At 66.8% G+C, this 114,300-nt stretch carries 111 protein-coding genes, 1 tRNA gene, 1 other RNA gene and 2 pseudogenes (2 of these 115 only partly in view); 52 read left to right on the top strand and 63 right to left on the bottom strand.

Annotated features, from left to right (window positions below):
- The 27 genes from nuoL to IC40_RS0117180 all read right to left on the bottom strand — a co-directional run.
- Nucleotides 1–1,712: the 5' portion of an NADH-quinone oxidoreductase subunit L gene (nuoL, locus tag IC40_RS0117310; RefSeq protein ID WP_030135959.1), read on the bottom strand. 172 nt of this gene lie to the left of the window's left edge; the window shows 1,712 of its 1,884 coding nt (coding positions 1–1,712); the start codon lies at nt 1,710–1,712; the stop codon falls past the left edge of the window.
- 1 nt (nt 1,713) lies between these two features.
- On the bottom strand, nt 1,714–2,013 hold the full coding sequence (nuoK, locus tag IC40_RS0117305; protein ID WP_030135958.1) for an NADH-quinone oxidoreductase subunit NuoK: 300 nt from the start codon (nt 2,011–2,013) through the stop codon (nt 1,714–1,716).
- Nucleotides 2,010–2,744 (bottom strand): NADH-quinone oxidoreductase subunit J, encoded by a 735-nt coding sequence (locus IC40_RS0117300; protein WP_030135957.1) that lies wholly within the window; start codon nt 2,742–2,744, stop codon nt 2,010–2,012. The genes nuoK and IC40_RS0117300 overlap by 4 nt, the downstream gene beginning before the upstream one ends.
- Nucleotides 2,741–3,280 (bottom strand): NADH-quinone oxidoreductase subunit NuoI, encoded by a 540-nt coding sequence (gene nuoI / locus IC40_RS0117295; RefSeq protein WP_030135956.1) that lies wholly within the window; start codon nt 3,278–3,280, stop codon nt 2,741–2,743. The genes IC40_RS0117300 and nuoI overlap by 4 nt, the downstream gene beginning before the upstream one ends.
- Nucleotides 3,264–4,520, bottom strand: coding sequence for an NADH-quinone oxidoreductase subunit NuoH (gene nuoH, locus IC40_RS0117290; RefSeq protein WP_030135955.1), 1,257 nt, complete (start codon nt 4,518–4,520; stop codon nt 3,264–3,266). Before nuoH ends, nuoI begins: the two co-directional genes overlap by 17 nt.
- Nucleotides 4,517–6,892, bottom strand: coding sequence for an NADH-quinone oxidoreductase subunit G (locus IC40_RS0117285; protein WP_030135954.1), 2,376 nt, complete (start codon nt 6,890–6,892; stop codon nt 4,517–4,519). Before IC40_RS0117285 ends, nuoH begins: the two co-directional genes overlap by 4 nt.
- Before the next feature lie 91 nt (nt 6,893–6,983).
- On the bottom strand, nt 6,984–8,264 hold the full coding sequence (nuoF, locus tag IC40_RS0117280) for an NADH-quinone oxidoreductase subunit NuoF (protein WP_030135953.1): 1,281 nt from the start codon (nt 8,262–8,264) through the stop codon (nt 6,984–6,986).
- The gene (nuoE, locus tag IC40_RS0117275) at nt 8,261–9,103 is read right to left on the bottom strand and encodes an NADH-quinone oxidoreductase subunit NuoE (protein ID WP_030135952.1); all 843 of its coding nucleotides are present in this window, start codon (nt 9,101–9,103) and stop codon (nt 8,261–8,263) included. The genes nuoF and nuoE overlap by 4 nt, the downstream gene beginning before the upstream one ends.
- Nucleotides 9,100–10,401 carry an NADH dehydrogenase (quinone) subunit D gene (nuoD, locus tag IC40_RS0117270; RefSeq protein ID WP_030135951.1) on the bottom strand — a complete coding sequence of 434 codons (1,302 nt, stop codon included), beginning with the start codon at nt 10,399–10,401 and terminating at the stop codon, nt 9,100–9,102. Before nuoD ends, nuoE begins: the two co-directional genes overlap by 4 nt.
- Entirely contained in the window at nt 10,401–11,069 is a 669-nt protein-coding gene (locus IC40_RS0117265) for an NADH-quinone oxidoreductase subunit C (RefSeq protein ID WP_234411661.1), read from the bottom strand. Before IC40_RS0117265 ends, nuoD begins: the two co-directional genes overlap by 1 nt.
- Before the next feature lie 26 nt (nt 11,070–11,095).
- Complete coding sequence (locus IC40_RS0117260; protein ID WP_019514407.1) at nt 11,096–11,650, bottom strand: NuoB/complex I 20 kDa subunit family protein; 555 nt, start codon at nt 11,648–11,650, stop codon at nt 11,096–11,098.
- Nucleotides 11,641–12,015, bottom strand: coding sequence for an NADH-quinone oxidoreductase subunit A (locus IC40_RS0117255; protein WP_030135949.1), 375 nt, complete (start codon nt 12,013–12,015; stop codon nt 11,641–11,643). The genes IC40_RS0117260 and IC40_RS0117255 overlap by 10 nt, the downstream gene beginning before the upstream one ends.
- A gap of 171 nt (nt 12,016–12,186) precedes the next feature.
- On the bottom strand, nt 12,187–12,585 hold the full coding sequence (locus IC40_RS0117250) for an Rv3143 family two-component system response regulator (protein WP_030135948.1): 399 nt from the start codon (nt 12,583–12,585) through the stop codon (nt 12,187–12,189).
- A gap of 10 nt (nt 12,586–12,595) precedes the next feature.
- Complete coding sequence (locus IC40_RS0117245; RefSeq protein WP_030135947.1) at nt 12,596–13,105, bottom strand: YceI family protein; 510 nt, start codon at nt 13,103–13,105, stop codon at nt 12,596–12,598.
- Nucleotides 13,106–13,115: 10 nt separating this feature from the next.
- Nucleotides 13,116–13,487: a nuclear transport factor 2 family protein gene (locus tag IC40_RS0117240; protein ID WP_110783475.1), complete on the bottom strand. Its 372-nt coding sequence runs from the start codon at nt 13,485–13,487 to the stop codon at nt 13,116–13,118.
- A gap of 97 nt (nt 13,488–13,584) precedes the next feature.
- Nucleotides 13,585–13,932 (bottom strand): DUF6285 domain-containing protein, encoded by a 348-nt coding sequence (locus IC40_RS28295; protein WP_030135945.1) that lies wholly within the window; start codon nt 13,930–13,932, stop codon nt 13,585–13,587.
- Nucleotides 13,929–14,879 (bottom strand): phosphotransferase family protein, encoded by a 951-nt coding sequence (locus IC40_RS0117230; RefSeq protein WP_030135944.1) that lies wholly within the window; start codon nt 14,877–14,879, stop codon nt 13,929–13,931. Before IC40_RS0117230 ends, IC40_RS28295 begins: the two co-directional genes overlap by 4 nt.
- Nucleotides 14,876–16,114: an acyl-CoA dehydrogenase family protein gene (locus tag IC40_RS0117225; protein ID WP_030135943.1), complete on the bottom strand. Its 1,239-nt coding sequence runs from the start codon at nt 16,112–16,114 to the stop codon at nt 14,876–14,878. Before IC40_RS0117225 ends, IC40_RS0117230 begins: the two co-directional genes overlap by 4 nt.
- A 16-nt stretch (nt 16,115–16,130) precedes the next feature.
- Nucleotides 16,131–16,766, bottom strand: coding sequence for a TetR/AcrR family transcriptional regulator (locus IC40_RS0117220; RefSeq protein ID WP_030135942.1), 636 nt, complete (start codon nt 16,764–16,766; stop codon nt 16,131–16,133).
- 1 nt (nt 16,767) lies between these two features.
- Nucleotides 16,768–17,679 carry a hydroxymethylglutaryl-CoA lyase gene (locus IC40_RS0117215; RefSeq protein ID WP_030135941.1) on the bottom strand — a complete coding sequence of 304 codons (912 nt, stop codon included), beginning with the start codon at nt 17,677–17,679 and terminating at the stop codon, nt 16,768–16,770.
- A gap of 2 nt (nt 17,680–17,681) precedes the next feature.
- On the bottom strand, nt 17,682–18,884 hold the full coding sequence (locus IC40_RS0117210; RefSeq protein WP_030135940.1) for a CaiB/BaiF CoA transferase family protein: 1,203 nt from the start codon (nt 18,882–18,884) through the stop codon (nt 17,682–17,684).
- Entirely contained in the window at nt 18,884–20,074 is a 1,191-nt protein-coding gene (locus IC40_RS0117205) for an alpha/beta hydrolase family protein (RefSeq protein WP_030135939.1), read from the bottom strand. Before IC40_RS0117205 ends, IC40_RS0117210 begins: the two co-directional genes overlap by 1 nt.
- 31 nt (nt 20,075–20,105) lie before the next feature.
- On the bottom strand, nt 20,106–21,209 hold the full coding sequence (locus IC40_RS0117200; RefSeq protein WP_030135938.1) for a homogentisate 1,2-dioxygenase: 1,104 nt from the start codon (nt 21,207–21,209) through the stop codon (nt 20,106–20,108).
- A 135-nt stretch (nt 21,210–21,344) separates the two neighbouring features.
- Nucleotides 21,345–21,545, bottom strand: coding sequence for a hypothetical protein (locus IC40_RS0117195; protein ID WP_019514421.1), 201 nt, complete (start codon nt 21,543–21,545; stop codon nt 21,345–21,347).
- Between the two features lie 175 nt (nt 21,546–21,720).
- Entirely contained in the window at nt 21,721–22,329 is a 609-nt protein-coding gene (locus tag IC40_RS0117190; RefSeq protein ID WP_030135937.1) for an NAD(P)H-dependent oxidoreductase, read from the bottom strand.
- A 15-nt stretch (nt 22,330–22,344) separates the two neighbouring features.
- Nucleotides 22,345–23,508 (bottom strand): acyl-CoA dehydrogenase family protein, encoded by a 1,164-nt coding sequence (locus IC40_RS0117185; protein ID WP_030135936.1) that lies wholly within the window; start codon nt 23,506–23,508, stop codon nt 22,345–22,347.
- Between the two features lie 36 nt (nt 23,509–23,544).
- A complete protein-coding gene (locus tag IC40_RS0117180; protein WP_030135935.1) occupies nt 23,545–24,111 on the bottom strand; it encodes a TetR/AcrR family transcriptional regulator in 567 nt (188 codons plus the stop codon).
- Nucleotides 24,112–24,344: 233 nt separating this feature from the next.
- On the opposite strand from IC40_RS0117180, the gene IC40_RS0117175 reads away from it, so the two are divergent.
- Entirely contained in the window at nt 24,345–25,316 is a 972-nt protein-coding gene (locus tag IC40_RS0117175; protein ID WP_030135934.1) for an esterase family protein, read from the top strand.
- Between the two features lie 102 nt (nt 25,317–25,418).
- Here the strand turns inward: IC40_RS0117175 and IC40_RS0117170 are convergent, their stop codons facing one another.
- The 4 genes from IC40_RS0117170 to hisN all read right to left on the bottom strand — a co-directional run bounded on the left by IC40_RS0117170 (nt 25,419) and on the right by hisN (nt 30,354).
- Nucleotides 25,419–26,810 (bottom strand): FAD-dependent oxidoreductase, encoded by a 1,392-nt coding sequence (locus IC40_RS0117170; RefSeq protein WP_042509951.1) that lies wholly within the window; start codon nt 26,808–26,810, stop codon nt 25,419–25,421.
- Nucleotides 26,811–26,877: 67 nt separating this feature from the next.
- Nucleotides 26,878–28,089 (bottom strand): acyl-CoA dehydrogenase family protein, encoded by a 1,212-nt coding sequence (locus IC40_RS0117165; protein ID WP_030135932.1) that lies wholly within the window; start codon nt 28,087–28,089, stop codon nt 26,878–26,880.
- Between the two features lie 28 nt (nt 28,090–28,117).
- Nucleotides 28,118–29,494, bottom strand: a complete 1,377-nt coding sequence (locus IC40_RS0117160) for an acyl-CoA dehydrogenase family protein (protein WP_030135931.1) — start codon at nt 29,492–29,494, stop codon at nt 28,118–28,120.
- An 80-nt stretch (nt 29,495–29,574) separates the two neighbouring features.
- On the bottom strand, nt 29,575–30,354 hold the full coding sequence (hisN, locus tag IC40_RS0117155; RefSeq protein ID WP_030135930.1) for a histidinol-phosphatase: 780 nt from the start codon (nt 30,352–30,354) through the stop codon (nt 29,575–29,577).
- Between the two features lie 23 nt (nt 30,355–30,377).
- On the opposite strand from hisN, the gene IC40_RS0117150 reads away from it, so the two are divergent.
- Complete coding sequence (locus IC40_RS0117150) at nt 30,378–30,797, top strand: hypothetical protein (protein WP_030135929.1); 420 nt, start codon at nt 30,378–30,380, stop codon at nt 30,795–30,797.
- An 8-nt stretch (nt 30,798–30,805) separates the two neighbouring features.
- Nucleotides 30,806–31,213 (top strand): PPOX class F420-dependent oxidoreductase, encoded by a 408-nt coding sequence (locus tag IC40_RS0117145; RefSeq protein WP_030135928.1) that lies wholly within the window; start codon nt 30,806–30,808, stop codon nt 31,211–31,213.
- A gap of 179 nt (nt 31,214–31,392) precedes the next feature.
- Here IC40_RS0117145 and IC40_RS26565 read toward each other — a convergent pair.
- A pseudogene (locus tag IC40_RS26565) lies at nt 31,393–32,742 on the bottom strand (FAD-dependent oxidoreductase).
- A gap of 142 nt (nt 32,743–32,884) precedes the next feature.
- Here IC40_RS26565 and prfB point away from each other — a divergent pair.
- The 8 genes from prfB (at nt 32,885) to ssrA (ending at nt 40,383) form a co-directional block, all read left to right on the top strand.
- The gene (gene prfB / locus IC40_RS0117135) at nt 32,885–34,003 is read left to right on the top strand and encodes a peptide chain release factor 2 (RefSeq protein WP_030135927.1); all 1,119 of its coding nucleotides are present in this window, start codon (nt 32,885–32,887) and stop codon (nt 34,001–34,003) included.
- A complete protein-coding gene (locus IC40_RS0117130) occupies nt 33,990–34,922 on the top strand; it encodes a mechanosensitive ion channel family protein (RefSeq protein WP_030135926.1) in 933 nt (310 codons plus the stop codon). Before prfB ends, IC40_RS0117130 begins: the two co-directional genes overlap by 14 nt.
- Nucleotides 34,919–35,434, top strand: coding sequence for an Rv3103c family proline-rich protein (locus tag IC40_RS0117125; protein WP_030135925.1), 516 nt, complete (start codon nt 34,919–34,921; stop codon nt 35,432–35,434). The genes IC40_RS0117130 and IC40_RS0117125 overlap by 4 nt, the downstream gene beginning before the upstream one ends.
- A gap of 35 nt (nt 35,435–35,469) precedes the next feature.
- Nucleotides 35,470–36,159, top strand: a complete 690-nt coding sequence (ftsE, locus tag IC40_RS0117120; protein ID WP_019514436.1) for a cell division ATP-binding protein FtsE — start codon at nt 35,470–35,472, stop codon at nt 36,157–36,159.
- A complete protein-coding gene (gene ftsX, locus IC40_RS0117115; protein WP_030135924.1) occupies nt 36,159–37,052 on the top strand; it encodes a permease-like cell division protein FtsX in 894 nt (297 codons plus the stop codon). Before ftsE ends, ftsX begins: the two co-directional genes overlap by 1 nt.
- Nucleotides 37,053–37,055: 3 nt before the next feature.
- Nucleotides 37,056–37,559, top strand: a complete 504-nt coding sequence (smpB, locus tag IC40_RS0117110) for an SsrA-binding protein SmpB (RefSeq protein ID WP_030135923.1) — start codon at nt 37,056–37,058, stop codon at nt 37,557–37,559.
- Nucleotides 37,560–37,681: 122 nt separating this feature from the next.
- Complete coding sequence (locus IC40_RS0117105) at nt 37,682–39,949, top strand: putative bifunctional diguanylate cyclase/phosphodiesterase (RefSeq protein WP_324604718.1); 2,268 nt, start codon at nt 37,682–37,684, stop codon at nt 39,947–39,949.
- A 65-nt stretch (nt 39,950–40,014) separates the two neighbouring features.
- Nucleotides 40,015–40,383: a transfer-messenger RNA gene (gene ssrA, locus IC40_RS27325) on the top strand.
- Nucleotides 40,384–40,517: 134 nt separating this feature from the next.
- On the opposite strand, the gene IC40_RS0117100 is transcribed toward ssrA, so the two are convergent.
- Entirely contained in the window at nt 40,518–40,892 is a 375-nt protein-coding gene (locus IC40_RS0117100) for a hypothetical protein (protein WP_138158124.1), read from the bottom strand.
- 146 nt (nt 40,893–41,038) lie between these two features.
- On the opposite strand from IC40_RS0117100, the gene IC40_RS0117095 reads away from it, so the two are divergent.
- Nucleotides 41,039–41,959 carry an alpha/beta fold hydrolase gene (locus IC40_RS0117095; RefSeq protein ID WP_030135920.1) on the top strand — a complete coding sequence of 307 codons (921 nt, stop codon included), beginning with the start codon at nt 41,039–41,041 and terminating at the stop codon, nt 41,957–41,959.
- Here the strand turns inward: IC40_RS0117095 and IC40_RS0117090 are convergent.
- Both IC40_RS0117090 and IC40_RS0117085 read right to left on the bottom strand, forming a co-directional pair.
- Nucleotides 41,928–42,140 (bottom strand): hypothetical protein, encoded by a 213-nt coding sequence (locus IC40_RS0117090; RefSeq protein WP_030135919.1) that lies wholly within the window; start codon nt 42,138–42,140, stop codon nt 41,928–41,930. The two genes, IC40_RS0117095 and IC40_RS0117090, sit on opposite strands and share 32 nt — an antisense overlap.
- A 45-nt stretch (nt 42,141–42,185) precedes the next feature.
- Entirely contained in the window at nt 42,186–43,148 is a 963-nt protein-coding gene (locus tag IC40_RS0117085; RefSeq protein ID WP_030135918.1) for a DNA polymerase domain-containing protein, read from the bottom strand.
- A 27-nt stretch (nt 43,149–43,175) separates the two neighbouring features.
- Between IC40_RS0117085 and IC40_RS0117080 the strand changes: the two genes are divergently transcribed.
- From IC40_RS0117080 to IC40_RS0117070, 3 genes are all read left to right on the top strand, one after another.
- Nucleotides 43,176–43,874: an Ntn hydrolase family protein gene (locus tag IC40_RS0117080; RefSeq protein WP_030135917.1), complete on the top strand. Its 699-nt coding sequence runs from the start codon at nt 43,176–43,178 to the stop codon at nt 43,872–43,874.
- Nucleotides 43,875–43,976: 102 nt separating this feature from the next.
- Nucleotides 43,977–46,814 carry an MMPL/RND family transporter gene (locus tag IC40_RS0117075; RefSeq protein ID WP_030135916.1) on the top strand — a complete coding sequence of 946 codons (2,838 nt, stop codon included), beginning with the start codon at nt 43,977–43,979 and terminating at the stop codon, nt 46,812–46,814.
- A gap of 40 nt (nt 46,815–46,854) precedes the next feature.
- Nucleotides 46,855–48,285, top strand: coding sequence for an SDR family NAD(P)-dependent oxidoreductase (locus tag IC40_RS0117070; protein ID WP_030135915.1), 1,431 nt, complete (start codon nt 46,855–46,857; stop codon nt 48,283–48,285).
- A 1-nt stretch (nt 48,286) separates the two neighbouring features.
- On the opposite strand, the gene IC40_RS0117065 is transcribed toward IC40_RS0117070, so the two are convergent.
- From IC40_RS0117065 to IC40_RS0117055, 3 genes are read right to left on the bottom strand one after another with little or no spacing between them, the layout of a single operon-like run.
- Complete coding sequence (locus tag IC40_RS0117065; RefSeq protein WP_030135914.1) at nt 48,287–49,036, bottom strand: SDR family oxidoreductase; 750 nt, start codon at nt 49,034–49,036, stop codon at nt 48,287–48,289.
- A 55-nt stretch (nt 49,037–49,091) separates the two neighbouring features.
- Nucleotides 49,092–49,463 (bottom strand): nuclear transport factor 2 family protein, encoded by a 372-nt coding sequence (locus tag IC40_RS0117060; RefSeq protein WP_030135913.1) that lies wholly within the window; start codon nt 49,461–49,463, stop codon nt 49,092–49,094.
- 33 nt (nt 49,464–49,496) lie between these two features.
- Nucleotides 49,497–50,006, bottom strand: coding sequence for a MarR family winged helix-turn-helix transcriptional regulator (locus IC40_RS0117055; protein WP_030135912.1), 510 nt, complete (start codon nt 50,004–50,006; stop codon nt 49,497–49,499).
- Nucleotides 50,007–50,108: 102 nt separating this feature from the next.
- On the opposite strand from IC40_RS0117055, the gene IC40_RS0117050 reads away from it, so the two are divergent.
- Together IC40_RS0117050 and IC40_RS0117045 are read left to right on the top strand one after the other, a co-directional pair.
- On the top strand, nt 50,109–51,014 hold the full coding sequence (locus tag IC40_RS0117050) for a metal-dependent hydrolase (protein ID WP_042509636.1): 906 nt from the start codon (nt 50,109–50,111) through the stop codon (nt 51,012–51,014).
- Nucleotides 51,015–51,019: 5 nt separating this feature from the next.
- Nucleotides 51,020–52,126, top strand: a complete 1,107-nt coding sequence (locus tag IC40_RS0117045) for a PDR/VanB family oxidoreductase (RefSeq protein ID WP_030135910.1) — start codon at nt 51,020–51,022, stop codon at nt 52,124–52,126.
- Here IC40_RS0117045 and IC40_RS0117040 read toward each other — a convergent pair whose 3' ends face one another.
- Complete coding sequence (locus IC40_RS0117040; protein WP_030135909.1) at nt 52,127–52,378, bottom strand: hypothetical protein; 252 nt, start codon at nt 52,376–52,378, stop codon at nt 52,127–52,129. It abuts the gene before it with no gap.
- A 186-nt stretch (nt 52,379–52,564) separates the two neighbouring features.
- Between IC40_RS0117040 and IC40_RS0117030 the strand changes: the two genes are divergently transcribed.
- The 6 genes and pseudogenes from IC40_RS0117030 (at nt 52,565) to IC40_RS0117005 (ending at nt 58,337) form a co-directional block, all read left to right on the top strand.
- Complete coding sequence (locus tag IC40_RS0117030) at nt 52,565–53,200, top strand: TetR/AcrR family transcriptional regulator (protein WP_030135908.1); 636 nt, start codon at nt 52,565–52,567, stop codon at nt 53,198–53,200.
- 158 nt (nt 53,201–53,358) lie between these two features.
- Nucleotides 53,359–53,838 carry a hypothetical protein gene (locus IC40_RS0117025; RefSeq protein ID WP_030135907.1) on the top strand — a complete coding sequence of 160 codons (480 nt, stop codon included), beginning with the start codon at nt 53,359–53,361 and terminating at the stop codon, nt 53,836–53,838.
- Nucleotides 53,839–54,059: 221 nt separating this feature from the next.
- A complete protein-coding gene (locus tag IC40_RS0117020; protein WP_030135906.1) occupies nt 54,060–55,154 on the top strand; it encodes a fatty acid desaturase family protein in 1,095 nt (364 codons plus the stop codon).
- Between the two features lie 444 nt (nt 55,155–55,598).
- Nucleotides 55,599–56,732, top strand: a complete 1,134-nt coding sequence (locus IC40_RS26895; RefSeq protein ID WP_051644366.1) for a hypothetical protein — start codon at nt 55,599–55,601, stop codon at nt 56,730–56,732.
- A 640-nt stretch (nt 56,733–57,372) separates the two neighbouring features.
- Nucleotides 57,373–57,688, top strand: a pseudogene (locus IC40_RS28290) (IS3 family transposase); the annotation flags it as partial.
- 217 nt (nt 57,689–57,905) lie between these two features.
- Nucleotides 57,906–58,337: a hypothetical protein gene (locus IC40_RS0117005; RefSeq protein ID WP_138158123.1), complete on the top strand. Its 432-nt coding sequence runs from the start codon at nt 57,906–57,908 to the stop codon at nt 58,335–58,337.
- Between the two features lie 42 nt (nt 58,338–58,379).
- Here the strand turns inward: IC40_RS0117005 and IC40_RS27895 are convergent, their stop codons facing one another.
- Genes IC40_RS27895 through IC40_RS27885 form a run of 3 tightly spaced genes read right to left on the bottom strand, consistent with a single transcriptional unit; the run spans nt 58,380 to nt 60,621 of the window.
- Nucleotides 58,380–59,018 carry a hypothetical protein gene (locus tag IC40_RS27895; RefSeq protein ID WP_138158122.1) on the bottom strand — a complete coding sequence of 213 codons (639 nt, stop codon included), beginning with the start codon at nt 59,016–59,018 and terminating at the stop codon, nt 58,380–58,382.
- Nucleotides 59,018–60,343 carry a hypothetical protein gene (locus tag IC40_RS27890; RefSeq protein ID WP_138158121.1) on the bottom strand — a complete coding sequence of 442 codons (1,326 nt, stop codon included), beginning with the start codon at nt 60,341–60,343 and terminating at the stop codon, nt 59,018–59,020. The genes IC40_RS27895 and IC40_RS27890 overlap by 1 nt, the downstream gene beginning before the upstream one ends.
- Nucleotides 60,343–60,621 carry a hypothetical protein gene (locus IC40_RS27885; RefSeq protein WP_138158120.1) on the bottom strand — a complete coding sequence of 93 codons (279 nt, stop codon included), beginning with the start codon at nt 60,619–60,621 and terminating at the stop codon, nt 60,343–60,345. Before IC40_RS27885 ends, IC40_RS27890 begins: the two co-directional genes overlap by 1 nt.
- A gap of 351 nt (nt 60,622–60,972) precedes the next feature.
- On the opposite strand from IC40_RS27885, the gene IC40_RS28465 reads away from it, so the two are divergent.
- The 5 genes from IC40_RS28465 to IC40_RS0116980 are packed head-to-tail and all read left to right on the top strand — an operon-like array spanning nt 60,973 to nt 67,173.
- Nucleotides 60,973–61,935, top strand: a complete 963-nt coding sequence (locus tag IC40_RS28465) for a DUF7159 family protein (RefSeq protein ID WP_030135903.1) — start codon at nt 60,973–60,975, stop codon at nt 61,933–61,935.
- Between the two features lie 39 nt (nt 61,936–61,974).
- The gene (locus IC40_RS0116995; protein ID WP_030135902.1) at nt 61,975–62,586 is read left to right on the top strand and encodes a hypothetical protein; all 612 of its coding nucleotides are present in this window, start codon (nt 61,975–61,977) and stop codon (nt 62,584–62,586) included.
- Nucleotides 62,586–65,693 carry a helicase HerA domain-containing protein gene (locus IC40_RS0116990; RefSeq protein WP_030135901.1) on the top strand — a complete coding sequence of 1,036 codons (3,108 nt, stop codon included), beginning with the start codon at nt 62,586–62,588 and terminating at the stop codon, nt 65,691–65,693. Before IC40_RS0116995 ends, IC40_RS0116990 begins: the two co-directional genes overlap by 1 nt.
- Nucleotides 65,694–65,700: 7 nt before the next feature.
- The gene (locus tag IC40_RS0116985) at nt 65,701–66,198 is read left to right on the top strand and encodes an O-acetyl-ADP-ribose deacetylase (protein ID WP_030135900.1); all 498 of its coding nucleotides are present in this window, start codon (nt 65,701–65,703) and stop codon (nt 66,196–66,198) included.
- Between the two features lie 30 nt (nt 66,199–66,228).
- Nucleotides 66,229–67,173, top strand: a complete 945-nt coding sequence (locus IC40_RS0116980; RefSeq protein ID WP_030135899.1) for a mechanosensitive ion channel family protein — start codon at nt 66,229–66,231, stop codon at nt 67,171–67,173.
- Nucleotides 67,174–67,187: 14 nt separating this feature from the next.
- Here the strand turns inward: IC40_RS0116980 and IC40_RS0116975 are convergent, their stop codons facing one another.
- The 4 genes from IC40_RS0116975 to IC40_RS0116960 are packed head-to-tail and all read right to left on the bottom strand — an operon-like array spanning nt 67,188 to nt 72,427.
- Nucleotides 67,188–69,269 carry a xanthine dehydrogenase family protein molybdopterin-binding subunit gene (locus tag IC40_RS0116975; RefSeq protein WP_030135898.1) on the bottom strand — a complete coding sequence of 694 codons (2,082 nt, stop codon included), beginning with the start codon at nt 69,267–69,269 and terminating at the stop codon, nt 67,188–67,190.
- Entirely contained in the window at nt 69,266–70,261 is a 996-nt protein-coding gene (locus IC40_RS0116970; RefSeq protein WP_030135897.1) for an FAD binding domain-containing protein, read from the bottom strand. Before IC40_RS0116970 ends, IC40_RS0116975 begins: the two co-directional genes overlap by 4 nt.
- Complete coding sequence (locus IC40_RS0116965; protein WP_030135896.1) at nt 70,258–70,773, bottom strand: 2Fe-2S iron-sulfur cluster-binding protein; 516 nt, start codon at nt 70,771–70,773, stop codon at nt 70,258–70,260. The genes IC40_RS0116970 and IC40_RS0116965 overlap by 4 nt, the downstream gene beginning before the upstream one ends.
- A gap of 34 nt (nt 70,774–70,807) precedes the next feature.
- Entirely contained in the window at nt 70,808–72,427 is a 1,620-nt protein-coding gene (locus IC40_RS0116960; RefSeq protein WP_030135895.1) for a peptide chain release factor 3, read from the bottom strand.
- Between the two features lie 158 nt (nt 72,428–72,585).
- On the opposite strand from IC40_RS0116960, the gene IC40_RS0116955 reads away from it, so the two are divergent.
- A complete protein-coding gene (locus IC40_RS0116955; RefSeq protein WP_030135894.1) occupies nt 72,586–73,269 on the top strand; it encodes a YceI family protein in 684 nt (227 codons plus the stop codon).
- Nucleotides 73,270–73,271: 2 nt separating this feature from the next.
- Here IC40_RS0116955 and IC40_RS0116950 read toward each other — a convergent pair whose 3' ends face one another.
- On the bottom strand, nt 73,272–75,038 hold the full coding sequence (locus IC40_RS0116950) for a sulfatase-like hydrolase/transferase (RefSeq protein ID WP_030135893.1): 1,767 nt from the start codon (nt 75,036–75,038) through the stop codon (nt 73,272–73,274).
- Between the two features lie 106 nt (nt 75,039–75,144).
- Here IC40_RS0116950 and IC40_RS0116945 point away from each other — a divergent pair, with 106 nt between their 5' ends.
- Nucleotides 75,145–75,423 (top strand): hypothetical protein, encoded by a 279-nt coding sequence (locus tag IC40_RS0116945; RefSeq protein WP_030135892.1) that lies wholly within the window; start codon nt 75,145–75,147, stop codon nt 75,421–75,423.
- Nucleotides 75,424–75,500: 77 nt separating this feature from the next.
- Nucleotides 75,501–76,496: an LmeA family phospholipid-binding protein gene (locus IC40_RS0116940; protein ID WP_030135891.1), complete on the top strand. Its 996-nt coding sequence runs from the start codon at nt 75,501–75,503 to the stop codon at nt 76,494–76,496.
- A gap of 2 nt (nt 76,497–76,498) precedes the next feature.
- On the opposite strand, the gene IC40_RS0116935 is transcribed toward IC40_RS0116940, so the two are convergent.
- On the bottom strand, nt 76,499–77,320 hold the full coding sequence (locus IC40_RS0116935; protein WP_030135890.1) for a hypothetical protein: 822 nt from the start codon (nt 77,318–77,320) through the stop codon (nt 76,499–76,501).
- Nucleotides 77,321–77,605: 285 nt separating this feature from the next.
- Here IC40_RS0116935 and IC40_RS0116930 point away from each other — a divergent pair, with 285 nt between their 5' ends.
- Nucleotides 77,606–79,366, top strand: coding sequence for an N-acyl-D-amino-acid deacylase family protein (locus IC40_RS0116930; protein ID WP_030135889.1), 1,761 nt, complete (start codon nt 77,606–77,608; stop codon nt 79,364–79,366).
- Nucleotides 79,366–79,914, top strand: a complete 549-nt coding sequence (locus IC40_RS0116925; protein WP_030135888.1) for a chorismate mutase — start codon at nt 79,366–79,368, stop codon at nt 79,912–79,914. Before IC40_RS0116930 ends, IC40_RS0116925 begins: the two co-directional genes overlap by 1 nt.
- A gap of 3 nt (nt 79,915–79,917) precedes the next feature.
- Here IC40_RS0116925 and IC40_RS0116920 read toward each other — a convergent pair whose 3' ends face one another.
- On the bottom strand, nt 79,918–81,462 hold the full coding sequence (locus IC40_RS0116920) for a PTS transporter subunit EIIC (protein ID WP_030135887.1): 1,545 nt from the start codon (nt 81,460–81,462) through the stop codon (nt 79,918–79,920).
- Between the two features lie 82 nt (nt 81,463–81,544).
- On the opposite strand from IC40_RS0116920, the gene IC40_RS0116915 reads away from it, so the two are divergent.
- The 4 genes from IC40_RS0116915 to IC40_RS0116900 are packed head-to-tail and all read left to right on the top strand — an operon-like array spanning nt 81,545 to nt 84,349.
- The gene (locus IC40_RS0116915; protein ID WP_030135886.1) at nt 81,545–82,006 is read left to right on the top strand and encodes a PTS sugar transporter subunit IIA; all 462 of its coding nucleotides are present in this window, start codon (nt 81,545–81,547) and stop codon (nt 82,004–82,006) included.
- The gene (nagB, locus tag IC40_RS0116910; protein WP_030135885.1) at nt 82,006–82,791 is read left to right on the top strand and encodes a glucosamine-6-phosphate deaminase; all 786 of its coding nucleotides are present in this window, start codon (nt 82,006–82,008) and stop codon (nt 82,789–82,791) included. The genes IC40_RS0116915 and nagB overlap by 1 nt, the downstream gene beginning before the upstream one ends.
- Nucleotides 82,792–83,946, top strand: coding sequence for an N-acetylglucosamine-6-phosphate deacetylase (gene nagA, locus IC40_RS0116905; RefSeq protein ID WP_030135884.1), 1,155 nt, complete (start codon nt 82,792–82,794; stop codon nt 83,944–83,946).
- Between the two features lie 7 nt (nt 83,947–83,953).
- The gene (locus IC40_RS0116900; RefSeq protein ID WP_019514492.1) at nt 83,954–84,349 is read left to right on the top strand and encodes a DUF2237 family protein; all 396 of its coding nucleotides are present in this window, start codon (nt 83,954–83,956) and stop codon (nt 84,347–84,349) included.
- Here IC40_RS0116900 and IC40_RS0116895 read toward each other — a convergent pair.
- Nucleotides 84,346–86,016, bottom strand: a complete 1,671-nt coding sequence (locus IC40_RS0116895; protein ID WP_081843475.1) for a patatin-like phospholipase family protein — start codon at nt 86,014–86,016, stop codon at nt 84,346–84,348. The two genes, IC40_RS0116900 and IC40_RS0116895, sit on opposite strands and share 4 nt — an antisense overlap.
- A gap of 9 nt (nt 86,017–86,025) precedes the next feature.
- Nucleotides 86,026–86,217 carry a hypothetical protein gene (locus tag IC40_RS0116890; protein WP_030135882.1) on the bottom strand — a complete coding sequence of 64 codons (192 nt, stop codon included), beginning with the start codon at nt 86,215–86,217 and terminating at the stop codon, nt 86,026–86,028.
- Between the two features lie 90 nt (nt 86,218–86,307).
- Between IC40_RS0116890 and IC40_RS0116885 the strand changes: the two genes are divergently transcribed.
- Complete coding sequence (locus tag IC40_RS0116885) at nt 86,308–86,937, top strand: GNAT family N-acetyltransferase (RefSeq protein ID WP_030135881.1); 630 nt, start codon at nt 86,308–86,310, stop codon at nt 86,935–86,937.
- A gap of 16 nt (nt 86,938–86,953) precedes the next feature.
- Here IC40_RS0116885 and mbtN read toward each other — a convergent pair whose 3' ends face one another.
- The 5 genes from mbtN to crcB (IC40_RS0116860) are packed head-to-tail and all read right to left on the bottom strand — an operon-like array spanning nt 86,954 to nt 90,791.
- Nucleotides 86,954–88,129: a mycobactin biosynthesis acyl-ACP dehydrogenase MbtN gene (gene mbtN, locus IC40_RS0116880; RefSeq protein ID WP_030135880.1), complete on the bottom strand. Its 1,176-nt coding sequence runs from the start codon at nt 88,127–88,129 to the stop codon at nt 86,954–86,956.
- Between the two features lie 2 nt (nt 88,130–88,131).
- Complete coding sequence (gene mbtM / locus IC40_RS0116875; protein ID WP_081843474.1) at nt 88,132–89,706, bottom strand: long-chain-fatty acid--ACP ligase MbtM; 1,575 nt, start codon at nt 89,704–89,706, stop codon at nt 88,132–88,134.
- Nucleotides 89,707–89,723: 17 nt separating this feature from the next.
- Complete coding sequence (locus IC40_RS0116870; protein ID WP_030135878.1) at nt 89,724–89,993, bottom strand: acyl carrier protein; 270 nt, start codon at nt 89,991–89,993, stop codon at nt 89,724–89,726.
- A gap of 52 nt (nt 89,994–90,045) precedes the next feature.
- The gene (gene crcB, locus IC40_RS0116865) at nt 90,046–90,414 is read right to left on the bottom strand and encodes a fluoride efflux transporter CrcB (RefSeq protein WP_030135877.1); all 369 of its coding nucleotides are present in this window, start codon (nt 90,412–90,414) and stop codon (nt 90,046–90,048) included.
- A complete protein-coding gene (gene crcB, locus IC40_RS0116860; protein ID WP_030135876.1) occupies nt 90,411–90,791 on the bottom strand; it encodes a fluoride efflux transporter CrcB in 381 nt (126 codons plus the stop codon). The genes crcB (IC40_RS0116865) and crcB (IC40_RS0116860) overlap by 4 nt, the downstream gene beginning before the upstream one ends.
- Before the next feature lie 47 nt (nt 90,792–90,838).
- On the opposite strand from crcB (IC40_RS0116860), the gene IC40_RS0116855 reads away from it, so the two are divergent.
- Nucleotides 90,839–94,099, top strand: coding sequence for an ATP-binding protein (locus IC40_RS0116855; protein ID WP_030135875.1), 3,261 nt, complete (start codon nt 90,839–90,841; stop codon nt 94,097–94,099).
- Nucleotides 94,100–94,177: 78 nt separating this feature from the next.
- Here IC40_RS0116855 and IC40_RS0116850 read toward each other — a convergent pair whose 3' ends face one another.
- Entirely contained in the window at nt 94,178–94,873 is a 696-nt protein-coding gene (locus IC40_RS0116850; RefSeq protein WP_030135874.1) for a hemerythrin domain-containing protein, read from the bottom strand.
- A gap of 71 nt (nt 94,874–94,944) precedes the next feature.
- Between IC40_RS0116850 and pgm the strand changes: the two genes are divergently transcribed.
- From pgm to IC40_RS0116835, 3 genes are all read left to right on the top strand, one after another.
- The gene (gene pgm, locus IC40_RS0116845) at nt 94,945–96,579 is read left to right on the top strand and encodes a phosphoglucomutase (alpha-D-glucose-1,6-bisphosphate-dependent) (RefSeq protein WP_030135873.1); all 1,635 of its coding nucleotides are present in this window, start codon (nt 94,945–94,947) and stop codon (nt 96,577–96,579) included.
- Nucleotides 96,576–97,844 (top strand): MFS transporter, encoded by a 1,269-nt coding sequence (locus IC40_RS0116840; RefSeq protein ID WP_030135872.1) that lies wholly within the window; start codon nt 96,576–96,578, stop codon nt 97,842–97,844. The genes pgm and IC40_RS0116840 overlap by 4 nt, the downstream gene beginning before the upstream one ends.
- Nucleotides 97,845–97,900: 56 nt before the next feature.
- Nucleotides 97,901–97,973, top strand: a tRNA-Ala gene (locus tag IC40_RS0116835).
- A 124-nt stretch (nt 97,974–98,097) separates the two neighbouring features.
- Here IC40_RS0116835 and IC40_RS0116830 read toward each other — a convergent pair.
- Nucleotides 98,098–98,751 (bottom strand): TetR/AcrR family transcriptional regulator, encoded by a 654-nt coding sequence (locus IC40_RS0116830; protein WP_036462954.1) that lies wholly within the window; start codon nt 98,749–98,751, stop codon nt 98,098–98,100.
- Nucleotides 98,752–98,953: 202 nt separating this feature from the next.
- Between IC40_RS0116830 and IC40_RS0116825 the strand changes: the two genes are divergently transcribed.
- From IC40_RS0116825 to IC40_RS0116810, 4 genes are read left to right on the top strand one after another with little or no spacing between them, the layout of a single operon-like run.
- Nucleotides 98,954–99,376 (top strand): MmpS family transport accessory protein, encoded by a 423-nt coding sequence (locus IC40_RS0116825; RefSeq protein ID WP_030135870.1) that lies wholly within the window; start codon nt 98,954–98,956, stop codon nt 99,374–99,376.
- A complete protein-coding gene (locus IC40_RS0116820; RefSeq protein WP_030135869.1) occupies nt 99,373–102,276 on the top strand; it encodes an MMPL/RND family transporter in 2,904 nt (967 codons plus the stop codon). Before IC40_RS0116825 ends, IC40_RS0116820 begins: the two co-directional genes overlap by 4 nt.
- Nucleotides 102,273–102,611, top strand: a complete 339-nt coding sequence (locus IC40_RS0116815; protein ID WP_030135868.1) for a DUF732 domain-containing protein — start codon at nt 102,273–102,275, stop codon at nt 102,609–102,611. Before IC40_RS0116820 ends, IC40_RS0116815 begins: the two co-directional genes overlap by 4 nt.
- A gap of 38 nt (nt 102,612–102,649) precedes the next feature.
- Nucleotides 102,650–103,084 (top strand): DUF5078 domain-containing protein, encoded by a 435-nt coding sequence (locus tag IC40_RS0116810; RefSeq protein WP_042509639.1) that lies wholly within the window; start codon nt 102,650–102,652, stop codon nt 103,082–103,084.
- 53 nt (nt 103,085–103,137) lie between these two features.
- Here the strand turns inward: IC40_RS0116810 and IC40_RS0116805 are convergent, their stop codons facing one another.
- The gene (locus tag IC40_RS0116805; RefSeq protein WP_030135866.1) at nt 103,138–103,779 is read right to left on the bottom strand and encodes a TetR/AcrR family transcriptional regulator; all 642 of its coding nucleotides are present in this window, start codon (nt 103,777–103,779) and stop codon (nt 103,138–103,140) included.
- A gap of 70 nt (nt 103,780–103,849) precedes the next feature.
- On the opposite strand from IC40_RS0116805, the gene IC40_RS0116800 reads away from it, so the two are divergent.
- The 6 genes from IC40_RS0116800 (at nt 103,850) to IC40_RS0116775 (ending at nt 111,537) form a co-directional block, all read left to right on the top strand.
- Complete coding sequence (locus IC40_RS0116800; protein WP_030135865.1) at nt 103,850–105,064, top strand: oxygenase MpaB family protein; 1,215 nt, start codon at nt 103,850–103,852, stop codon at nt 105,062–105,064.
- A gap of 213 nt (nt 105,065–105,277) precedes the next feature.
- Complete coding sequence (panD, locus tag IC40_RS0116795; protein WP_030135864.1) at nt 105,278–105,685, top strand: aspartate 1-decarboxylase; 408 nt, start codon at nt 105,278–105,280, stop codon at nt 105,683–105,685.
- Nucleotides 105,685–107,022: a lysine N(6)-hydroxylase/L-ornithine N(5)-oxygenase family protein gene (locus tag IC40_RS0116790; protein ID WP_030135863.1), complete on the top strand. Its 1,338-nt coding sequence runs from the start codon at nt 105,685–105,687 to the stop codon at nt 107,020–107,022. Before panD ends, IC40_RS0116790 begins: the two co-directional genes overlap by 1 nt.
- 134 nt (nt 107,023–107,156) lie before the next feature.
- Nucleotides 107,157–108,899, top strand: coding sequence for an ABC transporter ATP-binding protein (locus IC40_RS0116785; RefSeq protein WP_042509537.1), 1,743 nt, complete (start codon nt 107,157–107,159; stop codon nt 108,897–108,899).
- Nucleotides 108,896–110,659 carry an ABC transporter ATP-binding protein gene (locus IC40_RS0116780; RefSeq protein ID WP_030135861.1) on the top strand — a complete coding sequence of 588 codons (1,764 nt, stop codon included), beginning with the start codon at nt 108,896–108,898 and terminating at the stop codon, nt 110,657–110,659. Before IC40_RS0116785 ends, IC40_RS0116780 begins: the two co-directional genes overlap by 4 nt.
- A 113-nt stretch (nt 110,660–110,772) precedes the next feature.
- The gene (locus tag IC40_RS0116775) at nt 110,773–111,537 is read left to right on the top strand and encodes a DUF2127 domain-containing protein (RefSeq protein WP_030135860.1); all 765 of its coding nucleotides are present in this window, start codon (nt 110,773–110,775) and stop codon (nt 111,535–111,537) included.
- On the opposite strand, the gene IC40_RS0116770 is transcribed toward IC40_RS0116775, so the two are convergent.
- The 4 genes from IC40_RS0116770 to IC40_RS0116755 form a co-directional block, all read right to left on the bottom strand.
- Complete coding sequence (locus tag IC40_RS0116770; RefSeq protein ID WP_030135859.1) at nt 111,538–112,971, bottom strand: AMP-binding protein; 1,434 nt, start codon at nt 112,969–112,971, stop codon at nt 111,538–111,540.
- Nucleotides 112,972–112,993: 22 nt separating this feature from the next.
- Nucleotides 112,994–113,575, bottom strand: a complete 582-nt coding sequence (locus IC40_RS0116765) for a hypothetical protein (RefSeq protein ID WP_042509538.1) — start codon at nt 113,573–113,575, stop codon at nt 112,994–112,996.
- 142 nt (nt 113,576–113,717) lie between these two features.
- Complete coding sequence (locus IC40_RS0116760; RefSeq protein ID WP_030135857.1) at nt 113,718–113,954, bottom strand: hypothetical protein; 237 nt, start codon at nt 113,952–113,954, stop codon at nt 113,718–113,720.
- A 61-nt stretch (nt 113,955–114,015) separates the two neighbouring features.
- Nucleotides 114,016–114,300 carry the 3' end of an acyl-CoA dehydrogenase family protein gene (locus IC40_RS0116755; RefSeq protein ID WP_030135856.1) on the bottom strand. It continues 831 nt past the right edge of the window, so only the last 285 of its 1,116 coding nucleotides appear in the window; its start codon lies beyond the right edge, outside the window; its stop codon occupies nt 114,016–114,018.

Raw genomic sequence — 114,300 nt, 5'->3', positions numbered from 1 at the left:
TCGACCAGACCGGCGGTCACCCGCTGACCGGGACGCATCAGGACCCGTTCGTTGAGTGCGTCGCCGTAGAGGTCGTTGCGGGCGGCGATGGTCAACGCCGAACCGGCCGGTGCGATCTCGGGAACCTGCTGGTTGGCGTACATCCGATAGGCGATCCCGATGCCGACCGCCACCACCGTCAGGATGATGACCGTCATCACCCATACCGGCATGATGTGGTGCACCTCGTGCACTCCGACCACGGGTTCCAGCCAGTGCGCCAACCCACCGCCGACCGCCAGCACCGCGCCGGCGCCGACGGATCCGATGGCGAGGATGACCATGGGTGCGGTCATGACCGCCGGCGACTCGTGCGGGTGAGTGGTGTGCTCATCCCAGCGCCGCTCGCCGAAGAACGTCATCAACATGACCCGGGTCATGTAGAAGGCGGTGATCCCGGCACCCAGCAGGGCCGCTCCGCCGAGCAGGATACCTCTGACTCCGCCTGCGCCGAAGGCGGTTTCGATGATGGCATCCTTGGAGAAGAACCCCGCGAACGGAGGAACGCCGATGATGGCGAGATAACCGAGGCCGAACGTGACGAACGTGATCGGCATGACCGAGCGAAGCCCGCCGAACCGGCGCATATCTGTCTGGTCGTTCATCCCGTGCATCACCGACCCGGCACCGAGGAACAACCCGGCCTTGAAGAAGCCGTGGGTGATCAGGTGCATGATGGCCACCGCGTAGCCGGCCGGGCCGAGACCGGCGGCCAGCACCATGTAACCGATCTGGCTCATCGTCGAGGCCGCCAGTGCCTTCTTGATATCGTCCTTGGCACAACCGATCACCGCGCCGAACAGCAGCGTGACCGCGCCGACGATGGTGACGGCGACCTGCGCGCCGGGCGCCAGGTTGAACACCGGTCCCGAGCGCACGATCAGATACACCCCCGCGGTGACCATGGTGGCGGCGTGGATGAGCGCCGACACCGGCGTCGGACCCTCCATCGCATCACCGAGCCAGGACTGCAGCGGCACCTGGGCCGATTTGCCGCACGCCGCGAGCAGTAGCAGCAATCCGATGGCGGTGAGCGTGCCCTCCGACAGTTGCGGGGCGGCGGCGAATACGCCTGCGTACGATACGGTTCCGGTCGAGGAGAACATCACCATCAGCGCGACCGCCAGACCGATATCGCCGACCCGGTTGACCACGAAGGCCTTTTTGGCCGCCGTCGCGGCACTCGGCTTGTGCGACCAGAAGCCGATCAGCAGGTATGAGGCCAGCCCGACGCCCTCCCAGCCCATGTAGAGCCCCAGGAAGTTGTCGGCGAGCACCAGCAGCAGCATCGCCGCCAGGAACAGGTTCAGGTAGGCAAAAAATCGTCGACGACCGACGTCCGCCCTCATATAGCCCACCGAGTACAGGTGGATCAACGAACCGACCCCGGTGATCAACAGTACGAAACAGATCGAGAGCGCGTCGACCTGCAACCCGAAATCCACCCGTAGCTGTCCGACCGGCACCCACGTGAACAGCGTCTGGGTGACGGTGCGGTCCTCGGCGGCGCGCCCGAGCAGATCGACGAACAGCAGCACACCCAGAACGAACGATCCGAAGGCGGCGGCACATCCGAGCAGGTGGCCCCACCGGTCGGTGGCGCGGCCGCCGAGGAGCAGCACGGCAGACCCCGCCAACGGCAGCGCGATCAGCAGCCAGCTCAGCGTGCCCATATCAGTTCTTCAGCAGACTGGCCGCGTCCACCGAGGCGGACTGACGGGCCCGGAAGATCGCCATGATGATCGCCAGGCCGACGACCACCTCGCAGGCGGCAACCACCATCACGAAGAACGCGACGACCTGACCGTCGAGATTGCCGTGCATCCTCGCGAAGGTGACGAAGGCCAGATTCGCCGCGTTCAACATCAGCTCGACACACATGAACATCACGATGGCGTTGCGGCGCAGCAAGACTCCGGCGGCTCCGACGGTGAAGATCAGCGCGGAGAGGTACAGGTAGTTCGCCGGGTTCATGATTCGCGCCCCCGCGATGCGCTGTTTCGCGGGACGAGGACCGAACTGACCGAGGTCGGTGCGGCGGTGCCGTCGGGCAGCCGCGCGGGCATGTCGACGGCGTTGTGCCGGGCATACACACCGGGATTGGGCCGTGGTGTCGGATACCCGCCGGGTCCGAACCGCTCGGTGGCCAGCTCGCGCTGGGTCTTGCGCCGGTCGAAGCGCTCCCGGTGCGCCAGCAGCATCGCGCCGACCGCCGCGGTGATCAGCAGCGCGCTGGTGAGCTCGAACGCCCAGACGTAGCGGGTGAAGATCAGCACCGCCAGGCCCTCGACATTGCCTCCGGCATTCGCTTCGGCCAGTCCGGTGAAGCCACCCACGGTTCCGCCCACCGAGGCGCTGCCGATACTGCCGACCAACAGGACACCGAACCCCAACCCGGCAATGACGGCCGCAACCCGCTGGCCGCGCAGGGTTTCCACGAGTGATTCCGAGGAGTCCACTCCGATGAGCATCAGCACGAACAGGAACAGCATCATCACCGCGCCCGTGTAGACGACGATCTGTACCACCCCCAGGAACACCGCGTCCTGGGCGATGTAGAGCACCGCGAGGTTGATCATGGTGACGGCGAGGAACAACGCGGAATACACCGCCTTCGGCGCCGCCACCACGCCGATGGCCGCCGCCAGCGCCAGGGCCCCGAGCACCCAGAACACCACTGCCTCACCGGTCGACGTCACCGTCATCGGGTCGTCTCCGGTTGCCGGGTGAGTCCGTCGGAGCGGATGTTGCCGCGGTAGTAGTCCTCGTCGGTGCTGCCCTCGGCCATGGCGTGGGGCGGTGCGGTCATGTCCGGGGCCAGCGGCGCCAGCAGCTTGTCCTTGCCGTAGATCAGGTCCGCACGATTGTCGTCGGCCATCTCGTAATCGTTGGTCATCGTCAGCGCCCGGGTGGGGCAGGCCTCGATGCACAACCCGCAACCGATACAGCGCAGGTAATTGATCTGGTACACGCGCCCGTATCGCTCTCCGGGGGAGAAGCGTTCCTCGGCGGTGTTGTCGGCCCCTTCGACGAAGATGGCATCGGCCGGACATGCCCAGGCGCACAGCTCGCAGCCGATGCACTTCTCCAGGCCGTCGGCGTACCGGTTCAGCTGATGCCTGCCGTGATAACGCGCAGCGACCGGCCCGGGTTTCTCCGGGTACTGCTCGGTGATCGGTTTGCGCAGCATCGCCTTGAACGTGACACCGAACCCGGCAAGTGCGTCACCGACCTTGGACATCGGAGTACTCCTTCGGTTGCGTGCGCGGCGGACTCGGAATGGGGGGAATCGGGAAGGAACGCACCGCTTGGGGATCGGTGGGCAACGTGAAGTGCGGGATGGCGCGCCGGCGCACCGCGCGCCGGATGATGACCACGACGGCCAGGACGGCGATCGCCGCACCGCTGACCGCCGCCGTCGTCCAGGCCGGGGCGCCCTGGTTACGCAGGGTCTTGGTGACCGAGACGACCACGATCCAGGCCAGCGACAGCGGGATGAGTACCTTCCAGCCCAGCGTCATGAACTGGTCGTAGCGCATCCGGGGCAGGGTCGCCCGCAGCCACATGAACAGGAACAGAAAGCCCCACACCTTCGCGACGAACCACAGCAGCGGCCACCATCCGGTGTTGGCGCCGTCGATCAGGCTGAACGGCAGCGGTGCCTGCCACCCGCCGAGGAACATCGTTGCGGCCAGCGCCGACACGGTCGTCATGTTGACGTACTCGGCCAGCATGAACATGGCGAACTTCAGCGAGGAGTACTCGGTGTGGAAGCCGCCGACCAATTCCCCCTCGGCCTCGGGCAGGTCGAACGGGGCCCGGTTGGTCTCACCGACCATCGAGGTCACGTAGATCAGGAACGACGGCAGCAGCAAGACGACGAACCAGGTGCTGTGCTGGGCGGCAACGATTCCCGAGGTCGACATCGTGCCCGCGTAGAGGAACACCGCCACGAAGGACAGCGCCATCGCGATCTCGTAGGACACCACCTGGGCGCTGGAGCGCAGGCCGCCCAGCAGCGGGTAGGTCGATCCGGAAGCCCAGCCGGCCAGCACGATGCCGTAGACACCGATCGAGGTGACGGCCAGCACGTAGAGCACCGCCACCGGCAGATCGGTCAGCTGCAACGCGGTGGTGTGCCCGAACACCGACACCTCACCGCCCATCGGGATGACGGCGAACGCCATGATCGCCGGGATCACCGAGATCACCGGTGCCATCAGATAGATCGGCTTGTCCACACCGGCCGGGATCAGCCCCTCCTTGAGGGCCAGCTTGATACCGTCGGCGAGGCTCTGCAACAGCCCGAACGGACCTACCCGGTTGGGGCCGAACCGCATCTGCATGCGGCCGAGCACCTTTCGTTCGACCAGGATGGCCACCAGGACGGTGAGCAGCAGGAAGACGAAGATCGCAAGGCATTTCGCGAGCATCAACCACCACGGGTCGTGGCCGAAGGAGTCCAGCGTCGGGTAGGTCATCCGGCCTCGATCCCGACGATGGCACCCAGTGGCGCTTCGAGGGTGCGGTAGACCGCCGCGCCCACCGCGTTCAACGGCACCCACACCACCCGGTCGGGCATCTCGGTGATCGCGACCGGCAGATCCACGGTGCCCCGGTCGGTGGAGATCCGCACCGGATCGCCTTCGGCGCAGCCGATCTCGGCGGCGGTGACCGCCGACAGGCGGGCCACGGCCGGGCGGGCGGTGCCTGCCAGATGAGGTTCACCGACCTGCAGCCGGCCGCCGTCGAGCAGCATCCGCCAGCCGGTCAGTACCGCCTGGCCGGGACCCGGCTCGACCGGATCGGGCTGGATCACCTGCGGAGCGGGCGGTCGGGATCCGGCCCATGGGTGCAACCGGTCGATATCGGCGCGGACGGTTGCGGTGTCGGCCAGGTTCAGATCGACACCGACCTCGTCGGCCAGTGCCGCCAACACGCGCATGTCCGAGGTGGCCGACGGCGGTAACGCTGCCTCGAACGGCCGCTGCCTACCCTCCCAGTTGACGAAGGTGCCCGATTTCTCGACGACCGGCGCGACGGGGAAGACCACATCGGCTCGGTCGGTCACGGGGGAGTGCCGCAATTCGAGGCTGACGACGAACGCCGCGGCGTCGATCGCCGCGGCCGCCTGCTCCGGATCGGGCAAATCGTCGATGTCGACACCGCCGATCAGCAGTGCCTGCAGTGTTCCCGAGGCGGCTGCGGCAAGGATGGCGTCGGTGTCGCGCCCCGGATCGGCGGGGATGTCCTCGACATTCCAGGCGGCGGCCACCTCGGCGCGGGCCCGGTCATCGGCGACGGGCCGCCCGCCGGGCAGCAGATTCGGTGCCGCGCCGACCTCCAGCGCGCCACGATCCCCGGCGCGCCGCGGGATCCACGCGATCCGCGAACCGGTGGCCTCGGCCAGCGTGCACAGCGCCGAACAGGCCCCCGGCGCGGTGGCCAGCCGCTCGCCGGCGAGGATGAGCGTGCCAGGGGGCAGGGCGTCGTGCATGCCGGCCAGCGCGGCGGCCTCGGTTCCCGGTACCGTCATGACGAGCGTGCCACCCATCTTGGTGAGCCCGCGGGTGGCGAACGGTGCGATCGCGGTCACCGGCAGTCCACGCTTGCGGAATGCCTTGCGCAGCCGGAGGAAGACGATCGGTGACTCTTCCTCCGGTTCGAACCCGACCAGCAGCACCGCCGGTGCCGACTCGATATCGGCGTAGCCGACCGCCTGCGGCCTGCCGGCGACGGCGTGGGCCAGGAAGTCGGCCTCCTCGGTCGAGTGCTGGCGGATCCGGAAGTCGATATCGTTGGTGCCCAGCATGATCCGGGCGAACTTGGCGTAGGCCCAGGCGTCCTCCATGGTGGACCGGCCGCCGACCAGCACCCCGGCGCTGCCGGCGGCGGCGGTGAGGCCGCGCACCGCGACGGCGATCGCCTCCGACCAGGAAGCCGGGCGTTGGCTGCCGTCGGGATCACGCAGCAATGGGGTGGTGATCCGATCGCCCTGGGTGGCGTAGGTGAAGGCCCAGCGGCCCTTGTCGCAATTCCACTCCTCATTGACCTCGGGATCGTCACCGGCCAACCGGCGCAGCACCTTTCCGCGCCGGTGATCGGTGCGCTGCGCACAACCCGAGGCGCAGTGTTCGCAGACGCTGGCCGAGGACACCAGGTCGAACGGCCGGGCGCGGAACCGGTAGGCGGTCCCCGTGAGCGCACCGACCGGACAGATCTGCACGGTGTTGCCGGAGAAGTACGAGTCGAAGGCCTCACCGTCGGCGATGCCGACCTGTTGCAGCGCACCGCGTTCCAACAACTCGATGAACGGGTCGCCGGCGATCTGGTCGGAGAACCGGGTGCACCGGGCGCAGAGCACACAACGCTCGCGATCCAGCAGCACCTGTGCCGAGAGGTTGATGGGCTTCGGATAGGTCCGTTTCACATCGGTGAAACGCGAGTCCGCACGACCGTGCGCCATCGCCTGGTTCTGCAGCGGGCACTCGCCACCCTTGTCGCATACCGGGCAGTCCAGCGGATGATTGATCAGCAGCAGCTCCATCACGCCGTGCTGCGCCTTGTCGGCGATCTCGGAGGTCAGCTGGGTGCGCACCACCATGTCCGGGGTGACCGTCGCCGTACAGGACGCCAACGGTTTGCGTTGTCCCTCGACCTCCACCAGGCACTGCCGACACGCCCCGACCGGGTCCAGCAGCGGGTGATCGCAGAAGCGGGGGATCTGGATGCCCATCAGTTCGGCGGCCCGGATGAGCAACGTGCCCTTCGGCACGCTGATCCGGTGGCCGTCGATGGTCAGCGACACCATCTCCACGGCGGTGGTGTCGTTGGTAGGTCCGGCGAGCGTCATGCCCGTGCCCCCTCTTTCTCGGCGAGCAGGCTGATGTACCCCCAAAAGTGGCCATGGCCGGGGGTACACGTGTCTGCTCGCGGGGTCATGGTCACCGGCCGGCCTCCGCCGTGGCGAACACCGTCGACGCGTGCGGGTCGAACGGGCACCCCGACCCCAGATGGGCCAAGTACTCGTCGCGGAAGTACTTGATCGAGGAGATGATCGGGCTCGCGGCGCCGTCACCGAGTGCGCAGAACGATTTGCCGAGAATGGCATCGGAGATGTCGAGCAGCGTGTCGATATCGGTGTCCGTGGCGCGTCCGGTCTCCAGCCGTTCGTAGATCTGGGTCAGCCAGTAGGTGCCCTCCCGGCACGGTGTGCACTTCCCGCAGGACTCGTGGGCGTAGAACTGCGTCCATCGCCGGACCGCACGCACCACACAGGTGGTCTCGTCGAAGATCTGCAACGCCTTGGTGCCCAGCATCGACCCGACACCGGCGACCCCCTCGTAATCCAGTGGTACGTCCAGGTGTTCGGCGGTCAGAAGCGGTGTCGACGATCCGCCCGGGGTCCAGAACTTCAACTCGTGGCCGGCCCGCACCCCGCCCGCGTAGTCGAGTAGTTCGCGCAACGTGATACCCAGGGGTGCCTCGTATTGACCCGGTTGGGTGACGTGTCCGGACAGCGAGTACAGGGTGAAACCGGGGGACTTGTCCGAACCCATCGAACGGAACCAGTCGACCCCGCCGGCGACGACGGCGGGCACACTCGCGATCGATTCGACATTGTTGACCACCGTCGGGCGGGCATACAGGCCCGCGACGGCGGGGAACGGCGGCCGCAACCGGGGCTGGCCGCGCCGGCCCTCCAAGGAGTCCAGCAGGGCGGTCTCCTCACCGCAGATGTAGGCACCCGCCCCGGCGTGCACCACCAACTCGAGTCCTGCTCCGAGGTAACCGGCGTCGTAGGCCTCGGCGACCGCACCCTGCAACCGGCGCAGCACCGGCACCACCTCACCGCGCAGATAGATGAACGCATGTTCGGCGCGGATGGCGTGCGCGGCGATGATCGCGCCCTCGACCAGCACGTGCGGATTGGCCATCAGCAGCGGGATGTCCTTGCAGGTGCCGGGTTCGGACTCGTCGGCGTTGATCACCAGGCACTTGGGCTTGGGGTCCTCCTGGTTGATGAACGACCATTTCTGTCCGGTGGGGAACCCGGCCCCACCGCGACCGCGTAGTCCGGCCTCCTTGACCATCGCGATGAGTGCGTCGGGATCCATCGACAGGGCCGTGCGCATGGCCTCGTAGCCGCCACGGCGACGGTAGCCCGCAAGCGTCCAGGAGTCGGCATCATCCCAGTGCGCGCTGAGTACCGGAGCCAGGGTCACCGACGGTCCCCGTTCCTGGGCGGCAAGTCTTCTGACGGTGCCGGTGCGGGCTGATCGCGCACCGATTCCTCGGTGAGGCGTTCGTCGTCCGGTGTCTGGACCCGAGCCGGTGTGCCGGACTCGGGTGCGGTCATACCGCGCTCGCGGGCGATGCGCAGGCCCGCCAGGGTTGCCTGCCCCGGGGCGCCGTCATTGGCACCGGGACGTTCGTCGGGAAATCCGGCGAGGATGCGGGCGGTCTGTTTGAACGTGCACAGCGGTGCGCCGCGGCTGGGTGTCACCTGGGTGCCGGATCGGAGGGTGTCGACGAGATCACGTGCCGTGGAGGGTGTTTGGTTGTCGAAGAACTCCCAGTTCACCATGATGACCGGTGCGAAGTCACATGCCGCGTTGCATTCGATGTGCTCCAGGGTGATCGACCCGTCCGCGGTGCTCTGCCCGGCGTGGACGCCGAGGTGGTCCTGCAGGATCTCCAGGATCGCGTCACCGCCCATGACCGCGCACAGGGTATTGGTGCACACCCCGACCAGATACTTCCCGGTGGGGGTGCGACGGTACATCGAATAGAACGTGGCGACCGCGGTCACCTCGGCCGGGGTCAGTGCGAGTTGTCCGGCGCAGAAGGCGATACCGGCAGGGGTGAGGTAACCGTCCTGCGACTGCACCAGATGAAGCAGGGGAAGCAGGGCCGAGCGGGCCACCGGGTAGCGCGCGATGATCTGGGCGGCATCGGCGGACAGGCGGGCCGTCACCTCCTCGGAATAGGACGTGGGCCCGGCGCCGATCGGAGGGCCTGCCTCGTCGGGTCGCTGGCCGAGCGTGAGATCGATGGCTGTCACCTGTCCACACCTCCCATCACCGGGTCGATCGAGGCCACCGCCGATATCGCGTCGGCGACCATGCCGCCCTCGCACATCGCGGCCACCGCCTGCAGATTGGTGAACGACGGATCGCGGTAATGCACCCGGTAGGGCCGGGTTCCGCCATCACTGACCATGTGCACACCCAACTCACCGCGCGGTGATTCGACCGCGACGTACACCTGGCCGGGCGGCACCCGGATACCCTCGGTCACCAGCTTGAAATGGTGGATCAGCGCCTCCATGGAGGAGCCCATGATCTTGGCGATGTGAGCGGGGGAGTTACCGAGGCCGTCCGGGCCGAGCTCCAGGTCGGCGGGCCAGGCGAGCTTCTTGTCGGTGAGCATCACCGGACCGGGCCGCAGCCGCGACACGCACTGCTCGACGATGCGCAGCGACTGCTTCATCTCGTCCACGCGAATCAGATAGCGGCCGTAGGCATCACAACCGTCGTCGGTGCAGACGTCGAAATCGTAGGTCTCGTAACCGCAGTACGGCTGGGCGCGGCGCAGATCGTGCGGCAACCCCGTGGAGCGCAGCACCGGACCGGTGATCCCCAGCGCCATGCAACCGGTCAGGTCCAGGTAGCCGATACCCTTGCTGCGGGCCTTCCAGATGTAGTTCTCGCGCAGCATCTTTTCCAGGTCGCGCAGCTGCTCCGGTAGCACCTCCAGCAGTCGGCGCAGCTGTGGCATGGCCTCATCGGGCAGATCGGCGGCCAATCCGCCGGGCCGGATATAGGCGTGGTTCATCCGCAGCCCGGTGATGGTCTCGAACAGCGACAGGATCTCCTCGCGCCCGCGGAAACCGAAGAACATGGCCGACATCGCGCCGAGCTCCATGCCGCCGGTGGCCAGTGCGACAAGATGGCTGGAGATCCGGTTGAGTTCCATGAGCATCACCCGGATGATGCTGGCGCGTTCGGGGATGTCGTCGGTGACACCGAGAAGTTTTTCCACTCCCAGGCAATAGGCCGTCTCGTTGAAGAACGGGGACAGATAGTCCATCCGCGTCACGAAGGTGACACCCTGTGTCCAGGTGCGGTATTCGAGGTTCTTCTCGATCCCGGTGTGTAGGTACCCGATACCGCAGCGGGCCTCGGTGATGGTCTCGCCCTCGATCTCCAGGATCAGCCGCAGCACTCCGTGCGTGGACGGGTGTTGCGGGCCCATGTTGACCACGATTCGCTCGCCGGCGTGCTCACGCGCCGCGGCCACGACCGCATCCCAGTCCTGGCCGCCGACCATCACGACGGGCGGGTCTGTCTCTATCGTCATCAGTTGTAGGACCTCCGCTGGTCGGGCGGCGGTATCTGGGCCCCGTGGTACTCGACGGGGATGCCGCCCAACGGATAGTCCTTGCGCTGCGGGTGCCCCACCCAGTCGTCGGGCATCTCGATGCGCGTCAGCGAGGGGTGCCCGTCGAAGATGATGCCGAAGAAGTCGTAGGTCTCGCGCTCATGCCAATCGGTCGTCGGATAGACCGAGAACAGCGACGGCACATGGGGATCGGCGTCGGGTGCGGTGACCTCCAGCCGGATCCTGCGGTTGTGGGTGATCGACATCAGCGGATAGACGGTGTGCAGTTCGCGGTCCTGCTCATCGGGGAAGTGCACCCCCGAAACCCCCAGGCAGAGTTCGAAGCGCAGGGCAGCGTCATCACGCAGGGTCTGGGCGACGGCCAGCAGGTGCGCTCGGCGCACGTCGATGGTGAGCTCATCGCGGAAGACCACGACGCGTTCGACGGCTTCGGTGAACCCGTCGCGGCCCAGTGTCGCGATCAGCGCGTCGACCACCTCGTCGAAATAGCCGCCGTACGGGCGCGGGGAGCTGCCCGGCAGTGCGACCTCACGGACCAGCCGGCCGTAGCCGGAGGTGTCACCGGTGCCGCTGACACCGAACATGCCGCGGCGGGTGCCGATCACCTCCCGGTCCTGCCCGGTCATCTGTCTGTTCGCTCCGCAAGCGTCGCTCATCGCAGCAGCCCGGTCAGTTCGATGGTCGTCGGCGATGCCAGCGCGGCCTGCTCGGCGGCGGCCACGGCCTCGGCGCGATTCACCCCGAGCGGCATCTCGGCGATCTTGGCGTGCAATTTCAGGATCGCGTTGAGCAGCATCTCCGGCCGGGGCGGACACCCGGGCAGATAGATGTCCACCGGCACCACGTGGTCGACGCCCTGGACGACCGCGTAATTGTTGAACATCCCGCCCGAGGACGCGCAGACACCCATCGCCAGAACCCATTTCGGTTCGGCCATCTGGTCATACACCTGACGCAGGACGGGGGCCATCTTCTGGCTGACCCGGCCGGCGACGATCATCAGATCTGCCTGCCGCGGGGTCGCCGAGAACCGCTCCATGCCGAACCGGGCGATGTCGAAGCGCGGACCGGCGGTCGCCATCATCTCGATGGCGCAGCACGCCAGGCCGAAGGTCGCCGGCCACAGCGAGCCCTTGCGGACATACCCGGCCACCTTCTCCACGGTGGACAGCAGGATGCCGCCCGGCAGTTGTTCCTCTAATCCCATGACAGACCACCTCGCCGCCAGACATAGGCGTAGGCCACGAAGACCGTGAGCATGAACAGCAGCATCTCGACGACTGCGAACAGGCCCAACGAGTCGAAAGACACCGCCCAGGGGTACAGGAACACGATCTCGATATCGAAGATGATGAACAGCATGGCCGTCAGGTAGTACTTGATCGGGAACCGCTGTCCCGTCGCGATCTTGGCGTCCGCGGCGGGCAGTAGCGGCTCGATGCCGCACTCGTAGGCCTCGAGCTTGGCCCGGTTGTAGCGGCGTGGGCCGATGAACGTGGCGATACCCACCGAGACGATGGCGAATACCGCCGCGATCGTCCCGAGCACCAGAATCGGTGTGTAGACGTTCATGCCTGTGCCGCTCTCTCGGAGAAGTGTCGATGTGAGCTAGAACACAGCTTAGACACGTCAACGGTCGAGGCGCCGCATTTCCGATAGGATTTCGGCCATCAGCTACGGTCGCCCGTCCTCATCGGCGAGGACGGCGAACAAGCAACGGCCGCAGCGTATTTCGTGATGGAGTTACGACGCTGACCGGAGCAGGCCGGCAGCCGCCTCGCCGAGCCTGATCGGATCGATCGGATGGGACACCGCCGCCTCGGCGCGTGACCAGGAAGCCAGCCAGGCATCATCGCGGCGTCCGGTCAGCACGAGAATCGGCGGGCATGCCTCGATCTCGTCCTTCAGCTGCTTGGCAAGCCCCATCCCGCCGGTCGGCGTCGCCTCACCGTCGAGAATCAGCAGGTGCAGACCACCCTCGGCAACCCGGGTGAGCACCATCGGGGCGGTCGCCACCTCCAGATAGTTCAGTTCGGGCAGGTCCGGGTGGATCCGCCGGCCCAGCGCAGAGCGCACCCGCTCTCTGGTCCGGCTGTTGGAGCTGTACACCAGAATCCGCAGCTGGGCATCGGGGTCGGCCACACCGCCGATGCTACGGCTGCCGGACGAACACCGCGGCCGCTTCGACGCCTGCCGCATCGCCCATCATGCCCAGCAGGTTGCCGTCCACTCCCAGATTGCGACGGTTGAGCGTCGCTGTCGTGCTCAGCTGCACCGCGCCGCCACCCAGATTGCGGACGTGCACCGGCAGGTCGAGTTCGGATTCGTGACCCTTCACCGTCAGGCGCACATGCAGCGTGACCCAGGACGGCGAGGTGACCTCACCGGACTCCGCCACGACCTCCACGGTGGGGAAGGCTTCGACATCGAAGAAATCGGCCGACCGTAGATGGGCATCGCGGCGCTTGATGCCGGTGCGCACCGACGCCGCATCGATGCGCAGCGTGCCGGTGAGCTTGTCGCCGTCGACCTGCGCGTCGCCGTCGACGGCGTCGAATTCGCTCTTGACGTGGACAAATCCCCAGAAGGTGGGGCTGTGGGTGGTGATGGTGGTGCGCTCGGCATCCAGCCGCCAACGACCAGCCCAGTCCTGCAGGTCCATCTGTGCTCCCTCAGTTGCCCAGCAACGGCGCCATCTCTGCGGGGTCGAAGTACTCGTCGATGCGGGTGATCATCCCGGCGGTACCCACCTTGATAACGATGCATACCCGTAAATGGATCGAAGCGCCATCGCTGGCGTCGGCGTGCAGGATGTGCTGCTGGACGAAACCGCCTTCGAAGAACTGGCGATCGAGGATCTCGTAACGCCGGGCGGCCGTCGCCCGCAGGAACCAGCGGATCACCTTCAGCGCGCGTGCCCGATCGTTGTCGGCGGTGTCACCGCTGTGCCACACCAGGACGTCATCGGCCCACAAAGCCTCGATATCCGGGTAGTCACCACGTTCGATGGCGGCGAACAGACGGTCCGCTACGGCTGCGCTCATATCTGTTGACCTCATCTTTCTTCAGGTTGAACACCGGTGCTGTGCCAGCGATCCGGTATTCGACGCTCTGAACGCACCGCGGGCCCATCCGGTGTCATCATTCGGTGTCGTAGCCCGGATGAGCCACGGCCACGCGCCGCGCCACCAGGGCGTGCAGCACGGGCAGCACGTCGGCGTCGCGGTCGTCGAGATCCCCGCTTCGGATGGCTGCCGCCAGGCTCGCCTCGTCGGCGAAGCCCAGCAGCTCCGGCGCGGGCCCGGTGTCGAGCAACTCCCGTTCGACGGTGCGCAGGGCATTGGCCGCCACCCGAGCGTGGAAGTTCAGCGCACCCGCGTCGGCGAGCGGACTATCCGGCCCCGTCGCCGCGCGTACCTCACCCTCCAGGAACTCAGCGACCGCGGCGACGAGCTCGGCTGCGGTCGGCCGGTAGTGCAGATCGGTCATGCTGCCTCCAACAGGGTGAGCAGGTCGTACTCGGTTTCGCACACCCGGCGTCCGATCGCCGCGAGCTCGACCGAACGGGTCTGCCCGCAGCGGTGCCGCTCGAACTGATAGCGGCAGATGACCCCCCAGCGCAGCGTGGCGGCGACCAGCCACCAGCGCAGCGCGCTGCGGTCGATTGCGGCGCCGCCGGCGGCCTCGTAGGCGGCGACGAAGTCCTCGATGCTGCCGAGCCCGCCGGCGGCGAGCTCGCGCGGGGCGCCGAAGCGCCAGGCCCGGATACAGAACCACGCGAGATCGTCCAGTGCCTCGCCGATGTGGGTGAGCTCCCAATCCAGCACCGCGGCCAATCGGCCGTCGTCGACGATCAGGTTGCCCATCCGGAAATCGCCGTGCACAAGCACCGCGGGTGTACGGGCCGGCCGGTGCCGCTCGAGCCACCGGAAGGCGTATTCGAATACCGCAGTGGTGTCGCCCATCTCGTCGAGCTGGGCCCGCCATTCGTCGAGCGGGTCGGTCGTCGGCAACCCTATGCCGGCCGGGTTCGCGCGGTGGATGGCGGCAAGTGCCTGCGCGCACTGGTCCAACAGTCGCGCGCGGGCCGACGTGTCGAGGGTGCGCTGGATCTTGCGCACGATCGTCTCGCCGCCGATGAAATCGCAGATCAGATAGGGAGTTCCCAGTACCGCGCCGGAATCGTCGGCAGCGAGGACCGCCGGGACGGGCGCGCCGGCTTCCGCGGCCCGCCGCAGCGCTGCCGCCTCCAGTTCCATGCCGGCGTGCACATCGTCGGGCGGACCGGTGCGCAGGATGAGGGCTCGGTCGTCGGCATGGAACGCCCATGTCGCCCGGCTCGCACCGCCGGTGAGCACCCGCAGGTCGGTGACGCGGTTCGCGCCGAGCACCGTGGCCAGCCGGTCGGCCAGCCGTTCGTCGGGCCGCGCGGTCACTTACGGCCGAACTTCAGCATGCGCTGGGCGACGCGGCGGATCTGGATCTCCTCGGCACCCTCGGTGATCCGGTACCGGCGGTGGTGGCGATAGATGTGTTCGAACGGCTCGTGCCGGCTGTAGCCGATACCGCCGTGGATCTGCATGGCGCGGTCGGCTGCCTCGCACACCAGCCGGTTGGCGCGGTAATTCGCCATCGATACCTTGTCCGAGACCTCCATGTGGTGGTCGCGATCCAGGTGCCAGGCTGCGTAATACACCAGCAGACGCACCATTTGGGCCTCGGTCTGCAGCTCGGCCAACGGCCACTGCACGGCCTGGTTCACCGACAGCGGCTTGCCGAACACGACGCGTTCCCCGGCGTAGGCGGCGGCGCGGTCGATACAGTACTGGGCCGCGCCGAGGCTGCTGGCTGCCTGTCGAATCCTGTTCTCGTGCAGGAAGGTCTGACCGACCTCCAGGCCGTGGTCGACGTCGCCGAGCACCGCATCGGACGGCACCCGGACGTCATCGAGCTCGACCTCGCCGTGGTCGCTGGGCATGTTGAACGTCCACCAGTAGTACGGCACGCTGAAACCCGGGGCGTCGGTCGGGACCAGGAACGCGGTGATACCGACCGCCGACCCCGACTCGCCGGACGTCCGGGCGAAGATCAGGTCGTGGGTGGCCCGGTGCACGCCGGTATTCCACCGCTTGGCGCCGTTGATCACCCAGTCGTCCCCGTCGCGGACGGCGGTGGTCTCCAGCCAGGTCGCGTCGCTGCCGTGGTCGGGCTCGGTCAACCCGAAGGCCATCGAGCGGGTGCCGGTCAGTAGGGCTTCGATCCATTCGGCCTTCTGCGCCGCGGTGCCGAACCGACTCATCATGATCACCTGCGGGAAGTTGCCGACGATCGAGGACTCGTCCTGCAGGTCGTTGTGCAGGCCCAGTCCCTTGTGCGCCAGGTGTTCTCGAATGACAGCCATGTCGAGGTTGGAGCCGCCGCGCCCACCGAACTCCTCGGGGAGCCCATATCGCAGCCAGCCCGCGGCATCGGCGCGCCGGCGCATCTCGTCGAGCAGATCTTCCCACTCACGGCGAGGGACCCCACCGTTGTCGAGATCGGTGCGGGCGAACTCACGCCGACGGTCGAAATACTGCATGTTCTCGCGTTCCAGCGGCTTGATCTCGGCCTCGATGAAGGCGTCCATCTCCTGGAGCAGAGCGGGAAGATGTTCCGGTAGCGCGAAATCCACGTTGATCTCTTTCGGTTCAGTTGCCGTACAGGGTTTTCTTCCAGATGGTCGACAGGGTGGTGATGGCGTCGTCATCGCTGATCTGCAGCGCGGTGCCGGGGTTTCCCACCACGACGACGGTGAAGTTCTCGAACAGCAGCGCGATCGCCGCCGCGATGTGTTCGGGCTCCAGGTCTTGGGCGTAACCCTGCTCGCGGGCACGGCGCACCGACTCGGCGACCAGATCCATCCCGAAGCGTCGGAACTCGTACTGCACTTTGGCGAATCGGGGTTGGGTGGCCGCGAGCTGGGCGACGGCGATCATGATGCCGATATTGCGTTTGAAGAGGTTCCAGTATCCGGTGACCACGGTGTGGAAATAGTCGGTGTCGGCGGGCGAATCCGGCAACGGGACCTTGGTTCCGGACGGTTCGACGATATCGTGCAGGAAGGACTGGGCCAGCGAAGCCAGCAGATCCTCCTTGTCGTCGAAGTAACGGTAGAACACCGCAGCGGACTTGCCTGCGGCAGAGGTGATATCGGCCAGTGTGGTGCCGTGGAAACCGCGCTCGGCGAACAGTTTCCGGGCGGCCAGCTCGATGGCCTCCCGGGTTTGGCGGCCTTTGGCAGTCAGGGAGGACGATGGATCCGATGTGGCGGACGGGTGCGCCATCTCAGCCCACGATTCGATCACCGGCGCGCAGCAGCGCACTGGGTAGCTCGTGGCCGACGGCTCGCTGGGCGATCCGCGCCGCGGCGATGGCGGCGTCGAGGTCGACATCGGTGCTGATACCGCTGTCGCGAAGTAGATAGACCAGATCTTCGGTGGCGATGTTTCCGCTGGCGCCCGGCGCGAACGGGCAGCCGCCGAGTCCGCCGATCGACGCGTCGAGACGGGTGATGCCGGCCTGTACGGCGGCGAACGCGCTGGCGAGTCCCGCCCCGCGGGTGTTGTGGAAATGTGCGCCCAGTGGCAGTCCGTCGACGATCGGGCGGATGGCCTCGATCAGGGTGCTCACCCGCAGCGGGGTGGTGGTGCCGATGGTGTCGGCGATGGCGATACGGTCCACCCCGAGTTCGACAGCGGCCGAGGCGATGTCGATGACCCGGCGCGGATCCGTCGGACCGTCGAACGGGCAGTCCCAGGCCGTCGCGATGATGACTTCGACACGTGCACCCTGGTCATGGGCGATCCGGGTGACATCGGCGATGGCCGTGGTCGCCTCGGCGGTATCGCGTCCGACATTGGCCCGGCTGTGCGCATCGGAGGCCGACACCACATATTCGATGGAGTCCAGTCCGGCGGCGATGGCGCGCTTGGCCCCGTTCGGGCTGGCGACCAGCGCCGAAAACTCGACATCGTGAGATGCCCTGTACCGGTGCAACTCCTGGGCCAGTTCGGCCGCATCCGCAAGTGCGGGCACCTTCGATGGTGAGACGAAGGCGGTCGCCTCCACTTCCCGAACTCCGGTGGCGACGATAGCCTCCAGCAACTCGACCTTGGCCGACAACGAGATCGGCGCCTCGATCTGCAGGCCGTCGCGCAGGCAGACCTCGCGGATGTCGACCTTGGCGGGCAGCTTCATCGTCACAGCACCCCCTCGGTACGTAGCGACTCGAGCTCCTCGGCGCTGAGTCCCAGTAGTCCGGTGTAGATCTCGTCGTTGTGTTGCCCGGGACATGAGGACCCGGCATTGCGAATGGACCCCGGCGACTCCGAGAGGAGCGGCACGATGCCCGGACCCTTGACGAATCGCCCGATCCGTTCGTCCCAGTGGTCGGCGATCATGCCGCGGGCCCGCAGCTGTGGATCCTCGACGACCTCGGCGACGGTGTTGATCGGCCCGCTGATCACCCCGGCCTCCGACAGTGTGCCGATGATGTCGTCGGGCTGGCGAACCGCGGCCCAGGCGCCGATGATGGCATCGAGGTCATCCTGATTGCGGCCGCGCGAGACATGGTCGACGAATCGTTCATCGGTGGCCAGCTCCGGTTGACCCATCGCCGCACACAACCGGCGGAAGACGGTGTCCTGATTGGCGGCGATCACCACCCAGCTGCCATTAGCGCTCTGGTAGATGTTCGACGGCGCAATACCTTCCAGCCGGGTTCCCGACGGGCCGCGAACGACGCCGCCCACGTCGTAGTCCGGGATGGTGGATTCCTGCACCGCCAGGCAGCTCTCGGTGAGCGCGGTGTCGACGACCTGCCCCTCACCGGTGACCGTGCGTCGATAGAGCGCGGCAAGGGCGCCCTGGGCGGCGAACATGCCTGCCAGGCTGTCCCCGAGGGACAGCGCCAACCGCGGGGGTGGCCCACCCGGGAAGCCGTTCATATGGCGCAGGCCGCTGGCCGCCTCGGCCACCGATGCGTAGCCGGCCTTGCCGGCATCCGGTCCGGTCTGGCCGTAGCCGGAGACCCGCACCAGGATGATGCCCTTGTTGCGGTCCTTGAGTACCTCGTAACCGAGGTCCCATTTCTCCAGGGTGCCGGGTCGGAAGTTCTCCACGATCACATCGGTGCGGTCGACAAGCTCGAGGAAGAGCTCCCGGCCGCGACCGGTGCGCAGGTCGAGGGTGACGGCTTTCTTGTTGCGGGCGTGCACCGTCCAGAAGAAGTGGTGCCCGTCGAGCTCGGCCTGTCCCCACGTGCGCAACGGGTCCGGGGTCGTCGGCAATTCGATCTTGATGACCTCGGCACCCATGTCGCCGAGCAGTCGTGCGGCGAACGGACCAGAGATCAGGGTGCCGAGTTCGAGCACCCTGATGCCGTCCAGCGGTCCGGTGACCATCAGGTCGACAACCCGTGCCGGTGTAGCCAATCGGTGCAGATGGCGACCGCCTGGCGCAGGGTTCCACGCTGATCGGGACCGGAGTAGTAATGGTTGGCGCCGTGGATCTCGTGCATCTCTTTGTCGGGGTGCCCGATCGCCTCGAACAACCTTCTGGTGTGGCTGGGCGTGCAGGCATCGTCGGCCAGGTTGCCGATCACCAAGGTCGGCACCGCGATATCAGGGCCTGCCTTGACCGCATCGCCGTTGGCGTCGTCATAGCTCCACTGTGACAGCCAGCTGCGCAGCGTGCAGAACCGGGCCAGTCCCACCGGGCTCATGTTCACCACCTGAGGATCGCCCAGATAGCACTGCCCCGGGGTGCGTTCGTTGGGATCCACGGTCGGATCCAGCCAGCGCGGGTCGGCCATGGTGCCGTGCACGACGAAGGCGTACTCGTCATCCGGTCGTCCGGCGGCCCTCAGTTCCGCCAGTTTCTCTTTGACCCACTTCGTGATCCGACGGTTCCTGGCGATCTGTGCCGCGTGGTAGCGATCGAGGAACTCCGGCGTGTAGGGCGGCTGGTTCGGATTGTCCGGGTTGTAGAGGTCGAGCTCGGGATCCCGTCGGGAGGGGTCGTTCTCGTCGAGGATGGAGGCGTCCATCCACTCGGTCATGGTGCCGTGCCTGCTGATGTGGGCCGCCAGCAGCATGATGGCGTCGGCGGGAATGAGACCGAGCTTGGTGAGGTCCGGTCCGTCACCGGAGGGGCTCGCGGTCACGGTCGGGTGCTGTGCCTGCTGTTGGTAGAACACCGACAGCGAGCCGCCGCCACTCCACCCGGCCAGCACGACTTTCGAGTAGCCCAGGCGGTTCTTGGCATCCTTGATGCACTCGCCGAGGTCTTCGACGACCTTCTCCATGAGCAATGCCGAGTCGGTGCCGCGGAAGCGGCTGTTGCAGTAGATGACGTGATGGCCCGCGCGGGCCAACGCATTGATCATCGGCAGATAGGCACCGCCACCGATCGGGTGCATGAAGACCAGCACCGTATCGGATGGCTTGTCCTTCGGCTTGAGTAGGTAGCTCTCCAGGACGACCAGTTCGGCGACGCCGCCGTAGACGTCGCGGACACTCGAATTATTCTGGTAGGCAACCAGATACGGGATGCGGTCGTACTCGTGCTTGACGGGCGCTTCGGTGATGCTCATCAGTGCTGTTCCTTCTTCGCGCAGGCGCTCATCAGTGTTGTCCCAGGTCGTTGGCGAGGATCTCGGCGGACGGAGTGAGCCGCCGCCGCGTGTCGATGGCGATCACCGACCAGTCCACCCGGTCGTAGTCGTCGAACTTGCGGCGGGCCCGTTCGCGTGCCTTTTCCGGTGCGCCGTGGTGAACTCCTTGCGGCGCATGCGAAACCAGTCCGGGTGGCATCGGGATGCCGTAGAGCGAACCGGAGTGGAAGAACGCGATCTCGTCGTAGTCGACGTTGCGGTGATACCACGGGGTGCGTTCGGTGCCCGGGACGCTTTCGGCGGGCTTGGGCAGGAAGTTCATCACGTATACCCCGGTTGCCTGCATGAACAGATGCACCGTCGGAGGCAGGTGCACGCTCTCGGAGGTGATGACGGTGTAGTCCTCGATGTTGAACGTGAACGGGAAGTTGTCCCCGCGCCACCCCTCGACGTCGAGCGGATTGTGTTGATAGAACAACGAAGTGGAGCCCGCCCCCTGGACCGGTGAGTGGATGAGTCGCACCTCGTATTCGTCCCTGCCGTCGTCGTCGATGGGGGAGGGCTCGGGAATGGTCACCTGTGCCGGGTCGAACGGGAAATGCCGGCCCAGCGTGCCCGCTGGCGGTACCCGGAAGTCGTCGGTGGCCTGGATCATGAGCCAGGTCGATTCTTCATCGGGCACCTGCCGGAAGGTGCACGCCTTGGGGATGTAGACCCAATCGCCTTCGCGATAGCGCAACGGGCCGAATTCGGTCTCCAGCAGTCCGGCGCCCTTGTGCACGAACAGCAGCAGATCGCCGTCGACATAACGCACGAAGAACGGCATCGGCTCGGTGCGCCTGCTCAGCAGCACCTGGCAGTCGGCATTGCTGAACATCAGTAGTGGACCGCCATGTGCATCGGTGGCATCGCCGGGCTTGAGTTCCGAGGACAGCACATCGGTGGGACGCAGGGGCCCCACCGTGCGGTACGCGGTCGGATCGTTGCGCCGGTACATGTTGGCGGTGCGGCCGACGAAGCCACCTCGGCCGAGTTCGTCGTCTTTGAGACCGTCCAGATCGGCGTGCACCCGCTTGGGCGTCTTGCCTTTCCGAAGGTGGACAAAGGATTCCATGGTGCTCCTCGGATGTCGGTCCGGAAAACTGAAAGTGACATTACTTTTTGTTTTGGTCGTATGCAAGGGCCCGGGGGAGCCGGTTTCGCCGGTGACGACGAGTCCGCTGTCTGTGCGTCGGATGCGGGCGTGTGGCTAGCGGCGGTGCGCGCGCCTGCGCCGATATCGCCACACCTTGTAGGTGATGAACGCGCTCACGCCCACCAGAACCATGACGGGACCACCCGGAGTGGTCGCGCCATCCTCGCCGGCTGGAGTGGCCGGTGCTCGCGGCTTCGGTGGCTCCTGCGGGTCGGCGAGCGCAATGGCTTCGCCCGCAGATGTCTCGTCGCTCATGTCGCTATCTCATATCGGTGCCGTCGATCGGCGTGGCGTCGTCCGCCGAGTATCGCCAGGGTCGCGGTAATGCTACGTGCCGACGGTGGCAGGCTCAGATTCGCGACGATCGATGCTGGTCAAAGGTGGTGTCCGGGTCCCGACGGTTCGGACACACCGACATTGCTTCGAGCGGTCACCCCGTCGCTGCCCCGGCTCGGCGAGCCAATTCGATTGCCTCGGTGCGCATCCGTGCCCGCTCATCGGGCTTCCAGCGGGTTGTGGGCTCGATCACGAGTGTCCGCACCCGGTAGCCGAGCATGCCGAATACGTACTCCAGATACGGGCGCTGGAAATCGTGCAGTTCGGGATGTCGTCCGTCATAGGCACTGCTGCGGGTCAGGATGAGCTGGACAGGTTTTCCGTCGCCGAGGGTGCCGACATGCCGCCCTTCGGCGTCGAGGGTGAAGCTGGCGACCGGCTGCACGATGATGTCGATCCAGGCCTTCAACGCATGGGGTATGTGCCAGTTCCACATCGGTGACGAGATCACCAGCCGGTCGAAACTGCGTACCCGCTCGATCTCGTCGAGCACCTGCTGCCAGATGTCCTGCTGTCGGTCGGTGACGGTGTCACCGAAAAGGGGAGCGAACTTGGCCACCGCCGCATCGTGGCCGAATCTCAGCAGATCCTCATCCCATACCGAGAAGCGTTGATAACGAGTGCCTTCCAGGAATGCTTCGGCAAGTTGAGAGGACAGCGCGTCATCGCCCTTCGGGCTGCCCTCGATCCAGAGGGTGCTCATGTCGGACGCCACTTCCTAGATCATCGAGGTACGGGGGATCTTCATGCCGAGGCTCAGGGCCCCGGCCAGCTCCCGTGCGGTGTCGTAGTCGAAGACGACGTGCCCGGACAGCACGTCCACATCGCGCTTGAAACGCTGCATGGGGCTGGACAAGAAATGGATGCTCGCGCCGCCTGCCCCCATCAGATCGGCGATGACGGCCTTCGATTCCGCCACGATGTGCGCCGCGGCCAACCGAGCCTGGGCGCGCACCGGCTTGTCGACACTGTCACCCGCCGCGACGATCGTCTCGATCTCCCCAACGGTGTCGGCGAGCAGTCCGCGCAGGGCGCGAAGGCGCACGTGCGCGCCCGCGAGCCGGGCCTGGGCGATCGGTTTGTCCTTCTGCATGACGCCCTCGTAGGCCAGCACGCGCTCGGCCAGGCGCTGGGCGTAGATCTCGGTCACGCGTTCGGCGCTGCCGAGGGCTGGCATCGCCGACAGCAGGGCCAGGGCCGGCACCATCGGCCAGCGGTAGGTCGGGCTGTCGTGCAGTCCGGCGCCGGGCGCGGTGCCGGCGTAGATATCGGTGATTCGCACCAGTCGGTGCTCGGGGACGAACACATCGGTGATGACGGCGTCGTTGGAGCCCGTCGCCCGCATGCCGTCGGTGTGCCAGACGTCCTCGACGGTGATATCGGCGGCCGGGAGCAGTGCCAGTGCGGGGAACAGGCCGTCATCGGGTCCGCACAGCGCGGACACGATGATCCAGTTGGCGTGCATCACGCCGGTGGCCCACGACCAGCGGCCGGTCAATCGGATGCCGCCGTCCACGGGAACACCCCGACCGGTCGGCGCGAGCGGGGCGGGAGCCAGGAACGGGCGGTCGGTGAACGCCTCCTGCTGGGCCTGCTCGCCGAATAGCGCGAGCATCCAGTTGTGCAGGGTCAGGAAGCCGATGGTCCACGCGCTGGAGGTGCACCCGTGGGCCATCCGGCGCACCGGGTCGAGCAGGGCGGGGAACGGCGCCTGACGGCCGCCGTAGGCCGCTGGGACCAAGAGATCGGTGAACCCCGTGGCGGTCAGGTCGGCCACCGTCGCATCGGGTAACCGGCGCAGGGTCTCGGCCTCCTCGGCGCGCGCGGCCAAGGCCGCCACGAACTCATCAGTGATCACGCAACGTGCCTCGGTCGTCGTCATGCCCGAAACGTACCATACCTTTTGGTATGGAAGTGGTCAGTGGGTGACCATCAGGTCCAGGAACCGCTCGCTCTGCTCGGACAGTCGGCTGTCGGGAGCCTTGCCCAACAGGTGCAGAAAGCCGATACCGGCCGCGAAGGTGGCGTTGGCACGCAGATCCGCATCCTGGGCGTCGAACCCGAGGTCCTCGAACGCCCTGCGCACCGCGGCCAGGATCCGTCGGTCGGCGGCACGCACGCTGTCGGCGACGGCCTCGTCGGTTCGGGCCCACTCGCGCATGGCCCGTTCCAGCGTCCAGTGCCGCGGACTCACCAGGGACGCCATCATCTGGACCAGCCGGTCCCGCGGGGGCAGCTCGTCGACGGCCTCGATGCGGCGCCGATCGTCATCACGCAGATCGCCCCAGGACTCGATGAGTGCGGCCCGGTAGCCCGCCATGTCGTGGAAGTGCCAATAGAAGCTGCCCTTGGTCACGCCGAGGCGGCGACACAGCGCATCTATTTTAAGAGATTTGAGACCGTCCTCAGCGAGGATCGTGTAGCCGGCCTGAAGCCAGTCATCCGTGGTCAGGCGGCTGCCGGACGGCTTCGGAGCGGTCGTCATGACCGGCAGCCTACGACGGCGCGCCGAGCACCTGACTTTCTGTACGCGCTGGCTGCATGTTTTACTGCAACTCGCGACAACTGAATTCTCGGTCCGCTCCGCAATCCAATCGGAGTAATGCGAGCGGACACGGATACCGCAGTGCAAGGGAGCACTGCGGTATCTCTGGGTGTTGGGCACACAGCACCGAGGGTCGGGCGGGACCGTGAACAATTAGAGTTGGGAAGAAATACATGCAGAACGTTGTTGGCCGGTGGATGCGCCGGATCGGGGCCGCTGCTGCGGCCGCGCTGGTCGTGCCTGGCGCGATCGCTGTAGCGGGTGAGACGGCCACCGCCGGTGCCTTCTCCCGCCCCGGACTGCCGGTCGAGTACCTGATGGTGCCGTCGGCCGGAATGGGCCGCGACATCAAGATCCAGTTCCAGAGCGGCGGCGAGAACTCGCCGGCCGTGTACCTGCTGGACGGCCTGCGCGCGCAGGAGGACTTCAGCGGCTGGGACATCAACACCCAGGCCTTCGAATGGTTCCTGGACTCCGGTCTGTCGGTCATCATGCCCGTCGGTGGCCAGTCCAGCTTCTACGCCGACTGGTACGCGCCGGCCCGTAACAAGGGTCCGACCGTCACCTACAAGTGGGAGACCTTCCTGACTCAGGAGCTCCCGGCCTACCTGCAGGCCAACAAGGCCGTCAAGCCCACCGGCAGCGCCGCGATCGGTCTGTCGATGGCCGGTTCGGCCGCGCTGAACCTGGCGACCTGGCACCCCCAGCAGTTCATCTACGCCGGTTCGATGTCGGGCTTCCTGAACCCCTCCGAGGGCTGGTGGCCGTTCCTGATCAACATCGCGATGGGTGACGCCGGGGGCTTCAAGGCCGACGACATGTGGGGCAAGACCCAGGATCCCAACAGCGGTTGGAAGCGCAACGACCCGATGGTCAACATCCCGACCCTGGTGGCCAACAACACCCGACTCTGGGTCTACTGCGGTAACGGCAAGCCCAACGAGCTCGGTGGCGGCGATCTGCCCGCAACCTTCCTCGAGGATCTGACCATCCGCACCAACATCACCTTCCGCGACAACTACCTGGCCGCGGGTGGCGCCAACGGTGTGTTCAACTTCCCGGACAACGGCACGCACAACTGGGCGTACTGGGGTCGGGAGCTGCAGGCCATGAAGCCTGATCTGCAGCGCGTCCTGGGCGCCTGAGTCAGGTACTGATAAGCGAAAATCCCCCCGAGGCCCTGCGGCCTCGGGGGGATTTCCTTTTCCCCCCAGGGGGTTCCCCCCGGTACCCCCGTCTTATCTCCCTTACGGGACGAGCTGGGTGCGGCGCGGGTCGCGATTCCCCTCAGATCGCGACCCGCGCCGAGTCTGGTTGGCGCGTACGACCCGGCGCACGAACGCCGGCCGCATGAGTTGGGTGGGTGAATCCAGCAATCCGGTCACCTTGATCAGGTCCACGGCGACGTGCGGATCGGTTTCGGCGGCCGCCGTGACCGCAGCCAGGCAGGGCTGCGTCACACGCACCCAGAGCCGGCGGTGCCCCTCGACCTCCGGCAGCGCCAGGTCCGAACCGACCGCGATACGCCATGCGCTCCGCAGCCTCGGGGTGCACGCGCGGAAGAACCGCCGGCCCAGGTTTGCGTCGCCGTGGCGCAGGCAGTCCCGCAGGATGGTCGCCTCGATGGCCGACAAGGTCAGACCCTGGCCGTACACCGGGTTGACACTGCAGATCGCGTCGCCGACCACCAGCAGGCCCCGCGGAAGACGCTTGAGCTTGTCGTAACGACGCCACCGGTTCGATGGCACCCGGAAATGCACCGCCTCGCCGACAGGTGTCGCGGCACGCACCGCAGCCAGCACCCGATCGGGTACCAGGCCGTCGCCGACGGAGAGCATCTCCGGGCGATTGGCCGGCGGTGGGTGACCGGCCAACGAACCGATGGTGAGCGTCCAGGTGTTCTTCTCATGACCGACCAGTGACCACATCGACGGTCGCTCGGGTTCCGGCAGATAGGCCACCAGCTGCTCGGGCAGGGAGCCGGGAGGCATCTGCAGGCGCTGGCTGGCGTAGGCCAGTTTGACGACGACATCGTCCTCGGGGGGCCGACTGTAGCCCAGTCGTTCGAGCAGCACGGGCGTGCGTGACGCCCGGCCGGTCGCATCGACGACGAGATCGGCGTCCAGCACGGACGTTGTCTGCCCGTGCGCCACCTCGACACCGGTGACGGCGGACCCGTCGGCGGTGCTTACCAGTCCGACGGCGAGGCGGTCGTCGAGGATCGTGACGTTCCCCATGGCTTGGACCCGCCGGCGGATGGTGCGTTCGACCAGTCCGGAACTGGGGAAGTGCATCGTCGCCGCATCGGGCCGGTGGACATCACGGTCCTGAGCCAGCCGGTGCCCGCCCACGCGGATGTGTAGCCGGGTGAGGCTGTCGCCGCGCAACGAGGGAACCCCCTCGGCGGCGAGATCGTCCTCGAACCCCGGAAACAGTTGGGCGAGAAGCACGGTGGCGGCGGGCGGCAAGACCCGGCCGTAGCGGAAATGCGATACGCCGCGCCGGGCGTCCGGGTCCTCGGTCAGGTCATCGCGTTCGACGATGGTGACGCTCCGGTAGTGCTCGGCGAGGACCCGCGCGGCGAGCAGGCCGGCGATGCTCCCTCCCAGCACCACCGCCCGCTCGCCCACGATCGCCATACTCGAAGTCTGCGGGACCCGGAGGCCGCCACTTAGAGTAGTGCGCTACTCATATTTGCCCGACGGACTACTTCAACTCGGCAGAGGACAGCCCCAGCAGACGGCGGGCCACCACCAGTTGCTGGATCTGCTGGGTGCCCTCGAAGATGTCGAGGATCTTCGAATCGCGAGCCCACTTCTCCAGCAGCGACTGCTCGGAGTAACCGACCGTGCCGGACATCTCGACAGCCTTCAACGTGATATCGCTGCCGACCCGAGCGGCCTTGGCCTTGCCCATGGAGGCCTCTTTCGAGTTCGGGATCTTGTTGTCGGCCTGCCACGCCGACCGCACGGTCAGCAGATAGCCGGACTCCCACTCGGCCTCCATGCGAAGAAACTCGGCCGCCGGAGCGCTCTGGGCGTGCGCCGGCTTGTCGTAGGAGATCTCGATGCCCGCCTCGGTGAGGATGACCCGCAGTTCCTCCAGCGCGGCGCGTGCCACGCCGACAGCCATCGCCGCCACGATCGGCCGGGTGTTGTCGAAGGTCTCCATGACCCCGCCGAAACCCTTGTCCACCTTGACTTCCGGATCACCCAGCAGGTTCTCCTTGGGGATCCGGGCATTCTCGAAGCGGATCGCCGCGGTGTCGGAGGCCTTGATGCCGAGCTTGTGCTCGAGCCGTTCGACGGTGACACCGGGGTGTTCGCGGGGAACGATGAACGACTTGATAGCGGCGCGGCCCAACGACTTGTCGACCGTTGCCCACACCACGATGTGGCTGGCCCGCGATCCGGCCGTGACGTAGATCTTCTCGCCGTTGATCACGTACTCGTCGCCGTCGAGGACCGCGGTGGTGGTCACCGCCGCCGAATCGGACCCGAAGCCCGGTTCGGTGATAGCCATCGCGGCCCACACCTTGCCGAGCCGTTCGAGTTGCTCTTTGGTCGCCACACTGGAGATCGCGGCATTACCGAGTCCCTGATAGGGGATCGACAGCAGCAGCGCGACGTCGCCCCAGGAGACCTCGAGTGCGTTCACCAACGCGGACATGTTGGCGCCGTTGATATTCGACTTGCCGTCGACATCACCGCCACCGACGCCGTCGGCACCGGCGAAGGAGATGGTCTTGGCCGCCGAGATGCCCTCGAACAACGTGGCCAGTGTGTCGAGCTCCACCGGGTAGGCGTGCTCGGCGAGGTCGTACTTGCGGGAGATGGGGCGCAGCATCTCGGCGGCACCCTGATGTCCCTTTTCGATGACTGCCCGCAGTTTGCGCGGCATTTCCAGATTGATTGCCATGACAAGACCTTTCTAGAGAGACCGGCTACTATAGGACGACGACACCCTCGGCGACGCCGAGTGCCCGCAGATCGCGGTACCAGCGTTCGACCGGGTGTTCCTTGGTGTAGCCGTGACCGCCGAGCAGCTGCACGCCGTCCAGGCCGATCTGCATGCCCTTGTCGGTGGCAATCCGCTTGGCCAGGGCCGCTTCTCGGGCAAAGGTCAGTCCCTGCTCGGCCCGTGCGGCACCGCGCCAGGTGATCAGCCGCAGACCGTCGAGCTCGATGGCGATGTTGGCGGTCATGAATGCCACGGCCTGCCGGTGGGCGATCGGCTCACCGAAGGCTTCGCGCTCCTTGATGTAGGGGACGACGTAGTCGAGCACTGCGTGCGAGGTACCGACGGCCAGTGCGGCCCAACCCAACCGCGAGTATGCGATGGCTTCCGAGTAGTCCTGGTCGGAGGCGCCGTCCTCGCCGAGGCGGTTGTGCAGCGGAACAGCGACGTCGTCGAGCGCGACACGGCCCAGCGCCGCGGCCCGGACGCCCATGGAGGGGTCGGCCTCCACGGTGAGCCCCTCGCTGGAGGACTCGACGATGAACAGTGCGGGCTTGCCGTTCAGCGCCGCCGCGATGATGAACAGTTCGGCATCGGCCGCGGCGGGGACCAGCGATTTCACCCCGGACAGCCGGTAGCCGCCAGGTGTGCGCACCGCAGTCGTCTTCAGTGCGGTGGGATCGAAGAGGGCGTGCGGTTCGGCGATCGCCAGGCACGCTTGGGGGACCTTCTCGCCGGCGAATTCGGGGAGGTAGGTCGCCTGCTGATCGGCGCTTCCCCAGTGGGTCAGGGCGGATGCGACGCCGGCGGGGGCCAGGATGGGCAGGGCCAGTCCCATATCTCCGTAGGCCAGGGCCTCGGCGACCAGCGCCGCGGTGACGGTGCTGCGGTGCTCGGCGATCCCGTCGAAACTCTCCGGGATGCTCAACGATGTCACGCCGATCTCGGCCGCCTTGGCGATCAGATCGGGTGGATAGTTGGCCGCGGCGTCGGCGTCGTGGGCCGCCGGGCGCAGGATCTCCTCGGCGAACTCGGCCACCGTCTCGACGATCATCTTCTGGTCGTCATCGGGGGTCAGGTCGAAGTAGTCCGACTCCTTGGGTGCCAACCGGGTGGGGGAGCCGCCGATGTTCTGGATGCGCTTGAACTGGCGGGCTCCGGCGCCGGCGGCCGAGAATGCTGTCTTCACGCCGTAGCGCAGACCCTTGTTGAGCGGATCGCGCAGGCCGTAGCGGTCCAGGAACTCCTGGCCGACGAGCGGGGTGAGCAGTGCGATCCCGATATCGGTCGCGGTGCGCTTGTGCTTCTGGAGTCCGACGGCGCTTTCCGGGCCGGTGCGCTTGGGACGGGATTCGAGGTTTGTCATCACAGCCTCACGTGGTTGGGGCAACGTGTGTCGGACGCTATCTTACTCCAGAGTAAGATAGCGCATGGCTGTTATGAACGTCACACGGAAAGGCGGGTGCGCACGGCCTCGTGCAGGTGCCCGTTGGTGGCCAGGGCGCTGCCGCCGTGTGGTCCCGCCTGTCCGTCCAGGCTGCTGAACGTGCCACCGGCCTCGCGGATGAGGATGTCCAGCGGAGCGATGTCCCAGACCTTCACCTCGGGTTCACAGGCGATATCGACCGCGCCCTCGGCGACCAGGCAATAGGACCAGAAATCGCCATAGGCCCGCACCCGCCACACCTCATCGGTCAGTGCGACGAATCGCTCCCGACGGTCGTCCCAACCGGTCGTCAGATCCGAGTAGGACAGGCTGGCCGCGGACAGCTCGTTGACACCGGATACCTGGATGCGTCGCTGTCGGCCGGCGAACGAGGTGTAGGCGCCGAGACCGTCGGCGGCCCACCATCGCCTGCCCAGTGCCGGCGCGCTGATGACGCCGACGACCGGCACGCCGTCTGAGATGAGGGCGATCAAGGTGCACCACACCGGCACGCCCCTGACGAAGTTCTTGGTCCCGTCGATGGGGTCAAGAACCCACACCCGCCCCGTGGAAACCGGTGCGCCACCGAACTCTTCACCGAAGATGCCGTCGCCGGGCCGGGCCTCGGTCAGAATGCCGCGCAACGTTTCCTCGGCGCCCTTGTCGGCATCGGTGACCGGTGTCAGATCCGGTTTAGTCTCGATCGCGAGATCCAGAGCGCCGAACCGGTCCATGGTCAGGGCGTCGGCCTGATCGGCGAGTCGGAGGGCGAGGGCGAGATCATCGGCGACGTCGGTCATGCCCGCATGCCTACCATGGTGGCGTGGTCGAATTCGCGATGATCCTGCTGTTGGTCGGTGCCCTGGTCCTGATAGCGGGGCCGTGGATCCGCAAGCGTGCCGCCGCCGGTGGTGGCGGGGGCGGATTCGGTGGGGGACGCGCCGCGAACATGGCGCCGGGCACGCTGCTGGTCACCGGTGTCAGCCCGCGTCCGAACGAAACCGGTGAGCAGTTCGTCACGATCAGCGGGGTGATCAACGGGCCAACGGTCAACGAACATGTGGTCTACCAGCGGATGGTCGTCGACGTCGATCAGTGGCCGACCATCGGCCAGCTCATCGATGTCGTGTACTCGCCCAAGAATCCGGACAAGTGGGGTTTCGCGCCGATGGACGCGCCGCCGCCGCAGTACCCGCCGCCACCGCCGCCGAACCAGCCGCCGCCACCCCCGAACTCCAACTGAGAGTGCCGATGTCCCAACAGCTTCCGCAGGGTCTGCTGGACCTGCTACGTAAACCGAGTCCCTGCTTCGTGGCCACGCTGATGCCCGACGGCGCGCCGCAGTTGACCGAGACGTGGGTGCACACCGACGGGGAGCACATCGTGCTCAACATCGTCGGCGGCTCGCAGAAGGACCGTAACCTCACCCGCGACCCGCGGATCGCGATCAACGTCGCCGACCCCGACGACGTCCGGCGCTTCTACGCCATCAGGGGCCGCGTCGCGAACACGACGGCCGAGGGTGGACACGAGAGCATCCACGAGATCTCGCAGAAGTACCTGGGCATGCCCTACCCGTACTTCAGCGGCAACCCCGACGAGACGCGGCTCATCCTCACCATCGCCGCCGAGAAGATCACCCCGCCACCGGGGGAGTGAACGGCGGCTCGGCGAGCCGAGCCCTGACAGTCCGATAAAACGCCTCGGGCGAGATTGGCTTCAGGGTTGTCGTCACGGCGCCGTCGAGGGCTGAGCGCAACCGTCAGCAGAATCTCGTCCGAGGCTTTTCACCCGGTACCCCTCGGGTGCCGAGGGAGCCTCGAACAACACCGCGCGCGTCAGCCGTGCGCTATCCCCAGCAACTTCTCGACATTGGACACCTTGACCCGTGGCCGGTGCTGCGCCTCGCCGATCGCACGCTCGTGGGCGTCGATGCGCTCCCAGTGCGCATCGGTGACCAGGCGGGGCTGGCGTGACAGCAGCCAGTCGTGCAACTCCTGCGCGTGCCCTTCGTCGAACCGAGGCTCTTCAAGGTCGGCCAGCAGTGTCTCGACGGTATCGGCGGAATCCTTCTTGTTGGAGCCGATCACCCCGGACGGTCCGCGCTTGATCCAGCCGACCACATACTCGTGCTCGCGGCCTTCGATGCGACCGTTCTCGTGCGGGATTGTCCCGGAACGCTCGTCGAACGGCAGCCCGTCGACGGCGACCCCGCGGTAGCCGACAGCGCGCACCACCAGCTGCACCGGCAGTTCCTCCCGCTCGCCGGTGTCCTTGGCCACCACCCGACCGCCCTCGTCGACCAGTTCGTTGCGGCCCAACACGATCGACTCCACCTTGTCGGTGCCGCGGATCTCCACCGGTGAGGTCGCGAAGCGGAACACCACCCGCCGCTTCGCCCCTTCGGGCTGCAGTTCGGCGTACTCGCGCAGCACCTTGATATTGGTGCGTACGGTCTTGTCGGCGGCTGCCAGATCCTCGTCGGTGATGCCGTCGAAATCGGCGCGCTCGACGACGACGTCCACCTCGGCCATCTGCTCCATGTGCCCGAGCTCGCGCAACTCCATGGTGGTGAACGGCGCCTGCAGCGGACCGCGGCGGCCCACCACGATCACCTCCTGCACGGCTCTGGTTCCCAGCTGGTCCAGCGCGTGGTCGGCGATATCGGTCTGGGCCAGGATCTACGGCTCGCTGATCAGGATCCTGGCCACGTCCAGTGCCACGTTGCCGTTGCCGATGACCACCGCGCGCTCGACGTCGAGGTCGGGCGCGGTCTCCTCGAAATGCGGGTGCCCGTTGTACCAACCGACGAAATCGACCGCGGAGACGCTGCCGGGCAAGTCCTCGCCGGGGATGCCGAGCACCCGGTCGGACTGAGCGCCGATGGCGTAGATCACCGCGTCATATCTTTCGGCCAACTCGGCGGCATGCACGTGCTCGCCGACGCCGATATTGCCGAAGAAGCGGAATCGTGGATCCTCCGCGGTCTTGGCGAACTGCGCGCTGATCGACTTGATCTTCGGGTGATCCGGCGCGACACCGGAGCGAACCAGCCCCCACGGGGTCGGCAGCATCTCGATCATGTCGACACGGAAGTCGCGGTCGTCCTGACCGGCTTTCAACAGCGATGCGGCGGCAAAGAACCCGGACGGTCCAGAGCCGACGATCGCCACGTGGTACGGGCGCATGCATGGCCTTTTCGTGAGGCTGACCGGCGTTGCGCAAGGGGCTGTCGCGTCGACGCCGGAGGGGGTTTGCCCAACCGAGCCTAGCCGCGCAGCACCGATCGAGGGCCGAGTCGGAAGAAGCCGACCGGTAACCTCGACAATCGTGGATCCAGACCGACTTGCCGATATCGCCGCCCTAGACACCACGTTGACGACCGTGGAGCGGGTGCTCGATGTCGAGGGTCTGCGCGCCCGCATCGCCACACTCGAAGCAGAGGCCGCCGACCCCACCCTGTGGAACGACCAGACGCACGCGCAGAAAGTGACCAGCGAGCTGTCGCACGCGCAGAACGAATTGCGCCGCGTCGAGGAGCTGCGTCAACGTGTCGAGGACCTGCCGGTGCTCTACGAGATGGCCGCCGAGGAAGAGGGTGACGCCGGCTCCGAGGCGCGTGCCGAAGCGGACGCCGAACTGGCCAAGCTGCGCGAAGACATCGAGGCCATGGAGGTCCGGACCCTGCTGTCCGGCGAGTACGACGAGCGCGAGGCGCTGGTCAACATCCGCTCCGGTGCCGGTGGCGTCGACGCGGCCGACTGGGCGGAGATGTTGATGCGGATGTACATCCGCTGGGCCGAGGCGCACAAGTACCCGGTCGAGGTGTTCGACACCTCCTACGCCGAGGAGGCCGGTATCAAGAGCGCCACCTTCGCGGTGCACGCCCCGTACGCCTACGGGACGCTCTCGGTCGAGCAGGGCACCCATCGTCTGGTGCGGATCAGTCCCTTCGACAACCAGGGCCGCAGGCAGACCTCCTTTGCCGAGGTCGAGGTGCTCCCGGTCACCGAGACCACCGACCACATCGAGATCCCCGAGGGCGATATCCGCGTCGACGTGTACCGCTCCAGCGGCCCCGGCGGCCAGTCGGTCAACACCACCGACTCGGCGGTCCGGTTGACCCACATCCCGACCGGCATCGTCGTCACCTGTCAGAATGAGAAGTCCCAGCTGCAGAACAAGGTCTCGGCCATGCGCGTGTTGCAGGCCAAGCTGCTGGAACGCAAGCGTCAGGAAGAGCGCGCCGAGATGGACGCACTCAAGAGTGACAGCGGCAGCTCCTGGGGTAATCAGATGCGGTCCTATGTTCTGCACCCCTACCAGATGGTGAAAGACCTACGCACCGAATACGAGGTCGGAAGTCCGGCCGCGGTGCTCGACGGCGATATCGACGGCTTCCTGGAAGCCGGGATCCGATGGCGCAATAGGAAAGATGACGACGACTAACGGGACGGTTCTCGCAATGTCAGTGGCCGACCGCTGGCATGACTTCTGGCGCGGCGAGATCGGTGAGTGGATCATCACCCGCGGTCTGCGCATCGTCATGCTGGTGATCGCCGCCATCCTCATCGCGCGGTTCGTCAACTGGGCGGCCCAGCGCATCACCCGCCGGATCGACGCCGATTTCCGGGAGAGTGACGCGTTGGTGCGCACCGAGACGGCCAAGCACCGGCAGGCCGTCGCATCGGTCATCTCGTGGGTGACCATCGCGCTGATCTGTGTGGTGGTATTGCTGCAGATCACCGACATCCTGGCCATCCCCGTCGGGTCCTTGGTGGCGCCCGCCGCCGTGCTCGGTGCGGCGCTCGGTTTCGGGGCGCAGCGCATCGTGCAGGACCTGCTGTCAGGGTTCTTCATCATCACCGAGAAGCAGTACGGCTTCGGTGACCTGGTGACACTGACCCTCGGCGCTTCCAACGACGCCACCGGCACCGTCGAAGATGTCACCCTGCGGGTGACCAAGCTGCGCACCAGCGATGGCGAGGTCTTCACCATCCCCAACGGTCAGATCATGAAATCGCTCAACCTGTCCAAGGACTGGGCGCGCGCCGTGGTCGACATCCCGGTGCCGACCACCGCCGACCTCAACTCGGTCAACGAGCTGCTGCACGCGGTCTGCGAGAACGCCATGAAAGACCCGCACATGAGCGAGCTGTTGCTGGACCGGCCGCAGCTGATGGGTGTGGAAAGCCTGGAGCTGGACACCGTGAACCTGCGGATGGTGGCGCGCACCCTGCCCGGGAAGCAGTTCGAGGTCGGCAGGCAGTTGCGGTTGCTGGTCATTGCGGCGCTGGCCCGGGCCGGGATCGTTTCCAAGCCGGAGTCCACACCGCTGGCCGCGAACTCGGAGGTCCGCAGCCAGTGAAATTGGTAACCCGGTCCACCGGCGACGACAACAAGCGCTGGCCGAACTACATGTTCGGCGGGCGGATGCGCACCTCGACGGTGGGATTGATCGTCGCGTTCTTCTTCACCGCGTGGCTCTACGAGACCTATCAGCCGCCGCCGGAGCCGCCCCCGCTCACCCAGACCGTGCCGCCGGGGTTCGTCCCCGACCCGGAATACACCTGGGTGCCGCGCACGCAGGTCTACGAACGGCCGCGCACGACCTACCCGACCACCACGACGCCGACGACGACCGAGCCGCCGGAGCCCACGACCACCACGACGTCACCCACGACGACGTCGGGAACCCCGGGACCCGATGATCCAGCCACGTCGAGCAACGGGCCGACCCCCGAGGAACAACCGACCACGACGGTGATCGATCCGGACGGTCCGGGTGGCCTCTTGCCGCCGATCACGCTGCCGGTGCTGCCCGGTCCGGCACCCGCGCCCGCGACGACACCGCCGCCGCCCGCACCCAGCGCGAACTGACACACGTCGAGATCCCGCTACACTGGCGTGCCGTGATGATCACCCTCGACAAAGTGAGCAAGCAGTACAAATCCTCTGCCCGCCCGGCGCTGGATGACGTCTCGCTCAAAATCGACAAGGGTGAGTTCGTCTTCCTGATCGGGCCGTCCGGCTCGGGCAAGTCGACGTTCATGCGCCTGTTGCTCGGCGCCGAGCACCCGTCCAAAGGCGATATCCGGGTCTCCAAGTTCCACGTGAACAAGCTCGCCGACCGGCACATCCCTCAGCTGCGGCAGGTGATCGGCTGCGTCTTCCAGGACTTCCGCCTGCTGCAGCAGAAGACGGTCTTCGAGAACGTCGCCTTCGCGCTGGAGGTGATCGGCAAGCGCGGTGATGTGATCAACCGGGTGGTGCCCGACGTGCTGGAGATGGTCGGCCTGTCGGGCAAGGCCGCCCGGCTGCCGCACGAACTCTCCGGTGGCGAACAGCAGCGCGTCGCGATCGCCAGGGCGTTCGTCAACCGACCCCTGCTGCTGATCGCCGACGAGCCGACCGGCAACCTGGACCCGGAAACCAGCAAGGACATCATGGATCTGCTTGAGCGGATCAATCGCACCGGCACCACCGTTCTGATGGCCACGCACGATCACCACATCGTGGACTCGATGCGTCAGCGCGTCATCGAACTGGAACTGGGCCGGCTCATCCGCGACGAACAGCGCGGTGTCTACGGAATGGATCGCTAGTGCGCTTCGGCTTTTTGGTCAACGAGGTCTGGACCGGACTTCGCCGCAACGTCACCATGACGGTGGCCATGATCCTCACCACGGCCATTTCCATCGGCCTGTTCGGTGGGGGTCTACTTGTGATGCGTGTCGCCGACCAGTCTCGTGACATCTACCTGGACCGCGTCGAGAGCCAGGTCTTCCTCACCAACGACGTCTCGGCCAACGACCCGACATGTGACCAGGATCCGTGCAAGGCGCTGCGGGCCCAGATCGACGCCCGCGACGACGTCCGCTCGGTGCGCTACCTGAACCAGGCCGACGCCTACGAGGACGCGATCAAGAAGATCCCGGCGTTCAAGGATGTGGCCAGCAAGGATGCGTTCCCGGCCTCGTTCATCGTGAAGCTGGAAAACCCGGAACAGCACCTCGATTTCGACACCGCGATGCAAGGTCAGCCCGGTGTACTCAACGTGCTGAACCAGAAGGATCTGATCGACCGGCTGTTCGCGCTGCTCGACGGCATGTCCAGCGCGGCTTTCGCGGTGGCGCTGGTGCAGGCGATCGGTGCGATCCTGTTGATCGCCAACATGGTTCAGGTCGCGGCGTACACCCGCCGCACCGAGATCGGCATCATGCGCCTGGTCGGTGCGACCCGCTGGTACACCCAGCTGCCGTTCCTCGTGGAGGCGATGCTGGCCGCGTTCATCGGTGTGGTGCTGGCACTGCTCGGCCTGCTGACGGTGCGGTCGCTGTTCCTGGAGAAGGCGCTGTCGCAGTTCACCCAGGCTAATTTGATTGCGCCGCTGGACTTCGCCGACATACTTTATATCTCGCCGATCCTGCTGTTCGTGGGTGTGGCGATGGCCGGGCTCACTGCGTACGTGACGCTGCGCCTCTACGTACGAAGATAGAAGATGGCTACCAAGAGCAAGAAACCGGACAAAGCCGAGAAGGCGAACAACTTCGTCATTGCGACCAATCGCAAGGCCCGGCACAACTATTCGATCCTGGAGACTTTCGAGGCCGGCGTCGTGCTGGTCGGCACCGAGGTCAAGAGCCTGCGCGAGGGCCAGGCCTCCCTGGTCGATGCGTTCGCCACCGTCGACGATGGTGAGATCTGGTTGCGCAACCTGCACATCGCCGAATATCACCACGGCAGTTGGACCAACCACGCACCGCGGCGCAACCGCAAGCTGCTGCTGCACCGCCGTCAGATCGACACGCTGGTCGGCAAGATCCGCGACGGCAACCTGACCCTGGTTCCTTTGTCGCTGTATTTCGTCGACGGCAAGGTGAAGGTCGAACTGGCACTGGCCCGCGGTAAAGAGGCGCGCGACAAGCGCCAGGACCTGGCAAAGCGCGATGCCCAGCGTGAGGTGGTCCGCGAGCTCGGTCGCCGTGCCAAGGGAATGCGCTGACGCCCACCTCCTCCCGCCATTTGAGGCGCGGTGTTCTCGGCGTGGCCGTATTTACCCGGTTCGCGGGCAATACAGGGATATAGTTCGCCCACGCGTTAAGACGCACGGGAGGACGGGTGACGGTGCGACGCTCGCGTCTGTGTGCCCTCGTCCTTGGTGGCGTCGTCATCCTCGCGGCCCTCAATGCCTGCGCGCCGTTCGGTGCCGCGGTTGCCGATCGGATCGAGTTGATCCTGCAGGTGAGTGTCGGTGTCGGTGCCATGATCGTCGGAATCGTCACGGCGGCCCGGGAACGCGGTCTCGAACGCTGGTGGCGGGTGTCGTTCGTCTGCGCACTGTTCACCTGGGTGCTCGGCCAGACGCTGTGGCAGGTGCACGTCGCCGACTGGGCGCCGATGCTGGCCCGCGCGATCTACCTGGCGTTACCCGTGCTGGTCTTCACCTCGGTGATCCTGCTGGCGCGATCCAGCGGCGGTATTCGGGCGCCTGCGGCCAGCCCGCTGCGGCAATCGCTGGTCACCAACGTGCTCGACGGGGTGATCGCAGCGGTCGCCTTCCTCATCCTGGCAGCGATGAGCGACCTGGGCACCCGATTCGAGGCCGCCAGCCCGGCCATGCGGGTGCTCGACGTCGTGTTCATCGGTGCCGAGATCGGCGTCATCGGCGTCATCGTCCTGATCGCGATGATCTACGACGCGGACCGGCCGAACCGGACCAACTACATGCTGCTGGCCGGTGGATTGCTGCTGATGGGCGTGTCCAACCGCATGCTTGCCTATGTGCGGTCGGTGGATCGCGTCGACGCCGAACTCTGGGTCGGCATCGGACTGATCATCGGCCCGGTGCTCACGGCGTTCGCATTCCTGCCGACCACCCCGGCGCGCGATGTCGACGTGTTGCGCCGCCAGGACTGGCCGCATCTGCTGCTGCCCTATATGGGCTTTCTGGGTGTGGCGGTGCTGTTCGCCTACCACCTCTACATCGATCGTGAGGTGTCCGCGCTCGCGGCGTTGCTGACCATCGTCATGGTCGTGCTGGTGGCCAGCCGCCAGGTGGTCGCGACGCGCGCCGAGCGTTCACTGACCCAGTGGCTGTTCTGGGCGCAGCGCGGGCTGGCCCACCAGGTGCACCACGATCCGCTCACCGGCCTGCCGAACCGGACCCTGTTCGCCAAGCGTCTCGACGAGGCGATGGCTCGCGGCAAATTCGTGTTGATCTTCCTCGACCTCGACGATTTCAAGGAGGTCAACGACCGATTCGGCCACGCCGCCGGCGACGAGTTGCTGCGCGCGGTGGGGGAGCGGCTATCGCGCGGGATCGGAGACCGCGACACCCTGGCCAGGGTGGGCGGCGATGAATTCGCGGTGCTCATCGTGAGCAATGGCGATGCCGACGACCAGTTGGAAGGTGCCGCCGACCGCCTGCGCATCGCCCTGCGTGATCCGTTCCCCGTGCACGGATCGTCGGTGCGGGTGAGGGCCAGCATGGGACTGGTGCGCCCCGATACCGAGGCACTGTCCCAGACCTCGGACAACCTGCTGCGCCAGGCCGATGTCGCCATGTATGCCGGCAAGCGGATGGGGAAGAACACCGCCGTGGTCTACAACCCGCTCGCCGGGGCGGTGGTGGACTTTCCGACCATGCTGCGGGAGGCGCTCGGCGCGCCGCCGCCGGGGTTCCGGTTGGTCTACCAGCCGGTGGCGGCACTGCCAGGCGGGGAGCTGGTGGCGGTGGAGGCGCTGGCCCGCTGGACGGCGGGCAATGGTGTCGAGATCTCGCCGGAGACATTCGTCGCCGACGCCGAAGCTGCGGGTATGGGCGCCGAACTCGATGCGTTGGTGCTCGACATGGCGTGCGGCGAGGCGCGCGCGGCCGGGCTCGACCTGGACATCCACGTCAACATCGGCGGCGCCAGACTGGGCACGCCCGGCTTCGACCAGGTGGTCCGCGAGGTGCTGCAGCGCCACGAGATTCCGCGCGGCCGGCTGATCCTGGAGATCACCGAGACCGAACCGATCGTCGACCTGGACAAGGCCGCCACGCAGATCACCCGGTTCGGGGAGTTCGGCGTGAAGGTTGCCCTCGACGATTTCGGCTCGGGTTTCAACTCGCTGCTCTACCTGCACTGCCTGCCGGTCGACATCGTGAAGTTGGATCGGACGTTGGCCTCGGATATGGACGCGGGCCGAGACCTGACGCTGTACCGCTCGGTGATCAATCTGTGCGGTGAGCTCGGGTTCGAGGTGATCGCCGAGGGTATCGAGACCGCCGATCAGGCCGATATGGTCTGCCGCGCAGGCGGCCGGTTCGGTCAGGGCTACCTGTTCGGGCGTCCGGTACCGATGTCCGAACTGGCCGAGATGCAGCGCCGGGCCGTGCGGACTATTTAATGGCTGGCCTCGGTTGTACAAACCGTTAGTATGGAAAGTCCTGCCGAACCTCGGCGGGGGTGCGAGGGGCTGAACGGTTTCGACTTCGCGCATCGAATCAAGGGAAGCGTGCCGGTGCAGGCAAGAGACCACCGTAAGCGTCGTTGCAACCAATTAAGCGCCGATTCCAATCAGCGCGACTACGCCCTCGCTGCCTAAGCGACGGTGTGTCTGTCAGACCGGGAGCGCCCTCGGCCCGGACCCTGGCATCAGCTAGAGGGACCCACCCACGGGTTCGGTCGCGGGACCCGTGGGGACATCAAACAGCGACTGGGATCGTCATCTCGGCTTGTTCGCGTGACCGGGAGATCCGAGTAGAGACTTAGCGAACTGCGCACGGAGAAGTCTTGAGGGAATGCCGTAGGACCCGGGTTCAATTCCCGGCAGCTCCACAAGAAAGGCCCGGACCGCGAGGTCCGGGCCTTTTTCGTGGGCGCTTGCCGCGCTATCCGCGCTCGCCGCGCTCGAAAGTGAAGTTGATGGCGAGAAATCGCCGAAAACTCGCCATCTTGTTCACTTTCGTGAGGGGTTACGCCTCCTCGGCCGCCCAGCGCCGGCCCACCAGCACCCCGAATGCAGTGAACCCGGCCGTCAGCGTGCTCGCCGCACCGACCCACTGCGCCTGCTTTCCCTCGCGGCCGGCCAACAGATTCGACGTGGTGTCGAAGGCGTCGAACGCCACACCCATCCACAGTCCCGTGCGCTGGGCCGGCCCGGCGACCGTGGCGAGGCCGACGACGATATCGCGGGCCCCGAACAACTGCGCGACGTAGCGGGCATCGGTATTGCCGCCGCCACCGGGGAGCTGCCCGTACTTGGCGAACGCATCCGGCCAGACATACGCCGACAGTCCGCCGAACGTACGGGCCAGACCGATGACGCGGACCACAGTGCTTGTACGCATTGACATTCCTCATCTCGGGCGTTCTCGGCGAACTCGGGTCGGACATCGCCATACGCACAACGCAGTGCTCGGTTCGACGACGCACAGTTTGCCAGTGCGCGGGCCTCCACAATTAGGATCGGCGACATGGGGCGAGGGGACAGTTGATGGTCGGCGACAGCGCGCACTCCGGGGATCAGGCCGGTTCGGGTATCGAGCCGCCGGTCGAACCGCGCATCCGCCGGGCCCTCGGCCTGCTGGAACGGTTCGCGCCGGCGATCGGTGCCAAGTGGGCCACCGAGCTGTGGTGCACCCCGCCGCAGGTCGACGCGAGCCTGCGGATGCCACCCGGGGTGCCGCCCAGTGAGCCGATCGAGGCCTTCTGGGACGGGCACCGCATCGCGGGTGAGGCCTGGGGCGAGGGCCCCGCGGTGTACCTGGTGCACGGGTGGGGTGGCTGCCGCGCCCACCTCGGCGTCTTCGTCAAGCCATTGATCAATGCCGGGTACCGCGTCATCGCCTTCGACCTGCCCGCGCACAACGACTCCGAGACCGGTTCGCTGTCCGAGGGACGCACGCATCTCGTGGAGTGCACCGAGGCGTTCCGCGCGGTGGTCCGCACACACGGGCCGGCCCGTGCGGTGATCGCGCACTCGCTGGGCGCCAAGGCCGCCGCGTTGGCGTTGGCCCGCGGCACCGAGATCGAGCGCATGGTGTTCCTGGCGCCGATGGGTGACTTCGGGTTCTATCTGGACCTGTTCGCCGAGCGGCACGGATTCGGGCCGCGCATCCGCGATGGTCTGCACCGCCGCTTAAGCAAGCGCATCGAAATGCCGTTGTTCGACACCGATCTCGGGGTCATCGGGTCGAACCTGAAGACCCCGACACCGCTGCTGGTGATCCACGACCCCGATGACCCGGACGCGCCGTACCACTACAGCATGGCGCTCATGGACGACTGGCCGGACTCGCAGCTGGTCACCACCCGCGGTCTCGGCCGGCTGGCGCACTACCGGATTCTGCGGCACCGCGCGGCGATCAACGCCGGCGTCGACTTCATCGGCGCTGCGCAGCAATCAGCGGTCTGACCGGGCGGGGTACCGCGAACAGGCGCATCAGCCGACGCCGTATCGGAGCGCCCGCCACCGAACCACAGACGAAGCCGACCAGGAACACCCGACGGGTGCGCGTCTGGCTACGCCTGCCGACGGTGTAACCGCCCGTCGCGGCCGCGACGGCGACCACCACGATCAGCGCCAGTGTCCACACCCGCCCAGTCCAACAGCGGCGGGCACCGCCGGGCAATGCTTGTGATCAAACCGAGCCCTGCTCGCGGCGCGCCTTGGCCCGCCGTTTGCCCTCGTGCATCGCGGCGACCCGGGCCACCGGGATGGTGTGGCCCTGCGCGATCAGATCGGCCGGCAGTCGCTGCGGCGCGGGCATCTCGGCCGCCCAGGGATCACCGTCGCCGAGGCGTTCGAGTGCGGTGTGCACGGTGAAATCCGACGGGTGCACCTCGGGCAGCTCCGACCAGGACACCGGAAACGACACCGGGATGCGCGGACGCAGCCGCGGACTGTAGGCCGCGGCCACCGTCGCCCCACCCGATCGGGTGGCGTCGACGAACACCTTGCCCACCCGGTCCTCGACGATGAAAGCCGTTGTGGCAATGGACGGATCGAGTGCCTCGGTGTGCGCCGCCAAAGCCCGCGTGGCGGCGGCAACATCGTCTCCGGCTGCTTCCTCGGTGAGCGGCACGAAGATGTGTACCCCGCGCGACCCGCTGGTTTTCACGGCGCCGGCTAAGCCCGTATCGGCGAGTGCCTGACGGACAAGCAGCGCCACCGCCACCACTGCGGCGAAGTCCGCACCGTCGGGTGGATCGAGGTCGAGGATCAGATGGGTGGGGTGGTAGATATCGGCGGCCAACCCCAGCGCCGGGTGGTACTCGATCGCGCGCTGATTCGCCAGCCACAGCAGCGTGCGCCGGTCATCGCACAGCGCGTAGTGGATCTCACGGTGGGACGCCGCGGCCCACACCGGCACCGTCTTCACCCAGTCCGGGGTGTACTTGGGGACGTTCTTCTGCATGAACGGTGCCCGGCCGCGTAACACCCGCAGCACCGTCAGCGGCCGACCCGCGAGCACGGGCAGAATCCGGTCGGCGACCGCGTCCAGGTAGTCCACCAGGTCACGTTTGGTGGCTCCGGCGTCGGGCCCGAGCGGCTGATCCAGGTTGGTCAGCTCGACGCCGGCCCGCTGCTCGTCCGCGGTCATCTCTCCACTCCACCATAGGATCGGGTCATGACCGTCGTTCTTGCCGTGCGGTGCGCCAACGGGATTGTGTTGGGCTCGGATTCCCAGATCACCGATCCGGGGCGGGGACTGACCTACCCGGCGCAGAAGCTGCACCCGCTCGGGGACAGCGCGGCGTGGGGTGGCAGTGGGTCGCGTGCGGTGCTCTACGACGTCGAACAGGTTTTCCACGACGAGGCCGACGCGATCGTCGAGGCCAAGGAGATCGGGCACGCGATCCAGGCCCGGGTCAAGCCGATCCTGACCCACCACTACGACAACTTCATCACCGATGTGCCCGGCGAGGACAGCGCGGGCACGCCGGCCAGTTATCTGCTGGCCGCCGGCTACGTGGGTGACCGGCCGTTCATCGTCGACCTCGACCCGCACGCGTTGATCGGCCACCACGAGGAGACCGGATTCCAGGCGATCGGCAGCGGCGCGGCGATGGCGCAGCAGGCGCACGCCCTGCTGTCGCATTTCCGGATGCCCGAACGCGATATCGAGTACGGCATGGTGGCCGCCCTGCGGGTGCTCGACGCGCTGGATGCGTCCTCGCCGAGTATCGGCGGACCGATGGATCTGTGCCGGATCACACCCGAGGACGGCGCGCACCATCTCTCGCCGGAGGAGGTCGACGCCGTCCGCGAGGACGTCCGACGCTGGGTGGGATTGGAGCATCGCGCACTCGACGAGCTCTTCGAATGAAGCTGTGAGTTTGCTGTCAGTTCGCTCTACGAGTTGTCATGGTTAAACGGACTACGTAAGTTACGCGCAGTAGCGATTCTGTAACAGTGACGGGGCCATCGGATGAATGCCAGCAATGGCCAGCGATCGAGAATTGCCCAGCTGATCCGCACGCTCGCCGTGCCGATCGTGCTGGCCTGGCTCGCCATAGTGGTGGCCACCAATGTGTTGGTTCCGTCCCTGGAAGAGGTCGGCGAGGCCAACACCGTCGGCCTGAGCGCCCAGGATGCGCCGTCGATGATCGCGATGAAGCGCATCGGCGCCAACTTCGAGGAGTTCGACTCCGATTCCAACGCCATGGTGGTGCTGGAGGGTGACGAGCCCCTCGGTGACGAGGCGCACCGCTACTACGACGGCCTGATCGACAGGTTCGAGTCCGACCCGGCCCACATCCAGCACGTGGCCGACTTCTGGGGTGACACCCTGACCGCGGCGGGTGCGCAGAGCGCCGACGGCAAGTCCGCCTATGTTCAGCTCTACCTGCACGGCAACCAGGGCCAGACGCTGGCCAACGAGTCGGTGGCCGCGGTCCGCGATATCGTCGCGCAGAATCCGCCGCCGCCGGGTTTGCACGTATTCGTCACCGGTGGCGCACCGCTGATCTCGGATCAGCACCATGCCGGGGACAAGAGCATCTTCCTGGTCACGATGATCACCCTCGGGGTCATCCTGGCGATGCTGCTGATCGTGTACCGGTCCATCGGCACCACCATCCTCATCCTGCTGATGGTGTTCGTCGAGCTCGGCGCCGCCCGCGGCATCGTCGCCTTCCTGGCGAACTCCGGGCTCATCGGGCTGTCGACCTTCGCGGTGAACCTGTTGACGCTGATGGTCATCGCCGCAGGCACCGACTACGCGATCTTCGCCGTCGGGCGCTATCAGGAGGCGCGCGGCGCGGGTGAGGATCGAGAGTCGGCGTACTACAGCATGTTCGGCGGGACCGCGCATGTGGTGCTGGGCTCCGGGCTGACCATTGCCGGGGCCATGCTGTGCCTGTCGTTCACCCGGTTGCCCTACTTCCAGACCATGGGTGTGCCCTGCGCGATCGGCACCCTGGTGGCGGTTCTCGCCGCGTTGACGCTGGGGCCCGCGGTCATCACCATCGGCAGCCGGTTCGGGCGCTTCGAACCCAAGCGGGCCATCCGGTCGCGGGGCTGGCGACGCATCGGGGTGACGGTGGTGCGCTGGCCGGGACCGGTGTTGGTGGCGACGCTGGCGCTGGCGCTGATCGGCCTGGTCACCCTGCCCGGTTACAAGACCAATTACGATGCCCGTCGCTACCTGCCCGCCGATCTGACGGCCAACGTCGGATATGCCGCCGCTGAGCGGCATTTCAGCGCCGCCCGGATGAACCCCGAACTGCTGATGGTGGAAAGCGACCGGGACCTTCGCAACCCGGCGGACTTCCTGGTCATCAACAAGATCGCCAAGTCGATCCTGGCCGTGCCCGGTGTCGCGCGGGTCCAGACCATCACCCGGCCCAACGGAAAACCGATCGAGCACACCACGATCCCGTTCATGCTCAGCCAGCAGGGCGCCACCCAGACCATGAACGAGAAGTACCGCGAGGACCAGTTCGCGGACATGCTGCGCCAGGCCGACGATATGCAGACCAGTATCGAGACGATGGAGCAGATGGCGGCCGTCACCCAACAGATGGCCGATGTCACCCATTCGATGGTCGAGAAGACCGAGAACCTGACCGCCGATACGGCCGATCTGCGCGACTACATCGCCAATTTCGACGATTTCATGCGTCCGTTGCGCAATTACTTCTACTGGGAGCCGCACTGTTACGACATCCCGGCCTGCTATGCGCTGCGCTCGGTGTTCGACACGCTCGACGGAATCGACGTGCTGACAACCGATATCGAGACCGTGCTCCCGGACCTCCAGCATCTGGACACCCTGATGCCGCAGTTGGTCGAGATCATGCCGCAGAACATCGAGGTGCTGAAGAGCACTCGCGAATCGATGCTGCTGATGTATCAGACCCAGAAGGGTATGCAGGACCAGGGTTCGGCCATGCAGGAGAACTCGAGCGCCATGGGGGAGGCGTTCGACGATGCCCGCAACGACGACACGTTCTACCTTCCGCCGGAGGCCTTCGACAACGAGGACTTCAAGCGCGGGATGGACAACTTCATCTCACCGGACGGAAAGTCGGTGCGGTTCATCATCAGTCACGATGGCGACCCGGCCACCCCGGAGGGCATCGCGCACGTCGACCCGATCAAACAGGCCGCGCGTGAGGCCATCAAGGGCACGCCGCTGGAGGGTTCGAAGGTGTTCCTTGCCGGGACCGCGGCCACCTACAAGGACATGCACGACGGTGCCCAGTGGGATCTGGTGATCGCCGGAATCGCGGCGTCTGCACTGATTTTCGTGATCATGCTGCTGATCACCCGCAGCCTGGTGGCGGCGGCCGTCATCGTCGGCACGGTGCTGTTGTCCCTCGGGGCATCCTTCGGGATGTCGGTGCTGCTGTGGCAGCACCTGCTCGGGCTCGAACTGCACTGGATGGTTCTGCCGATGTCGGTGATCCTGCTGCTGGCCGTCGGCTCGGATTACAACCTGCTGTTGGTGAGCCGGTTCAAGGAGGAACTGCACGGTGGTCTGAAGACCGGCATCATCCGCGCGATGGCGGGTACCGGTTCGGTGGTCACCTCGGCGGGGCTGGTGTTCGCGTTCACCATGGCCTCGTTCGCATTCAGCGACCTGACGGTGATGGCCCAGGTCGGCACGACGATCGCGTTGGGATTGCTGTTCGACACCCTGGTGGTGCGCTCGTTCATGACGCCCGCGGTGGCCGCGCTGCTGGGCCGCTGGTTCTGGTGGCCCAAGATCATCCGGTCGGAGGCCTCCCGTCGCCGGCTGGCCGACAGCGGCATCAGCGTCTGACGATTCCCGCTCAGCAGGGCCGAGCCCGTACGCTACCTCGGTGAACGCGATCGACCCCGACAAGCTGGCCACCTGCCTGCAGGTGCTCGCCGACGTCGAGGGATTACCCCCTGAGCACCCCGACGCCGTGGCCGTGCGCCGCGCCACCGCCGGGATCTTCAAATCGGTGCGCAAGGCCCGCCGGGCCGCCAAGCGCGATGAGGTGGCCGCCGCCGATCGCGCCGTCATCGCCGCCACGGCCACCGGCGCGCCCGGGCGCATCGACGACGAGACCGCCGGCCTGCCGCTGGTCTCCGGCGCGAAGGGGGCCACCGCCGGCACGCTGCTGAAATCGCGCGCCTGCTACGTCTGCAAGAAGCATCACACCGTCGTCGACGCCTTCTACCACCAGCTCTGCCCCGACTGCGCGGCGTTCAACCACGCCAAGCGCGATGCCCGCACCGATCTGACGGGGCGGCGGGCACTGCTCACCGGCGGGCGCGCCAAGATCGGCATGTACATCGCGCTGCGGCTGCTCCGCGACGGGGCGCACACCACCATCACCACCCGCTTCCCCAACGATGCGGTCCGCCGTTTCGCGGCAATGGAGGACAGCGCGGACTGGCTGCACCGGCTGCGGGTCATCGGTATCGACCTGCGTGATCCGGCCCAGGTCGTCGCACTGGCCGATACCGTCGCCGCCGCCGGGCCGCTGGACATCCTTATCAACAATGCCGCCCAGACCGTGCGCCGGTCGCCGGGTTCGTACTCGGCGCTGGTCGAGGCCGAGCGCACCCCGCCGCCGGAACTGGTCTCGAAGCTGGTCGACGTCATCTCCTTCGACCGGGTCAGCGACGCGCACCCGGCCGCCCTGACCGGCAGCCTGGGCGAGCACCAGACCCCCCATGCCCTCACCCAGCTGGCGCTGGCCGCCCGCAGCGCCTCCCCGGAGCGCATCGCGGCGGGCACCGCCATCGACGCCGGCGGACTGCTGCCGGATACCGCGTCGGTGAACAGCTGGACCCAGCATGTCGACGAGATCGACGCGATGGAATTGCTCGAGGTGCAGCTGTGTAACCAGACCGCACCGTTCATCCTGGTCAGCCGGTTGCGTCCGGCGATGGCAGCGGCCGCGGCGCGGCGCAAGTACGTCGTCAACGTCTCGGCGATGGAGGGTCAGTTCGGCCGCAAGTACAAGGGACCGGGCCACCCGCACACCAATATGGCCAAGGCCGCGCTGAACATGCTCACCCGCACCAGCGCCGCCGAGATGCTGGAGACCGACGGCATCCTGATGACCGCGGTCGATACCGGCTGGATCACCGACGAGCGCCCGCATCCGACCAAGCTCCGGCTGGCCGAGGAGGGCTTCCACGCCCCGCTCGACCTGGTCGACGGTGCAGCCCGGGTCTATGATCCGATCGTGCGGGGCGAGGCCGGCGAGGACCTCTACGGCTGCTTCCTCAAGGATTACGCCAAGGCCGACTGGTGACTCAAATCTGCAGCTTCCCGCCGTGCACCGCCAGTTCGGCGCCGGTCATATAGCTGCTCTGCTCCGAGGCCAAAAACAGCACCGCCGAAGCGATTTCGTCGACATGGCCGAGGCGGTGCAGCACCACACCGGCAGCCAGACCGTCCAGCAGCGCCTTCTCCTGCTCGGCGTCGCCGGCCAATCCGGTCAGTCCGGGCGTCTCGATGGGGCCGGGGACGATGGTGTTGACCCGGATGTTGCGGTCGGCCAGTTCGGCGGCCCAGGTGCGGCCCAGTGAGCGGATGGCCGCCTTGGACGCCGCGTAGAGGCCGAAGCTCGGGGTGGCCTCGGTGGCGGCGGTCGATCCGGTCAGGATGACCGATGCGCCGTCGTTGAGCAAGGCGAGCATCTTCTGGACGGTGAACACGGTGCCGGCGACGTTGCGATCGAAGTTGTCGCGGTAGTGCTGTTCGGTCACCTCGGCCAGTGTCGCAAAGTCACCACCACCGGCGTTGGCGTAGAGAACGTCCAATCCGCGTCCGGCCGCGGTGATGGCGTCGGCGACAACGTCCAGGTCAGCGATCTTGCTGATATCACCCTGCACCGCGTGGGCGCGCGGGCCGATGGCGGCGACGGCCTCGTCGAGGCGGGAGCGGTCGCGTCCGGTGATGAAGACCTCGGCGCCCTCGGCGGCGAATCGCTTGGCACCGGCCAGGCCGATGCCGGAGGTCCCGCCGGTCACCAGTGCTGTCTTGCCGTCGAGCTGTCCCATGATCGTTCCTTTCGTCGAAGTGCTACGACGACTGGAACGTTACGTGATGTGTCACCTATTCCGTGGGTGGTCCTGTCAGCACCGTCCATAGGTCGGTGATGCGCCCGTCGGTGATCAGGGCGACGTCGAATCCGGTCATCACCGCGACATCGTCCTCGTCGCGGCGCACCTCCCAGGCCAGGTGGCCGAAGCCGCGGGTCTGGCGGACCGGTCCGGCCGCGGCGAAGTGCATACCGGTCAGGCCCGCTTGCAGTTGAGCGGCTTTGTCATTGAGGGCGTCATGCCCGGTGACGACGCCCTCGTCGTCGGTCCAGCGGACCTCGTCGGCGTAGGTGGCGGCGATGGCGTCGGCGCGGGCCCGTGGGTCGCGTTCGTTGAAGACGGCGAGCAGGTTTGCCTGCATCAGGTCGCTGACGGTATCGCTCATCGGGGCCTCCTCATTGGGTGATAAATCACCATTCTAGTGCGGTGTGGGCGGCAGCGAGCTGTTCAGATTGAGATTGACGTGGATGTGTTCCAGGGCGGTGGTGAACGGCGCCAGCAGGGGAGCGGGCAGCGCGTCGAAGAACAGCCGGCGCACCAGATCGACATGCGCGGGTGCGGCCTGCTCGATGGCCGCCCGGCCCTGGGCGGTCAGCACCACGTTCGTGGTGCGGGCATCCTCGGTGCCGGTTTCACGGCGGGTCAATCCGCGTTGTTCCATCCGGCGCAACTGATGGGACACCCGGCTGCGCTCCCAGCCGATATGGGCGGCCAGATCGCCTACCCGCATACCGTCCTCGCCGGCACCGCTCAGTGCCACCAGCACGTGGTAGTCCGACAGCGACAGCCCGGAATCGGCCTGCAGCTGCCGATTCATCTCGTAGTCCATCCGCAGCTGGACGCGCATGAAGGCGACCCAGGCGCGCTGCTGTTCCGGGCTCAGCCATGCCGAACGGCCGTTTCGTGATGTGTCCCGTTTCGCTGCCACGTCGCCGAGTATGCCGCTACAGGCACGGTCCGGCGGTGTCCCGTACGCGCAGCGTTTGCTCGCCGATGTTTCAGTTACAAGATCAACGGGCAGCATGGTGTGATGTCTGAAACCCGCGCCAACCTGAGCGCGGCCGATGCGTTTGCCCCGGATGAGATCGCGTTGCGTCCGCGAAATGTCCAGTTCGATTGGTCGACGCCTCCGCTGCACTGGATACCCGGTGACCCCTACGCCTCGCACTCGGCCACCGCACTCAACCTGTTGTTGCCGGTCGCCGAGCGCTGGTTCAGCAAATTGCTGGCCGATGCGCTCGAGTATGTCCGCGATGATCACCTGCGGGAGGAGATCATCGGCTTCATCGGGCAGGAGGCCGTGCACGCCAAAACCCACGATGAGGTGCTCGTCGAATACCTGCGCCGGCACGGGATCGATCCCGAACCTTTCCTGGTGCAGCTGGAGTGGGTGGTCTCGCAGTACGACCAACGGTTGGCGCGCGCCAGTGCCGCCGATAGGCGCAAGGCGATTGCGTCGGGCACGCATGCGCTGAGTGCGGCCGAACACTTCACCGGTGTGCTCGGGTCCTGGGCACTGAACAACAACTGGGACGAGCTCGACGTCGATCCGATCCTGTCGGATCTCTACCGCTGGCACGGCGCCGAAGAGGTCGAACACCGCCACGTGTCCTACAACGTGGCCAAGTACTTCGGCATGGACTACATCGCGCAGGCCGCGGCCGGGTTGATGGTCAGCGCGGCACTGCCGATCGTATTGCTGCGCGGTCTGAAGTTCATCGTGCGCGCCGACCCGTCGCTGCCGAATCTCGGCTATGCGCGCATCATCTGGAAATTGCGTAAGTCGGCCATGGCGGGTGCCGTCCCGGGGCTGGGCTTCTGGGTGCGTTCGGGTCTGACCTTGCTCAAGCGCGACTACAACCCGGCCGACGAGGGCAGCACGGCGCAGGCCGTGGCCTATCTGGCCAGTTCCCCAGCAGCGCGCGCCTTTTCATGAGCCGAGTGTCGCGGCTGCTGCGACCGTACAGTGGCGAGCCGCCGCCCGGGTTGTATCGGTCCACCTCCGACCGATTGATCCGCATTGCCGGTGCCGCGGTGCCGCACTTCCTCTCGGTGGTCATGCGGCTCACTGCCGATGAGGATCTGCCCGAGTTGCCGGCGGCGGTGAACCGCCGAACCATGCGGGTGCTCGCGCGCGATATCGTCGCCCGCGATCCCGAGGTGGTGGCGCTGACACTGGCTTCCGTCGACGGTGAGCCGCTGCGCGGGTGGCATGCCGGGGCCCATATCGACGTGTACCTGCCGTCGGGACGGACCAGGCAGTACTCGCTGTGCGGCGATCCTGACCGGGTGGACGAATACCGGATCGCGGTGCGGCACAACGCCGACGGTCTCGGGGGATCGGCGGAGATACATCGGCTGGCGGTGGGTCAGGAGCTGGAGGTCAGCGTCCCGCGCAACGCCTTCCTGATGCCGCTGCCCGGCTCCGGATCGCGTTCCGCGCGGTTGCGTTTCATTGCCGGGGGCATCGGCATCACCCCGATCCTGCCGATGGTCCGGTTGGCGGAGCAGCAGGGGGTGCCGTGGACGCTGCGCTATACCGGGCGATCTCTGGATAGTCTGCCGTTCCTCGATGAGCTGGCCGCTTTCGGCGACAAGGTGACGGTGCGTACCGATGACGTTGGATTGCCCACGGCTGCAGACCTTCTCGACGGCGTGGACGTGTCGACCGCGGTCTACGCCTGCGGCCCGCCGCCGATGATGGAGATGGTCGGGCTGGCGTTGCCGATCGGCACCGAACTGCATGTCGAACGCTTCTCCCCGTTGCCCGTGGTGGACGGGGCGCCGTTCGAGTTGGCACTGCGCAGCGGCGAAGTTGTTGCGGTGTCGGCGAATCAGAGCACGCTGGCCGCGCTGCGGCAGACGCGCCCCGATGTCAGTTACTCATGCCAGCAGGGCTTCTGCGGGACCTGTGTGCAGCGGGTGACTTCCGGCGAGGTCGAGCACCGCGATGTGATTCTCACCGACGATCAGCGGGCGGCCGGCGATATGTTGGTCTGTGTATCGCGGGCACGGTTCCCCGGTGAGCGGCTGACGCTGGACCTGTAGTTACTGCGTCAGTTCTGTGCCCGCGGTCAACAACACCAGCAGCAGGTCGCGAGCGTCGGTGTTGTCCGGCTCGTCGAACAGCCGGTCGCAGGCCTTCTGCACCATCCGCTGCCAATTGTCCTGGGTGACAACGCGGTGGTGGTCACCGATGCCGAGAACCGTACGCAGCTGATCGAACGCCTCCGCATTGTGCGGATCGCCGTGCAGGACTTCGCATATCGACTGGATCTGCTCCCGCAGAGCGGAATTCATATCCGACTCTGGATTAGATTTGCCGACACGCCCCCGGTACGAGCAATTGCCTGCTGATGAACCATGTCTTCGGATACGTCCGAATCGCCCCCGCGATGAACCATATGTGCATATTGCAGTACCCCATGTCGATATTGCAAGGCTGGACACTTGTATGGTTTGGCCGCACTGCTGTATTGTCGGACGGTGGCAGGCACCGTCTTCCTTCGTCCGTCCGCCCCGGTCGAGCCGTCCACCCGGGAGCGCATCATCGGTGCTGCCGTGAAATCCTTTGCCCAACACGGCGTTTCGAGTACACCGCTACGGACTGTCGCTGATTCGGCGGGTGTGAGTGTCGGGCTGGTCCAGCACTATTTCGGCAACAAGGCCGGCCTGATCTCGGCGGTGGACGAACACGTCCTGCGGGTATTCGGCGAGGTTCTCGAGGCCGATCCGTTGCCAGAGCCGCCCGGTGAGCAATCCGAGGCGCTCCGCGGACGGTTCGCCGAGCTCTTCCACAAGTATCCCGACGTCACCGATTACGTCGCGCATGCGCTGAGTCAGGGCGACGAGATCGGCAATGTCATCTTCGACGGGCTCTTGCAGATCAGCATCGCTCAGGGTGAGGGATTCTCCGCCCAGGGTCTCGTCCGGCCCGACCTCGACTCCATCTGGGGTGCCATCAACCCGCTGATCCTGCGGGTCGGCGCCATGATCCTGCGCAACCACATCGAGCGGCACATCCCGGCACCGTTCTATACGCCCGAGCAACTGCTGCGCTGGGACACCGCCGTCGCCTCGCTGATTCGCCGGGGACAGTTCATTCCGGGTGCGTCGGACTAGGTTCGGCCGCGCCGGTCAGCGTTCGAGGGGTACGCACGGGCCGGCATTCGACGCGATCCGCGGAGCACTCGGGGGATGTGCTTCGCGGATCGTGGTCGGGGCTGTGCAAGGCGACTCGTGTCGGTTTTTTTGGATGCGTCCAGGGGAGTGACTGCTTGATGGGGTGGTACCGGGCGCATGCCCGCGCATTCTGGGCCGCGATCGTCGTGATGCTAGTCGTGTTGGTGGCCGTTGCGTCGTGGCTGTGGCATTCGTCGAATTCTGACGGTCTATCACTCGGCGGGTACGGATCTGACAAGCAGGAGGAATGGGCAGCGCGTCTTGTTGCCGGGTTGAACACACATGAAGCAGAAAAAGTTCCGGTCTTGAGGCCCAACGGTGAGCTGACGTCCGAACAGCGGTCCTCCATCAAGGCTGTCATGCCTGCTAGTGCGTGCATGTATCAACTGGTAGGCGTCGAGGACCGCGGGGAACAGCGGCAGCAAGACGTTCCCGGACTCTCTACACCTGTGTCGACGTACCGCTTCAACGCGAAGGTCGACGAGCTGTGCGAAGGAGAGGCGCCACGCGCCCGTCAGTTTGGGGTCGTCGCCATTGCTGACATGGGCTACTGGGAGCCGTTCTTATTCGCGGAATGATCGGATCGTCGGATAGCGCGCGTCAGCCGGCGCAGGCGACGGCTCTGCGGGTTCTCGCTGAGAACGTCTTCAGCTGATCTTCCGCAGGTCAGAGGCAAAGTTTGCTGAGCTGGCCGATGTCGATTACCTTCCGTTCAGGCTGACGTCCTAAACTGCCGTCTGACCCTGACAAGTGGCCCGGTATGTGCCGCTCACGCCGCACTCACCCGAGGACACCTTCCATGGCGATCGCCGACGTGCCTGCCTACCTGCATCTGACAAGTGCGGATGTCGAGGAGATCGCCTTCGAACTCGACGTCATCCGCCGCGATATCGAGGATTCGCTCGGGGCCAAAGACGCCGCCTATATCCGGCGCGTCATTCATTTCCAACGGGCACTCGATGTCGCCGCGCGGTTAGTGATCGCCTGTAGCAAGTCCAAGACCGGCTGGGTCCTTGGCACCGGTGCGTTGGCGTACGCGAAGTCCATCGAGAACATGGAGCTCGGCCACAACATTTCCCACGGCCAGTGGGACTGGATGAACGACCCCGAGATCCACTCCAACACCTGGGAGTGGGACATGGTCGGGGCGTCGGCGCAGTGGCGGTACTCGCACAATTATCGACACCACGTGTACAGCAATGTGCTCGGGATGGACGAGGACATCGGCTACCGGCTGCTGCGGGTCACCGAGGATCAGCCGTGGCGGCTGTGGTACTTGGCCACGCCGTTGCGAAACTTCGTGCTGGCAGCCATGTTCGAGTGGGGCATCGCTCTGCACGGTTTACATTCGGAGAAGCTGCGCGACGACCCGGCGGTGATGGCGGGGGAGAAGCGCAAGTTCTTCGGCAAGGTCGCCCGGCAATTGAGCAAGGACTATGTCTTCCTGCCCGCGTTGAGCGGGCGGCGGTGGCGTCGGACATTCGCGGCCAACTTCACCGCGAACACCATCCGTAACCTGTGGGTCTACGTCAACATCATCTGCGGGCATATCCCTGATGGCGCCGAGACTTTCGATCCCGCCGTAGTCAAGGATGAGACGCAAGGCGAGTGGTACCTGCGGCAGTTGCTCGGCACCGCGAATTTCAAAGCCGGCCCCGTGCTGGCGATCTCGGGTGGGCATCTGTGCTACCAGATCGAGCATCACCTGTTTCCGGATCTGCCGAGTGTCCGGCTGCCCGAGGTGAGCGAGCGGGTGCGGCTGCTGTGCGAGAAGTACGACCTGCCGTACAACTCGGCGTCGTTGCCGCGGCAGCTGTTCCGGACGCAGCGGATCATTCACGGGTTGGCGGTGCCGGGGTGGGTGACGCGGCTGGGGCGACGCCGGCATGCTTGACGGTCGCGGCGGCGCGAGACGTGAGTAGAACGCTGCCCTTGTATTGACGAACTAGCGACAACTCGGTCGGCGCCGCGATTCTTCAGTTCGGTACGACCGTTACGGCCACCTGTATCGGCCGGCCAACCGAGCGCCAGCTCTTTGCGCGAAAGCCGCGGTGACCCGGGAATTGTGAACCGCAGCTCGCCTCCGGCGGCGAGCAGGGTGCGTACGGGTTCGGTTCCATATGCGCACCACCTCGGCTGGAGGCGGTATAGGTCGCTCGGATGTATACGGATCTATACGAACAAACCGGCAAGGGATGTCGACTTGATTCGACCATGCCACCCAAGTGCTACTGCGGTGGCTGCCGTCGACTGGAGGCGTTGCAGTTATCCACAGCCCTGGCCCCGACGGGCCATTCGTGGCGCCGATCTGTCGGGGCGCGGGCGTAGCTTCCGGCCCATGAACGACGGACGGAAGCGGCGACAGGCCAAGCAGGCCCGCCGAGACGCGCGACGGCGGGCTGTGCGCCCGGTGACGAAACAGAGCACGATCGACCATGTGCGGAACACATCGGATGTGGAGCATCCGCTGGACATGCTGCTCTTCGTGGGGAGGATGATCGAAGTGCTTCTACCGCATGAGTTTTCCTACCTCGCGAGCCTCAATAAGGAGCGCTTCGATCCGGTGCAACTTATCGACGGGTCCGCCGCGGCGCGGCCACCGGACTACACCGCAGTGGTCGCGCTGCTCGGCGAGATGGCGGTCGGGGACGAGCACTTCCAGCAATGGTGCCGCGACGAGGTCGCGGCGTGTACCGATGCGGTGCCGCGCTGGATTACCGATCTGCCGGACCTGACGGTCGGTCGAGCGATCCGGTTGATCGATGCGTTCGGGGATCTTGATGAGGTCCTCTTCGAGGTGCGGTTGGCCGATGGTCGTGCGATCACCTGCGGGGTGCTGATCGATCATCTGGAGTACTCGACGGTCAAGGATGTCGGGATCTGGGACAAGCCGCTGAATGCCGTGCTCGTCCTACTGGAGTCCTGGGAGTGGGTGGGCCGCCCGATGGAGATGACGACGGCCGATGCGCGCGCCTGGATCGAGCAGGCGTTCGGCAAGTGCATCGCCCGCCCGGTCAGGGAAAGGCGTCCGGGGTTCTCGGCCGTGGTCAAGTGGCTGGCTGCTCGGCTGCCCGAAGGCGGGCGGCAATACCGGGGCGGTTACGCGGATCAGAGCGCGACGGACGTGGTCGAGGCGTTCTTCGCTTCCCCGGCAGGAACGTGCTTCGACTTCGACGAGTTCGGTGAGGTGCTGGAGGAAATGATCGCCATGCGTAGCGGGGACCCGCAGCGCTGGAGCGCGTTCCGGGTCATCTACGCAATAGGAGACCTGCCGGACGGGAGGAACGAACCATTGGAGACGGTGCTTCATCTGCCCGCCCTGCTACGTGCCTTTGTCCCGTTTGCCCACGAACGCAGCGGCATTGGTGCGGAAGCGACGGCCCAGACGCTGGCGATGATCGACGAGGTGCAGAAGGGCCTCGAGGAACGGATTCGCGGCGTGTTGACGGAGTACTGGGATGCGGCTGGTTAGCTGATTGTCGTGGGTCCTCAAGCGCTACTCGTGTGTCGTGGTGCCGTTAAACGTCGAGGGCGCTTGGGCTCGGAACTCCTTCTGGGGTAGGAACGACAACATGCCATCAGCCGGGCGCGACACTTGTATCGGCACCACGCTATCGCTGTTCGCCGTTGCCGCTATGAGCGTGGGCTGCGCAGCGACGGAGCCCAATACCCGATCGTCGTCAGTTTCAGCTTCGGCGGCCGCCTCGGTGTCGCAAACGGTCGAAGTCGACGCGCCGCTGGAGTCAGGCGATGCTCTCGTCTGGTTGACCGCTGCATGCGGCAGTCCGTCGGTCGTTGATGCAGCACCCAATACATGGCTTCCAGGGGCATCCCCGGTGGCCCTGTGCATCACGCCTGCGGGGCGAGACGGGGTATTAGTTGGGGTTTACGAACAGGCTGCCGCCGCCAGGTCTGACCTGGCCAAGCTGCGAGGGCAACGTGGCTACGCAACCAGGGTCGACGGCGACGGCCGGACATGGGTCTTTGTTGTCGAGAGTTCCAGTTCTGCCGCGTTGCGAGGTCTCGTGCGGTACCAGTTCAACCTCAGCTAGAAAACTGATGCACAAGCTAACGGGTGACCGCCGCCAAAATTGGGCCGGCGAACGGGGGAGACGATCGTCCGCTCCGATAGGGCTAGTCACTTTAGAACGCGGAAGTTCGTCCACGCTCTGTCGCACAACGGATTACATGGATTGATCCGGCCGCGTCGGTGCTGACGGAGACAATTCTGCGATGAAGTCGTTCTTCGCCCTGCTGCAACGCAATGTGCTAGACCGAAAACGAGGGTCCACCCGAGCCGAGCTACGCCTGGCGATCGTCACGTGGATCGAGCGGACCTACCACCGCCGCCGGCACGAACGCGCCCGCGGCAGACTCACCCCGATAGAGTTTGAACTGCGCCATACACCAGCCGCAACCGCGGCCTGAAATTCACGCCCCGCAAGTCAGCTAAACCCGGGGCAGTCCCAACCGACCACATTGCCCCGTGGACCGACCGCGGCGAACCGTTCCCTAGACACGTTCGAGCCGGCGTCCTCCCATTGCGCAACTTGACGGCGTTTCATAACAAGTCAGAAGCTGAGATCAGCGCAGTGAAGTGTCGGGTGCGTTCGATATGCTCAACCCTAACGAGAGGGGGTCGGCCATGCTTTCTGCGCGCGAGAAGCTTTTGGTTGAGGGGCAGTACGACTGGGTGAAACTCTGGGACGTGCATCGCCACGTCGCCATGGAAAACCTGTCCGACTCCCTGGCTGAAGTCCAACGCAAAACTCTCGCGCTGGTGGCTGATCTCATCCGGGAAGGCCTCGCCGAAGCAGGAGACCTACGTGATCATGGCGCACGGTTCGAGCCGTGGACATCTGCGGTAGGCGAGTCGATAGAGAGGTTGTCGGCCGAATACATCGACAACTTCGCCGACCGCGCTGGATGGCCGTGGACCCTATGGATCCGAATAACCGACGAGGGTAAACGTATCGGGGCAGCGCGCGAGGCAGATTACCGACGCTGGGCAGACGAACTGCACGAACAGGGCCGCGATGAACAGGCTTTACCGCAGAAATTTGAGCCCGGCGCGTAATGGAACGGCGCTATGCCGTTCTGGTGAAACCGATTTCCGCGACTAGGGCTTAAAGGAAGGCGTGGGAACAAGTGCCCTTGAACCGCGTGCGTTGGCGACACCTGCCCGGCCGAGAATGCTGGTTGCAAGCGAAGCCTCGATTGACTTGCTCAATTGTGCTACATCAGATCTCAATCGCTCGCGTGCTTTAGCTTGTATCAGCACAGTATGTTCGATCAGGCCACTGCCACTGCCACTGCTTACGAAGTAGTTCGTTACCTGGACCCACAATCGGGCGTCCAGTTGAACAGAGCTCCTGCTGCGGGTTGCGGTCACACCCAACTCGGCCGGCATCGTCACACGGTAGGTGAGAGGATGCCCAACACCAAGGGCACGTAGCGTGCTGCCGGCCCCGAATTCGATCACATCCGCCGGTACCGTGCCGCCGAACCGGAACAAATTGATGACATCGCAGCCAATCCAGCCGTCGACGCCGTCGTCCGCTGGCCGAATCAGAACGCGCGCAGCGGGCGACGAAGCGAGTTTCACTGGGGCAGCGAGCCACTTCGTCGGTGCCGTCAGGTTGGGAAGCCATAGCGAAAGGCCTTCAGAAGGAACGGTTGTCAAATCGGTAGCGTGGCGACGCAGTACTTCGGCCATAGACATGGGGACCGGAACTGCGGTCTCATTTGAATCGAGCATCAGTAGGACACCTTTGGCGTTCCGAGCCAACCGAGGAATGCCAGCAAGCCGCCGAAAAGGACGCCTCCAATTCCCACCTGTTCTTCGGGTGTGGGCGACGGAAGGTTCGGGCTTGGTAACCAATCAGGGCCAGATCCGACCGGTGGGGCCGTGGGCAGCGCGGGAGGTGCGACTCCGATTCCGGGCGGCACTTCGCCTGGCGGTATCGGGCTGTGAGGAATACCAGTGGGCGATTGCGCCCAGGGCGGTATGAGCCCCGGCGCCGGAGGATGGTCGATAACCGGCAAGTTAGGCGGTGAAGCGATGACAGGGGCCTCGCCCGGGGTCGGCGGCGTAGGTGGTGGAGCGATGGGCGCCGGTGGCAGGTGAACCTTGTCGGGTCCTGTCACTCCGGGAGGGTAGCTGACATCAAGGGTCGGTCCGTGATTGTTGCTTTCGCGGACTCCGATGATTGTGCCGTCCGGCAGTACCCTTCGATCGTAGTAGTTATCAGGAACTGGCAATGGTGAACCGCCCCTAGCCAGTTCCTCGTAGAGGTCAAAGATCTCTTCCTCAGAGTCGACTTCTCTGATCCCTCCGTTAAGTCCTCGGCGGAGATTTCGCAAGCGCTCAGCAATCTGTTCGGCTGAAAGAGGGTCCTCACCGTTCGTATCGTTGTCGTAAGCCTGGATGTCGCCGTCACCATTTGAAGCCTCACGGATGGTGGCTTCGTCACCTACCCATTCCGCCGGCACCATAATCCCCAGGTCTGCTGCAGCGGATGTGAGTTCGGCGCCAATCCGCGAATCCTCGGATACGAGATTTTGAGCTCTCATGCAGATGTACCCGTGATGGGCGTCGGCTGTAGCCATACGACTCGCATACATGGCCGTCTGCTGCGCGGTGTACTGACGGGTGTCTGTAACCGTCAGGTCCTCGCTTACCCGGAAATCGTCACGTTCTGCTTCAGAAATCGCATCGAGCGTGAGGTCCCTGCATTGCCGAATGCTGCCCGCACCCGCGGCGGCCACCTTTCTCATTCGTCTCATGAGATCGGCGGCAGCATAGACGACTCCGCGATCGGAATAGCCTTGCTCTTGGGCTGCGGAGGCAGCGTCGCCTTCCCAATCGGTGCCGCCAGGGCGCAGTAGTTGCTGCATATGTGCATCGGCAGTGATCTCGATAGCCTCTGCTTCCCTTCCGAAAGCGTCCGCCGCAGTCGAGAGCTCATCGATGACCGCCGACCACCCGTCGATATCCGATCGCGATGGCAAACCTGCATTGGAATCGCTCGTGACGCTGGGCGATCTCGCTGGTGTGCGGAATAGGTCGGCCTGCGTTGCCATCAGAGCGTCACCGACGAAATGGACTGAGATCCTATGCCGTCGGAAGCGGCATAGCGGGCGGCGGCTGTCGCTACCGAAGATCCATGTTGCATCAGCCGATTGCTGTAGGCCGCACGAAACGTCTGCACCTCGGCGGCAAATGCACTTGCGCCCAAAACCGACGGCTTTCGGCTAGACGAGTTGTCGGCATTGGTGCGCGCCATCTCCAGCGCGCTGCTTGAGAAGTTCGCCGAAGCGCTCTGCAGTCCGGACTCGTCCACCGTCAGATCGTTAGACACCGTTGCTCCCCCTATGTGGTGTCACTGGTAGTGGAATTCTACAGACGCCGCGGATGCGGGATGCCGCTAATGTTTGCGTCTACAGGCAACTCTGCCCGCGATCAAACGCTTACCTCTGATCGGCGCACGCATCGGGGCTCTGATCGCCTCGGCTGGGAAAAATGCCCAGCGCCAGGAGACATGTAGCGGACGAGTTCGGAGCGAATATTCGAGCTCGGTTCCTTCAGTGCGTTTTCTCGCCATCGCAAAGTGATCGCGACGACACCGCACTCGTCCATCCACCACGACGAGCCACCCCACCTTCACTTAGGTAACCTCAAGATCACAGAATCAGATCAGGGGGATAACGACGTGAGCCTCGTACTGGGTCTTTCGGTCACCTCGAAGGACGTCCACGGCGAGCTGGTCGACGGTGTCACCGGCCAGGGCGAGCACCTGGACCGCCGCGTCCTCGATGTCGACGAGATCGAGGACTACCTGGCCGAACTGCCCGCCGACGCCGACCTGCACGCCGTGGGCCTCACCTGGTCACCCGACGCCGAAGACGAGGCCGTCAAGGTCCGCGAGGCGCTCGACACCTACAGCGGGGGAGCGCCGGTCGTCCCGGTCCGCGACGTCGACGCCGCGCAGGCACTGGCTCGCGGCATCGCCGATCTCACCGGCCACGACTTCCTGGTCGTCTGCGTCGTCGAACCCGACAGCTCCGTCGTCGCCACCGTCGACGGATTCGACATGCACGTCGAAAGCGTCGACCACGCCGATGCCGCCACCCTCACCGACCGCGTCCTCGCGGTGGTGCGCGCCGCCAAGCCCAGCCCAGAAGCCGTCTACGTGCTGGGCTCCGCCGACACCGACGACCTGGTCGCCGCCCTGCGCGCGGACGCCGACCGTCCCGTCATCACCGCCACCGAGGCCGACTTCGCCCTGACCCGCGGCGCAGCCCTGGCCTCCGCGCACATCACCAACATCCCCGACGAATCCGAACACCCACCGCGCAACATCACCGTCGCCTCGCTCACCGCCATCCTGATCGCCGCGATCATCGTCTTCGTCGTCTCTGTATCCCTCACCCTCGCTTGGCCTTCCACGCCGGACCCCGCCCCGGAATCCGACCCGCCACCGCAGTCGGCCCAGACCCTGCAACCCGTCACGCCGCCGAAGGCGCCCAAGCCGCTGGAGCGCGCGAGACTGCTCAACGTGCCGCCGCCCGTCCAAGCGCCACCGCCGCCGCCTGCGCCCGGCCCGGTCCCGGCGCCGCGGATCCGGGACAACCCGGTGCTCGACCGCGTCCCGTTCATCGACCGCATCCGCTAGCGCGGACGCCTCCGCGCCCATGCCGCTACGTTGTAACGCGTGAGTGCCACGCCCACCGACCTGACCGGGACCGAACGTGCCGTGCTGCTCGTCCTGATGGCCCAGGCGCGCCCGGTGCCCAACGCCGACCTGCTGGCTTACGGCCCCAAGCTGGACAAACGCAGCCGGGACAAGCTCAACGAGCTGGGCCTCATCGAATCCGAGCGCAGCGACGGCCGCTACGTCCACGAGCTCACCGACCGCGGCTGGCGGCTCTGCCGCGACATCATCACCGCGGGCGCCCCGCCACGCTCCACCGGCCCCGCCAAGACCCTCTACACCGTGCTGGCCGGACTCGACCGCTACCTGGACGCCGCCGACCTGAGCCTGGCCGAGCTGTTCTGGCCCAAGCAAGCCCCGAGCGTTGCCGACCGGATCACGCAGGCCTACACCGAGCTGGCCGACAGAACCGGCGCCTGGGTCGGCTTGAGACCCCTGCGCCAACAGCTCACCGACGTTGCCGACCTGGACGACACCCTGAGTGAGCTGTACCGCACCGGCGCCATCAGCCTGATCCCCGAAGAAAACCAGAAGGTCCTCACCGACGAGGACCGTGCCGCCGCCATCACCATCGGTGGACAGGCCAAACACCTGATCGCAATTGAGGTTTGATGCAGGACGCACACCGCGAAGCACTCGCCGCACTCCGGCTCACCTGGGCGCCCACCAGCGATGACCTGTGGCGCCCGCAGGCACCCACCCACGTCAGCGGACTCAACGAACGCGCCGTCGACGATGTCATGGAGGCCTTCGCCGACGCGCAGCGCGACCCCGAATCCGCGCCGATCGGGGTCACCATCCGTGGCCAGGCCGGCTCCGGTAAAACCCACCTGCTCGGCCAGATCCGCGAACGCGTCCAGGCCGGCGGCGGCTACTTCTTCGTCGTCGAATTGCTCGACGCCGCCAGCTTCTGGGAATCGGTGCGTGCCGGAGTGCTGGAAAGTTTCGGTCGCCGGGGCGCTAATCGCGAGACCCAGCTCAAAGACCTGCTGTGGGAACTGTCCTCGATCGCGCACGTCTCGCGTGCCGACCGGCGCGCCATCATCGGCGACGAGGACCTGGACCGCGAAACCCTGGACGCCTTCGTCAACGATCTGGCCAAGGCCCGCCGCGACGTCCGCGACTGCCACCAGACCCTGCGCGCGCTGGTTCTGTTGTCCGCCAACGATCTTGTCGCCCGCGATATCGGCGATTCCTACCTGCAGGGCAGCGACGAGGTCGGCTCCGACGACCGGTTGCACTGGCGGCTGCGCGGCACCGCGCCCTCGGCCCAGCACTGCGTGCGCGATATCGCCCGGTTGACTGCCCTGGCCGGACCGTCGGTGCTGGCGCTGGACCAGATCGACACCCTGCTCGCGCAGTCCTCCACGCGCACCGACGAGGCCAGGGGAGCGGGCGACGGTGTGCTGGAACAGGTTGCGCACGGCCTGATGTCGGTGCGCCAGACCATGCGGCGCACCGTGCCCGTGGTGGCCTGCCTGCCCTCGGCGTGGGAGAGCATCCGCGATCGCGCCACCGCCAGCGTGTCCGACCGGTTCCGCGTCACCGCACCGTTGTCGCCGCTGCCGAGCGCCGATATCGGCCGCGCCATCCTGGAACGCCGCTTCGAGGCCGCCTACCTGACCGTCGGCTTCACCCCGCCCTACCCGAGCTGGCCCATCAAACCCTCGGCCTTCGACGACGCTGCCGGCTACACCCCGCGCCAGCTGCTGATCCGCGCCGACGCGCACGTGCGGGACTGCCTGCGCCGCAAGGAAGTCATCGAGCTGGCCCACCTGTCCGACGAGCTGGACCCAGAAGAGCAGCCCGACAACGACACTGCCGACACCTCACCCATCGACCGGCTGTTCGCCCAACACCGGTCCCGGGCCGTCCCGGCTGCCGCACTCGACGCCGACGGGGAGGACACCGCCGTCCCCGCGCTGCTCGGTGCGGCGCTGACCGCATGGATCGTCGAGCACGGCGACGACCAATCCTATGTCTGTGACCCGCCGCCCGGCTCGCACGTCGTGCTGCACGCCCGACTGCGCCAGACCCTGGACGCCGCCACCGATGACGAACGGCACTGGGCCTTCCGCGCAATCGGCGCCACCAACGCCGTCGCCGCCCAGAACCGGATCAAGAAGACGCTCAGCGCAACGGGTTTGAACGCCCACACCGACCGGCGCAACCTGTTCTTCCTGCGCAACATGCCGTGGCCGTCCGGGCCGAAGACCGAGGCTCTGATCAAGGACTTCGAAAAGCAGGGTGGCCGCACCCTGACCCTGTCCGACGACGATATCCGGACCATGACCGCGCTGCGCGACCTGATCGATGACGACGTCGCCGGCCTGACCACCTGGCTTCGCGCCCGCCGTCCCGCACACGGCATCACCGTGCTGCGCGAGGCGCTCGGCATCGACGGCGACGACCCTGCCCCCGCCGCCGACATCGACGAACCGGCCGAAACCGCCGACGAGGGGCCGGAATTCGTCGCCGCCGAGTCGAAGATGCCGCTGGGTATCGATGTGCGCACCGACACCACCGTCGCCATCGACCTGGCCGCACTGCGCAAACACGTCGCCATCTTCGCCGGCTCCGGATCGGGCAAGACCGTGCTGATCCGCCGCCTTGTCGAAGAAGCCGCTTTGCGTGGGGTCTCCTCGATCGTGTTGGACCCCAACAACGATCTGTCCCGCCTGGGCACCGCGTGGCCGCAGACACCGAGCGGCTGGCAGCGCGCCGACGACGCCCGCGCCACGGACTACCTGGCCAACACCGAGGTCGTCATCTGGACCCCGCGCCGCAGCAGCGGCCGCCCGCTGGCGTTCCAGCCGCTACCCGAATTCGCCAGCGTGCTCGACGACCACGACGAATTCACCGAGGCCGTCGAATCCGCCGTCGCTGCGTTGGAACCGCGCGCCCAGATCAGCGGACAGACTGCCAAGGCCGCCCGCTCACGCGCCGTGCTGCGAGAAGCGTTGCAGCACTACGGCCGTCAACCCGACCCGACGCTGCCCGGATTCATCGGCATGCTGGCCGACCTGCCCGAGGATGTCAGCGAGCTCGCCGACGCCCCCAAGATGGCCGCCGAGATGGCGCAGAACCTGCGCGCCGCCACCGTCAACGACCCGCTGTTCGGCGGCGCCGGAACGGCTTTGGACCCCGGTGAGCTGCTGACCCCCACCCAGGGTAAACGGGCCAGGGTCTCGGTGATCAGCATGATCGGCCTGCCCAGCGACGAACAGCGGCGGAGCTTCGTCAGCCAGCTGCAGATGGCGTTGTTCGCCTGGATCAAGCGCAACCCGGCCGCCGACAAGCCGCTGAGCGGCCTGCTGGTGATGGACGAGGCACAGACCCTGGCCCCGGCCCGCGGGCTGACCGCCAGCACCCGCAGCACACTGGCGCTGGCGTCGCAGGCCCGCAAGTACGGACTCGGGCTGATCTTCGCCACCCAGGCGCCCAAGGGCCTGCACAACCACATCCCCGGCAATGCGGCGACCCAGTTCTACGGCCTGCTCAACTCCCCGGTGCAGATCGCCACCGCCGAGGAGATGGCCCGCGCCAAGGGCGGGCTGATCAGCGATATCAGCCGACTGCGGGCGGGCAACTTCTACGTCGCCACCGAGGGCAAGTCCTTCCACCGCGTCACCGCGCCCTGGTGCCTGTCCTACCACCCGGCCAGCCCGCCATCGGCCGACGAGGTGCTGGCCCTGTCACAGGCATCGTCACGGGCATAGTGGTCCCATGCCCACCATCACCGCCGTGCACGGAGATATCACCCAGCAGCGCGTGGACGCCATCGTCAACGCCGCCAACAACGCCATGCGCGGCGGTGGAGGCGTCGACGGGGCCATCCACCGCGCCGGCGGCCCCGAGGTACTCCAGGACTGCATCAATCGTTTTCCGGACGGTCTGGCCACCGGTGACGCCGGGTGGACCACCGCCGGCCGGTTGCCGGCCCGCTGGGTGATCCACACCGTCGGACCCAACCACAGTGCAGGTCAGCGGGAGCGTTCACTACTGGTGTCCTGTTACGTGCGCTCCCTGCAGGTCGCCGACGAACTCGACGCCCGCACAATCGCTTTCCCGCTGATCAGCGCCGGAATCTACGGTTGGCCCAAGGGTGATGCCATCAAGGCCGCCATCGAGACCATCGCCGCGACCGAGACGAATGTCACCGAAGCGCGCATCGTCGCCTTTGACGAGCGGACATTCGACGCCGTGACCGCAGAACTTGATTGACCCCCAGCCCCTCTGGGTACGGTCGAAACCATGGATGTGGTCAACCTTGCCTTCGAATGGACGGATACCAACAAGCACTGGCTGATCGAAGTTCCCATCCGCGTCGTGGTGTACCTGCTGGTCGCGTTGATCGCACGTTTCGTGCTGCATCGCATGATCGACCGCGCCACCACCGGCCGTAACCCCAAGATCATCGACGATGCCGAACCCAAGCGGGCCGGTCGCCTGCGCGGTCTGCGTGAGCGCGGCAACTCGGCCAGCGCCGCCAAGGCCGCCGCCCGCCGTCAGCAGCGCGCGCAGACCATCGGTTCGGTATTGAAGTCGACGGTGTCGATCGTGCTGCTCGTCTGGGTGGTGCTCAGCGTGCTCAACGTGTTCGGGGTCAACATAGCACCGTTCATCGCCTCGGCCGGTGTGGTCGGCCTGGCCATCGGCTTCGGCGCGCAGAACCTGGTCCGCGATTTCGTCACCGGGGTCTTCATGCTCCTGGAAGACCAGTACGGCGTCGGCGACACCGTCGACCTGGGCGAGGCCAGCGGTGAGGTCGAAAGCGTGGGCCTGCGCATCACCACCGTCCGCGATATCGACGGCACCCTCTGGTACGTCCGCAACGGCGAGATCGCCCGGGTGGGGAACATGAGCCAGGATTACGCCGTCGCACGCATCGAGGTGCCGGTGGCGCTCAGTGCAGACCTGCAGCAAGCCGAACGGGTGGCACTCGATGCCGCCCGCGAAGCCGTCAAGGACGAGGCCATCGCGGCGAAGGTGCTCGGCGAACCGGAAATGTTGGGCGTGCAGACGATGTCATCGGACCAGGTGACCCTGCGACTCACCATCAAGACGAAGCCCAACGCGCAATGGTCGGTTCAGCGACGGCTTCGCCGCGAGATCCTGCGCGCCTACGACGAGAACGGGATCGACCTGCCCTACCCGCATCTGCGGACGCCGGTTTCGGTCAACGGTGAGGCCGAATAGACCGGGACGCGGGCTTACATCACCTTGTCGCAGGTGATGGGCAGATCGCGCACCCGCATCCCGGTCGCGTGGAATACCGCGTTGGCCACCGCGGCCGCCGAGCCCACGATGCCGATCTCACCCGCACCGCGTGATCCCATCGGGTTGGCGTGCTCGTCGAGATCATCGAGCGCGATGGCCTCGATCGCCGGGACATCGGCATGCGAACTGATGTGGTAGGTCGCCAGATCCCGAGTGACGACGTGCCCGAAGCGCGGGTCGCGCACGCTCTCCTCGTGTAGCGCCATCGACAGGCCCATCGTCATCCCGCCGATCAGCTGCGAGCGCAGTGTCGCCGGGTTGATCACCCGGCCCACCGAGAACACCCCCAGCATCCGGGACACGTGGACCTCGCCGGTGAATCGGCTGACCCGCGTCTCGGCGAAATGCGCACCGAACGAGTACATCCCGTACTTCTCCGCATCGGCGTTCGCATCCTCGGCCGACGCGACGGTGTGCACACCCACCTCGGGATGTTCGCCGTGGTCATGACGGAACGCCCGCGCCGCGGCCACGATCGCCCGGCCCCACGACGTGATACCGGATGATCCACCGGCCACCGAGGCCTCCGGCAACGCGGAGTCACCGATCTGCAGGTCGATGGCCGACAAGTCACAATCCAAGGCGTCGGCGGCGATCTGCGCCAACGCCGTCCAGGTGCCGGTGCCGATATCGACCGCGCCGATCTGCACGACGAAACGGCCGGGTGCGACATGCTCGATGCGCGCGGTGTTGCCGGGCATCACCATCGCGGGATACACCGCCGACGCGACACCGGTACCGATCAGCCATTCACCATCGGTACGGTTGCCCGGCTTGGGGTCTCGCTGCGCCCAGCCGAAGCGTTCGGCACCGGTCTGCAGGCATTCGATCAGCCGCCGGTTCGACCACGGGCTGCCGGTCTCCGGGTCGACGGGCGGCTCGTTGCGGATCCGCAGCTCGATGGGGTCGATATCGCAGGCGACGGCGAGCTCGTCCATGGCGACCTCGAGGGCGAACATGCCGGGGCACTCGCCGGGTGCGCGCATCCAGAACGGCACCGGCACATCGAGGGCAGCCAGCCGGTGGCCGGTCTTGCGGTTCGGCGCGGCGTACATCATCCGCGACGGGGTGGCGGTCTGTTCGGCGTACTCCTTGACCGTCGCGGTCTGCTCGACGACCTGGTGACTGAGTGCGAGCAGGCTACCGTCACGCTGGGCGCCCAGACGCAGGTGCTGAATGGTCGGCGTGCGGTAGCCGACCATGTCGAACATCTGCTGTCGAGTCAACGCCAACTTCACCGGTTGGCCCGGCAGCCGCAGCGCCGCCATCACCGCAAGGATGTTGTGCGAGTGCGGCGCACCCTTGGAGCCGAATCCACCGCCGACGTTCTTCGCGATCACCCGCACCTGCTCCGGGTCGAGACCGAAACTGGCGGCCATCTGCTTGCGCACCGCGTGCACACCCTGGGTCGAGTCCCACAGCGTCAGCGTGTCGTTGTCCCACAACGCGATACAGGCGTGCGGTTCCATCGGATTGTTGTGCTCGTGCGGTGTGGTGTAGGTGTTGTCGACGACGACCGGAGCTTCCCGCAGCGCGGTCTCGGTATCCCCGTCGGAGGTCTCCGCCGGGTAGTCCGGGTTGACGGTGTCGGGTGTGTAAAGCTCGGGGTGATCCGCGGTCAACTCGATATCCGCGGTCTGCTCGTCGTACTCGACACGCACCAGACCGGCGGCGTGCCGGGCGGTTTCGGTGTTGATCGCCACCACCGCTCCGATCAGTTGACCGCGGTAGTGCACCGACGCGTCCTGCAGCACGGTGAGGTCGCCGTTGGAGGTGTCGGCGAGTTCGGGCGCGTCGAACACCGTGAGCATCGCCAACACCCCGTCGGTGCTTTCTGCCGCCGCGGTGTCCATTGCGGTGACCCGCCCACGGGCGATGCTGGCCTGCAAAGGATGCAGATACACCGGGTTCTCGACGTCGAACTCGTAGGCGTAGGTGGCCGAACCGGTGACCTTTGCGGCGCCATCGTGACGGGTGACGGCCGTGCCGATGGACCGGGGTTCCAGCAGGGTCATCCTCGTTGTCCCTCCGCGATCGCGGTCAGTGTGCCTACGATGGCCCGCCGGGTCAGGTCGACCTTGAACTCATTGCCTTCCAATGGTTCCGCCTGGTCCAACTCGGCGGCCGCGGCGGCATCGAAGACGTCCTCGCCGACGGTGTTGCCGACCAGGCGCTCCTCGGCGAGCCGGGCCCGCCACGGTTTGTGCGCCACTCCGCCCAAGGCGATCCGCGCCGAGCGGATGGTGTCACCGTCGAGAACCAGTTCGGCGGCCACCGAGGTCAGCGCAAAGGCGTAGGAGGCGCGGTCGCGGACCTTGCGGTAGGTCGACTGCGCACCGGCGGGCGGGGCCGGTATCTCGACCGCGGTGATCAACGCGCCGGTCGGAAGCGTGGTGTCACGGTCGGGCCGATCCCCGGGCAGCCGATAGAATTCGTCGATGGGCAACCGACGCTCACCGTCGGCGTCGACGTAGACGATCGACGCGTCGAGCGCCATCATCGCCACCGCCATATCCGACGGATGCGCAGCCACGCAGTGTTCGGAAGACCCCAGGATGGCGTGATAGCGCACGTATCCGCCGATGGCCGAGCAACCGCTGTCCGGGGTCCGCTTGTTGCACGGCGTGCTGACATCCTGGAAGTACACACAACGGGTGCGCTGCAACAGGTTTCCGCCGGTGGTCGCGACATTGCGAAGCTGACCCGACGCGCCGGCCAGCAGTGCCCGGGCCAGCCCCGGGTACGAGGCGCGCACCACGGGGTGGGCGGCGAGATCCGCGTTGCGGACGTCGGCGCCGATGCGCAGCGCGCCATCATCGTGGACCTCGATGTCCTGCAACGGGAACAGGTGGCCGATGTCGACCACCAGGCTGGGTTCGGCGATACCGAGCTTCATCTGGTCGACGAGGTTGGTGCCACCGGCCAGGAACGTGGCATCCGGGTGCTCGGCGACGGTGCTGACGGCGTCCTCGACGCTGGTGGCCCGGTGGTACTGGAAGGGGATCATCGGGCGCCCTGGTGGATCGCGGCGACGATGTTCGGGTAGGCCGCGCAGCGACACAGATTGCCGCTCATGCGTTCTCGGATCTCCTCGTCGGTCAGCTCCGGAGTGTCCTCCAGATCGTCGGTGACGTGACTCGGTGCACCACTCTTCAGCTCGTCGAGCATGCCGATCGCCGAACAGATCTGCCCGGGCGTGCAATAACCGCACTGGAATCCGTCATGATCCAGGAAGGCCTGCGCCACCGGATGCAGATCATCTCCGGACGCCAAGCCTGCGGCGGTGACGATCTCGGCACCGTCGTGCGCGACGGCGAAGGACAAGCAGGTGGTGACACGCCGGCCGTCGAGCAGTACCGTGCACGATCCGCATTGACCGTGATCACAGCCCTTCTTCGGCGCGGTGACACCGAGATGCTCGCGCAGCAGATCGAGGACTGTCGTGCGGTTGTCTATGCGCGCGGTGTGGTCGACACCGTCAACACACAGGCGTACCTCACTGACGTGGGCTGACTCCATGGGCCTTGGTTACCCGACCCGGGTGTGCCGAAACTCACCCGTCGGCCGCGGCCACCAGCGATCGCAGCGTGATCGTCGGGTTGTCTCGCAGGAAGCCCTCCAGCCGCCACGGCGTGGAGAACAGGACCAGCATGACGCCGTCGGAGCGGGTCAGCACCTCGGCCGAGACCTGCTTGTTCATGAACTCCGCGTCCTCGGGATCCACGATGCGTGCCACCTGGTAGGGCAGCGACTCCAGGGTGATCGCGGCGCCGATCTCGGTTTCCATGCGGTGCGCGGCCACCTCGAACTGCATGGGGCCGACGGCGGCGAACACGGGCGCCTGCTCACCACGCTTGTCCGAGCGCAGAACCTGCACCACGCCCTCTTGGTCGAGCTGCTCGATACCCTTGCGGAACTGTTTGTGCTTGCTGGGATCCTTGCCGCGTACCACCGAGAAATACTCGGGGGAGAAGCTCGGGATCGGCGGGAACGTCACCGGCAGATCGCGATAGAGCGTGTCACCCGGACGGAGTGCGGCGGCATTGGCCAGGCCGATCACATCGCCGGGCCAGGCATCGTCCAGCGTGGAACGCTCCCGGCCGAACACCGACTGCGCGTACTTGGTGACGAACGGCTTGCCGGTACCGGCGTGGGTCAGCACATCACCGCGCTCGAAGGTGCCCGAGCACACCCGGGCGTAGGCGATCCGGTCACGGTGTGAGGAGTCCATTCCGGCCTGCACCTTGAACACGAACGCGCTGAACGGCGCGTCCACCGGGCGCGGGTTTCCCTCGACGTCGACGATTGGGCCCGGCGGGGGCGCGAGGTCGACCAGCACGTCCAGCAGCTGGTTGACCCCGAAATTCAACGCCGCGGAGGTGAACAGCACGGGGGAGGACTCGCCGGACAGGAAGGTGTCGCGGTCGTAGTCCGAGCCGTCCATCGACAACAGTTCGGATTCCTCGACGGCGGTGTCCCAGTCGCCCTCGGCCGCGGCATACGCCTGATCGGCCGGGATGTGTTCCTCCGGGGCGGCGGTCGCGCCACCGGCGGTACGGGTGAAGCGGATGTAGTGACCCTTGCGGCGGTCCATCACACCCTTGAAGTCACCGGCGATACCCACCGGCCAGGTCAGAGGGGTGGTGCGCAGCCCGATGCGTTCGTGGATCTCGTCCATCAGCTCCAGCGCGTGCCGGCCCGGGCGGTCCCACTTGTTGATCACCGTGATGATCGGGATACCGCGGTGCTTACACACCTGGAAGAGCTTCAGGGTTTGCGGCTCAAGGCCTTTGGCGGCATCGATCAGCATGACCGCGGCATCGACGGCGGTGAGCACCCGGTAGGTGTCCTCGGAGAAATCGGCGTGCCCGGGGGTGTCGAGCAGGTTGATGACGCAGTCGCGGTAGGGGAACTGCAGGGCGGTCGAGGTGATCGAGATGCCGCGGGCCTTCTCCATCTCCATCCAGTCCGAGACGGTGGACTTGCGGCCCGCCTTGCCGTGGATGGCGCCCGCCTCGTTGATCACCCTGGCGTGCAGGGCCAGCGCCTCGGTCAGCGTCGACTTACCGGCGTCGGGGTGGCTGATCACCGCGAAGGTGCGCCGACGGGCGGCCTCCTGGCTGATCCGGGCGGCGGATTTGGTGTCGGCGGTGGTCACGGCATTCTCGGTCATCTCGGTATCGATGATATTTGCCCAGGTCGATAAACCGATAATCGTAGGGCTGCGCCTCTGCGTGTTCCTCTCGGCCGCCGACGTCCTCGACTACTTGAGGCGCTGTGAATTAGATCAAGATCGCCCCGCTGGCTCGCCGCCTTTGTCACCATGACCCGGTGAAGAAAAGGGTCGCGGCGGTCGTCGCGGGGGTGCTGGTGGTCTTGCTCGTCGCGGTGGTCGCGGCCACGCCATGGGCCTACAAGAACTACGTCCAGGGCCCGCCCGCGCCGGTGTTGGCCTTCGCCGCCGCGGCCCAGCCCGGTGGCGGCGCGTTGGACGGCACGTGGACCGTGCAGCCCGGGTCCCAGGTCGGCTATCGGGTGCAGCAGCAATTGCTCTGGGAGACAGTCGATGTTGCCGGGCGTGGCGACACGGTCACGGGCAACGCCCAGATCGAGGACTCCCATGTGCGGTCGTTGAAGTTCACTGTCGACGTGGCAGGCCTGGAAACGGGAAGTTCGGGGAGCGATGAGAAGTTCCGCAGCGCCGACGCGTTGGAGACCGACACGTTCCCGACCGCCGAATTGGTCGGCAACGTCCCCACCGATGTGTCCGCGATACCGTCCGACGGCAGCTCGACCCGACTGGAGGTTCCGGTTCAGCTGACCATCAAGGGGGTCACCCGCCCGGAGACCGCGCAGGTCGATGTGCGGCGCAACGGCGACCGGGTGGAGGCGGTGGGCACGGTGCCGGTGCGGCTGCCCGACTTCAACGTCAGCCCGCCGAAACCGTTCGCGTCGTTGTTGGAGGTGCAGCCGGCGGCGGTCATCGAGTTCCTGGTGTACCTGGCCAAGAGCTGAGGTCAGCCGAGCAGCCGCGACCACCAGCGTTTCGGTTCCTGCGTGCCGCGCCGCCGGACATAGGGCCACGGATTGTTGCGCTCGGGCACCGCTTCGGCGCGCACCTGCTTGAGCTGGGTGCGCAGTGCCGCGCGCACCCTGTCGAGCGACGGGTCGTCCCAGCGATTGACGGCCTCACCCGGGTCGCCGGTCAGATCGTAGAGCTCCCACTGATCGTCGAGGACGTCGCTGCGGTAGCGCTGTGCTCCTCGCCCGGTATAGGCAAGCTGACGGACACCGGGCTCGGTCCAGGTTCCGGGGTCGTCGAAGGTGCGCACCAGCTTCCACAACCGGCCGTCGACCCGGGCCACCAGGCCCTCGAAATTGCCCGCCACGTCGACGGGCACCCGGATGCGCAGCGGTGCAGGCGGATTGACATCGCGACCCAACTGGCGGGCCAGGCCCGACGCGCCCGAATCACCCTCCAGCACATTGTCGCGGGTCAACAGGTACACCGCGCGGTCCTCGTCGGCGGGCGCCCCGTCCACGACCGGCATCAGATCCCGGCCGGGCAGCGGATGCACTTCGCTGAAGGTGCGGGCGAGTTCGGTGGCCACCGATGCGACGTCCACCCCGGCGGCACCGAGCAAAGTCGGTACCAGATCCACATGTGAGGTGGGTGCCGCCACGGTGCGCGCCGCGGTGGCGCCGGCACCGATTCGGGCGATCACGAACGGCACCCGCGTCGCTTCGTCGTAGAGGTTGAACCATTTCTGGTGCAGTCCGCCGTGCGCGCCCAACAGCTCGCCGTGATCGGAGGTGCGCACCAGGACTGCCTCGGACGAGCCCTCGGTGATGGCTCTGCGAACCCGGTCCAGCGGGCCGTCCACCTCGGCGTGCAGCCGGTAGTAGAGGTCGCGGTACTGCTGGGCCTTGGTGCGGTAGGTGCGCCGCACGGCACGCGAGGGTCCGTATCCGGAGAAGTAGGCATCGCGGAACGCGGCCTGGGCGGCCGGCTTGTCCGACAGGTCCTCCGAAGCGGTGGGGGCCGCAGGCACGTGCGGCGGGTCCGCGTGCGATGCCGCCAACGGGTTGCGCCGTGACCAGGCCGGGAACAGCACGATGTCATGCGGATTGACGAAGCTGGCCACCAACAGGAACGGCGTCGACGCCGCGGGATCACCGGCCCGCCGACGGGCGTAGCGATCTTCGAGCCACGCCACGATCCGGTCGGCGACCAACGGATCGCGCCGAAAACCGCTGTTGGCCATGGCCGCTCCGTGCGGTTCGGGACCCACCCAGCCCGAGAAGCCGTACGGGTCCAGCGGGTCGGCGTCCAGGTAAGCCCGTACCGTCGCCTCGTCGACGGCGCCGTTGTCATCGTTGGTCGCCAGGATCTTCCCGGTGGCCGGGTCGGTCAGATCGGCATGGGAGATATGCCATTTGCCGTCGTAGTGGGTGTCATAGCCGGCCGCCCGGAACCAGTTGCCCAGCGTCGGGACCTCGCCCCGGCGCAGCCAGCGCAACCGCGAGTCGTCGTACCGCTTGCCCAGCCCGTCGGTCTGGGTGACACCGTGCAGGTCGGGGTAGTGCCCGGTGAACAGCGTCGGACGACTCGGCACGCAGGCCAGCGAACCGGTGTAGTGCCTGGCGAAGCTGACGCCGTTCTCGTCGAACCAGCGCCGACCGGTCAGCATCCGTTGCCGCCAGTCCAGGACTTCGTCCGACTCGTATGGCGGGATCGCGCGTTCCTCGTCGGTCATCAGGATGACGATGTCGGGCCGGTTCATGACGTCATCCAACACCCGAATTCTTGGGATCGGTAGCGAAAACGCGTCGATGTACTTGTGCCATGACGACGCCGGACGAGGCGGCGCCCCACGAAAGGAAGAACCGATGAACGTGATCCCCGCCCAGCTCCAGGACCTCACCAAGCGGGTCGAGCGCACTCCCGCGTTGGCCATTGCCATCTTTTCGGGCCTGAGTGTGCTGTGGTCGGTGTACCGGCTGCTGTGGCTGGTGTACGCCGGGTTCGCGCTGTCCGGCTTCGGGTTGTCCCCGATCTCGCTGATCATCTCGGCCGTGGTGTGGATCGCGGTGGGCGTGACCTCGGCGCTGGTGGCCTTCGCATTCTGGACCAGGTACAACACCGCGGAGCAGAACCCGGCCGAGTAGACCGCTGACCACCGCCGGCGGGGAACTCAGGTTCCCGCCGGCGGTGTGCTGGCAGAGTGTCCTGGCAGAATCGTCAGATGCCGCCAGGACAGCTGCCGCCCGACCAGCCGCGCGACCCGGCGACGCGGCGTATCCCCAGGCCGGTGCGCCCGGGTGACCCGCACAGCCCCACTCAGCGGATCCCCAGGCCGGAGCCGCCGACGCAGCGGATACCGCGATCCGAGCCGCCCACGCAGCAGCACCGCATACCCGAACCGGCGACCCGCAAGATCCCGGTCCCGCCACCGCCGCCGATCCCGCCGCCACCCATCCAGAAGCTGCCGCCGGGACCGCAGCCACCCGAGCCGAAGCCCGCCCGCAACCGTCAGACCATCGTGCTGACCGCGGTGATCGTGATCGCCGCCTTGGTGGCCGTCCTGGCCGGTGCGGAACTCTTCGCCAGGTACCGCGCGGGCACCGTGCTGTCCGGCATCACCGACTGCCTGGTCGAGGACACCGCCGAGGTCTCGTACTCGGTGACACCGCCCTTCCTGTGGCAGTACCTGACCGATCACTACACCGACATCTCGGTGGTCACCACCGGTGACCGCGTCCAGGCCGCCAAGGGTATGACCGCCGACGTGACGCTCAGCGATATCGAGCTCGCGGACTCGGCCAACTCCAAGGGCACCATCGGCAAGGTGACCGCCCACCTCTCCTGGACCGCCGAGGGCATCAAGCAGACCGTGCAGGAGAACCTGCCGGTCGTCGGCAATCTGGTGACCGCGGTGCGGACCGACGCGAACGCGGGCACCCTGATCATGGAGGCCGCCGGGGGAACCACGATCACCGCCAAACCCGAAGTGCGCGACGGTAATCTGGAACTCACCGTGCAGGATGTCGCCGGAGCGTTCGACAAGGCCACGGTGCAGACCGCGCTGAGCGAGCTGACCACCAAGCTCAACGAGAACTATCCGCTCGGTATCAAGGCCGATTCGGTGAAGGTCACCAAGACCGGTGTCGACGGAACGTTCTCCAGTACCGACGCGACCATCCCGTCGGGCGAGAACGACGCCTGTTTCGCCGATCTCTGACCTCAGCGCAACACCGGCAGGTGCCGTCTCCTGGCCCGCATCGCCCGGCGGACCCGGGAGCTCACCGAGGTGTGGTTCTCGCCGGGGGCGATCGTCAGGTAGATCCAGCCCAGGCTCTGCAGGAAGTCGGACCTGTCGCGGGCGTCGGCTCGTTCGCAGTCGATGCCGATCCGCAGTGTGCGCCATCCCATGTCCAGCACGGCCTCGTCGAAACCATCGGTGACGTGAATCCTGCTGTGCGGCGGCCGAAGCCCCACATCGGAGAGCATCAGCCGGACCCGTGTCTCCTCCGGTGTCAGGGCGCCGGGATCGATCTCGGCGGCGGTCAGAAGTGCGGTCCGGATACCGCGTGCGCCTGGGTAGCGATCCGCCAGCTGCGAGATGTCCTCCCGGGTGGTGCCGGCTGCCGCGCAGAACCGATCCAACAGCATGACTGCGGCATCCCGGGGATGGTGGCGTGCGATATCCAGCGCCGTGCGCGCCGGATTGGTGCGCGGGAGTCCGTTCCAGATCCCGATCTCGTCGATCGCGATGCGCTCATTGCGGATGATCAGCCCGTCGGGATGCTCGGTGCGACGGGCGATGAGTTCGATGGGGTCGGTCGTGACCGCCCACGGCGTGCTGTACATGACCGCGGCGGTGCGGCCGGCGATGATGCCGGTTCGGCCGCTCCACAACCAGGCCGCCCGTGCGCGGACCTCCAGCGTCAGCTCGGTGCCTTTGGCGACATAGATGTTCGGCAGGATTGCGGTGTATCGGGCCCGCAGGACACCACGCGTCATCATCCCACCGGCGAGCGCCTCGCTGCCCACAAACGGTTCCATGACGGGATGGTGCGTGCCGCCACCGACAAACCCGCGCGCTCGCGCCTACCCGCTGTGGATAACCACGGCCCGGGCGGGGGACCGTCTGAAACTGCTTGGGCGAGATCGGCGTGAGGGTTGCGGTTTTGTCCGTCACCGCGGCGCATCCACGACCCTCACGCCGATCTCGCCCAAGCGTCGTGACGCATACCTGCCCTGACACCGGTAGTGAACACTTTTCGAAATCTGCCTGGTCTGCGCGACGAGCGGTGCTACACACGATGCAGGGGACCGAAGGAGTGAGCTGTGTTCGATCTGTTGATCACCGGCGGAACAGTTGTCGACGGCACCGGTGCGGACCGGTTCACCGCCGACGTGGCAGTCAAGGACGGACGCATCGTCGAGGTGCGCCGCCGCGGCCATGGCGACCCGCCGCTGGCCGGCGCGGCCGCCGAGACCATCGATGCCACCGGCAAGATCGTCGCGCCCGGCTTCGTCGACATCCACACCCATTACGACGGACAGGTCAGCTGGGACGATGTGCTCGAACCGTCGAGCAGCCACGGTGTGACGACCGTCGTCGCCGGTAACTGCGGGGTGGGTTTCGCCCCGGTGCGGCCCGGTCAGGAACAATGGCTGATCGAGCTGATGGAGGGTGTCGAGGACATTCCCGGCACCGCGCTCACCGAGGGCATCACCTGGGGCTGGGAGAGCTACGCCGAGTACCTCGATGTCATCGGCCACCGCGAGCTCGCCGTGGACATGGGTAGCCAGATCGCGCATGGGACGGTGCGGGCCTACGCGATGGGTGAGCGCGGAGCCCGCAACGAACCGGCCACACCCGAGGACATCGCGGCCATGAGCCGAATCGTCCGGGAGGCGATCGAGGCCGGGGCCCTGGGCTTTTCGTCGTCGCGGACGCTGGCGCACCGGGCCATGGACGGCGAACCGGTGCCGGGAACCTTTGCCGCCGAGGATGAACTGTTCGCCCTCGGGCGGGCCACCGCGGTCGGCGGCGGTGCGGTCTTCGAACTGGCCCCGCAGGGTGCCGCCGGTGAGGACATCGTCGCCCCGCGCAGGGAACTGGAATGGATGCGCAGGCTGGGCGAGGAGATCGACTGTGCGTTGAGCTTCGCGCTCATCCAGGTCGACGCCGACCCACAACTGTGGCGCGAGCAGCTCGACCTGTCGGCCGCCGCGCATCAGGCGGGCAGTCGGTTGTATCCGCAGGTGGCGGCCCGCCCGTTCGGCATGCTGCTGGGCTTTCCCGGCCACCACGCCTTCACCCACCGTCCCACCTACCGCGCGTTGAAGGCGTCGTGCGGCCGCGAGGAGCTGGCCGCCCGGCTGGCCGAACCGGCTGTGCGGCAGGCCATTCTGTCCGAAGAAGATCTGCCGATCGACCCGAACGTGCTGTTCGACGGCATGTTCGCGCTGGCGCAGTACTCCGGTGACCGGTTGTATTCGCTCGGTGAACCGCCCGACTACGAGCCCACCCGCGACAAGACGGTGGCCGCCATCGCCGCCGACCGCGGCCAGGATGTGCTGGCCGCCATGTACGACCTGATGCTGGAGGCCGATGCATCGAACATGCTCATGCTGCCGATGTTCAACTACGCCGACGGCAATCACGACGCCATCCGGGAGATGATGACCCATCCCGCCGGGGTGCTCGGGCTCTCCGACGGTGGTGCGCATTGCAGCATGATCTGCGATGCGTCCTATCCGACCTTCCTGCTGACGCACTGGGCACGTGATCGACACCGCGGCGAGAAGCTGCCGCTGGAGTACGTTGTTCGCAAACAGTCCCATGACACCGCGCAGCTGTTCGGGCTCACCGACCGCGGCGTCATCCAGACCGGAAAGAAGGCCGATATCAACGTGATCGACCTCGACGCACTGACACTGCACGCACCGCGGATGGCCTTCGACCTGCCCGCCGGCGGGCACCGGCTGGTCCAGGGCGCGTCGGGCTACACCGCGACGATCGTCAACGGCGTGATCACCCGACGCGACGGCGTGGACACCGGTAAGCGGCCGGGCCGGTTGCTGCGCGGGACCCGCTGATGCGGATACCGCTGATTGCTGCCGCGCTGGCGTTCGCGACGATCGCCCCGGCCGCCGGTGCCGATGTGCTGAGCCCGCTGCTGCCGCTGGTGGATGCCGCCGCACAGCGGTTGCAGACCGCCGACCCCGTTGCGGCTTCCAAATACCTGACCGGCGGTGCGATCTCGGACCCACCGCGCGAACAGCAGGTACTCGACGGGGTCGCCGCCGCCGCTCAGCAGCAGGGGACCGATCCCGGCTATGTGCGCGAGGTCTTCCGCGACCAGATCGACGCCTCGGTCTCGTTGCAGCACAGCCTGTTCGCATACTGGAAGATCGACCCGGCGGCCGCACCCGTCACGGCCCCCGACCTGGCGGACACCCGCGCGAAGATCGACACGCTGAACCAGACCATGGTCGCCGAGATCGGGCACCGATGGCAGGAACTGCACAACCCGTCGTGTCCGGCAGAGTTGGCGGCCGCGGTCGACGAGGCCGCACGCAACCGCAGGCTGGACCCCGTGTTCCGACGCGCGTTGGAGTACGCGACACACGACTACTGCCGCTGAGATTCAGCGGGCGCTGTTGATGTCGTTCTTCAGTGCCTCGGCCTCGGTCCCGAACACGGCCTGCACATTGTTGCCGACCTCGATGACGCCGGCCGCGCCGAGACTCTTCAACCGGGCCTGATCCACCTTCGACGGATCCGCGACCTCCATCCGCAGGCGCGTGATGCAGGCGTCGACGTTGACCAGGTTGCCCCGGCCGCCGAATGCGGCGATGACCTGCTCGGCGCGCGATGCCTCGGCACCGGGATCGGAACCGGTGCCGGCGACCACCGCGGTGGGGGATCCGGTGCCCGCACCGACATTGGCGGCCTCCTCGGCGACGAACTCATCCTCGGGCTCGCGGCCCGGTGTGCGCAGGTTCCACCGGGTGATGGCGAACCGGAACAACAGGTAGTACACGACGAAGAACACCAGGCCCATACCCACCAACAGCGGGATGTTCTTGGCCGCCGGGGCTCCCCCGTAGAGCAGGAGATCGATCAGGCCCGCCGAGAACGAGAAGCCCAGATGGATGTCCAGGGCGTAGGCGATGGCCAGCGATAGACCGGTCAGCACCGCGTGGATGACGTACAGCGGGAACGCGACGAACATGAATGCGAACTCGAGCGGTTCGGTGACGCCGGTGAGAAACGCCGTCAGCGCCGCCGCGGACAGGATGCCGACGGCGACCTTGCGCTGCTTCTTGTCGGCCACATGGATCATCGCCAGCGCCGCGGCAGGCAGACCGAACATCAGGATCGGGTAGAAGCCCGCCGTCAGGTGTCCGCCGGTGGGATCGCCCGCGGCGAAGCGGGTGAGCTCGCCGGTGACGACACCGTTGGGGGTGTCGTAATCGCCGTAGAGGAACCAGATATAGGAGTTCGGGATGTGGTGCAGACCCACCGGGATGAGCATCCGATTGGCGAACCCGTAGACGAACGCACCGATCGCACCGGAGCCACCGATGAACTGACCCAGACTGGTCAGCCCGGAGTCGAAGAGCGGATAGAAGTAGCTCATCGCGAACGCCACGAAGAGACTGGCCAGCGACACCACGATCGGGACGAACCGCCGACCCCCGAAGAAGCCGAGATACGAGGGCAATTCGATGGTGTGGTACTTGTCGAACAGCCAGGCGGTCAACAGGCCGATGACGATGCCGCCGAAGACGCTGTAGTTGATCTGGGCCTGTTCGCCGGCCTTGTCGAGCACACCGGCGAGGACGAACGGCGACATGGTCTCGAAGACCTTGTCCATCACCAGATAGCCGACCACGGCGGCCAACGCGGTCGATCCGTCGGCCTTCCTGGCGAAACCGATCGCGACACCGACGGCGAACAACAACGCCAGATTGTCGAACAATGCGCCGCCGGCCGCACTCATGGCCTGGAAGAACGGCCCGACCACCGGCGCCTCGATGCGGCCCAGCAGATCCGGCTGGCCCAGCCGCAACAGGATGCCCGCCGCGGGGAGCACGGCGATCGGCAGCATCAGGCTCTTGCCGAGCCGCTGGAGTTGTGCGAACCCCGGGATGCGGGGACTGTTCTGCGGTTTGGTCGACCCACCCATTCGCGGCAGCTTAGCCCCAGAGACCGCAATCCAAGGCCGTGTTCGGCAACGCCCGAGGTGCGCCGCTCGTAGTGTTGCAACCATGACGACAAACGTGCTGGCGCCGGTGGCGGGACGCGCCGTCGCCCTGGCCGATGTGCCCGATCCGGTGTTCTCCCAAGGCATGGTCGGCGTCGGCGCCGCGATCGACCCGCCGCACGAGATCGTCGACGCCGTCGCGCCGGTGTCGGGCAAGCTGCTCAAACTCATGCCGCACGCCTTCATCGTGCTGACCCCGGACAACGTCGGCGTGCTGGTGCATCTGGGCCTGGACACCGTGGCGCTCAACGGCGAGGGTTTCACCACCGTGCTGCAGGAGGGCGTGCAGGTCACCGCCGGTGAGGTCGTCATCACCTACGACATCCCGGCGGTGGTGGCCAAGGGGCTCAACCCGATCGTGCCCGTGGTGATCATGGACGAGCGTGAACCGGGCAATATCGCGGTGACCCCGCCGCTGGGGGCCCACCTGACCGCCGGGGCCGGACTGTTCGTGGCGACCAGCTGATGGAGGTCGTCATCCTGCCCGACGCCGCCGCGATCGGCGGCGTCGCCGCCGACGCCATCGGTGCGCTGCTGGATCGCAAGCCCGATGCCGTGCTCGGGTTGGCCACCGGGTCATCGCCGCTGTCCATCTATGACGAGCTGGCCACCCGCCATGCCGCGGGCGGGCTGTCGTTCCGGCAGGTCCGCGGGTTCACCCTCGACGAATACGTCGGTCTGCCCGCCGACCACCCCGAGCGCTACCGCAATGTCATCGACACCGTCTTCGTCGACCGGGTGGACTTCGCCGACGGTGCCGTGCAGGGACCCGACGGCCTGGCCGAGAACATCCCGGCGGCCTGCGCGGCATACGAGGCGGCCATCGCCGGCGCGGGGGGAGTGGACCTGCAGATCCTCGGGATCGGCACCGACGGGCACATCGGGTTCAACGAACCCGGTTCCTCGCTGGCCTCGCGCACCCGGATCAAGACGCTGACCGAACAGACCCGCCGCGACAACGCCCGTTTCTTCGGCGACGATATCGATGCCGTGCCCACCCACTGCCTGACCCAGGGGCTGGGCACCATTCTCGAGGCGCGGCACATAGTGCTGGTGGCCATCGGGCGCAGCAAGGCCGAGGCCGTGCACCACCTGGTGGAGGGTGCGGTCAGCGCGATGTGGCCGGCCACCGTGCTGCAGCATCATCCGCACGTGACGGTGTTGCTCGACGATGGTGCCGCTCGCCGGCTGCAGCTCGCCGAGTACTACCGCGAGACCTACCGGTCCAAGCCCGACTGGCAGGGCATCTGAGTGCTGCTGGTCGCCGATACCCTGCTGACCGGTGCGCAACTTCTGCGCCCGGGGTGGATCGATATCGCCGGGGAAACGGTGCGCGCCACGGGTTCCGGTGCTCCGCCCAGCGCGCCCGACCGGGTGCTGGGCGCGGTCACCGTGGTGCCCGGATTCGTCGACACCCACGTCCATGGCGGGGCCGGCGCCAACTTCACCGCAGGCAGTACCGAGCAGACGGCCGCGGCAGTCGATCTGCACCGCAGGCACGGCAGCACCACGATTGTCGCCTCGCTGGTCACCGCGGCACCCGATGAGCTACTGCGCCAGGTCGGCGCACTGGCCGGCGATGTGCGGGCCGGACTGCTCGACGGTATCCACCTGGAAGGTCCGTGGCTTTCGGAGTTGCGCTGTGGTGCACACGAACCCGCATTGATGCGCGATCCGGACCGCGACGAGGTGGCCCGCGTACTCGATGCCGGGGCGGGCTGCATCCGGATGGTGACGTTGGCCCCGGAACGCCACGGCGCGCTCGCCGCGATCGCCCAACTCCGGTCGGCGGGCGTCGTGGTGGCCGTCGGGCACACCGAGGCGACCTACGCCCAGACCCGCGCGGCCATCGACGCCGGCGCGGGAGTCGGCACCCATCTGTTCAACGCGATGCGGCCCATCGACCGTCGCGAGCCCGGCCCGATCATCGCGCTGCTGGAGGATGACCGGGTCACCGTCGAGGTCATCACCGACGGGGTGCACGTCGACCCGGCGATCTACCGGCACATCACGCGAAGTGCTGGGCCGCAACGGGTATCGCTGATCACCGATGCGATGGCCGCCACCGGGATGGCCGACGGTCGGTACGAGCTGGGTCCGCTGGGGGTGCAGGTGCGCGATGGGGTGGCCCGGGTCGCGGGTACCGAGACGATCGCCGGCAGCACCGCCACGATGGACCGGGTGTTCCGGTTCGCCGTGACCCACAGCGGGTTGGCCCGCGATGCGGCGTTGTGTGCGGCGGTGGCCCAGGCATCGGTGAATCCGGCGCGCGCGTTGGGGCTGCCCGACGCGCGGCTGGTGGCCGGGGCGGCCGCCGATCTGGTGGTGCTCGACGCCGATCTCGCGGTGACCGGTGTGCTGCGCCGTGGCGGTTGGGTACTCGACCCGGCGGGCGGGGATGCATGATGGGGGCATGCCCGAACACCCCGAACTGAATGTGCTGGGCGGCCCGTTGGAACCGTGCGGCAGCGACCCGGTCACCGGCTTCTACCGCGACGGCTGCTGTTCCTCCGGTCCGGAAGACGCAGGGATGCACACCATCTGCGCCGTGGTGACCGCCGAATTCCTGGAACATCAGCGGTCCATCGGCAATGATCTGAGCACCCCCATGCCGCAGTACCGGTTTCCCGGTCTGGTGCCAGGGGATCGCTGGTGTGTCACGGCGGTCAACTGGTTGCGCGCCTACCAGGATGGATTCGCCGCACCCGTGGTGATGGCGTGCACCCATGAACGCACGCTGAGCATCGTGCCGATCGAGGTGCTCGCCGAGCATGCCGTCGATGTGCCCGACGACGCGAGCGATCTCTAGGTGAGGTAGCGGTCCCGCCAGCGTTCGAACCGGTTGCGCGGACGCTGGGCCTCCGACAGCACGGTGCTCATCGGCGTCGCGGTGTCCTTGGCGGCGCGCGAACGTTCCGGCTCGGGCACGTCCTCCCACCAGATCGGCTGCAGCAATGCGGAAGTGATGGGGATGGCCTTGTCCACCCGTTTGTGCCCCCACCCGCAGGCCCGGTCGATCGAGGCCGTCGACGGCGCCAGGTTCAGCGGCGACAGGGTGGGCGCGAACCGGACGATGTGATCGGAGTAGGGCAGGTTGCGCACCATCTGCAACTGGATCGCCTGCGCGATCGGGGCGAGCCACAGGTGCCGCGGATCCCACTGCGGATGGAAACTGTCGAAGGCCAGATAACAGGCATTGCGGGTGCCCAGCCGGCCGTCGCGGATGCGCTTCCATGCCAACTCCACCGGCACATTGCTCGCGGTGCCGCCGTCTACGATGGCGCCCACGTCATGGGTGGCCAACATCTCGTCGAGGATCGGCACCATCGTCGGATCGCGCGTTTCATGGTGCAGCACACCGGGAATGGCCGAGGAGAACGACGCGGCATCGACGACATTGAGCTCGCGGGTCAACGCGTCACCGCCGACGACGATCGCCTTGACCACCCTGGAGTCGATGAACGCGGCCGCCTGCCACATCCGGGCCGCCACCTCGGGGCCCATGCCGATGGGCAGGAACGGCAGGGTGCGCATCCGCAGCACCGCGAGCTCTTGATGGCGGAACTTGGCGGGCAGCGCCGCGAACGGCTGCCTGCGCACCCCGGCCACCACCGCCTCGTAGGGGATGCCGAGATCGGACATCCGCATCTGTTCGCCGTCCTCGCGGGTGAACAAGCCGTGCGCGAACTCGTCGAACCGCAGGGCGAACATGCCGGTGAGTCCGTGCCGCCTGCGCAGCTCCTCGGAGCCGAGGATGGCGCGGTAGGACACCGTCTTGGCCCAGGCCACGTATTCGTCGATCGGCACGGGCAGCGACCGCGACATCACCGCACCGATGATCGACCCGATCGACGAACCGATCATGTAGTCGGGGACCTGGCCGGCCTCCAGCAGCCGTTGCATCCCGCCGATGTAGACGAAACCCGCGCCACCACCGCCGCCGAGGACCGTCACCAACTTCTTGTGGCCGATCTCGGCGTCGAGTTCACGCTGGGAGAACCGGGCCCCGTGGCGTTCGGCGAGCGCGCTGCGCTGCTCGTCCTGGTCATCGCTCAGGGCGTCGAGGATGTGGCGGGCATCGGTCAGCGCGCGGGCGGCATCGCGGTCCTCGCGCAGCGGGCCGTGCAGAGTGTTGGCCACCCTGGCGCGCCAGTTCGCCAGTTCGGCGCCCACCGAGACATCGCCCCGGCCGCGCGTGCCGCCCGGGCCCGCCGCGCCGGGCTCGAAATCGGATAATTTCGCGAAGTTCAGCAGATAGCGCAACCGGCGCAGCTGTTCGTCACTCAGCACGCCCGGGGTGGCCAGGTGCAGCCGCACCAGCCGGTTCTCCATCTTCTGCAACACCAGCGCCGGGTCATCGGTGGGCAGATCCGCGTCCTGGGCCTCGTCGTTCTCCAGCTCCTCGGCCGAGTCGGCAATGGCCTCAGCGACGGGCGCCGGTTCCGGGCCACGCCGGTCGAGGAACGGTATCTGCACCACGTGACTCTAGGCCGAACCGTTGCGTGAACCGACGTAGGCGAGCAGTGCCGCGTCGTCGGAGGTGAACCGGTCGACCTCCTCACCACCGTCGCAACGCAGCAGGGCGATGGTCAACCGTTCGCCGGAGCGGGCCACCACCTGCCAGTGCGCACCGGAATCCTCCCACCTGCGCAGCTCTTCGACATGATCGCGGATCATGCCCCTACCATCGCACCACCGGCGCAGCGGTCCCCGGCCAGGTATGTAGCCGACCCCGGATCGGCGCTGTTGGGTAGGCTCGTGCGTCAAATGATCGAGACTGACGAGCCGCTGCCGATCCTGCCGCGCGAGCTGACCGACATCCCCGAGGACGTCCGCCTGGTCGGGCCCCCGTTGACGCCCACCGTCGCGCCGCCCTACGGCGTGCGTCTTGTCGATCCCGACGCCGACGCCGAGTTGATCTCGCAGTGGATGAACCTGCCGCACCTGGCCGAGGCCTGGGAGTACGCGTGGCCGCCGGAGCGCTGGCGGGGATACCTGAAGGCCCAGCTGGCGGGTACGTTCTCCCGTCCGTTTCTGGCCAGCCGCAAGGGTGAGGACATCGGTTACGTCGAGATATACCGGGCCGCCAAGGATTCCATTGCGACGCGGTACGCGGCCGACCCCCATGACCTCGGGGTGCACGCGGCGATCGCCGACACCCGACTGGTGAATCGCGGTATCGCACCGCTGATCCTGCCGAAGCTGATGGCCGATATCTTCGCTCAGGAACCGCAGTGCCGACGGGTGATGTTCGACCCCGACCACCGCAACACCGGGGCCCGTCGACTGGTCGAGTACGTGGGCTGCACGTTCCTCGGTGAGCACCAGATGTCGAACCGCAAGATGGCCCTGTACGTGTTTCCCCGCACGCCGGCAGATATCCCGGATCTGCGCTGAGCGCCGTGCTTTTCGGCTAGCCGGTCGAGGTGTTCATCATCTCGGTGTAGCCGTCGTGATCGGGTTTCATCGCGGCGGCGACCAGTTCCCAGAGCACCTCGTCGGTCCCGCCGCCGACACGAGCCAGCTTCATATCGCGCCACCACCGACCCAGCGGTGTCTCGTCGACCAGGTATCCGGTGCCGCCGAAGATGTGCATGCATTCGGAGACCACCTCTTCGCCGAGGCGGGCCGCGCACACCTTCATCGCGGCCGCGGTGCGCAGGTCCAGTTTGCCGCCTGCGGCGATACCATTCAACGCGTGCCGCAGCATGTCGACCCGGGCCTGCAGGTCGGCGACCCGCATCCGCAGTGCCTGGTGCTCGTAGAGGGTGTGCCCGAACTGACGGCGACTCATCATGCGCGCCAGGGTGATTCCCAGTAGGCGTTGGCAACTACCGGCGATCTGCCCGGCCACCGACATCCGTTCATGCGCCAGACCCCACGAGATGGCGGCCAGCCCGGTGCCCGCGCGGGCGATCAGCGCATCGGCGGGCACCCAGGTGTCGATGTGTACCGCGGCGGTGTCCAGTGGCCCGGCGCCGACCTTCTTGTACGGCTGCTGGACCTGGACGCCCGGATCGCGGAGCGGGACCGCGATCACCACGACATTGCCGTGCCTGCTGTCTGAATCATTGTCGATATTGCGCGCCACCGTCATGACGTAATCGGCGATGGGGGACAGCGAGACGAACTTCTTGATACCGGTCACCTGGAAGCCCTCGCCGACCGATCGAACGGTCGTGCCGACGATCTGCAGGTCCGAGCCGCCCGATTCCTCGGAGGCGCCGACGCACAGCACCACCTCGCCGCGGATGGCCTGCTCGCAGATGGACTTCAGGTGCGGGGTGCGGCCGAATCGGCGTAACAGCGCGATGGCCGAATCGTGCAGGCTCACCCCGACCGCGATACCGGCGGACCCCAGCTTGCCCAGCCGCAAAGCGAGCGCGATCACCTTGGCCACGTCGGGCTGCTGGTCGGTTCCCCATTTGGCCTCGAAAACGCCTTCGCGACCCAGGTATTCGATGAGTTCCCGAGGAAAGGTGTCGGTGCGCTCGGCCTCGGCGGTCCAGTGTCGCACCCGGTCGTCGAACACCCTGTCCAGCAGGTGTTCGAACTCGTCGAGTGTCGCCGCCGGTGATTCGTCGACCATCGTCACTGTCCAGCACCTTCCAGATTGCGTTTGACTTCCAGCCGCCGCAACTTGCCCGAGGATGTGCGCGGCAGCGATCCGGGCGCCAGGAAGACGATATCGGCGGGGACGACCCCACATTCGGAGGCGATCAGCGACACCATGGCGGTGCGGGCCGCCGGTTCGTCGGCACCCTTGAACTCCGCGGCGATCACCAGACCTGACCTGGTGGCCGGGCCGTCGGTGCCGACGGCGACCACCGCGCCGGCCCGCACACCGTCCACCCGCGCGGCGACATTCTCGATCTCGGTGGGGAAGATGTTGCGTCCGGCGACGGTGATGATCTCCTTGGCGCGTCCGCAGATCACCAGATCGTCGTCGAGCAGATAGCCGATATCTCCTGTCGGGAACCAGCTTCGACCGTCCAGAGGTGATTCGCCGAGGTAGCCGTGCATCATCGAGGTACCGCGGATCTGCACCTCGCCGACCTCACGGTCGGCGACTCCGCCGGAGTACTGCTCGGCTGCCACGATCCGAATTTCCATGCCAGGGATGGCGGGTCCCAGCACGGCGTGGGTGCGCCGGTATCCGCCGTCGTCGGTGACGACCTGGATCTCGTCGACCCGCAATCCCTGCCCTGGGGCGGGAACGGCCACCGCACAATTGGATTCGGCAAGACCATAGGACGGTGCCAGTACACCGGGGCCGAGTCCGAACCGGGCCATCTCCTCGGCGAAACGCCGGCTGCCCGCACAGTCGACGGCCTCACCGCCGTTGAGCGCGAACCGCAATGCCGAGAAGTCGGCGTCGCTGACCAGGCCGGAGTACTTGCCGATGATGTTGTAGGCCATGTTCGGCGCGGCGGTCAGGGTGGCCCGGGATTCGGTGATCCATTTCAGCCAGCCGAACGGCTGGGCGGAGAACGCCGTGGTGGGCGCCTGCCACAGCTCGGCACCCGCCAGCGCCGTGGTCAGGACGAAGGACAGCCCCATGTCGTGATAGAGCGGCAACCAGGAGTGGCCGCAGTCGGTTTCGGTGACCCCGACCCTGGCGACCAGCGCCCGCAGGTTGGCCAACACCGCGGCGGGGGACAGCGCGGCGGTCCGCGGTGTCCCGGTCGAACCGGCCGTGCCCTGCAGCACTGCGATACGGGCGTCGCCGACGGCGCCGTGATGGGTGTGGGAGCGCTGCGCGTGCGCGACGGCGGCAACGTCGTGCACGGTGATATGGCTGTCGGCGGCGCTCAGCTCGCGCAGCGGGGCGCCGTGGCTGAAGACCGTGCGCACCCCGATACCGGCGAATCGGTCCAAAGTGGCTCGCGCCCAACGCTTCGGGTCGGCGCCGCGGACCGGGCCCGGCAGGATCGACACCGCAGCGCCGGCCAGGAAAGCCCCCGGGATGGCCGAGATGAACTCGACGGTGGGATCGCCGACCAAGCCGACCGCGGGTGCCTCGTCATCACAGATCCGGGCGGCCACGTTCTCGGCGCGCGCGTGGATCTCACCCCACGGGTGGCGGTTCCAGGTGCCTGCAGCGGTGTCCAGGACGGCCAGCGCGCGGTCGGTCGAGGTCATCGACTCGCGTAACGCCTGCGCCAGGACCGATGGCGCTGCGCTCACGGGTTGGCCTGCGCCGAAGGGATTTTCGCCATGACGACCTGCTCCAGGTCGCCGAGGGTCTCGCAGTTGAGCAGGTCCTCTTCGTCGAGTACCGCGCCGAGACGGTCCTCGATCGCGACCATGCCGACCGCGAACGCCACCGAGTCCATGCCAGCGTCGTCGACCAGTCGCGAGTCGCGGCTGAGCCGGCTGACGTCGATGTTGAGGTCTTCGCGCAGGATTGCCAGGAGCTGGGGATCCACTGCGTCGGACTGTGAGATTTCCATGTCGGGCGACCCTACACCTGAGATTTTACTCAGGGTAGGCTTACCTGATGTGCTATCCGTCGCGGAGGTGTGCTCCGGTCATCTGACCCAGCCATACGGCCAGCAGACCGACCCCCACGCTGAGCACGATGTTGAGCGCCGCGGGCAGCCGGCGGGCATCCTCGGCGAGCCGTTGGGTCTCCAGCATCCAGGTGGAAAACGTGGTGTAGGCACCGACGAACGCGGTGCCGGCCAGCAGTGCGGCATTCGGGCCGAGTGCCAGCGTGCTCAGCAGGCCCAGCAGCCAGGCCCCGCTGATGTTCACCGTGAATGTGCCGATCGGGAAGCCGATCCTGACGTGCCGGGACACGACGCGATCGACCAGCATGCGGCACACCGCGCCCACGCCGCCGATCAGGAACACCCCGAGCCAGACGGTCATGGCATGCCCCGCCTCGCCAGCACCGTGCACAGGTGCATCACCGCCAACCCGAGCGCGATGCTGATGATGCCGTAGCCGGCGGCCAGCGCGTACTGACCGTGCTCCAGCATCGTCACCGTCTCCACCTGCATGGTGGAGAACGTCGTCAGGCCCCCGCACAACCCGGTGCCCAGCAGCGATCGCCGGTAGTCGGTGGCCGCCAGTCGGGTGGCCACCACCCCCAGCAGCGCGGCCCCGACGATGTTGACGATGAACGTCGCCCACGGCCAGTGCCCGGGCGGTACGGCCAGCACGTGCACCAGGCCGGCGCGCGCCAGGGTGCCGATACCGCCGCCCACGAAGACCGCGGCCAGTTCCCGTCGATCGGTGAGCGCCACTGACAGAGTATGTAGCGTGATCGTCCGCCCGATAAGGTCGGCACACCATGACAGCCCAGGTTCCTTCCCCGGTGCGGGTTTGCGTCATGGGGCCGTTGCGGGCATGGGTCGACGGCGCACCGGTGGATCTGGGTGGCCCGAAACAACGGTCGGTACTGCTGCGGTTGGTGCTCGCCCACGGTGAGGTGGTCTCGGTCGACCGGCTGATCGAGGATCTCTGGGCAGGAGAGCCACCGCCGAAGGCATTGGCCGCGCTGCAGGCCTACATCTCGCATCTGCGCCGGGTGCTCGAACCCGGCCGTGAGCGCCGGGCGCCCGCACAGGTGATCGTCAGTGCTGCGCCCGGCTATTGCCTGCGGTTGCCCGACGGCGCCGTCGATGTGTGGGCACTGGAGGCCGGTTACGGTTCCGCGGAACGCTCGCCCGCGCAGCCCCATGAGCAAGCCGAGCGGCTACAGGATCTGGTGCTGGCCTGGACCGGTGATCCCTATGCCGAAGTGCGCGATGCCCTGTGGGCCGCTCCCGAGGTCGCCCGTCTGGCCGAGTTGCGGTTGGCGATGGTCGAGGCGCACGCCGCCGCCCAAGCGGCACTGGATAATCACGCCGCCGTGGTGCGCGCGCTCGAACCCGTCGTGCGTGAGCACCCGGCCCGGGAGGCGGCGGCCTGCCTGCTGGCCTCGGCGCACTATCGCAGCGGCCGTCAGGTGGCCGCACTGGACGTCTTGCGCCGCACCACCGGCTACCTCGTCGACGAACTCGGCCTGGAACCGGGCCGGGCGGTGCGGGACCTGGAACGCGACATCCTGCGTCAGGCCGATCATCTCGAACCGATCGAGCTGGAACCGGTCGCGGTGGCGCCGCAGCACGAGGTGCGGACGAACACCGCGCTGCGCGGCCGCACCGTGGAGCTCGCCGAGCTCTCCGGTGCCGCGACCGCCGCGGCAGGTGGTCTGAAGGTGGTGTGGATCGGCGGCGAGGCCGGGGCCGGCAAGACGACACTGGTCGATGCGGCCGCGAACCGGCTGCGCGAGGCCGGCTGGGTGGTGGCCGCCGGACGCAGCCCCGAAGTCGACGGTGCCCCGCCGGGTTGGGCGTGGACCGAGGTGCTGCGCGTGTTCGCGGCGTCGTTGTCCGTCGAGCAGGCCGACGCACTGGCACCGCTGCTGCACACCGGCGGGCCGGTCGGGGAGATCGGCGCGTTCTGGACCGCGCATGCGCTGGCCGATGTGTTGGAGCAGGCGGCCGGACGAGCGCCGCTGCTGGTCGTCCTGGACGACCTGCATCGCACCGACGGTCTGACCCTGGAATTGCTGCGGCTGACCGCCGACCGGCTGGCCGCCCAGCCGGTGCTGGTCATCGGCACTTACCGACCATCCGAGGCCGGTGCCGAACTCGGACAGGCCAGGGCGGCGCTTGCCAACCTCACCGCGGCACACATACTGCTCGACGGTCTCGATGACGCGGCGCTGACGCAGTTGGCGACCGACTCCGGCCTGGTGGCGGTGACTCCCGAGACGCTGCGGCTGCTGCGCGAACGCACCGGCGGTAACCCTTTGTTCGCACGGGAACTCGTCCGGTTGATGGTCGCCGAGGGTATCGACGCCGCACACGGGGGAGTGCCTGCCGGGGTCGGTGATGTGGTGCGCCGCAGGCTGGCCCGGTTGCCACCGCAGACCGCCACCGCGTTGCGTCAGGCCGCGGTGCTGGGGCGCGAGGTCGATATCACCCTGCTCGGCGAACTCGCCCGCAGCGATGACGATGCATTGCTCGACGCGCTGGAGCCCGCCGTCCTGACCGGTCTGGTGGAAGAATCGGCACCGGACCGGATTCGTTTTGCGCACAACCTCATTCGTGACACCCTGTACGACGATATGTCGGTCTTGCGGCGGTCCCGGCTGCACGCCGCGGCGCTGCAGATGTTACGCGGGCGCAGTGCCGATGCCGCATCGCTGGCATACCATGCCGTCGCTGCGGCCACAGCCGACACTTCCATGGAGGCAGCGGATTTCGCGATGAATGCGGCGGCCGAGGCCGATACCGTCGGTGCCCCGGCCGAGGCCGCCAGGCAATGGCGGAGTGCGGTGCAGATGTTCGAACTCGCCGGTGCCGACCAGGCGACCGCGACAGCGGCGCGCTGCGGGCTGATCGCCGCACTCGCCCAGGCCGGCGATGCGCTCGGCTCCCGCGAGGAGCTGCACCGCACGATGGCCGCGATCGGGCACGACGACGCGCTGGCCGTGCGGGCGCTGACCGCGTCGACCAGCCCACTGGTCTGGCGGGTGCGGGCCGGGGATCAGATCGACCCGGTCATCATCGGTCCGCTGCGCCGTGTGCTGGATCGTGAGCGGCGCACCCCGACCCGAATCCGCCTGCTGCTGACCCTGTTCACCGAACTCGAGGGTGTCGAGCACGAGGCCGCGCTGGCCGCCAGTACCGAGGCGCTAAAGCTGGTCCGCGGGATCGATGACCGTCGGCTGTTGCTGGCGGTGCTCAACGTGCGGGCCTTCGCATGCCTGGGACCCGATCTCGCACAGGAGCGGGAAAACGTTCTCGCCGAGATGCTTTCGGTGGCCGAAGAGCTCGACGCCGTGGACTACCAGGCGGTCGCGCACTGGTTCGCCTTCCTGGATGCCTCCGGGCGATCGGATCTGGCCCGCGCCGCCGCACACGTCGACCAGGCCGTCGCGCGGGCAGGAACCGGACAACTCGGCTTCCTGCTCGGTGTCCTCGACGCCTTCGGCGCGCAGCTGGCGGTGCTGGCCGGGCACACCGACGAGGGTGAACGCGGTTATGTCGCGGTATCGGCGAAGCTGGCCGAGTACGGCGTCGCCAACGGCGCCCATATCGGGATCGTCGGGCGGGTCAGCGCGAACCTGGTCCGCGGCAGCCTCGCGCCGATGGCCGACGAACTGGTCGCGGTACATCGTCACGTGTCCAGGATGATCGCCGACGGCGCCGTGATCGCGTTGCATCAGGCCGGCCGACCGGACGAGGCAGCCCAGATCTGGACCGAGCGGATACCCAACGAGCGATCGTTCTATTTCGTCGCGATGGCCACCCTGCGCGCACACGCCGCGGTGCTGGTCGGCGACCTCGACGTGGCGGTGCGCACCGCCGAGGAGCTGCGGCCCTACTCCGGCCGGTTCGCCGGGCTGGACAACGGCACGCTGCTGACCGGCCCGGTCGACGATGCGCTGGCCGCCGTCGCCGAGGCCACCGGCGACCACCGTCGCGCAGCGGACTATCGGCGGGCCGCCGCCGAGGTGACCGACCGACTCCGCGCGGCAGCCCAGGCCCTGCTCGACTGAATGCTCGCGCCGAGAGTGACGTAAAGGCACAGAATTGCCCGAGAGGAGCGGCCGTAGCGTCACTCTCGGCGTCGCGACTCAGCCGAAGACGGTGCGCTCGAACCGGTTGTGCCGCCAGGTCAGAAACCGCAGCAGCAGCATCAGCGGGGCGGGCAGCTCGGCGGCGATGGTGGCGCGCTCGGCGTCGGTGGCGACCGCCAACACCCGCGGCCCCTCGAAGGACAACCGGCCGGTCTTGCGGGCCGCGGTCTCCACGGCCTGCCAATCCGCCACCGAGACGTGCCTGCGGATCACCGGGAACAGCTCGCGCTCCTCGTCGGCGATATGGGCGTGCAGCAACCGGTGCAGATCGGCCAGCCCGGCGGCCAGCGGGCGGGCCAGCTCGGCATCCCCGGAGCGGGCGAACGCCGTCGCGACCGTGCGCAGCCGGTCCAGTCGGGGATCGAGGGTGGCGTGATCATCGGTGAGCTCGGTCAGGTCGACCAGCCCGGCCGCCGAGGACTCGATGATCGGCCACAGCACATCGTCTTCCATGGTGTGGTGGTGATGGATCGACTCGCACATCAACGCGACGTAGCGGGTGATGGCGCGAGCCCGGCTGACACTGCACGGGGTGCGGCGCTGGGCGATGGCGGTGGTCAGCTCGGCGAGCCGGCCGATATCGGTGACCATCGCGCGGTGGGCGAGCAGGATCCCGCTGAGGTCGGGCTCGACGGCGGAGAGTTGGGCTTTTTGTTCGGAGCTGTTCATGGCGATCACCTTGTCGGTGTCCACTTGCGGAGAACTTGTGACGGGCTTGCGAGTACGGGGAGACACACGCCCCGCGGGTAGGCAAGGATGGACCCATGGTGGCCAATCCGCGAGCCGGGCAGCCGGCACAGCCAGAAGATCTCGTCGACCTGCCGCATCTGGTCACCGCGTATTACACCGTGGCACCCGATCCCGATGATGTCGCCCAACAGGTGGTGTTCGGCACGTCGGGACACCGCGGTTCGGCACTCGACGGTGCGTTCAACGAGCCGCACATCTTGGCGACCACACAGGCCATCGTCGAGTACCGCGCCGCGCAGGGCACCACCGGACCGTTGTTCATCGGCCGCGACACCCACGCGCTGAGCGAGCCGGCCTGGGTGTCGGCGCTGGAGGTGTTGGCCGGCAACGAGGTGGTCGCCATGATCGACGCCGCCGACCGCTACACCCCGACTCCGGCCGTCAGCCATGCCATCCTGACGTTCAACCGCGGCAGAGATGCCGACCTGGCCGACGGGATCGTCGTCACCCCGTCGCACAACCCGCCCCGCGACGGCGGCTTCAAGTACAACCCGCCCAACGGTGGGCCCGCCGACAGCGATGCCACCTCGGTGATCGCCAAGCGCGCCAACGAGATCCTGCGCGGCGGTCTCAAAGATGTGCGGCGTGTCCCGCTGGCGCGGGCCCTGCAGATCGCACAGCGCCACGACTACCTGAACGCCTACGTCGCGGATCTGCCCAATGTGGTGAACCTGCACGCGATCCGCGCCGAGGGTGTGCGGATCGGGGCCGACCCGCTGGGCGGGGCCAGCGTCGACTATTGGGCGGCGATCGCCGAGACCCACAAGCTGGACCTGACGGTGGTCAACCCGCTGGTCGACGCGACGTGGCGGTTCATGACGCTGGACACCGACGGCAAGATCCGGATGGACTGCAGCTCACCGAACGCCATGGCCTCGCTGATCGCCAACCGGGACAGCTATCAGATCGCGACGGGTAACGACGCCGACTCCGACCGGCACGGCATCGTCACCCCCGACGGCGGGCTGATGAACCCCAACCACTATCTGGCCGTGGCCATCGACTACCTCTACGCCCACCGGACCGGTTGGTCGCCGGACACCGCGGTCGGCAAGACCGCGGTGAGCAGTTCGATCATCGACCGGGTGGTCGGCGGGCTGGGCCGCACGCTGGTCGAGGTGCCGGTCGGCTTCAAATGGTTCGTCGACGGATTGGTCACCGGCACAATCGGTTTCGGTGGCGAAGAGAGCGCCGGCGCGTCCTTCCTGCGCACCGACGGGACGACCTGGACCACCGACAAGGACGGCATCATCCTGGCGCTGCTGGCCTCGGAGATCTTGGCGGTCACCGGGTCGACGCCGTCGCAGCGCTACGCCGAACTCGCCGAGCGGTACGGTGCGCCGACCTATGCGCGCATCGACGCCCCCGCCGACCGGGAGCAGAAGGCGCGGCTGGCCAAACTGTCGGCCGATCAGGTCACCGCCACCGAGCTCGCCGGTGAGCCGATCACCGCCAAGCTCACCGCGGCGCCGGGCAACGGGGCCGCGCTGGGCGGGTTGAAGGTGACCACCGAGAACGCGTGGTTCGCCGCGCGGCCGTCGGGCACCGAGGACGTCTACAAGATCTACGCCGAGTCGTTCAAGGGCCCCGAGCACCTGGCGGAGGTGCAGGAGGCCGCCAAGTCGGTGGTCAATACAGTCATCGGGTGAGCTCTCGAACGGAGGACGACTGTCAGACCGGACCCAAGCCGCGGTTGCCGCGGGAGGTCTGGATACTGGCCGCTGCGAACTTCGTGGTCGCCCTCGGCTACGGGGTGGTGGCCCCGGTCCTGCCGCAGTACGCCCGGCACTTCGGTGTCAGCATCGCCGCGGCCACCTTCGTCATCACCGCGTTCGCGATCATGCGGCTGGCCGGCGCGCCACCCGCGGGATTCCTGGTGCAGCGGCTGGGGGAGCGACGCGTCTACATCAGCGGGCTGATCATCGTCGCGCTGTCCACCGGCGCCTGTGCGCTGGCCGACACGTACTGGCAGTTGCTGCTGTTCCGATCGCTCGGCGGGGTCGGGTCGGCGATGTTCACGGTGTCCTCGCTGGGGTTGATGATCAGGATCTCGCCCCCCGACGCCCGAGGACGGGTCTCCGGGCTCTTCTCGTCGGGGTTCATGATCGGCTCGGTGGGCGGCCCGATCCTCGGTGCGCTGACCGCCGGCCTGGGCCTGTCGGCGCCGTTCCTGATCTACGGTGCCGCCCTGCTGGTGGCCGCGGCTGTCGTGTTCGTCAGCCTGCGCAACTCGGCGGTGATCGCCTCTTCCGATGGCGACGACGGCCCGCCGGTGCCGTTCCGAACGGTATTCGCCCATCGGGCCTACAAGGCGGCGCTGCTGTCCAATTTCGCGACCGGCTGGGCCTCGTTCGGATTGCGGGTGGCGCTGGTCCCGCTGTTCGTCGTGGAGGTGTTGGGCGGCAGCCCTGGCGTGGCCGGGCTGGCGCTCACCGCGTTCGCGGTCGGCAACATCTCCGTCGTCATCCCCAGCGGGTATCTGTCGGACCGGCTGGGGCGGCGCACGCTGCTGATCGTCGGGCTGACACTGGCGGCGTTGTCCACCGGGGCGGTCGGGTTCACCACCTCGCTGCCGGTGTTCCTGGTGGCCGCCTATATCGCGGGTGCGGCGACGGGCATCTTCGTCTCGCCGCAGCAGGCCGCCGTCGCCGATGTGGTGGGCAGCAGGTCGCGGGGCGGGACGGCGGTGGCGACGTTCCAGATGATGGCCGATGTCGGGTCGATCGGCGGCTCGCTGCTGGTCGGGTTGATCGCCCAGTACCTGTCGTTTTCCTGGGCTTTCGTCATCAGCGGGGCGATCATGCTGCTGGCCGCGCTGGCCTGGGTTTTCGCCCCCGAAACCCACCGGCGGCCGCCCGCCGGGCACACGCCGGCCCGTCCATTGGGCCCAGAGGCCGGTGGTGAGGTGCCCTGACCAGGCGTTTTGAACCTCTGCGGGGCTGTGGTGTACGTTTCTACAGCACAACAAACGGGGCTATGGCGCAGTTGGTAGCGCACCACACTGGCAGTGTGGGGGTCAGGGGTTCGAATCCCCTTAGCTCCACGTTCGAGAAGGTCCCAGGCATCCCGCCTGGGGCCTTTTCTCGTCTTATCGCCACGCCGAGTGTGAATCCTCTGCGGCGAATGGCGCCGATCTCCGACGACGATTCACATTCGACGGGTTTGCCTCAGCTCGCCGGATCCCAGCCGTGCATCGCCTCGTGCATCTGTTCCTCGTTCAGTGGTTCCACACCGAGGGGTTTGATATCGGGCCGGTTACGCATGCCCTCCAGCAGCAGGGCGACATAGCGCCGCCACAAATCGGGATCCACATCGCCCGCCCACTCGCTCACGGTGCCGGCGAGCAGGCCCATGATCGGCGTGTCGGGGTGTTGGATATCGGGTCGCAGGTAGCCGTCGCGGCGGGCTCGTTCCACGAGTTGGTAGACCCGCGGCACCAGCTCCTCGCGGGCGCAGTCGACGCGGTCACCGCCGTAGGCGCGGCTGTAGATCATCTGTCGCAGGCCGCGGTCGGTGGCGGCGAGCTCGCATTGCCGTTCGATGAACCAGACGAACCCCTCCCACGAATTCTCGTGCTGCAGAGCCTTGTCGGCCAACTCGACGACCTCGGCGATACCGTCTTCGAAGATCGCCTCGACGAGATCCTCTTTGGTCGCGAAGCGGCGGTAGACCGTACCGACGCCAACGCCCGCGTGGTGGGCGACATCGTTGAGGGTGGCTTCCATGCCCTTGATTGCGAACAGTTCGCGCGCGGCCGTCAGCACACGCTGTCTGTTGCGCTCGGCGTCCTTGCGCAGGCCGCGGCATGGTTTGTCAATCACGTGACCCACTTTAGTGATGAGGCTTACCGTTGGCCAGAAACGGATTGACTCTATCCACTTCGGAAGCTTAGATTCTCTCAGGATCGCTCGCCGCCCATCGTCGCGCGGTAACACCTGATGGAAAGGCTTGATCAGTCGTGGGGATTTCAGGATCGGTGAACGCGTTGCGCAGCAGCGGTTCCGGTACGCCTCGAGCCGGCCGGTGAACGTCGTCAAACGGGTCTGGCTACCCGTCCTGATCGTCGGCGCGATCGTGATTGGCGGTCTGACCGTCTCGCAACTGCGTTCGGTATTCGGTTCCGACGGCGCCATCGTCACCCCGATCGACGCCGACACCGCCGAGAACTTCAACCCGAAGGTCGTGAAATACGAGATCTTCGGCACCGGTTCCTACGCCAAGATCAACTACGCCGATCTGGACGGGAAGCCCCAGCGCACAGGCGAAGTCAGCCTGCCCTGGACCCTGACCCTCGAAACCACGCTGCCCTCGGTGATGCCCAACATCATGGCCCAGGGCGACGGTTCCTCCATCAGCTGCCGCGTCACCGTCGACGACGAGGTCAAAGACGAAAGGACGGCTGAAGGTATGAACGCCGCCACCTACTGCCTGGTGAAGGCCGCATGAGCACCTCCCTGGACGATGCGCCGACCGGCCCCATCCCGCCCGCCCGCCACGCCGCCGCCAGCCGGCCCAAGCTGCCGCGCTTCATCCGCGCCTTCGCCGTGCCGATCGTGCTCATCTGGATCGCCATCGTCGCGATCCTGAACACCGTCGTCCCGCAGCTCGAAGAGGTCGGCAAGCTCCGCGCGGTCTCGATGAGCCCGAACGATGCGCCCGCGCTGATCGCCACCAAGCATGTCGGCGAGAAATTCCAGGAGTACGACACCTCCAGCTCGGTGATGATCGTGCTCGAAGGCGACCAACCTCTCGGCGCCGATGCGCATGCCTTCTACGACGAGATCGTCCGAAAGCTCAACGCCGACACCAAACACGTCCAGCACGTCCAGGACTTCTGGGGCGACAGCCTGACCGCGGCCGGTGCGCAGAGCATCGACGGCAAGGCCGCCTATGTGCAGGTGTACATCGCCGGTGACCAGGGCGAGGCGCTGGCCAACGAGTCGGTGCAGACGGTGCGCGACCTCGTAGAAAGTACGCCAGCACCTTCCGGAGTCGCGGCATATGTCACCGGTCCCGCAGCGCTGACCACCGATCAGAACATCGTCGGTGACGCCAGCATGAAAACCATCGAGAGCGTGACGATCGGCATCATCATCGTGATGCTGTTGATCATCTACCGGTCGGTCGTCACGACGGTGGTGATCATGTCGATGGTCTTCGTCGGCCTGCTGTCCGCGCGCGGAATCGTCTCGTTCCTCGGCTTTTACGAGGTGTTCGGCCTGACGACGTTCGCCACCAGCATGGTGGTGACGCTGGCCATCGCCGCGGCCACCGACTACGCGATCTTCCTGATAGGGCGATATCAGGAGGCGCGCCGGTCGGGACTGGACCGCGAAGACGCCTACTACGACATGTTCCACGGCACGGCACACGTGGTGCTGGCCTCGGGTATGACGATCGCCGGCGCCACCTTGTGCCTGCACTTCACCCGACTGCCCTACTTCCAGAGCATGGGCTTCCCGCTGGCCGTCGGCATGACGATCGTGGTGGCCGCCGCGCTGACGATGGGGCCCGCGCTGATCTCGATCGTGACGCGGTTCGGCAAGGTGCTGGAGCCCAAGGGCACTGGGCGGGCGCGTGGTTGGCGCAAGCTCGGCACCGCCACGGTGCGCTGGCCCGGCGCGATCCTGGTCGGTGCGATGGTGCTGTGCCTGATCGGCCTGCTGACCCTGCCCGGCTACCACACCACCTACAACGACCGGATCTATCTGCCCGACACCGTGCCCGCCAACGTCGGCTATGCCGCCGCGGACCGGCATTTCTCAGACGCCAAGATGAATCCCGATCTGGTGATGGTCGAGGCCGACCACGATCTGCGTAATCCGGCGGACTTCCTGGTGATCGACAAGATCGCCAAGGCGTTGATCAAGGTGCACGGTATCGCCTCGGTCACCACCATCACCCGGCCCGACGGCAAGCCGATCAAGCATTCGACGCTGGCCTACACCGTGTCCCAGAGCGGCAACGGCCAGATCATGAACAACGACTTCCAGCAGACGGTGCTGGACAACACGTTGCAGCAGGCCAACGACCTGCAGGTGAGCATCGACTCGATGGAAACCATGTACAGCGTCACGCTGCAACTCGCCGAGGTGACCCGGCGGATGGCGGACAAGATGTCCGACACCTCGGACAATCTCAACGAGGTGCGTGATCACCTGGCCGACTTCGACGATCAGTTCCGGCCGCTGCGCAACTACTTCTACTGGGAACCGCACTGCTTCAACATCCCGCTGTGCTGGTCGATGCGGTCGGTGTTCGACAGCCTGGACGGCATCAGCACCATGAGTGACGATTTCACCGAAATCGTCCCCGATCTGCAGGAGATGGCTCGGCTCACGCCACAGATGGCTGCGGTACTGCCGGCACAGATCCAGACGCTGAAGAACCAGAAGCAGATCATGCTGAACCAGTACCAGGCGCAGCGCATGCAGCAGGACCAGAACATGGCCAACCTGGACGACAACACCGCGATGGGGGAGGCCTTCGATGCCGCCCGCAACGACGACACGTTCTACCTGCCGCCCGAGGCCTTCGAGACCGCGGACTTCCAGCGCGGTATGAAGCTGATGATGTCGCCGGACGGAAAGGCCGTGCGCTTCACGGTCTTCCATCAGGGTGATCCGCTGACCGAGGACGGTACCGAGCGCATCGATCCGATGCGGGTCGCCGTCGCCGACGCCATCAAGGGCACCCCGCTGGAGGGATCGACCATCTTCGTCGGCGGTAGCGCCGCGATGTACAAGGACATGCAGCAGGGCGCCGACTACGACCTGTTGATCGCCGCGGTCGCCTCACTGATCCTGATCTTCCTGATCATGGTGATCCTGACCCGGGCCGTCGCGGCGGCCGCCGTCATCGTCGGCACCGTCGTGCTCAGTCTCGGTTCCGCGTTCGGCCTTTCGGTCCTGGTGTGGCAACACATCGTCGGTATCCCGTTGGGCTGGATGGTGCTACCGATGTCGGTGATCGTGCTGCTGGCCGTCGGTGCGGACTACAACCTGCTGCTCGTCTCCCGCATGAAGGAAGAGGTGCACGCCGGTATCCACACCGGGATCATCCGGTCCATGGCCGGCACCGGATCCGTGGTGACCGCAGCCGGATTCGTGTTCGCCTTCACCATGATCGGCATGCTGGTGTCCGACATGATCGTGATCGGCCAGGTGGGCAGCACCATCGGGTTGGGTCTGCTCTTCGACACCCTGATCGTGCGGTCGTTGATGACACCGTCGATCGCCGCGCTGATGGGTCGGTGGTTCTGGTGGCCGCTGCAGGTGCGGCCACGCCCCAAGCCGCAGCCGTGGCCGAAACCGTTGCAGCGCAGCCCGGAAGAGGTGCTCTCATGAGACGATTCGTGATCGCGGCGGCCGCGGCGGTGACGATGGTGCTGCCGATCGGGACCGCCACCGCGGTCGCCGACCGCGACACCGACTTCGCCAACGAACTGCACGGATTCGGGATCTACGGCCAGCGGGACTTCAACGCCTGGATGGCCAAGATCAGCTGCAAGCGGTTCGACACCGGAGTCGACGCCACCGCAACGGATTCCGCGGAGTTCCTGGCGCAGAACCTGGCTCGTACGAACAGCACCGAGCAGGTGTACCAGTTCCTCGGTACCGCACTGCGGATGTACTGCCCGGTGCACCTGGACAAGTTGACGGCGAATCAGGAGCAGCCATGAACATTCACACCCACAACCGGCCCGTGCGGGCCGCGCTCATGGCGATCGTCGCCGCGCTGTCGGCGGCGCTGCTCGGCTCGCCGTCGGCCCAGGCCGATGCCACCGACGAGTACCCGATCCCGAGTAAGCAGATCGAAACCCAGTGCGACGCAGAGCAGTATCTGGCCGCCGCCCGGGACACCAGTCCCATCTACTTCGAGCGGTACATGCTGGACAAGAGCAATCGCCCGCTCGATGTCCAGCAGATGGCGGTCGACCGGATCCACTGGTTCTACTCGCTGGATGCCGCGGGCCGGCGGCAGTACTCCGAGGACACCGCCACCAACATCTACTACGAGCAGGTGGCCACCCGGTGGGGCAACTGGGCCAAGATCTTCTTCAACAACAAGGGTGTGGTGGCCAAGGCGGCCGCGGTCTGCATGAACTACCCGCGCGGTGACATGTCCGTGTGGGCCTGGCCCGTCGCGCGCTGACCCGACGATTTCGGCGCGCTCGTGCTCGCTCAGCGATCGTCAGCGCGCCGAAATCACTGGGTGGGGGAGTGCGCGAGCCCGCGGAAGTAGGCCACGCACATGTCGGCGGCGATCCCCGCCAATTCGGCGGGGGCCAACACCGGGTCGCGCAGCCAGTCCTCGATGAGTTGGTTGACCCCGCCCACGATGAACAGTGCTCCGCGCCGCAACTCGTTCGGTCCGGGCACCTCACCGTCGAGCACGTCGGGGGCACGCCGAGTCACCTCATCGGTGATCAGGTCCAGGATCTTGCCGCGGTGTTCGGTGAGACCGGGCACGGTGCTGACGTCGCCGGTGGAAATCCGGTGCACATGCGGGTCGGCGGCGATGATCTCCAGGAACGCCGTCAGCGCCGAGCGCAGTTTGTCGGCCAGCGTGCCGGGATCGCCCACGCCGGCGGTCACCATCGCGGCCAACAGCTGATCCCGGACATCATCGGCGACCGCGAAGATCAGCGCCTCGCGATTGTCGAACTGCTCGTAGAAGTACCGCGTGATCAGCCCGGCCTGGGCGCACACCCCGCGGACGGTGACCTCCGCAACCCCGGACTCGCCCCAGAGCCGGCGACCCGCGGCGAGCAGACGGTGACGGCGGTCGGCACGGCGGTCGGCCGCGCTGATCCCGCCGTAATCCCGCTCCACCTTCGCGCGGTTCATTGACAGCACCCTACCCGCGCCCTAAATTCGGACGACGCGTGTAATCCAAAGTGGTGCGAAGGGGAACGAGATGAGCGTGCCGACGCGTCACCCGCAACGTCCGGGGCCGGTGCCCGGCGCCATCCGGCTGCTCGCCGGTCTGCTCGGACTGGGCGAACCTGACCAGGACCAGTGGCGAAGGCTTGGTGAGCGGCTGACGGTCGGTGACGAGGCCGCCGACCGGCTGGTGGAGTGGATGCTGCAGGCCGGCATGGCGGAAACGCGTCCGCTCTTCGAACGTGCGGCGGCTCGCGGGATCGCCGAGATCACGGACGCCCCGGCGCCACTGCGCGAATTCTTCGAGCTCGTCGAGACGGTGCCCGATTGGGTCGACTGGGACCTGGTCCGGCGTGGTGAACGGGCGATGCGCCGCAGCGGTGCCGACGGGATGTACATCGCGCGTGACGTGTCGCTGCTCGGCGGATACCAGTTCTCCGGGTTCAACAAGACCCTGGTGCGCACGGGTGCGCTGGAGAAGGGGTCGAACAAACGATTCGCCGAGACGATGCAATGGGCGATGGATGTCATCTCCGAGAACGGGATGGATCTCGGTGGTGTCGGCTACCGGTCGACCCTGCGTGTTCGGCTGATCCACGCGATGGTGCGACGCCACGTGGCGGCGCTGCCGGACTGGCGCGGCGCGGACTGGGGTCTGCCGATCAACCAGACCGATATGGCGGCCACGTTGGTCGGTGCACTGATCGCGCCCTCTGCGGGCGGGATCGGTATGGGTCTGCTGCTCTCACCGGCGGACTATGCCGGCATTGCGCACCTGACCCGCTATGTCGGCTGGCTCATCGGGGTCGACGACGAGTGGCTACCGCGCGATTACCCCGACGGCATCCGGGTGTTGTTCCACACGTTGACTGCGCTGGCGCAGCCCGACGATTCCACCAGGGCCCTGGCTGTGCCGATGGCCCAGGATCCGATGGGGTGGCATTTCGCGAATCTCAGCGGTATCCGCCGCAGGCTGGCCCGGGCGCAGCACCTGTCGGTGACGAGCGCCTTCCTGGGCCCGCGGGCGATGCGTGCGCTGGGGCTGCCGGCCTACGTGCTGCCGTGGTATCCGGCGTTGCGTCTCCCGGTCAATGTGCTGCGCAGTCTGCGGGTGCTCGCGCGGCCCGAACTCGCCGACGCAGACGCTGCCCGGGGCGAACGGGAACAGAAGGCACTGCTTCGCACGATGATCGGTGACGCTGCGGCCCGGATCGGTGATTCCGCTGCGCACGTGGTGCAGGTCGCCTGATCTCGGGCGTTACTGACGCACGCGAACATTTTCCTGACTGTGGTGTCCCGCCCCGGTGGTACCTACAGGTACCGGTTTCGGGGCGATGGTGAGGCCGCCGGGGGCCGGGGCGGGATGTAGCGTTGTGGTCGATATAAGGGTAGGTTAACCTACGCTTGAACGCAGATCCGTAGGTCTGCGGGGAGTCGAACTCAATAAGTGATGGAGGGACTTGTGTTCCGAACCATGTTGGGGGGCAAGGTGCATCGCGCCACTGTCACCCAAGCTGACCTGCACTACGTCGGTTCGATCACCATCGATCAGGATCTCATGCAAGCGGCCGACATCCTCGACGGCGAACAGGTGGACGTCGTCGATATCACCAACGGAGCGCGTCTGACCACCTATGCAATCACCGGCGCGGCCGGCTCTGGCGTGATCGGAATCAACGGTGCTGCAGCGCATCTGGTGCACCCGGGTGACCTGGTGATCATCCTCACCTACCGCACCGTCGAGGAAAGCAAGCTCGGCGAACACATTCCGCGGGTCGTCCACGTCGACGGTGACAACCGCATCGTCGCGCTGGGTGCCGATCCGTCCGAGCCGGTGCCCGGGGCTGTCGACCAGCTCACGGGAGCCTGATGTCCAGCACCGCCGTGAACGGCAACCGCACCGACGGTGGCCGGCGGGTCCTCGATGTCGTCGGCGTGGGCTTCGGTCCGTCCAACCTGGGCCTGGCCATCGCGATCGAGGAGTTCAACGAACAACGACCCGGCGCCGGGCGGATCACCGCAGAGTTCGTCGAGGCGAAGCCCCGATTCGGTTGGCACACTGGGATGCTCATTCCCGGCACGACCATGCAGATCTCGTTCCTCAAGGATCTCGCCAGTCAGCGCAACGTGCAGAGCCGGTACACGTTCCTGAGCTATGTGACCGATCGCGGGCGTCTCAACGACTTCATCAACCACCAGACCTTCTTCCCGACGCGTCTGGAGTTCCACGATTATCTGGAGTGGGCCGCCGAGCGGGTAGCGGCAACGGTGCGTTACGGCACCAGGGCAGTCGCTGTGCGCGATGAGGGGCCTTGCCTGGCAATCGATGTCGAAGACGTGGAGACGTCGCGGCGAGAGACCCTGCTGGCCAGGACGGTCGTGTTGGCGGGCGGACTCAAGCCGCAACTGCCGCGCGGTGTCACCCAAACTGCGCGGCAATTCCACAACAACGAACTGCTCACCAAGATCAAGGACGTCCCGTCGACCACACACCATCGATTCGTCGTGGTGGGTGCGGGCCAGAGCGCCGCGGAAGTCACCGACTACCTGCATTCCACGTATCCCGACGCGGAAGTTCACGGGGTCTTCGCGAAGTACGGATACAGTCCGGCCGATGACAGTCCCTACGCCAACAGGATCTTCGATCCTGCCGCCGTCGACGACTTCTATTCCGCGGAAACATCTGTGCGCCAACGCTTGATCGACTACCACCGGTCGACCAACTACTCCTGCGTGGACCTTCCGCTGATCGAGGACCTGTACACCAAGGAGTATGCCGAGCGCGTTGCCGGTCGACGACGATTGTTCTTCCGTGGTGCGTCGGAGGTGCGACAGGCCGTCGAGAGTGACACCGGTGTGCAGGTGACGATCGAGCATCTGCCGACCCGCTCGGTCGAGGTGTTGGACTGTGACGCCGTGGTCTACGCAACCGGCTTCATCCCGATGCCGCTTCCCGACATGCTCGGTGAGCTCTACGACCTAGGTCGATTCGGACCAGATCGACCCGAGCTGACCCGCGATTACCGACTCGAGGTCAGCAAGCAGATCTCCGGAGCGATCTACCTGCAAGGTGGTACCGAGCATACGCACGGGCTCAGTTCGTCGTTGCTGTCCAACATCGCGGTACGCAGCGGCGAGATCGTCGACTCCATCGCCGAGCGGGTGGGATTGGTCGAGCGGACCCCCGAACTGGCGGTCGGCCACTGAGCTGTGCAGCGCCGAGCCAGATGGTTTGCGTTGCCGCTGTTCGGCTTTGTTAGTGTCGGGATGTTCGACCGGGCACGCGGCAGGCGCTCCGGAAACCATGCCACCGCCGAGGAGTTTCATTGTCGGGCAATCCTTTGGATGACGCGAGCTCTGATGCCACCGCCGAAAGCGGTGCCGGGCGGACCCGGACCGGGGCAGCCATCCTGCGGCGTACCGTCACCCGTAATGCGCGCCTGCTGACCAGCGGGTCATTGCTGATCTGTGGCCATCAGCTCTGTGAGGCAATGGTTCCGGTACTCATCGGCGTGATCGTCGACCGGGCCGTCAAACCCGGTGATGCCACGCAGCTGGTCATCTGGGTCGGCGTGCTCGCGGCCCTGTTCGCAACGCTGACCTCGTGCTACCGATTCGGCGCTCGGCACTTGATGCGGGCGATCGCCACCGAGGGGCACCGACTGCGCATCGACCTGGCAGCCAGGATTCTGGATCCGCGGCGGCTACGGACCTCGCAGCGCTCCGGTGAACTGTTGTCCATCGCCAGTACCGACGCCGACAATGTCTCGTATCTGCTGGACTACATCCCGCGGATCGCCGGTGCGGTGACCGCGATCGTGGTGTGCGCCACGGTGCTGCTGACCATCGACGTGCCGCTCGGTCTCGCGGTGTTGATCGGCACGCCGGTGATCCTGTTCGCGTTGCAGTTCGGCGGACCGGTGATCACCCGCCGGGTTGCCGAACAGCAGGAGGCCGCCGGTGAGGCGACCGCTATGTCGGCTGATCTGGTTGCCGGACTGCGGCCGTTGCGCGGTATCGGCGCCGAACGGGCCGCGGCCGCGCGCTACCGGACCGTCAGTCGGGATGCACTGCGTGCCAGCATCAGCGCCGCGCGCGCCCAGGGCGTGTACCTCGGCTTCTCCAGCGTGCTGAGCTCGTTGCTGGCGGTCGGGATCGCGGTATTGGCCGGCTGGCTGGCGTTGCGGGGGGACATCACCGTCGGACAGCTCATCACGGTGATCGGACTCGCTCAATTCCTGCTCGAGCCGTTCGGCACCATGGCCGAGGCCCCGAGCTGGGTTGCCGAGGCACGCGCCTCGGCCGAACGCGTCGGCTGGATCGAGGACGCGACGTTCGCTCTGACCCCCGGTGCTGCGGTGCTCGATGGCGCTCCGCCACACGGCATCGCGATCGACCGGGTCGGGTACGGCGGGCTCCGGGATGTGAGCGTGACGGTGGCACCCGGACAGTTCGTCGGGGTGGTCACGACCAGATTGAGTGACGCCGAAGCTCTGGTCGGCGTGTTGTCCGGCCGTGTTGCACGCGAGGAGTACACCGGTGAGATCACGCTCTCGGGTACGCCGTTGGAGGATCTCGCGCTCGACGAGGCGCGCCGTGCCCTGCTGGTCGAACCGCACCGTGCCGACCTGTTCACCGGTTCGGTGCGCAGCAACCTCGGCGGTGAGGGCGATCCGGACGCGCTGGCCCTGGCGCTGCATGCGTCGAATGCCGTCGATGTCGTCGATGCCCATCCCGAGGGCCTCGACCACATCGTGACCGAACGCGGCTCCAGTCTGTCGGGCGGTCAGCGTCAGCGGTTGACATTGGCACGCGCGTTGTTGCGGGCAGCGCCCGTGCTCGTGCTGCACGAACCCACGACGGCGGTCGACGCCGTCACCGAAGCTGCCGTGGCGCAGGGGATCGCGCAGCTGCGCCACGGTCGGCACCCGTCGAACTTCACCACGGTGATCGTGACCTGCAGTCCGGCCCTGTTGGCGGTGACCGACCGCGTCCTCCTCCTCGACGAGGGCCGGGTGACGCTCGAGGGCACCCACGAGGATCTGATGCAGCGTCCGGAGTATCGCGCGGCGGTGCTGCGATGAGCGCGGACATCCTGCCGGTCGCGAGCGGTCGCGCGACGTGGCGGTGGTTGCGCCGCGAACTCCGCGCTCGCCTTGGGGTACTCGTCGGCACGGTGCTGGTCGGCATCCTCGCCGCTGGTGCCGCCATCCTGCCGGTCTACGTGCTCGGCGCGCTCGTCGATCGGATCATCGATGGCTCACCGTCCTCGGTGATCGCGGCCATTGCGGCCGTGCTGATCGCCGCGGCGCTCGTCGGCGGCGCGGCAACCGGTGCATCGAATTATCTGATCGCCCGGCTGGGTTCGGTGATGCTGGCCGATCTGCGCGAGGCGGGTATGGACCGGGCCCTCGACCTGCCGACGACGACGGTGGAGCGCGTCGGACGAGGAGATCTGCTGTCCAGGGTCAGCACGGACGTTGCGACCATTGCCAAGGGTGTCAACGAGGTCATCCCGACGATGTTCTCGGCGCTGATGCTCACCGTGTTGACACTGGCATCGATGCTCGGCGTGGATTGGCGACTGGCCATCGCCGGAGCCTTCTCGATCCCGTTCTACCTGTGGGCGTTGCGCTGGTATCTGCCGCGGTCGGCACCCAGGTATGCCGAGGAGCGGCGGGTCATCGCCGAGCGGTCGCAGGTGCTGATGGAAAGCATGCTCGGCGCGCCCACCGTGCACGCCTACCACGCACACACCACCCATCAGCACGATATCGAGGATGCCTCGGCGCGGGTGCGGGACATCTCGATCGGGGTGTTCACCTTTTTCACCCGGTTCGTCGGGCGCGTCAACGGTTCCGAATTCATCGGGCTGTCCGTCATTTTGGTGACCGGTTACTGGTTGGTCGCAGACGGTGCCGTCACCGTCGGTCAGACAACCGCCGCGGCGTTACTGTTCCATCGACTCTTCAATCCGATCAGCATGCTGCTGTTCACCGCCGACGAGGCGCAATCCGCGGGCGCCAGCCTGGCGAGGTTGGTCGGTCTGGTGAGCATCCCGGCACCACCGGTGGCCGGCGGTGTCGGTGTGCAACCACGCGATACCTCAATGGAGCTGAACAATCTCGAATTCAGCTATGACGAAGAGCATCCCGTCCTGCGCGATGTCAGCCTTCGGTTGGAGCCCGGGCAACGGGTGGCCCTCGTAGGCTCGACCGGTGCCGGTAAATCGACAGTGGCCGGTATCGCGGCCGGGGTACTGCACCCGCAGCGCGGCGGGGTGCGCATCGGGGGTGTACCGCTGGCGGAGATGACCGCCGAGCAGCGTCGTCGGAACGTGGCCATCGTCAGCCAGGACGTCCACGTGTTCGCCGGCCCGCTCGCCGACGATCTGCGGCTCGCCACACCGGATGCCTCCGACGACGAGATCGCGAATGCGCTGCACTCCGTCGGTGCCGGGGAGTGGGTCGCCGCGCTCCCCGACGGTGTGCACACCATCGTCGGTGAGGGCGGGCACCAACTCACCGCCGCCCAGGCCCAGCAGGTTGCGCTGGCGCGGTTGCTGTTGCTCGATCCGGCCGTGGCGATCCTCGACGAGGCGACCGCGGAGGCGGGCAGCCTCGGCGCGCGTGACCTGGAGCGGGCCGCGGCAGCTGTTACCGCCGACCGCACGACGCTCGTCGTGGCGCATCGGTTGACCCAGGCGGCCACCGCCGACCGCATCGTGGTGATGGCGCACGGCTCGATCACCGAGGAGGGTACGCACGACGAACTCGTCGCGGCGCAGGGCAGTTACGCCCGGCTGTGGCAGGCCTGGACGGCTCACCACACGGCACCCGAGTGACCTCGAGCCGAGCATGCCCGCGGTGCCCGGACTGACCGCCGCGCTCGGCGCCCTCGTACGCTTACGGTACGAGGAGGCGCGCCGAGGTGGCGGGCCGGCGCCGGGAGGATGCGATGCGGATCGATTTCGCCTTGCGCTCGTGCGGTCTGCACGGGCATGCGACATTCGCTCCTGACGAGCCCGAGCTGCGCGACCGGCTGCGGGTGGAGACCCCGGTCGGTCAGGCGTGGCGCTGCCTGCGATGCGAGACGTTCGTGGTGGGTCCACCGCGCGGCCGTGGCCCCGCCGACACCGCGCCCGAGGTTCCGCGCGGCCGGTTGCTGCGCGACCGCACCCTGATGCGAGTGTTGGCCGTCGAACGGGTCGTCCGGGCGCTGATCGTCCTGCTGGGTGCGGTGGCGGTGTTCAAGCTGCGTGGCGCGCGAGCTGAATACCAGCAGAAGTTCGAGGCCGAGTTGCCCTTGATCAAACCGCTCAGCGATCAGATCGGGTGGAACATCGAGGACTCCAAGATCGTGCAGCACATCGGTGAGGCCTTCACGCTGTCGGAGACCACCCTGCTGTGGGTCGGCATAGGCCTGATCGGTTATGCCCTCATCGAATTGATCGAGGCCGTCGGGCTGTGGTCGATGAAGCGGTGGGGTGAGTATTTCGCCGTCATAGCCACCAGTGCCTTCCTGCCGTTGGAGATCTACGAGTTGACCGAGAAGGTCACCGCACTGCGGGTGCTCGCGGTGCTGATCAACATCGTGGCGGTGGTGTGGTTGTTGTGGAGCAAGCGGCTTTTCGGACTCAACGGTGGCGGCGCGGCATACCACGCCGAGCATCACACCGAGAGCCTGCTCAGCGTCGAGCGCGCCGGCCTGAACCACCGTTGATTACAGCGCCGCCCGGGCCTGGCGGCGCACAGCCTCCTTGGCTACCTTGCCGTTGCTGGTCAACGGCAAGCGGTCGACGAAGAGCACATGCCTCGGACGTTTGAACGCAGTGAGCCGGGCACGCACATGGGTTATCAGTTCTTCGGCACTCACCGGGCTCGCCGCCACCACGACAGCGCAGATCGCCTCGCCCCAGTAGGGATCCGGCACGCCGACGACCGCCGACTGCTCGACGCAGGGATGCAGTGACAGCACGTCCTCGACTTCGCGCGAGGAGACGTTCTCACCGCCGGTGATGATGACGTCCTTGAGTCGATCGGTGACCACCAGCCTGCCGTGCTCGTCGACGATGCCGATATCGCCGGTGTGCAACCAGCCGTCGACGGTCACCGGACGGTCTGGCCAATACCGTGTGGCGACCTGTGCTCCACGGACGAGGATCTCACCGTTCGCCGCGATCCGTATCTCGACCTCGGCGTGCGGTCTGCCGGCACTGCGCAGGATTGCCGGGTCGGCGCTGCGATGGTCGTCCGGGCCCAGAAATGTGACGTTGCCGCCGGTTTCGGTCATACCGTAGCCCTGGTGGAACCCCACCCCCAACGTGTCGACGGCGCGGCGCAACAGGTCGGCCGGGATGGCCGCCGAACCGTAGCCGATATCGCGCAGGGTCGGCAGAGTCTGGCCGGTCTCCTCAAGGTGGGCCAACAGGCTGTGCAACATGGTCGGGGCCAACGAACATGAGGTGACGCCGTGCGCGTGCACCGTCGCGACGAACGTGTCTGGCCGAAAAGCCGGTACCGGCAGCACCGTCGAGGCCCGCGAGTGGTGTACCAACATGTTGTAACCGGCGATATGGCACATCGGGAACGGCAGCAGGTAGACCCCGCCGGGCTGCACTCCCCGGCCCGCCACCGTGCCGCGCACCGCGGTGGTGATCGAGCGGTGGGTGTGCAGCACGCCCTTGGGGGTGCCGGTCGATCCGCTGGTGAACAGCAGCCAGGCCGGGTCGTCGGGCAATGGGGTATGGGCGGCCTCGTCAGCAGGAAAACGTTGCCAGTCAACATCATCGAAGGTGACCGCGGCACGGGGGAGTGAGTCCAGGTAACCGCGGTCGCCGAGTACAAGGGTCGGCTCGACCGCGTCGAGCGCGGTGAGCTGCTCTGTGGCGCTGAGGCGTTGGTTGACCAATGTGAGGATGCGACCGCTGCGTGGAACGGCATAGTAGAGCCGGGCATAGTCGGGACTGTTGTCGGCGACCACCGCGATGCGCTCCCCGGGTGCACTGTGTTCAGCCACCCAGGATGCCAGCCGACGGATCTGAGAGTCGAACTGCGCGAAGCTGATCGATTCACCGTCGGCGCCGACGACGGCGGCGCGGTCCGGGGCCACCGTGGCCGCGGCCGACACCAGGTCGTGGATCAGATCGATGCTCATCGCCGGTGACGTTACGCGGTGCTCAGTCGAGATCGGGCAAGACCAGTTCGAGCATGGTGTCCAGCCGGTCGGCCATATCGCGATAGCCCAGCACCCCGGCGCGTACCTGCAGCAGCGCACCCCAGAACAGCGTCTCCACGGTGTCGAGAACTTCCGGCCAGGCCCCGATACCGAGCGCGGCTGCGGCGCGACGGTGCACCTCGGCGGCCACCCGCGCGCGGACCCCGGCGACCGAGTCATCGTCCTCACACAGCAGTGCCCTGGCACACGCCGCGGCGAGCAGGGGCTCGTCGGCGACCACCAGCGTGATTGCGCGCAGTTGCTCACCCACCCTGACGCGCATCGGCGCGGTCGGGTCGATGACCAGCGGCAGCTCGTGCAATCGGGTCAGATACAGCTCGGCGAAGACGGTGTCGACGGTCGGGAAATGGGCCGAGACGGTGGCAGGTGTGATTCGTGCCCGCACGGCAAGCTCGGTAAGCGACAGTTCGGCACGGGCGTCCAGGATCGCCGTCGCGGCGCCGAACACCTGACGGTGGGTGCGCTTACGCCGGGACGCTCGGTCCCACAGATGGGCGACATCGGGCGCCGCTGCGCTGGACATGTGTCCAAGATAGAGCGGTGTTGGATCTATCGCAATACGGTGGTTTGACAAGCATTTATCGGGGTCGGCAGCCGTGGAAGCGTATTGCCGGAGGTGGTACGCCGGACATCAGTCGGACAACTGTCCAGCTTCGCTTGCCGAGTCAACCCTGCGCGGTGGCGGGTGCCTCGGAGGGCAGCCTTCCCGGCCGTCCGAGCGCGTACCGGTAGAGCGTCACCCCGGGCATCATGATGGGCCAGAGGCCGCCGAACACGGCGCTCACCACGATCAGCGCCAGGTTGACGCGGTGCCCGCTGAGTCGGATGACACGCCAGAACCAGGCGCCACTCGCCACGCCAACCACCAGGTAGGCAGCAACAGTGAGCGCTGAGATCTCCATGACAAGATCAGCGTACCTATCGTCAATCGACGATGGCAGCAAAGATCTTCCGGGAAGGGCTTCAGGGACGCGTGAGCTCCGCGTATCGCATGGTGTGGCTGTCGGTGGTGCCGAATTCGTACTGCATGGCCGTCAACCGCTTGAAGTAATGGCCGATGGCCAACTCCTCGGTCATCCCCATGCCGCCGTGCAGTTGGACCGCGTTCTGGCCGACGAACCGCGCAGCCCGGCCTACAGTCGCCTTCGCTGCCGATACCGCCCTCGACCGCTTGGCGGGATCGGCGTCGAGGTTGAGGATGGCGAGGTACACCGCCGCCACCGATTGCTCCACCTCCATGTGCATATC

This window comes from Mycolicibacterium neoaurum ATCC 25795 (assembly GCF_000691525.1).
GTDB classification, from domain to species: Bacteria; Actinomycetota; Actinomycetes; order Mycobacteriales; family Mycobacteriaceae; genus Mycobacterium; species Mycobacterium neoaurum.
The sequence above is the reverse complement of the archived record's forward strand: the minus strand, read 5'-3'. Positions and strand labels throughout refer to the sequence as shown.

Bases quoted from the DNA above. Each gene is read 5' to 3' on its own strand.
- IC40_RS0116780 (WP_030135861.1), top strand. From the start codon at position 108,896: ATGAGCGCGGACATCCTGCCGGTCGCGAGCGGTCGCGCGACGTGGCGG.
- IC40_RS0117195 (WP_019514421.1), bottom strand. From the start codon at position 21,545: ATGAGCGACGAGACATCTGCGGGCGAAGCCATTGCGCTCGCCGACCCG.
- IC40_RS0116885 (WP_030135881.1), top strand. From the start codon at position 86,308: ATGATCGAGACTGACGAGCCGCTGCCGATCCTGCCGCGCGAGCTGACC.
- IC40_RS0116920 (WP_030135887.1), bottom strand. From the start codon at position 81,462: ATGGGTGGGTCGACCAAACCGCAGAACAGTCCCCGCATCCCGGGGTTC.
- IC40_RS0117260 (WP_019514407.1), bottom strand. From the start codon at position 11,650: ATGGGATTAGAGGAACAACTGCCGGGCGGCATCCTGCTGTCCACCGTG.
- IC40_RS0116965 (WP_030135896.1), bottom strand. From the start codon at position 70,773: ATGGAGTCAGCCCACGTCAGTGAGGTACGCCTGTGTGTTGACGGTGTC.
- IC40_RS0117080 (WP_030135917.1), top strand. From the start codon at position 43,176: ATGACCGTCGTTCTTGCCGTGCGGTGCGCCAACGGGATTGTGTTGGGC.
- nagB (WP_030135885.1), top strand. From the start codon at position 82,006: ATGGAGGTCGTCATCCTGCCCGACGCCGCCGCGATCGGCGGCGTCGCC.
- IC40_RS0116940 (WP_030135891.1), top strand. From the start codon at position 75,501: ATGCCGCCAGGACAGCTGCCGCCCGACCAGCCGCGCGACCCGGCGACG.
- IC40_RS0116815 (WP_030135868.1), top strand. From the start codon at position 102,273: ATGAGACGATTCGTGATCGCGGCGGCCGCGGCGGTGACGATGGTGCTG.
- IC40_RS27890 (WP_138158121.1), bottom strand. From the start codon at position 60,343: ATGGCAACGCAGGCCGACCTATTCCGCACACCAGCGAGATCGCCCAGC.
- IC40_RS0116810 (WP_042509639.1), top strand. From the start codon at position 102,650: ATGGCGATCGTCGCCGCGCTGTCGGCGGCGCTGCTCGGCTCGCCGTCG.
- IC40_RS0116925 (WP_030135888.1), top strand. From the start codon at position 79,366: ATGCGGATACCGCTGATTGCTGCCGCGCTGGCGTTCGCGACGATCGCC.
- IC40_RS0116980 (WP_030135899.1), top strand. From the start codon at position 66,229: ATGGATGTGGTCAACCTTGCCTTCGAATGGACGGATACCAACAAGCAC.
- IC40_RS0117040 (WP_030135909.1), bottom strand. From the start codon at position 52,378: ATGAATTCCGCTCTGCGGGAGCAGATCCAGTCGATATGCGAAGTCCTG.
- IC40_RS0116975 (WP_030135898.1), bottom strand. From the start codon at position 69,269: ATGACCCTGCTGGAACCCCGGTCCATCGGCACGGCCGTCACCCGTCAC.
- nuoI (WP_030135956.1), bottom strand. From the start codon at position 3,280: ATGTCCAAGGTCGGTGACGCACTTGCCGGGTTCGGTGTCACGTTCAAG.
- IC40_RS0117050 (WP_042509636.1), top strand. From the start codon at position 50,109: ATGTCTGAAACCCGCGCCAACCTGAGCGCGGCCGATGCGTTTGCCCCG.
- IC40_RS0117100 (WP_138158124.1), bottom strand. From the start codon at position 40,892: ATGCGTACAAGCACTGTGGTCCGCGTCATCGGTCTGGCCCGTACGTTC.
- IC40_RS0116935 (WP_030135890.1), bottom strand. From the start codon at position 77,320: ATGGAACCGTTTGTGGGCAGCGAGGCGCTCGCCGGTGGGATGATGACG.
- IC40_RS0116790 (WP_030135863.1), top strand. From the start codon at position 105,685: ATGTCCAGCACCGCCGTGAACGGCAACCGCACCGACGGTGGCCGGCGG.
- IC40_RS0117025 (WP_030135907.1), top strand. From the start codon at position 53,359: ATGGGGTGGTACCGGGCGCATGCCCGCGCATTCTGGGCCGCGATCGTC.
- pgm (WP_030135873.1), top strand. From the start codon at position 94,945: ATGGTGGCCAATCCGCGAGCCGGGCAGCCGGCACAGCCAGAAGATCTC.
- IC40_RS0116945 (WP_030135892.1), top strand. From the start codon at position 75,145: ATGAACGTGATCCCCGCCCAGCTCCAGGACCTCACCAAGCGGGTCGAG.
- IC40_RS0117205 (WP_030135939.1), bottom strand. From the start codon at position 20,074: ATGAGCATCACCGAAGCGCCCGTCAAGCACGAGTACGACCGCATCCCG.
- IC40_RS0117020 (WP_030135906.1), top strand. From the start codon at position 54,060: ATGGCGATCGCCGACGTGCCTGCCTACCTGCATCTGACAAGTGCGGAT.
- IC40_RS28295 (WP_030135945.1), bottom strand. From the start codon at position 13,932: ATGACCGATCTGCACTACCGGCCGACCGCAGCCGAGCTCGTCGCCGCG.
- IC40_RS0116970 (WP_030135897.1), bottom strand. From the start codon at position 70,261: ATGATCCCCTTCCAGTACCACCGGGCCACCAGCGTCGAGGACGCCGTC.
- IC40_RS0117210 (WP_030135940.1), bottom strand. From the start codon at position 18,884: ATGGTCACCGGACCGCTGGACGGCATCAGGGTGCTCGAACTCGGCACC.
- IC40_RS0117185 (WP_030135936.1), bottom strand. From the start codon at position 23,508: ATGACGACGACCGAGGCACGTTGCGTGATCACTGATGAGTTCGTGGCG.
- IC40_RS0117160 (WP_030135931.1), bottom strand. From the start codon at position 29,494: ATGACAAACCTCGAATCCCGTCCCAAGCGCACCGGCCCGGAAAGCGCC.
- IC40_RS0117165 (WP_030135932.1), bottom strand. From the start codon at position 28,089: ATGGCAATCAATCTGGAAATGCCGCGCAAACTGCGGGCAGTCATCGAA.
- IC40_RS0116950 (WP_030135893.1), bottom strand. From the start codon at position 75,038: ATGAACCGGCCCGACATCGTCATCCTGATGACCGACGAGGAACGCGCG.
- IC40_RS0116915 (WP_030135886.1), top strand. From the start codon at position 81,545: ATGACGACAAACGTGCTGGCGCCGGTGGCGGGACGCGCCGTCGCCCTG.
- IC40_RS0117085 (WP_030135918.1), bottom strand. From the start codon at position 43,148: ATGACCGCGGACGAGCAGCGGGCCGGCGTCGAGCTGACCAACCTGGAT.
- crcB (WP_030135877.1), bottom strand. From the start codon at position 90,414: ATGACCGTCTGGCTCGGGGTGTTCCTGATCGGCGGCGTGGGCGCGGTG.
- IC40_RS26895 (WP_051644366.1), top strand. From the start codon at position 55,599: ATGAACGACGGACGGAAGCGGCGACAGGCCAAGCAGGCCCGCCGAGAC.
- hisN (WP_030135930.1), bottom strand. From the start codon at position 30,354: ATGACCGACGTCGCCGATGATCTCGCCCTCGCCCTCCGACTCGCCGAT.
- IC40_RS0117255 (WP_030135949.1), bottom strand. From the start codon at position 12,015: ATGAACGTCTACACACCGATTCTGGTGCTCGGGACGATCGCGGCGGTA.
- IC40_RS0117265 (WP_234411661.1), bottom strand. From the start codon at position 11,069: ATGACCGGGCAGGACCGGGAGGTGATCGGCACCCGCCGCGGCATGTTC.
- nuoK (WP_030135958.1), bottom strand. From the start codon at position 2,013: ATGAACCCGGCGAACTACCTGTACCTCTCCGCGCTGATCTTCACCGTC.
- mbtN (WP_030135880.1), bottom strand. From the start codon at position 88,129: ATGGTCGACGAATCACCGGCGGCGACACTCGACGAGTTCGAACACCTG.
- smpB (WP_030135923.1), top strand. From the start codon at position 37,056: ATGGCTACCAAGAGCAAGAAACCGGACAAAGCCGAGAAGGCGAACAAC.
- IC40_RS0117220 (WP_030135942.1), bottom strand. From the start codon at position 16,766: ATGGCGCACCCGTCCGCCACATCGGATCCATCGTCCTCCCTGACTGCC.
- IC40_RS0117245 (WP_030135947.1), bottom strand. From the start codon at position 13,105: ATGGACCTGCAGGACTGGGCTGGTCGTTGGCGGCTGGATGCCGAGCGC.
- IC40_RS0117095 (WP_030135920.1), top strand. From the start codon at position 41,039: ATGGTCGGCGACAGCGCGCACTCCGGGGATCAGGCCGGTTCGGGTATC.
- IC40_RS0116960 (WP_030135895.1), bottom strand. From the start codon at position 72,427: ATGACCGAGAATGCCGTGACCACCGCCGACACCAAATCCGCCGCCCGG.
- IC40_RS0117285 (WP_030135954.1), bottom strand. From the start codon at position 6,892: ATGACGCTCGCCGGACCTACCAACGACACCACCGCCGTGGAGATGGTG.
- IC40_RS0117180 (WP_030135935.1), bottom strand. From the start codon at position 24,111: ATGACGACCGCTCCGAAGCCGTCCGGCAGCCGCCTGACCACGGATGAC.
- IC40_RS0117300 (WP_030135957.1), bottom strand. From the start codon at position 2,744: ATGACGGTGACGTCGACCGGTGAGGCAGTGGTGTTCTGGGTGCTCGGG.
- IC40_RS0117145 (WP_030135928.1), top strand. From the start codon at position 30,806: ATGTCCCAACAGCTTCCGCAGGGTCTGCTGGACCTGCTACGTAAACCG.
- IC40_RS0117170 (WP_042509951.1), bottom strand. From the start codon at position 26,810: ATGGCGATCGTGGGCGAGCGGGCGGTGGTGCTGGGAGGGAGCATCGCC.
- IC40_RS0116805 (WP_030135866.1), bottom strand. From the start codon at position 103,779: ATGAACCGCGCGAAGGTGGAGCGGGATTACGGCGGGATCAGCGCGGCC.
- IC40_RS0116800 (WP_030135865.1), top strand. From the start codon at position 103,850: ATGAGCGTGCCGACGCGTCACCCGCAACGTCCGGGGCCGGTGCCCGGC.
- IC40_RS0116985 (WP_030135900.1), top strand. From the start codon at position 65,701: ATGCCCACCATCACCGCCGTGCACGGAGATATCACCCAGCAGCGCGTG.
- IC40_RS0116890 (WP_030135882.1), bottom strand. From the start codon at position 86,217: ATGATCCGCGATCATGTCGAAGAGCTGCGCAGGTGGGAGGATTCCGGT.
- IC40_RS0116760 (WP_030135857.1), bottom strand. From the start codon at position 113,954: ATGGAGATCTCAGCGCTCACTGTTGCTGCCTACCTGGTGGTTGGCGTG.
- IC40_RS0117190 (WP_030135937.1), bottom strand. From the start codon at position 22,329: ATGAGCACCCTCTGGATCGAGGGCAGCCCGAAGGGCGATGACGCGCTG.
- IC40_RS0116900 (WP_019514492.1), top strand. From the start codon at position 83,954: ATGCCCGAACACCCCGAACTGAATGTGCTGGGCGGCCCGTTGGAACCG.
- IC40_RS0116775 (WP_030135860.1), top strand. From the start codon at position 110,773: ATGCGGATCGATTTCGCCTTGCGCTCGTGCGGTCTGCACGGGCATGCG.
- IC40_RS0117200 (WP_030135938.1), bottom strand. From the start codon at position 21,209: ATGGAATCCTTTGTCCACCTTCGGAAAGGCAAGACGCCCAAGCGGGTG.
- nuoD (WP_030135951.1), bottom strand. From the start codon at position 10,401: ATGACGATAGAGACAGACCCGCCCGTCGTGATGGTCGGCGGCCAGGAC.
- nuoH (WP_030135955.1), bottom strand. From the start codon at position 4,520: ATGACCTACCCGACGCTGGACTCCTTCGGCCACGACCCGTGGTGGTTG.
- IC40_RS0117240 (WP_110783475.1), bottom strand. From the start codon at position 13,487: ATGAGCGCAGCCGTAGCGGACCGTCTGTTCGCCGCCATCGAACGTGGT.
- ftsE (WP_019514436.1), top strand. From the start codon at position 35,470: ATGATCACCCTCGACAAAGTGAGCAAGCAGTACAAATCCTCTGCCCGC.
- IC40_RS0116820 (WP_030135869.1), top strand. From the start codon at position 99,373: ATGAGCACCTCCCTGGACGATGCGCCGACCGGCCCCATCCCGCCCGCC.
- IC40_RS0117005 (WP_138158123.1), top strand. From the start codon at position 57,906: ATGCTTTCTGCGCGCGAGAAGCTTTTGGTTGAGGGGCAGTACGACTGG.
- IC40_RS0117065 (WP_030135914.1), bottom strand. From the start codon at position 49,036: ATGGGACAGCTCGACGGCAAGACAGCACTGGTGACCGGCGGGACCTCC.
- IC40_RS0117215 (WP_030135941.1), bottom strand. From the start codon at position 17,679: ATGAAGCTGCCCGCCAAGGTCGACATCCGCGAGGTCTGCCTGCGCGAC.
- IC40_RS0116990 (WP_030135901.1), top strand. From the start codon at position 62,586: ATGCAGGACGCACACCGCGAAGCACTCGCCGCACTCCGGCTCACCTGG.
- IC40_RS0116870 (WP_030135878.1), bottom strand. From the start codon at position 89,993: ATGGAAATCTCACAGTCCGACGCAGTGGATCCCCAGCTCCTGGCAATC.
- IC40_RS0117060 (WP_030135913.1), bottom strand. From the start codon at position 49,463: ATGAGCGATACCGTCAGCGACCTGATGCAGGCAAACCTGCTCGCCGTC.
- IC40_RS27895 (WP_138158122.1), bottom strand. From the start codon at position 59,018: ATGCTCGATTCAAATGAGACCGCAGTTCCGGTCCCCATGTCTATGGCC.
- IC40_RS0116855 (WP_030135875.1), top strand. From the start codon at position 90,839: ATGACAGCCCAGGTTCCTTCCCCGGTGCGGGTTTGCGTCATGGGGCCG.
- IC40_RS0117075 (WP_030135916.1), top strand. From the start codon at position 43,977: ATGAATGCCAGCAATGGCCAGCGATCGAGAATTGCCCAGCTGATCCGC.
- IC40_RS0117130 (WP_030135926.1), top strand. From the start codon at position 33,990: ATGACGACGACTAACGGGACGGTTCTCGCAATGTCAGTGGCCGACCGC.
- IC40_RS0116765 (WP_042509538.1), bottom strand. From the start codon at position 113,575: ATGTCCAGCGCAGCGGCGCCCGATGTCGCCCATCTGTGGGACCGAGCG.
- IC40_RS0117175 (WP_030135934.1), top strand. From the start codon at position 24,345: ATGCAGAACGTTGTTGGCCGGTGGATGCGCCGGATCGGGGCCGCTGCT.
- IC40_RS0116770 (WP_030135859.1), bottom strand. From the start codon at position 112,971: ATGAGCATCGATCTGATCCACGACCTGGTGTCGGCCGCGGCCACGGTG.